The sequence below is a fragment of the Candidatus Methylobacter oryzae genome, assembly GCF_003994235.2.
Classification (GTDB): Bacteria; Pseudomonadota; Gammaproteobacteria; order Methylococcales; family Methylomonadaceae; genus Methylobacter_A; species Methylobacter_A oryzae.
In genome coordinates, this window is sequence record NZ_RYFG02000110.1 from 1 (window position 1) to 84,193 (window position 84,193).

77 protein-coding genes, 1 tRNA gene and 1 pseudogene are annotated in these 84,193 nt (G+C 49.9%); 28 read left to right on the forward strand and 51 right to left on the reverse strand.

Annotated features, from left to right (window positions below):
• Nucleotides 1-545 precede the first annotated feature (545 nt).
• Nucleotides 546-839, reverse strand: coding sequence for a PqqD family peptide modification chaperone (locus EKO24_RS15800; protein WP_206667293.1), 294 nt, complete (start codon nt 837-839; stop codon nt 546-548).
• A gap of 87 nt (nt 840-926) precedes the next feature.
• Here EKO24_RS15800 and EKO24_RS15805 point away from each other — a divergent pair, with 87 nt between their 5' ends.
• Nucleotides 927-2,618 (forward strand): asparagine synthase-related protein, encoded by a 1,692-nt coding sequence (locus EKO24_RS15805; protein ID WP_127028129.1) that lies wholly within the window; start codon nt 927-929, stop codon nt 2,616-2,618.
• 5 nt (nt 2,619-2,623) lie between these two features.
• Complete coding sequence (locus EKO24_RS15810; RefSeq protein WP_127028130.1) at nt 2,624-3,919, forward strand: SGNH/GDSL hydrolase family protein; 1,296 nt, start codon at nt 2,624-2,626, stop codon at nt 3,917-3,919.
• Between the two features lie 606 nt (nt 3,920-4,525).
• Here EKO24_RS15810 and EKO24_RS15815 read toward each other — a convergent pair.
• Genes EKO24_RS15815 through EKO24_RS15825 form a run of 3 tightly spaced genes read right to left on the reverse strand, consistent with a single transcriptional unit; the run spans nt 4,526 to nt 7,589 of the window.
• Complete coding sequence (locus tag EKO24_RS15815; protein ID WP_127028131.1) at nt 4,526-5,830, reverse strand: sugar-transfer associated ATP-grasp domain-containing protein; 1,305 nt, start codon at nt 5,828-5,830, stop codon at nt 4,526-4,528.
• Complete coding sequence (locus EKO24_RS15820) at nt 5,830-6,684, reverse strand: sulfotransferase domain-containing protein (protein WP_127028132.1); 855 nt, start codon at nt 6,682-6,684, stop codon at nt 5,830-5,832. The genes EKO24_RS15815 and EKO24_RS15820 overlap by 1 nt, the downstream gene beginning before the upstream one ends.
• A gap of 2 nt (nt 6,685-6,686) precedes the next feature.
• On the reverse strand, nt 6,687-7,589 hold the full coding sequence (locus EKO24_RS15825; protein WP_127028133.1) for a phosphoenolpyruvate carboxykinase (ATP): 903 nt from the start codon (nt 7,587-7,589) through the stop codon (nt 6,687-6,689).
• An 843-nt stretch (nt 7,590-8,432) separates the two neighbouring features.
• Between EKO24_RS15825 and EKO24_RS15830 the strand changes: the two genes are divergently transcribed.
• From EKO24_RS15830 to EKO24_RS15850, 5 genes are all read left to right on the forward strand, one after another.
• Complete coding sequence (locus tag EKO24_RS15830) at nt 8,433-8,975, forward strand: phage tail protein (protein WP_127028134.1); 543 nt, start codon at nt 8,433-8,435, stop codon at nt 8,973-8,975.
• Between the two features lie 46 nt (nt 8,976-9,021).
• Nucleotides 9,022-9,570, forward strand: a complete 549-nt coding sequence (locus tag EKO24_RS15835; RefSeq protein WP_127028135.1) for a phage tail protein — start codon at nt 9,022-9,024, stop codon at nt 9,568-9,570.
• A gap of 26 nt (nt 9,571-9,596) precedes the next feature.
• On the forward strand, nt 9,597-10,169 hold the full coding sequence (locus EKO24_RS15840; RefSeq protein WP_127028136.1) for a phage tail protein: 573 nt from the start codon (nt 9,597-9,599) through the stop codon (nt 10,167-10,169).
• A 3-nt stretch (nt 10,170-10,172) separates the two neighbouring features.
• Entirely contained in the window at nt 10,173-10,742 is a 570-nt protein-coding gene (locus EKO24_RS15845) for a GNAT family N-acetyltransferase (protein WP_127028137.1), read from the forward strand.
• Between the two features lie 123 nt (nt 10,743-10,865).
• Nucleotides 10,866-11,162, forward strand: a complete 297-nt coding sequence (locus EKO24_RS15850) for a DUF6916 family protein (RefSeq protein WP_127028138.1) — start codon at nt 10,866-10,868, stop codon at nt 11,160-11,162.
• Between the two features lie 104 nt (nt 11,163-11,266).
• Here the strand turns inward: EKO24_RS15850 and EKO24_RS15855 are convergent, their stop codons facing one another.
• Entirely contained in the window at nt 11,267-11,809 is a 543-nt protein-coding gene (locus EKO24_RS15855) for a hypothetical protein (RefSeq protein ID WP_127028139.1), read from the reverse strand.
• A gap of 154 nt (nt 11,810-11,963) precedes the next feature.
• Between EKO24_RS15855 and EKO24_RS15860 the strand changes: the two genes are divergently transcribed.
• Nucleotides 11,964-12,680 (forward strand): aspartyl/asparaginyl beta-hydroxylase domain-containing protein, encoded by a 717-nt coding sequence (locus EKO24_RS15860; RefSeq protein WP_206667294.1) that lies wholly within the window; start codon nt 11,964-11,966, stop codon nt 12,678-12,680.
• 976 nt (nt 12,681-13,656) lie between these two features.
• On the opposite strand, the gene EKO24_RS23660 is transcribed toward EKO24_RS15860, so the two are convergent.
• Nucleotides 13,657-13,809: a DUF4351 domain-containing protein gene (locus tag EKO24_RS23660; RefSeq protein ID WP_161990611.1), complete on the reverse strand. Its 153-nt coding sequence runs from the start codon at nt 13,807-13,809 to the stop codon at nt 13,657-13,659.
• A gap of 102 nt (nt 13,810-13,911) precedes the next feature.
• Here EKO24_RS23660 and EKO24_RS15870 point away from each other — a divergent pair, with 102 nt between their 5' ends.
• Nucleotides 13,912-14,172, forward strand: a complete 261-nt coding sequence (locus EKO24_RS15870) for a UPF0175 family protein (RefSeq protein ID WP_127028141.1) — start codon at nt 13,912-13,914, stop codon at nt 14,170-14,172.
• Nucleotides 14,169-14,645 carry a PIN domain-containing protein gene (locus tag EKO24_RS15875; RefSeq protein ID WP_127028142.1) on the forward strand — a complete coding sequence of 159 codons (477 nt, stop codon included), beginning with the start codon at nt 14,169-14,171 and terminating at the stop codon, nt 14,643-14,645. The genes EKO24_RS15870 and EKO24_RS15875 overlap by 4 nt, the downstream gene beginning before the upstream one ends.
• Before the next feature lie 305 nt (nt 14,646-14,950).
• On the opposite strand, the gene EKO24_RS15880 is transcribed toward EKO24_RS15875, so the two are convergent.
• The 13 genes from EKO24_RS15880 to speE form a co-directional block, all read right to left on the reverse strand.
• Complete coding sequence (locus EKO24_RS15880; RefSeq protein WP_143733240.1) at nt 14,951-15,967, reverse strand: SAM-dependent methyltransferase; 1,017 nt, start codon at nt 15,965-15,967, stop codon at nt 14,951-14,953.
• Nucleotides 15,968-16,043: 76 nt separating this feature from the next.
• Nucleotides 16,044-16,538, reverse strand: a complete 495-nt coding sequence (locus EKO24_RS15885) for a lasso peptide biosynthesis B2 protein (RefSeq protein ID WP_127028144.1) — start codon at nt 16,536-16,538, stop codon at nt 16,044-16,046.
• A gap of 230 nt (nt 16,539-16,768) precedes the next feature.
• Nucleotides 16,769-17,530, reverse strand: a complete 762-nt coding sequence (locus EKO24_RS15890) for a metallophosphoesterase family protein (RefSeq protein WP_206667295.1) — start codon at nt 17,528-17,530, stop codon at nt 16,769-16,771.
• Nucleotides 17,502-18,209, reverse strand: coding sequence for a hypothetical protein (locus EKO24_RS15895; protein ID WP_143733241.1), 708 nt, complete (start codon nt 18,207-18,209; stop codon nt 17,502-17,504). The genes EKO24_RS15890 and EKO24_RS15895 overlap by 29 nt, the downstream gene beginning before the upstream one ends.
• 6 nt (nt 18,210-18,215) lie before the next feature.
• Nucleotides 18,216-20,465 (reverse strand): GumC family protein, encoded by a 2,250-nt coding sequence (locus EKO24_RS15900; protein WP_127028147.1) that lies wholly within the window; start codon nt 20,463-20,465, stop codon nt 18,216-18,218.
• A gap of 122 nt (nt 20,466-20,587) precedes the next feature.
• Entirely contained in the window at nt 20,588-21,115 is a 528-nt protein-coding gene (locus EKO24_RS15905; protein WP_127028148.1) for a polysaccharide biosynthesis/export family protein, read from the reverse strand.
• 164 nt (nt 21,116-21,279) lie between these two features.
• Nucleotides 21,280-22,566, reverse strand: a complete 1,287-nt coding sequence (locus EKO24_RS15910; RefSeq protein WP_127028149.1) for an outer membrane beta-barrel protein — start codon at nt 22,564-22,566, stop codon at nt 21,280-21,282.
• A 53-nt stretch (nt 22,567-22,619) separates the two neighbouring features.
• Nucleotides 22,620-23,489, reverse strand: coding sequence for a hypothetical protein (locus EKO24_RS15915; RefSeq protein WP_127028150.1), 870 nt, complete (start codon nt 23,487-23,489; stop codon nt 22,620-22,622).
• A 613-nt stretch (nt 23,490-24,102) separates the two neighbouring features.
• Nucleotides 24,103-24,179, reverse strand: a tRNA-Arg gene (locus EKO24_RS15920).
• A 32-nt stretch (nt 24,180-24,211) separates the two neighbouring features.
• The gene (gene rep / locus EKO24_RS15925; RefSeq protein WP_127028151.1) at nt 24,212-26,215 is read right to left on the reverse strand and encodes a DNA helicase Rep; all 2,004 of its coding nucleotides are present in this window, start codon (nt 26,213-26,215) and stop codon (nt 24,212-24,214) included.
• A 27-nt stretch (nt 26,216-26,242) separates the two neighbouring features.
• On the reverse strand, nt 26,243-27,754 hold the full coding sequence (locus tag EKO24_RS15930; protein ID WP_127028152.1) for a YifB family Mg chelatase-like AAA ATPase: 1,512 nt from the start codon (nt 27,752-27,754) through the stop codon (nt 26,243-26,245).
• Between the two features lie 19 nt (nt 27,755-27,773).
• On the reverse strand, nt 27,774-28,034 hold the full coding sequence (locus EKO24_RS15935; protein WP_127028153.1) for an accessory factor UbiK family protein: 261 nt from the start codon (nt 28,032-28,034) through the stop codon (nt 27,774-27,776).
• A 138-nt stretch (nt 28,035-28,172) separates the two neighbouring features.
• Entirely contained in the window at nt 28,173-29,021 is an 849-nt protein-coding gene (speE, locus tag EKO24_RS15940) for a polyamine aminopropyltransferase (RefSeq protein WP_127028154.1), read from the reverse strand.
• Between the two features lie 90 nt (nt 29,022-29,111).
• Here speE and speA point away from each other — a divergent pair, with 90 nt between their 5' ends.
• The 15 genes from speA to EKO24_RS16020 all read left to right on the forward strand — a co-directional run bounded on the left by speA (nt 29,112) and on the right by EKO24_RS16020 (nt 42,673).
• Complete coding sequence (speA, locus tag EKO24_RS15945; protein ID WP_127028155.1) at nt 29,112-30,950, forward strand: biosynthetic arginine decarboxylase; 1,839 nt, start codon at nt 29,112-29,114, stop codon at nt 30,948-30,950.
• A 45-nt stretch (nt 30,951-30,995) separates the two neighbouring features.
• Entirely contained in the window at nt 30,996-31,259 is a 264-nt protein-coding gene (locus tag EKO24_RS15950; protein ID WP_127028156.1) for a DUF2024 family protein, read from the forward strand.
• The gene (locus EKO24_RS15955) at nt 31,225-32,151 is read left to right on the forward strand and encodes an NAD(P)-dependent oxidoreductase (RefSeq protein WP_241674582.1); all 927 of its coding nucleotides are present in this window, start codon (nt 31,225-31,227) and stop codon (nt 32,149-32,151) included. Before EKO24_RS15950 ends, EKO24_RS15955 begins: the two co-directional genes overlap by 35 nt.
• Nucleotides 32,152-32,201: 50 nt before the next feature.
• The gene (locus EKO24_RS15960; protein WP_127028158.1) at nt 32,202-32,372 is read left to right on the forward strand and encodes a rubredoxin; all 171 of its coding nucleotides are present in this window, start codon (nt 32,202-32,204) and stop codon (nt 32,370-32,372) included.
• 3 nt (nt 32,373-32,375) lie between these two features.
• Nucleotides 32,376-33,377: an NAD(P)/FAD-dependent oxidoreductase gene (locus EKO24_RS15965; RefSeq protein ID WP_127028159.1), complete on the forward strand. Its 1,002-nt coding sequence runs from the start codon at nt 32,376-32,378 to the stop codon at nt 33,375-33,377.
• 225 nt (nt 33,378-33,602) lie between these two features.
• Nucleotides 33,603-34,256 (forward strand): 5,6-dimethylbenzimidazole synthase, encoded by a 654-nt coding sequence (gene bluB / locus EKO24_RS15970; RefSeq protein WP_127028160.1) that lies wholly within the window; start codon nt 33,603-33,605, stop codon nt 34,254-34,256.
• Nucleotides 34,247-35,281 (forward strand): nicotinate-nucleotide--dimethylbenzimidazole phosphoribosyltransferase, encoded by a 1,035-nt coding sequence (gene cobT / locus EKO24_RS15975; RefSeq protein ID WP_127028161.1) that lies wholly within the window; start codon nt 34,247-34,249, stop codon nt 35,279-35,281. The genes bluB and cobT overlap by 10 nt, the downstream gene beginning before the upstream one ends.
• A 177-nt stretch (nt 35,282-35,458) precedes the next feature.
• Complete coding sequence (locus EKO24_RS15980; protein WP_127028162.1) at nt 35,459-35,671, forward strand: addiction module protein; 213 nt, start codon at nt 35,459-35,461, stop codon at nt 35,669-35,671.
• Between the two features lie 350 nt (nt 35,672-36,021).
• Nucleotides 36,022-36,861, forward strand: a complete 840-nt coding sequence (gene cobS, locus EKO24_RS15990) for an adenosylcobinamide-GDP ribazoletransferase (protein ID WP_241674586.1) — start codon at nt 36,022-36,024, stop codon at nt 36,859-36,861.
• On the forward strand, nt 36,846-37,409 hold the full coding sequence (gene cobC, locus EKO24_RS15995; protein ID WP_127028164.1) for an alpha-ribazole phosphatase: 564 nt from the start codon (nt 36,846-36,848) through the stop codon (nt 37,407-37,409). The genes cobS and cobC overlap by 16 nt, the downstream gene beginning before the upstream one ends.
• Entirely contained in the window at nt 37,409-38,428 is a 1,020-nt protein-coding gene (locus EKO24_RS16000; protein WP_127028165.1) for an aminotransferase class I/II-fold pyridoxal phosphate-dependent enzyme, read from the forward strand. Before cobC ends, EKO24_RS16000 begins: the two co-directional genes overlap by 1 nt.
• A gap of 212 nt (nt 38,429-38,640) precedes the next feature.
• Nucleotides 38,641-40,041 carry a cobyric acid synthase gene (locus tag EKO24_RS16005; protein ID WP_127028166.1) on the forward strand — a complete coding sequence of 467 codons (1,401 nt, stop codon included), beginning with the start codon at nt 38,641-38,643 and terminating at the stop codon, nt 40,039-40,041.
• Between the two features lie 65 nt (nt 40,042-40,106).
• On the forward strand, nt 40,107-41,003 hold the full coding sequence (gene cbiB, locus EKO24_RS16010; protein WP_127028167.1) for an adenosylcobinamide-phosphate synthase CbiB: 897 nt from the start codon (nt 40,107-40,109) through the stop codon (nt 41,001-41,003).
• The gene (locus EKO24_RS16015) at nt 41,000-41,494 is read left to right on the forward strand and encodes a bifunctional adenosylcobinamide kinase/adenosylcobinamide-phosphate guanylyltransferase (RefSeq protein ID WP_127028168.1); all 495 of its coding nucleotides are present in this window, start codon (nt 41,000-41,002) and stop codon (nt 41,492-41,494) included. The genes cbiB and EKO24_RS16015 overlap by 4 nt, the downstream gene beginning before the upstream one ends.
• 162 nt (nt 41,495-41,656) lie before the next feature.
• Complete coding sequence (locus tag EKO24_RS16020) at nt 41,657-42,673, forward strand: lytic murein transglycosylase (protein ID WP_241674583.1); 1,017 nt, start codon at nt 41,657-41,659, stop codon at nt 42,671-42,673.
• 229 nt (nt 42,674-42,902) lie between these two features.
• Here EKO24_RS16020 and EKO24_RS16025 read toward each other — a convergent pair whose 3' ends face one another.
• The 6 genes from EKO24_RS16025 to EKO24_RS16050 all read right to left on the reverse strand — a co-directional run bounded on the left by EKO24_RS16025 (nt 42,903) and on the right by EKO24_RS16050 (nt 46,929).
• Nucleotides 42,903-43,220, reverse strand: coding sequence for a HigA family addiction module antitoxin (locus EKO24_RS16025; protein ID WP_127028170.1), 318 nt, complete (start codon nt 43,218-43,220; stop codon nt 42,903-42,905).
• A gap of 8 nt (nt 43,221-43,228) precedes the next feature.
• On the reverse strand, nt 43,229-43,522 hold the full coding sequence (locus tag EKO24_RS16030) for a type II toxin-antitoxin system RelE/ParE family toxin (protein ID WP_127028171.1): 294 nt from the start codon (nt 43,520-43,522) through the stop codon (nt 43,229-43,231).
• 277 nt (nt 43,523-43,799) lie between these two features.
• Nucleotides 43,800-44,690: a DUF5677 domain-containing protein gene (locus EKO24_RS16035; RefSeq protein WP_127028172.1), complete on the reverse strand. Its 891-nt coding sequence runs from the start codon at nt 44,688-44,690 to the stop codon at nt 43,800-43,802.
• Between the two features lie 91 nt (nt 44,691-44,781).
• Nucleotides 44,782-45,951, reverse strand: a complete 1,170-nt coding sequence (locus EKO24_RS16040) for a YncE family protein (protein ID WP_127028173.1) — start codon at nt 45,949-45,951, stop codon at nt 44,782-44,784.
• Between the two features lie 63 nt (nt 45,952-46,014).
• Complete coding sequence (locus EKO24_RS16045; protein WP_127028174.1) at nt 46,015-46,287, reverse strand: DUF4242 domain-containing protein; 273 nt, start codon at nt 46,285-46,287, stop codon at nt 46,015-46,017.
• A 45-nt stretch (nt 46,288-46,332) separates the two neighbouring features.
• Nucleotides 46,333-46,929: a TetR/AcrR family transcriptional regulator gene (locus EKO24_RS16050; protein ID WP_127028175.1), complete on the reverse strand. Its 597-nt coding sequence runs from the start codon at nt 46,927-46,929 to the stop codon at nt 46,333-46,335.
• A 421-nt stretch (nt 46,930-47,350) separates the two neighbouring features.
• Between EKO24_RS16050 and EKO24_RS16055 the strand changes: the two genes are divergently transcribed.
• Complete coding sequence (locus EKO24_RS16055; RefSeq protein ID WP_338324014.1) at nt 47,351-47,884, forward strand: hypothetical protein; 534 nt, start codon at nt 47,351-47,353, stop codon at nt 47,882-47,884.
• Entirely contained in the window at nt 47,877-49,082 is a 1,206-nt protein-coding gene (locus tag EKO24_RS16060; RefSeq protein WP_127028176.1) for a (Fe-S)-binding protein, read from the forward strand. Before EKO24_RS16055 ends, EKO24_RS16060 begins: the two co-directional genes overlap by 8 nt.
• A gap of 55 nt (nt 49,083-49,137) precedes the next feature.
• On the opposite strand, the gene speD is transcribed toward EKO24_RS16060, so the two are convergent.
• Together speD and EKO24_RS16070 are read right to left on the reverse strand one after the other, a co-directional pair.
• On the reverse strand, nt 49,138-49,944 hold the full coding sequence (speD, locus tag EKO24_RS16065; protein ID WP_127028177.1) for an adenosylmethionine decarboxylase: 807 nt from the start codon (nt 49,942-49,944) through the stop codon (nt 49,138-49,140).
• 5 nt (nt 49,945-49,949) lie between these two features.
• Nucleotides 49,950-50,369, reverse strand: a complete 420-nt coding sequence (locus EKO24_RS16070; protein ID WP_127028178.1) for an OsmC family protein — start codon at nt 50,367-50,369, stop codon at nt 49,950-49,952.
• A gap of 137 nt (nt 50,370-50,506) precedes the next feature.
• Here EKO24_RS16070 and crp point away from each other — a divergent pair, with 137 nt between their 5' ends.
• Entirely contained in the window at nt 50,507-51,160 is a 654-nt protein-coding gene (gene crp / locus EKO24_RS16075; RefSeq protein WP_127028179.1) for a cAMP-activated global transcriptional regulator CRP, read from the forward strand.
• A 158-nt stretch (nt 51,161-51,318) separates the two neighbouring features.
• Here crp and EKO24_RS16080 read toward each other — a convergent pair whose 3' ends face one another.
• The 24 genes and pseudogenes from EKO24_RS16080 to EKO24_RS22560 all read right to left on the reverse strand — a co-directional run.
• Entirely contained in the window at nt 51,319-52,170 is an 852-nt protein-coding gene (locus tag EKO24_RS16080; RefSeq protein WP_127028180.1) for a DUF3014 domain-containing protein, read from the reverse strand.
• A 303-nt stretch (nt 52,171-52,473) separates the two neighbouring features.
• Nucleotides 52,474-54,285: a translational GTPase TypA gene (gene typA, locus EKO24_RS16085; RefSeq protein WP_127028181.1), complete on the reverse strand. Its 1,812-nt coding sequence runs from the start codon at nt 54,283-54,285 to the stop codon at nt 52,474-52,476.
• Between the two features lie 175 nt (nt 54,286-54,460).
• Complete coding sequence (locus EKO24_RS16090; RefSeq protein ID WP_127028182.1) at nt 54,461-54,853, reverse strand: rhodanese-like domain-containing protein; 393 nt, start codon at nt 54,851-54,853, stop codon at nt 54,461-54,463.
• A gap of 393 nt (nt 54,854-55,246) precedes the next feature.
• A complete protein-coding gene (locus EKO24_RS16095) occupies nt 55,247-56,158 on the reverse strand; it encodes a LysR family transcriptional regulator (protein ID WP_127028183.1) in 912 nt (303 codons plus the stop codon).
• 134 nt (nt 56,159-56,292) lie between these two features.
• Nucleotides 56,293-58,338 carry a polysaccharide biosynthesis protein gene (locus EKO24_RS16100; RefSeq protein ID WP_241674584.1) on the reverse strand — a complete coding sequence of 682 codons (2,046 nt, stop codon included), beginning with the start codon at nt 58,336-58,338 and terminating at the stop codon, nt 56,293-56,295.
• A gap of 19 nt (nt 58,339-58,357) precedes the next feature.
• Nucleotides 58,358-59,392 carry an MraY family glycosyltransferase gene (locus EKO24_RS16105; RefSeq protein ID WP_127028184.1) on the reverse strand — a complete coding sequence of 345 codons (1,035 nt, stop codon included), beginning with the start codon at nt 59,390-59,392 and terminating at the stop codon, nt 58,358-58,360.
• Between the two features lie 190 nt (nt 59,393-59,582).
• The gene (locus EKO24_RS16110) at nt 59,583-60,566 is read right to left on the reverse strand and encodes a UDP-glucose 4-epimerase family protein (protein WP_127028185.1); all 984 of its coding nucleotides are present in this window, start codon (nt 60,564-60,566) and stop codon (nt 59,583-59,585) included.
• The gene (gene wecB, locus EKO24_RS16115; RefSeq protein ID WP_127028186.1) at nt 60,556-61,743 is read right to left on the reverse strand and encodes a non-hydrolyzing UDP-N-acetylglucosamine 2-epimerase; all 1,188 of its coding nucleotides are present in this window, start codon (nt 61,741-61,743) and stop codon (nt 60,556-60,558) included. Before wecB ends, EKO24_RS16110 begins: the two co-directional genes overlap by 11 nt.
• Complete coding sequence (locus tag EKO24_RS16120) at nt 61,728-62,747, reverse strand: polysaccharide biosynthesis protein (protein WP_127028187.1); 1,020 nt, start codon at nt 62,745-62,747, stop codon at nt 61,728-61,730. Before EKO24_RS16120 ends, wecB begins: the two co-directional genes overlap by 16 nt.
• An 18-nt stretch (nt 62,748-62,765) precedes the next feature.
• A complete protein-coding gene (locus EKO24_RS16125; RefSeq protein WP_127028188.1) occupies nt 62,766-63,620 on the reverse strand; it encodes a dTDP-4-dehydrorhamnose reductase family protein in 855 nt (284 codons plus the stop codon).
• Entirely contained in the window at nt 63,620-64,849 is a 1,230-nt protein-coding gene (locus tag EKO24_RS16130) for a glycosyltransferase family 4 protein (RefSeq protein ID WP_127028205.1), read from the reverse strand. The genes EKO24_RS16125 and EKO24_RS16130 overlap by 1 nt, the downstream gene beginning before the upstream one ends.
• A 99-nt stretch (nt 64,850-64,948) precedes the next feature.
• The gene (locus EKO24_RS16135) at nt 64,949-65,899 is read right to left on the reverse strand and encodes an NAD-dependent epimerase/dehydratase family protein (protein ID WP_241674585.1); all 951 of its coding nucleotides are present in this window, start codon (nt 65,897-65,899) and stop codon (nt 64,949-64,951) included.
• Entirely contained in the window at nt 65,892-66,785 is an 894-nt protein-coding gene (locus EKO24_RS16140; RefSeq protein WP_127028190.1) for a glycosyltransferase family 2 protein, read from the reverse strand. Before EKO24_RS16140 ends, EKO24_RS16135 begins: the two co-directional genes overlap by 8 nt.
• Nucleotides 66,786-67,124: 339 nt before the next feature.
• Nucleotides 67,125-68,378, reverse strand: a complete 1,254-nt coding sequence (locus EKO24_RS16145; RefSeq protein WP_127028191.1) for a glycosyltransferase family 4 protein — start codon at nt 68,376-68,378, stop codon at nt 67,125-67,127.
• Between the two features lie 395 nt (nt 68,379-68,773).
• A complete protein-coding gene (locus EKO24_RS16150; RefSeq protein ID WP_127028192.1) occupies nt 68,774-69,280 on the reverse strand; it encodes a hypothetical protein in 507 nt (168 codons plus the stop codon).
• Between the two features lie 502 nt (nt 69,281-69,782).
• Complete coding sequence (locus tag EKO24_RS16155) at nt 69,783-70,709, reverse strand: hypothetical protein (protein WP_127028193.1); 927 nt, start codon at nt 70,707-70,709, stop codon at nt 69,783-69,785.
• A gap of 282 nt (nt 70,710-70,991) precedes the next feature.
• Entirely contained in the window at nt 70,992-71,699 is a 708-nt protein-coding gene (locus tag EKO24_RS16160) for a SapC family protein (RefSeq protein WP_127028194.1), read from the reverse strand.
• 236 nt (nt 71,700-71,935) lie between these two features.
• Nucleotides 71,936-72,148: a DUF6447 family protein gene (locus EKO24_RS16165; RefSeq protein ID WP_127028195.1), complete on the reverse strand. Its 213-nt coding sequence runs from the start codon at nt 72,146-72,148 to the stop codon at nt 71,936-71,938.
• Nucleotides 72,149-72,358: 210 nt separating this feature from the next.
• Nucleotides 72,359-73,024 carry a coiled-coil domain-containing protein gene (locus tag EKO24_RS16170; protein ID WP_127028196.1) on the reverse strand — a complete coding sequence of 222 codons (666 nt, stop codon included), beginning with the start codon at nt 73,022-73,024 and terminating at the stop codon, nt 72,359-72,361.
• Between the two features lie 265 nt (nt 73,025-73,289).
• Complete coding sequence (locus tag EKO24_RS16175; protein WP_127028197.1) at nt 73,290-78,539, reverse strand: beta strand repeat-containing protein; 5,250 nt, start codon at nt 78,537-78,539, stop codon at nt 73,290-73,292.
• 774 nt (nt 78,540-79,313) lie between these two features.
• Nucleotides 79,314-80,543 carry a hypothetical protein gene (locus EKO24_RS16180; RefSeq protein WP_143733242.1) on the reverse strand — a complete coding sequence of 410 codons (1,230 nt, stop codon included), beginning with the start codon at nt 80,541-80,543 and terminating at the stop codon, nt 79,314-79,316.
• The gene (locus EKO24_RS16185; RefSeq protein WP_127028199.1) at nt 80,540-82,444 is read right to left on the reverse strand and encodes a CHASE2 domain-containing protein; all 1,905 of its coding nucleotides are present in this window, start codon (nt 82,442-82,444) and stop codon (nt 80,540-80,542) included. The genes EKO24_RS16180 and EKO24_RS16185 overlap by 4 nt, the downstream gene beginning before the upstream one ends.
• Nucleotides 82,441-83,814 (reverse strand): FecR family protein, encoded by a 1,374-nt coding sequence (locus tag EKO24_RS16190; RefSeq protein ID WP_127028200.1) that lies wholly within the window; start codon nt 83,812-83,814, stop codon nt 82,441-82,443. The genes EKO24_RS16185 and EKO24_RS16190 overlap by 4 nt, the downstream gene beginning before the upstream one ends.
• Before the next feature lie 116 nt (nt 83,815-83,930).
• Nucleotides 83,931-84,193: pseudogene (locus EKO24_RS22560) on the reverse strand (IS982 family transposase); the annotation flags it as partial.

Sequence of the window (84,193 nt, forward strand, 5' to 3'; positions counted from 1 at the left end):
AGCAAAGCATTCGTTCATATCGCCATGATTAATTTGATGCTGACCAGGCTGTCCTCGGGGAAGGTATCAAACTTTTAAAACACGCACTAAGATTTGTTCCGTTCGCTCTGAACTTGTCGAAAGGTGAGCGAAACAAGTCGTTTCTTAGGATTCCCACGTGGAGCGCTCGTTGTTATACACATCTCGACGTAGACCGGAAGTCTGTTGCTACGTTGAGCGTTGCGCGAGTTAGACTTTCCAGGTTTTTACTGGAGCCGCTCCCGGCGGTTCCAGTAAAAACCTGGAAGGTCTGCTATCCGCATGTTTTCCGCCTAACGCAGATAAGGAACAACATCTCGTGAAATATTTGTGTATAGCAACGAGAGATCCAACTTGGGAACTAGCAAAAATCTCGGTATTGGTGGGATGCGCTACGCTTATCCACCCTACAAATTTGTAACTTTTACGGTTATAAACTGAAAACCCGACCGTTTAAAGTGCCGTTGGGTAGAACGATAGCAACTCGTTAGAGCACGTAGTGCAACCCATCCTACTCTACTGAAACGTTAATCCGCCACGGCAGCAATCAATTCATGCGCCAGCAGATCATTGAAGAAAGCGATCAGATCGGCGCGGCAGGTCGCTTCATCCACTTCGAATTCCGTGCAAATCGTCCGGACAGCGTCTTCGAGAAAAACGGGCTGCTCAAGCAGCGCCCAAGCCCGCGAGCCAACGCCGCCAATGCCGAAATATTCCCCCCGCTCGATACTCATAGCGACCGTGTCGCCATCCATATCGGCGGAAACCAGGTCGGGGTTACGGATATAGCGGTTTGCAGGATCGAAATCGGACATCGTCATCACACTCGGAAATTATTGGAACGCTTTATAGTATCATATCCCGGTTCCGTTTTAACGTCGCATCCCATAAACCGCTTCTCGATAAATATGTCCCACTCACCCGGCAATATCATCCTGGATTTCTCCGGCCACATCCACAACCTTGGCGATTTGCAGACCCAACTCGGCCTCGCCGGCCATAATCTCCAAAGCACCCTGCAAGCCGCATGGCTGCGCTGGGGCACAAGTCTGGCGGAGCATTTGGTCGGAGACTATGCCCTAGCCATTCAAGATGAAACACAGCGTCTGACCTACCTTGCCCGCGACGCTCTCGGCGTTAAGCCCTTATATTATCGTATCGATAACGGCCGACTCAGCCACGGATTCAGCATTCCGGAATTGCGACGCTGCTGCCCGCTGCCGGTTACTGCCGACATGGACTGGGCCGCCGCCTATATGCTGAAACTCTCGTTTAGCCAGACGGAGACCGCCTACAAGGAAATCCATAAACTGGCGCCGGGACACTGGCTGACTTGCAACGCCGACGGTCATGTCCGCATCCAACGCTACCACGAGTGGCGCGACGATGCCCCGGCAGCTACCAAGCGCGATCCGCGCTGGATCGAGGCTTACCGCGAGGTCCTGGAGGAAGCGATCCGCTGCCGCATGGACCCGGACGCCCCGATGGGCACCGAAAACAGCGGCGGCATCGATTCGGCCACCATCACCGCCTATCTGGCCCATTTTCTCGGCGAACCGGGCGACCGCTTACACAGTTTCGGCTTTGCTTATTGCGAACAGGAACCCGCCTATATTCTGGAAACCAGCCAGGCCAGCCGCATTGTTCATAATTATATTCTCACCAGATGGATGGCCGATGACGAAGCCGTCTCGCTCGGGCTAAACACGCTGGGTTATCCGCAAGAACACCCCAACAGCACGGGACATATCTCATTCTATCGGGAATGCAAACTGCGCGGCATTCACGCGCTGTTTTCCGGGTTCGGCGGCGACGAGGTCGTCACCCACAGCGGCCATCACTTACGCAAGGAATTGCTCGACGGCGGGCATTACGCCGCATTATGGAATATCCTGCCGGGCGGCCCGTTCAAACGCAGCTTGCGTCTGCTGAAGACGGCCGCCCTCGGCCGCACTAACTCTGCTTATACCTCCGCATTCCTGAAAGCCTGCAAGCAACGCTGGCCGCACCAGTTGCTGCGCCCCGAAGTGGTGCTACGCCTGAATCTTTACGAGCGCTATATGGAAACGGCCCGCTATGACGCGCCTTACCGGCGCATTAACGATTTCATCCTTCAACACCACTTGCAGCGCATGGAACTCACAGCCCGCCTGGAAGACTGCACTTTAATGGCCTCAGCCTATGGCGTGGACTATCGTTGGCCGCTTTGGGATTCCCGCCTGGTGCAGCAATACCTGTCCACGCCCGGCATTGAAAAAGTGGGCCCCAAAGGCATCGGCCGCTATTTGCACCGGCGCGCCATTGATGGCATCGTGCCGAAGCGAATAACCTGGAAAACCGAAAAAGACATGGGTGAAAACTATCAGCTCAAAAACATAAACAGACACATTGCCCAAATAAGCGAACTGGGACGACAATTGGATGGCAATCTACATCCCGGTCTGGCGGAACTTATCGACCGGGACAAATTCCGTCAGCAAATCAAACAGACGGAGCTAATACCCGCAAACGATATCCGTCACCGTCTGTCCATGCGCAACATAAGTCATATCCACTGGCTAAACCGGTGGCTGCATCATAACGACAACATCTCAGGCTAGAATTCATGACATCCTCAATTCAAACGTTTGACCTAGTTCGCTATGGCATGGAGGGACTTATCCTGGCAATCTGGGGATTGACGTTCATCACCGCCCCCGGCGGGCGCTGGTTCGGGTTGCGCCCGTTCCGGCCACGCAGCTCGCATTGGCTCATTACGCTAATAACAACCGGAAGCATTGCAGCGGCAGCCGCGATGTTGATCTGGCCACACGCACCGGGACAGGAAGCAATATTGGGCATTATCGGCCTGCTGCTGCTCGGAGAGTTGTTCGAACGCCGTTTTCCTGTGCCGCCTGATGGGCTGGTCACATTGAAGGCGGAAAAACACCTCTTTACCTCGCGGCTATACCAGCCACACCACTACACCCTCTTTGAACCGCGCCCGAATATCCACTGCGAGAATGGTCTGGTGCATAATTGTTATGGCTTTCGCGACCGGCGCCTCTTGGAACCGAACCCAAACGCCATTCGGCTGGTGTTCATGGGCGGAACGACCGTCTACGGAATTACGATTGGGGACAACCGCCAGCTATTCACCCATCTGCTGGAAGAGCAGCTGAATGAGGCCTATCGCGACCGGCTCGAATCGCGGCATTTCGAGGTAATCAATGCCGGCATGGCCAACGCCACCTCCGCCGAGATGCTGTTACGGCTGATTTTTGCGGTGTCCGAAATTCGGCCGGCCTTGGTCGCTATCCAAGCCGGCATTTGCGATACCTGGCCCAGAGTCGCCAGTGACGATTATTTCGGCGATTTCCGGCAAATACGCAAACGCTACGGCCATGGTCCCCTGCTTCAGCCCCGCTTGTCGGTTGCGGATTCACTGGCGCGCGCCTTGATTTGGCGGAGCGCTTTATTGGAAGGCTGGCTTGGCAACTTGATCCCCGCCGAACCGCTGCTGGAAATGATCAACCATAACAATACCGGCCGGCGCGATCGCTTAGCTGTTCATCCGCCGCACTATTTCGAACGTAATCTGGAATATATGCTCGCCGTGAATAAAGCCATGGGCGCGCAATCGCTGCTGGTCGGCGATCCCGTTCCCCTGGGCCCCGATCCCAAGGGCTTGTACCAACGTGCGGTACCGGAACATCATGCCGTGATGGCGAACCTCGCGGCGCGCCGAGGCGTGCCGTATTTCGATTTGGCGTCCGCCCTGCCATTGAACGGGGATATCTGTGAACGGGATAAAAATCTGAATGCCGAGGGGCAGCGTCGGCTTGCTGAACGGCTTTTCGATTTCCTGCGACATGAAGAGCTGATTGAGGCCCTGTTAAGTCACAAGGCCCCTAGTGCTTAAAGCTCCGTAGGGCACGGGGCTGTGAAAGTATTGTCCAAATCAAGCTAAAAGCAGTATTCACCACGAAGAGCACGAAGTTTTCAATGTATTGAATTCAAATGATTATTTCTTCGTACCCTTCGTGGATATTTTTTATAAAAAATGAAGCTTTCACAGCCTCGTACGCATTTGAGGATTGAACCAACAGATAGCTTTGAAAAAGGTACTCGATGAGCTCATACCTGAGCTGATATTAACGAAAGACGACTCCAGTTGCTAAAATAGCTCTAAGCATGGGCATGCTTTCTACAATGCTCAAATCAGCTAGCATTCCCGTTTGTAGTCGCGGAACCATGCCATTCTGATGGCGTAGTGCTTGGTTTCGATCCCGTATGAGAGTTCACGGCCAAGGTGGTTAAGAAAGGTGGGCGATAAGGCAGGCGGTTAGAGGCAACTTGAGAACCCACCTGTGAGGATGGCAAGGCGAGCATATCTTCGGATAAAGGGGGGGTCATTGCGTTTCTCCTTGAATTTTCAAAAACAGTCAGAACCAAACGATGTCGGCTTCGCCTTGCTGGCGACAATCCGGGTTATATCGCCGGACGGCCTCATACCTGATTTCTATTGTTAAAATCGAATACCGGCAAGAATGGGTTGCGGCATCCTACCGTTCATTAATGAAAAAATCAAGCCTCCCTGTCTCGCTTGCGCGGTAGCCGTTCTCCAACCGAAATTGCCTTCCAGCAATACCGGCCCCGATGGTGTTAGCACCCAATCCCAGGCAATCGCACGAATATCCGGTAACCCGGCATGCGCCCGGCAGGACAATTCGGTCAAGCGGTTCCAATTCGGCAAGAGGCTAATAACTTGGGCGGCATATTGAACACTGAAAACGGCATCCCGAACCGCTTGCTCGGCGATCAAACTAAGTTCGGGCGGCATAAAGGCGCCGGTTTCAGGGTGAATGGGCAGAATCGCGTAGAAAGTGTCTCCGTTGGCGGTGCGGCCCGCAGGCACTTCCAGCGTAGCGCTAAGACAACGGCAGATCGAGAGGCCTTTGTCCGGATCGGCATCCCATTGGCTGATAAAACGCACCGTGATGGTTTCCTTGTTATAAGCCAACGGCGCGAGATCGGGATGATTCTCCAGATACGGCTGGATCAGCGCGCTATCTTCCGCCAATAACTGTCGCCATGCCACCTCGACCGCCACGGCATCCGGCAACGAAGCACCGCTAAAGGTTTGTCCAGCGATGCCGTCCGGCGTGCCCCAAGCCAAAAAAGCTCCTCGTCCTTGGTTACCGCTGTTGGCCTTACAGAACACGCGCCCGTGCTTTTTGACCAACATCTCGAGCCAAGGCGCTTCGCAGTATTCCCTTGCCATGGCGAACGTCGCTACCACCGGGATACCAATTTCGGCCAATTCATCCGCCAAGCGCAATTTATCTTGCAGCCGGCGGAGCGAGTCCGCTTTCAGCCCCAGCAGCTCGCTACGCCAAACATGATAGGCAAAGGTTTCCGCCTCGTAGACATAATCCAGCGCCGCATTGGGCACGCGGTAGAGGCGGTAACGGTAACTTTCCCGAGGCGGAATGCACCAGAAAAACGCCAACTTCAAGATGCGCAGCCCTTGAATTCGGCACGAGATACCTTCCTCCCGCTCCACGATGGACGCCTGCCGGCGTAGAATGCGCCGACAGGCGGGAACGGCATGCCAACAGACCCAGCGCAGCCATAGCCAACATTCGGCCGCCAGCCAAAGCGGCCGAGGCCACCGGTCTCCATGTTTCCACCACAGCGCACGGTGTATCTGCACCCTTTCGTCGGCGGACGGCCAAAGATAAGCAGGGCTGACCAAGCCATGCGGCAAGCGGCGTTGGATAAGCTCGCGCCGGAGCGCCCGGGATAAACGTTTAAGTTTGTCGCCTGTCATCACAGCGGCCTGCCGTCGGCATCCAGATAGCCGAAGCGGCGCATGACCTCGCCATGATCGGCGACGATGCGGGCGACTTGTTCGGGGGTGAGCCTGTCGCGCCAACTCCCGCTCTTGCCCTGGCGGAAGAAACGTTCGGCGCACGGAGGCCGTTCGTAGAAACCTTTTTCCGCCTCCTGCCTGGACAGCTCTCCGAAGTCGCTGAAACGGATGGCTTTCTCGATACGAACCGGATCGTCCGGCAGCCCGAGGAAACGCACCGCCCCGGTAAAAGCTGCCACGGGATCGGCCTGCATATCCTCGTAGCGAAGGATGTGGCGATTCAAAGCCGGAGCGTCGGCCCAACTCAGCACATGTCCGGACCAGCTTAGCAACTTCTGGCGAAGTTGAGCGGGCAACTTTTTGTGCGACTTGCATACGACATATTGATGATCTCCCATATAAGCGATTGTCTCATCGAGGCTCAAGCCGATATGGTTGGCGTAGGAAGGCGCGACATCCAGTGGATTGCGCAAAATGTACAGTGCGCCTAGGGTGGCTTCGCGACTGACCAAAGGTTCGCCGTCGACGGTGTAGGTGTAGGCATCGTGAATCTTATGGTAAGCCGTCTCGCCGTCGCGCGAAGACCAACGGTAAACCTCGGGCCGCAGCCGCTCAATCTCGTCAGTGTCAAGATCGGCGCTGTCGAAACCCAATACCTCGTCGATCCAACCACGATAACTGGCTAAACGGCCGGTAGCCAGCTCATTGATATCCACCGGCCTATCGCCATCCTCCAGCAGGTTTTGCAAAAAGGCGCGAAACCAGGTATTGCCGGATTTGAAATAGGACGCCAGCCAGTAAATGCCGCTCATGATCAGGGATTTTCGGTGATGTCCGCTAGCAGACGGTCGATTAATTGATCCAGCATAAAGCCGTTGTCAGGCTGCGCAACGCGAGCCAGATGAATTCTGCCCGCTAATTGCCCACACAGCCTCATGTGTTCGGGCTTCAGTCCCATGCCGTCGAGAAACCGTACCCGGTAAGTATTGTCGCGCAACGGCTGGAAACGTTGCAGCCCTTGGATGGATTCGATGCGAACTTCATCGAAAACAGTATTACGGTTCAAAATGTAAATCCATCGGATAGGCAAGGTGGGCGTATCGGCGGTCAGCGCAATTGGATAATTGAACTTTTCGAGATTCGGCCGGATCCTGCGCAGGTCGGTTGTATCGATATTTAAACGCTCGGCTACGTCCTGCCACAATTTGATGCGCGGAAAGCCCGGCACAGCACGGCAATCGTTATCGACCGGCACCACATCGTCGGCGAGCACCGTATATCCGCGCTGCAAAAATCCCGCCGCCAGTGTGGACTTGCCCGCACCGGAACGGCCGACGCAGACTAGGCACTGGTCGCCGATCCGAATGGCGTTGCCATGCAGGACAAGATGGCCGCGTTGGAGCAGCAAGGCGCCGAAGACCGAACCCAATAAAAATACCCGGATACTGTCCTCGTCGATGTCGGGTTCGGGATCGATGAGAATATCGTTGCCGTTGCTGATCAGGAATCGGGCGACTTGAGGCACTTGCAGCCACAGACTTTCCGGTGCCGCCCAGAGGAAAGGCCCTAATCGTTGGCCGTTCGTCAAGCCGCCGGGCGCTATCGATCCGAAACTGATTTTCACGTCTGCCGACTCGGTATTGCATGTTTGCACAGGTAACAATTCAGGCAGATCGATCTCGCTGTCTATGGACAGGTTATAAGCGGTGTAACGCATAGTGAAATAAAATGGATAAAATAAAGCGATGGGCCGTTTGTTACTGCTTGTTGCCCAACTGCAAATGGCGGCAATTCGCGTACCATTTTTACATTTAGGCCTTCCGATGTCCACCTTCATGCCGCTGTGTTCGTGACCTGCCAAGCTTCGTTCGCTTACATTTCCCTTTCCGGCTATAAGTATTCGTACAACTTATTGGCATTATCTCGCCTTTACTCTTTGCGCGATTTAGACCTTCCAGGTTTTTACTGGAGTCGCTCCCGGCGGCTCCAGCACTTCTGACCTCTATGGATGAAGGAAATGCCGAGAACTGCCGGGAGCAGTCTCGGCCGCCATCCATGACAGTCGTCTTACCTGGAAGGTCTGCTTATCGGCCTGTTTCTATCCCAAGTAAGGAATTGCCTACGCGTGGGAATGCAAGCAAGGGATACGTCACTCATGTTTAAGGTTGCGTAGATGCTTAATATTCTCCCACAGGAGAGACTTATTGTGCGACGCACTTAATCCAGTAAAGTTATCAAAATTACTAAACAATGCGTTGTTGGTTGCCAACTGACGATTCCGCCTAACTTTAAGCCTCATACCCTGCGGTTTTAAAAATTTCCGCCTGCTAAAAGATTCAATTTGCGGAAAATTAAAAAACAATGCTAACCTAGCCTACGCCGTAGCAAATCGGCCTCTCCAACCTTGGGCAGGCGCTAATCTGCGGTAAAAAAATAGTTAATACAGAATGATGGAAAACTAAGCCGCCTAAGCAGTAAATAAGGGGTACTTTAGATGTGCGCGGTTTTCAGCCGCTGTATTACACCATTTCAACTATCCCATACGTAAGGAGATGAAACCGTGTCAGATTATTTTTTAGGCGAAATTCGCATGTTTAGCTTTGCTTGGGCGCCGCAACACTGGGCGCTATGTCAAGGCCAATTGATGACGATCCAACAGAACAATGCCCTGTATGCCCTGTTAGGCACTACTTTCGGCGGTAACGCTACCACCAACTTCAATCTACCCGACCTGCGCGGCCGGGTACCGCTCTGCCAAGGCCAGTCGCCTATCAGCGGCACTATCTACCAACAAGGGAGCACCTATGCCGGCGGCGCCGAAACCGTAACACTCAACGCCACTCAAGTGCCGGCCCATACCCATACGGTCAAAGCCATGTCCGCGCAAGGCACGGCAGGACCAAACGACGGCATTATTTCCAGCCTTAAAACCACCGTAAATCCGACCGTTTACAGTACCGTCCCAGCCAGCGGAGCGACCTTTCAGCCGCTCAATGCCGGCACCGTTTCCTCAGTAGGCGGCGCGCCCCATAACAATATGCAGCCGTTCACGGTAGCCAATTTTTGCATCGCCACGTCGGGTATTTTCCCAGCGCGTAACTGAGCCGGCACCATCACCCGTTTTCAATATTTAATAAAGGAAATCAATCATGTCGCAATACTATGTCGGCGAAATTCGCTTATTCGCGGGAAATTACGCCCCGGAGGGGGACTGGATGAAATGCGAGGGCCAGTTACTGAACGTCAGCCAGTACCCCGCCCTGTTTTCCCTGATCGGCGTCACCTACGGAGGCAACGGCAGCACTACCTTCGCGCTGCCTGATTATCGCGGCCGTATCCCAGTCGGCCAGGGCACAGGCACCGGCCTCACCCCCCACACCCTGGGCCAGACCGGAGGCAGCGAAACCGTTACCCTGGACGCATCGCAATGGGCGGCCCACAACCACAGCTTCAATACCCTGAATGCCGACGCCACAGCCAGCGCTTTGCCGGCGGGCAGCAACAATATGGCTCATGCCAAAGGAATGAATGACGTCCGTATTTACCTAAACGATTCGGCGCCGTCGCCTACCGCCGTCACGCTAGATGCCGTGAGCTACGGCTCCGCCGGCGGCGGCCAGCCCCACAACAATATGATGCCGTCCCAGGCGATGACCTATATCATCGCCGTCAACGGCCTGTATCCGAGCCGCCCTTAACAACCCAAACACAGAGGAGACTTACCGTGGACGCATTTACCGGAGAAATCCGCATCCTTCCTTACACCTTCGCGCCCCAAGGCTGGGTAGCTTGCAACGGTCAGCAAGCAAATCTGCAGCAATACACGGCCTTATTTGCAACCATTGGCACCATCTACGGCCCTAGCGATCAAAGAACCTATTTCACTCTCCCAAACCTTCAGGGCCAAGTCCTTATGGGCACCGGCGCCGGACCGGGGCTTACCCCTCGTACTATTGGGCAAAAGGTGGGAGCCGAATCCGTAGCCCTGAATATCAATCAAATGGCTGCCCATACCCATACGGTGACCGCCAAAGTATCGACCACCACACCGGCAACCACCATGAGCGCCGCGCCAACCGCCACTTCTTGGTTGTCGCGAGCCGTTCAAATCTCGGGGACGACATCCTCACCTGTCAATGCTTATTCTCCTTCAGGAACCCCGGATGTAACCCTAGCCGGCCAAGTCTTCGGTTCGGCGGGCAACGTGACCCCGGCAGCCCACGAAAACCGGCAGCCCTATCTGCCGATGCGCTTCTGCATCTGCACCAACGGCCTTTTCGCGGTCAATCCGGGTTAAGGCATGGGTAAGACCGATTCTACGCAACGCTTTGCCCCGCCCGACGGTTTTGCGGAGCGGGGCTATGCGCTTCGCCCCGAGCGAGAGGAAAACCGGCCGTTTCTGGAAAACCTGTATATCTCGGTGCGCTGGCCGGAATTGGAACTCACCGGCTGGACGGAGGAAGCCAAACTGGGCTTTCTCCGCCAGCAGTATTTCTGTCAGGATAAGCACTATGCGGAAGCTTACTTCGATGGCGAGTTCCTGATCCTTGAGCAGCGAGGCGAACCGGTGGGCCGACTCTACCTGCACCGCAGTCAAAGGGAAATTCGCATTGTCGATATTTCACTGATGCCGAAAGTCCGCAATCAGGGTTTAGGTACTCTGCTGCTGCAAGGCGTGTTTGCCGAGGCCATAGGCGCGGGGCAGATCGTCAGCATTCATGTTGAGAAGTTCAACCCGGCGCAAAACCTGTACCGTAGATTGGGTTTTACGGAAGTCTCGGAAAACGGCCCTTACTGGTTAATGGAATGGACGCCGTCCGGCGTAGGCTTTGCCCGTTGCCCGGCTGAAGAACACGCGGAATCCGGATGAACATAGTGAGTGGATAAGCAAAGCCTATCCACTCGCTTAATGGACATATCGAGATTTAAGGCGGCTACTGAAAAAGCCCCCTCTTCTTACTGCACGAAATAACGACTCACACCCAAAGAAAACATGAACATCCTAACACTCGATTTTTTCGCCCCTCACGTCAATACCATCTTTACCGCCTTGCTCGACGGCGGACTGGAGTTTCCTCTGACTTTGGCGGAGGCAAACCCTTTAAAGTCATACCCTTTTCCGGGCCAGCTCCGGGAACCTTTCGACCTTCGCTTCCACGGCGAAAATTCCATCCTCCTGCACCAAATGATCCATCGCCTGCGCCATGAAGTGCTGGGCGATCTGGAGATTTTCCTGGTACCGATAGGCGAGGAAGCAGGACACTATATTTATCAAGCGGTTTTCAATTAGATTTCCACTAACACTCAACGATACTTTTTTCAAAACGGCTCCCCTCGCTCGGCAAAAGAGAGGGAGCAACAAGCCCAAACCCGAGGTGAAAGGATATTACCTTATCACTCGAATGGCGATTCGTACCTATCATCCCGATAGTCTGCATAGAGCCCATTACGTTCGACATAATGTAAAAAGACCTGCGAACAAGCACCAAACCGGTTCTTCTCGCGCCAATGTACCAATTCCCTACCTCTAAAAATCAGCGCATCGCCAGGGCTCAGTAGGAAGCTACAAGATACTTTTTCTCTATTTTCGACCCAAATCGGCCAAATATCGTTCTCATAGCCCAAAGCTAAGGTTGCAGTTATTTCGCAAGCCTCCCTATCCCGGTGCGGCTTCAGTTCATTGCCAATGCGGTAACGGCGCGCATAGCTGTAAGTTTTATATAAAGCCAAACCGGTATATTGTTCAATTTTAGGCAAAAGATGTTCGAGCAATTTTTCAAACAAAACTTCCTTATAAAAACCGGTCGATCCCGGCACTTGTGTCTCCTCAGAGTCTCCTCGCCCTAGAGAAACTATCTTTTCGAAAAAACGATCATATTCTGATGTATTGATGAGTCCAGGCACCAATAAAAAACCATTTTGTTGAAATTCATTCATTATTGCTATATCCAACACATACTTTTAGATTTCTTTCTATCGCATCATAACGAAAATAAAGCAGGCTCGCGAATTTGACTTTTAACGATATAATGATTTCGAATCATCAGTCTATAAATAGTGGAAACTCTTCTTTCTAAAAATAATTAGTCTTGTGCCATATAAAACCAAATACTGTCAACTCCCTTTCTCTTTCGACACCGGCCGTTTAAACAACGATCTTAAGCAAATCAGGGAAACCGACTGGCTGGATCATTTTAATGCTTCGGCCTATGACAACGTTTGGCGTTGCGTGCCTTTGCGCTCTGTGGACGGCAAACCGGACCATATTCAATCGCTATCCGATAAACACTACAAGGATACGGACATCCTCAAACGCTGCCCTTATTTTCAGGAAGTCATAGACAGTTTCGAATGCGAGAAAACGTCGGTACGCCTGATGGCCCTTGGTGCCGGCAGCCAAATTAAAATGCATACGGACAAAGGCACTTCGTTCGAGGACGGTATCGCACGGCTGCATATTCCGATTGTCACCAGGCCCGACATTTGCTTCACAATCGAAGATGAAGAGATTCATTTTTCAGCCGGCTTTACCTGGTATTTAAATGCCGGTTGTCTGCACGGCGTGCGCAATAAAAGCCTAACGCCCAGAATTCATTTAATGCTGGATTGCATTGTTAACTCTTGGCTGGAAAACGTTTTTCAGGAAGCCGGGTTTATACCAAGAGCAAAACCAAAATACGGCGATCCTTCGATTAACGATAAAAACGTAGGAACGATTATCGCGGGTTTAATCGCAATGAATAATGAGCCGGCAAAACAGATGGCTGAAAGATTGATTGCCATTCAAAAATCCGGAACAACCACATGAATGAAGATTTTTCCGCGAATGAACGCGCACTGCTCTGCAATCAGGATGTGCCGTTTGAACAGCTGGAATCTTTGTCAGGGTGGTATCCGGTTGTAGCCAGGAACGATCAACTGTGGTGGCGGTTCGTTGGTGAAAGACGTTTTACCGAGCCTTTTTTTTATGACAGCATTACCGGCATCGATCATGCCCAAAAGCGATGCCTACACACTTCTTTTCAAGCATTAGACGGATTTGAAGACACGCTTGCGCCAACGGCTTTCATTTTCCATACCTCGCGTTGCGGCTCGACGCTGCTGTCGCAATTATTAACCTTCCTGTCCAGCTGCGTCGTAATGTCGGAACCTACTATCATCGATTCCTATCTAAGCCTTTACCATGCCCAACCTGAACAAAGCGGCGCGGAAAAAGCATTGCGGCAGTTGATTGGGGCATTAGGACAAAGACGTTTTACCGAAGAACGCCATTTTTTCATCAAACTCGATAGCTGGCATATAAAAAGCCTTCCGCTGTTTCGTAAAGCTTTTCCCGATACGCCTTTTATTTTTATGTATCGAAAGCCGGAAGAGGTATTGGCGTCCCATCAACGGCAAAGAGGGCCGCAAATGGTGCCTGGCTTGGTGGACTCCGCCTTGATGGAACTGGATTCCGAACCGCTGGAGCCGGGCGAGTTGGACAAATATTCCGTGAAAGTACTGAGGCATTTTTTCAAGGCGGCCTGCGATCAGGCGGAAGAGTTGATCTTGCTAAACTATAACCAGTTGCCGCAAATCATCTGGACCGATCTGCTGGATTTATTTTCAATAGCGCTCTCTCCGGCAGAATTAGAGGCCATGAAGAACCGCTCCGGCTTGCATTCGAAAAATACGGCAAAATTCACCGGCGATCCGGAGCCGGCGGCATATGACGCAAACGTTGAATTATGCGCAACGGTCTATCCTTATTACGAGAAGCTGGAACGCTTGCGCTTGGATCACCTCTACAACCAAGCTTGTAAATCGGCAAACGCGGTGAAGTCGATTAACGCATCGGCCAAATCTTCCAATCGCACCGACGGCAATTCGGGCAATTGCTGTAAGAGGGGTTCAAGTTCGGGTTGAGCGGAGAACTTGCGCCGCAACTGGCGCGCCAATAAGACTAAAACTTCTAGCGTAATGGTAAAATTTAACTATTGACCATTCACGCTCTTTTTTGTTGTAAGATGAACTTACAATCATAATTCAAGGTTAACGCCATGCAGCTTACATTAGAAATTCCTGATAAATACATGCAAGGTCAAAATCAAAGCCAAACAACGCAGCAGATTAAGTTATACGCCGCCTTGCTGATGTTCCAATCCGGACAGTTGTCGCGTGGTGCCGCGTGCGAATTCGCTGGTGTCGATATTTTTGACTTTTTCTTGGCGTGTAAACAACATCGGATTAGCGCGATTAACATCTCGGCAGAATCCATCGAATCGGATGTATTGCGCTATCAGCAGAGGCACACACATTGATTGTTATTGCGGACAGCTCCGCGCTAGTAGCTTTATCTGTATGCGATAGCCTGTCACTTTTGGATGCATTATTCGGTCAAGTTAAAGTACCGCAAGCTGTTTATGATGAGATCTGTATTGCTAACAAAGCAGAGGCTCACGCATTGCACACCTATCTCACTGAAAAAGTGTGTAATGCCTCGACAATATTTGATATTGAAAGGCCTAATGGATTGGGCAAAGGCGAACTGGATGCGATTAATCTGTATAAACAACTCTCCGCTGATTTGTTATTGATTGATGACGCCAAGGCTAAAAAAGTGGCCTATCTTAACAACATTGAGGTTATGGGAAGTTTGGGTGTTTTACTTCTCGCTAAAAAGAAAGGATTGATTGTTGCGATTAAACCGTCACTCTCCAAACTGCGCTGTTCTGATATTTTCATTAGCAATGATTTATTGGATCAAGTGCTGGTGGTAGCTGGTGAAGAATAGGCCATCGGCGCCGATGAGTTCGCGCTGTTTGGCTAATTCCCGCGCTAATGGAACTGTCTGTTCATTAAAATCAGACGATTAATGGATACCTTCTACTTCAGGCTCAGACCCTTTTCTATTTTTCATACCCAACAACAATTTTCTACCCATCCTCTATCATGCCACTCTATATCGAAAGCCGGATTACGGAACGCCGTTCTTTTGAATTACACTCCAACCAAGCTTATAAATCGGCAAATGAAATAAAATCCCGGCCAAATTTACCGGCCAGCACCAAGCTCAGGCATTGAGCTATGCACAACGGTCTATCGCAACTTTTCATACCGTAGTTCAGGATGATTCCCAAGCTGGTAGTGAAACTGTAATTCATCTCCTTCTTCGATTTCGCCGCGAAGGCGCTTCGGCATTGTCAGGCTGCAATCGTAATCATCCAAGCAAGTTTCGCCGTAAACAGTGATTTTAGTCAAAAGATGCGGCCGGTATCGAGATTCGATGTGTGGCGGAATTTTCACTCTAGCCGCAGGAAGACGGTCGCCGTCGATTTTTTCCCAACTTATGATACTGGCGGCATCGAGTTCGAAGATTTTCCCAAGGTCAATCCTGTCCCGTTCAGGTTCTGGGAATTCTCCGACAAAATCCGCCGGCATGAAAACGTGCTCTTTCGCACCGTTCAGCAGGCAGGCTTGCACGCTGACCTGCTGCGGCACCATTTTCGCATCAGGGGCTTGAGCAAACAGGTTTCGGGCGATTGAGACTTGCGGCTCGTTGTGTAGGGTTACTGACATCGTCTCGCTGACGATGACGTCCGGCTTTTTATCCTCCGGGATTCGATACGTGGTGGCATCGACGCAAAAACACTCTTCCGCATGGCCGGAAAAACCGAATGAGTCGATCAGTTTCATTGCTTCATCGAGACATTCCTGATGTATATCCAGCAATGTAAAAACGGCCTGCTCTTTTGAAAATACTGTCATCAGCGGCACGGCCAGCGTGGCATAAGGGCCGCAACCGGCATAAAGTATGCGAACCGGCCGTTCGGGATTGATCGAATCCCGAATTGCATGCCCATGCCCCCGGATAAATGCTGATGTCCTGAATAATTCCCTGATGCACATAGCCGCAGTAGTCGGCGAAATGGCAAGTCCGCTCTCCAGCCGTGTCTCTCCTGCACCGATCCCTCCTTCGGGATTGATTTGGAAATTCGTCCGCCTTTCAAATAAATCCCGAAGGGCCAGGGCCTCGGGAACTAGGTCCTTGAGTTGTTTTTTGGGATCCAAAATTGCCAGGGCAATATTTCTGAGTGTATCTAAGTCGTTATTCATAGGTTTTATCTTCAGTTGCGTTATTTTTGTAATTTTTAGGCGCCGATGAAAATTACATTTTGAGCCGGTTTAGTAATCAGGTATTTGCGAACAAAGCCGCCAACCGGGGTGAAGCAAAGCATCCTACCACGGTAAACTGATCGAAGCTGTTGCCGCCCACAACGCTAACCCTACCCGCCGCTACCCAAGCATGAGCCGTGATTCCCGATATCTGCTGGTCACGCGTTAAGCCGAGAAACAGAGTATAAGGCACGCCGTACAATCCCAGTAGCAGTCGAGCGACCACAGCCTGCGGGAAACAATTTGATTCCCATGGCGTATAGCGCGCCGCAAGCCGGACAACGCGGCCAATATGCAAGGCCAATGCTTCTTCCCGCCGACCCAGCACCGGTACCCAAACACAAGCCTGTATATGCGCGCCAAGCCAAGGCGCTAGCCGGCGGAACGCAAATACAATAATCGCAAAGCGGCTCAAACCCAAAAGCATCCATACGGGCAGAAACCAAAGCTGTTCAAAATACGGCAAGCGTTTAAAACTTAGCGCCTTACGTAAAAGGAAAGATAATTTCATTCGATAAAAATCATCTTGTTTGACAGATTATTTTTCGACATTTCTGGACAATAGCTTATTTGTTACGCAGAGCCGACATTCTATGGCTATAATTTTTATGGATTTTTGGCTACACGCAGGAATAATGCGAGTAAGACCTTCCAGATTTTCGACTGCCATGGATGGCGGAAGTGCTGGAACTGCCGGGAGCAGCTCCAGTAAAAACCTGGAAGGTCTAATGTAACGGGAATTTATAAGAATCGACAACTTGTTCCTTCAAAAACAGCACACGTTAACTTTCCCGATGCATAGGCCCCGGTATCCAAACCAATGCGATTATGCCGAATTTCCGGCTCATCCGTGATGGAATGCCCGTGTACTATCACTTTGCCATGAAACACGTCGCTATTTAAGAACTCTTCGCGAATCCACAGCATGTCTTCGGGACGCTGGCGATGCAGTTTAATTTTAGGCCTGACGCCGGCATGCGCGAAAAAGTAGCCGCCTATTTCATAATATAAATGTAATCGCTCAAAAAACGCTAAATGCACGGCAGGCATTTTCTGCCTGAATTCCGCCCGTAATTGCTGTAAATCTCTTGCGGTGGGTATGCCGCGAACGGTAATTCCGTAACTTGCCAGCGTCGGCAATCCGCCAAACCTGAACCAATCAAGGGCAACCGAAAGATCTTTATTGTTTAAGAACTCCAACAATACTTGCTCGTGATTCCCCATTAAAAACACTGTCTTAAAATCAGGAAAATGATTTTCCAGTAAACAGTCGAGCACTTGCCTGGAGTGTATGCCCCGGTCGACATAATCGCCCAGGTAAACCAGTATTTTGACGCCGTCAAAAGCCAACGCATCACAGGCAATCTTTTGATGCACTTCCTGCAACAAATCCAAGCGACCGTGTATATCGCCGATACAATAAAGCCTGTGATTTTCCGGCAAACCGACCGGCGATGATTCGCTTTGCTTGCGGTTAAGGATTTTTTTGAATATAGCTTTCAAGGTCAACAGAGAATTTTTTCCGGTTGTCGGGAGAGTTTGCTAAGGCCTCTTCGACAAGAACTTTAGTTTCTAAATGCAACGCGACGAATTTAACCAGCTGTTCCGCCTGAAAAGCCCAAGCAACAGGAACTTGCTTTTGCCATAAGCGCTTCATTTCTTCATCAAACTGATGATAATAATTATAACCGAACGACAGTCGGGACATTAATAGGCCGGGTTCGACGCGCCCGGCATAAAAAGAGAGTTGCAACGCATTAATGATCTGCGGTGCGGGCAATTTTAACGCTTCGTCGACCGTTGCCAATCGGAACCAGGCATAAGGATCGATTGGCGATAATTTCAAGCCCTGAATAACCGATGCCTGGGCTTGTTTTAGCAGCTCTTGTTTTTGCGCAAGCGGCTGTGGCGATGCATTGAATAACTCTAAATAAAAAAACGCCTGTGTTTGCCAGTATTCAGGGCCTTCATACCAAGACAGGGCTTGCGTTAAATGGTCAATGCTTTTCTGATAAACGTCTAGCGGCAGCTTCGTATCGGCTTGCTTAAATGCGGCCTCGGGATAAAGCGCGTATAAACTGGCTATAAACCGCGGCACCGCCAGCATCAGCAAGCCGCAACAAACAACCATCCCAAATCCGGCAATAATCTGCTGACGACTCAAAACATTGATTTTCGGCACGGCTACTTAACCGCTGTAATACTGGTTGTAACGGCCGTAATGATAATAATATCCTGAATCGCCGTATCCGTAACGGCCGTATTGTTGCAGGTTAACTTTCTGCAAGACAATCCCGGCAATATTGCTATGGCCGTCTTTATTCAACAAGTGCAATGCGCTATGCACTACTTTTTTAGGTGTTGAGTCCCAATTTAATACAAAAATGGTTTTATCGACCAGACCGGCCAATATCCTGGTGTCGGGCACGGCCATGATCGGTGCCGAGTCCAGAATAACTAAATCGTACTGCTCCCGTAACTGCTCGACGATGATTTTCATTCTTTGCGAGGCAAATAAATCGACCGGATTAACAAAGGCCGATTTGCCTCGCGTCAGGATTTTCATGCCTGTATCCGGATCATCGACTAACACATCGTTAATCGACAAATCGTGATGCATTAATAAGTCCGTTAAGCCCAACGTACTCTCCTTGATCTTAAACATTTTGCCAACGGTCGGACGGCGTAAATCGGTATCGATCAATACCACCCGCTGGCCGGCACACGCGGAATGCCGAGCTATTAACACGGCTAATGTGCTTTTACCCTCGCCCGGCACCGAGGAGGTCACCAGCAACGACTTAACCTCGGCATCCGGGTTAAGCAAGCTGAGCGAAATACGCAGGGTATTCACGGCTTCCGCTAAAGCGGATTGCGGCTTGGCCAATAAATATTCATGCGGAACGATATTGGTCTCCATGACCTTAGGCACAATGCCCAAAGTAGACATATTAAACAATTCCTGGATCTGTTCAGGCGAACGTACGCCGGGATTCAGCATTTCCAGCACAAACACTAAGAACACCCCAACGAGCAGCGAGCCAACGATACTACTGACCAGTAATAATTTTTTCTTTGGATAGGAGGCTCCCAACGGGATTTCCGCAAATGAGATCACTCGAGCGTCGGCCTGCTCAATACCCTGTGTCGAAGCCGTCTCTTTAAACCGTCCTAAAAACGTTTCGAATAATGCCTTATTCGCGGTTGCTTCACGTTCCAAAGCGTGCAGTTCCACTTCAGCCTGATTATTACCCGTGGTTTTGGATTCCATCTGTCTTAAACTGGCAGTCAACGATCCTTCGCGCGCACGAGCAACATCCATATTATTATGCAAACCGGCTGCAATCTTTTTAACTTCGGAACGCACTTTCCCTTGAATATCTTCCAATTCGGCCTGCATTTGGATCATGCGCGGATGGCGCGGACCGAATTCGACCAGCATTTCCGAATATTTACGCTGAACTTCCGATTCTTGCTGGCGCAAGCTTGATATTAACGATGAATTTAATACTTCGGCAACACTATCGGTATCGCGTCCGCTTCTGGCAATCGCTTCAACCTGCTGGTATTTAGCCTCGGCTTCCGCCCGCTGAGCGCGGGCGATAATTAACTGGCTGTTCACCTCAGACATCTGCTGCTGCGAAAGCCCCACTTCTTTCTTAACTTCTATTAATTCATGGGTTTTGCGGTATTGCTCTACTGCGCGCTCTGAAGTCTCTACCTTTTTCTTTAACTCGCCAAGCTGATCGTTTAACCAATCGGTCGCTTTTTTAGTCGCATCGAACTTGGCTTGCAGTTGCCCAACAATATATTTATCGGCGACCTCATTGGCTATCTTTGCCGCTAATTTAGGATCTTCGGATTCAAATGCTACGTTAATAACCTGCGAGCGCTTGACTTGCGAAATTTTCAGTTTTCCGAGAAAAGCATTGGTTAATCCTGTTAAGCGCGCTTCTTCTTTTTCTTCGTCGGTACGGCTATCGATTTTCACAAGCCCTACCGCTTCTTGCCAAGACTCAGGCAATAAATTTTTAAGGCTGAATTGCGCTAAAAAACCGGGCTTTCTAAGCTTAGGATTAAATTCCTTGTATTGATCCAAATGCAGCGTATCGATAACTTTATGAGCCAACTCGCGAGATTTAAGAACTTCCATTTCACCAATAACTGCCGTATCGCCTTTCAGGTTACCGGACAGAACCTGTTCGATATCGACCACTTTCGCAGCGTTGATGCCAACCAAGAGTTGCGTCGTTGCCGTATAACGAGGCACCAACTGATAAATAATCAATATCGCCAATATACTGAGAGAAAACGTCACGCTGATCAATAATCGCTTTCTCAACCACAGGGTATGAAAAAAATTAATCAGTGCAGTTTCAGTATTGTCATTTTGCAGAAATTCGCTGGGCATTAAAGATTGTTCTTTAGAATCGTACACGTTTTTCTCAGTAGCGTTTAAACAAAGAGGAGATTTGAATGATGGAATACAGGCAACACGGACTTTGAAATGAATATTCTGGACGGAAGCTTCCTCATCCGTGTTTGCCTGGGAAGCAACAACTAAAAGAACCGCTCCTTGACGTGAATCACATCACCTGGCAACACTTTTTCATCCATATTCAGTGTCAACTCGCGTTTTTGCGGATCGTTCATACGAATAACCACGACGTGATCTTCTTTGGCGCGGTATGTATAGCCGCCGGCGATAGCGACGGCATTAAGATAAGTCATGCCGTCGACATAAGGATAAGACTTCGGCTCCTTAACTTCGCCCAAAATATAAAAAGGACGATAATTAAGTACTTGCACGCTGACGCGAGGATTAAGCAGGTAATCGGGTTTTAGTTTATCCGTAATGCCTTGCTCTAATTGTTTTGCTGTTAAATCTTTGGCATTAACATTACCGATCAACGGCAGTGAAATCTGGCCGGCCCCGTTAATAGTGTATTCACCGGATAAATCTTCCTGATTGAACACGATGATTTTCAATACGTCGCCCGAACCTAACTGATATTCTTGAGTCGATGAGGAAGCCAAATGCTGCTGACCCTTATTTTCTTCAGCAAACACGGCTGTCCAAAACAACATACTACACAGCAATAAAAGTTGTGAGAAAAATTTAATAGGATAATAAGTCATATTTTCACACAGAAATATCAATGTTTACGAAAGGTTGATATGCATAACATCCGTTTATACCCAAAGGGCATAAGTAGGGTTTGAGCAGATAAGCCGCTCAACTCAGCTTTATTTTAAAACTCCCCTCTCAAATTAAGCATGACTTGATGCACTTCATAATTGCTAAATAGATAGTTAACATCACGGTTTTGATAATTATATGACAGGGCGGCGGATAAATTTCTATTCAACAGATATTTAGCAGCCACATTACCGCCATAAACCTTATCGTTACGACTAACAAGATGAGGAGCTACAAAGCCTTGATAGTCGTTATTGGCAAAACTGCCGCCTGCGCTAAGAATAACATTACGCATCAATTCATGCTCAGCGCCCAGTTTTATAGCTGTTGATAAAACGCCCGCCACGCCTGCCTGCGTAGTTTCATTAATATCATGACTCAGTGTGCCGGTGAGAGTGGTTAACAATGTTGGCCGCCATTTTAAATTAACAAAACCATTAATCCCGGAAATACTCGATAAGCGGGAATCGTCATAATTACGCTGTAAATAACCGACAGATAGGTCGCCGGTAACCAGCGAAGTTAGCTCAAACGCCAACCCGCCTAACGCATTGAAGCCGGACGAATTACGGTTATAAGCGACGCCGGCCCCGTTAGATTTAACCAAGCTGTCATAATCGGCCTTTTTATAAGAGAATTTTACGTAAGCTTCATATTCCGGCTGGATTTCATAGCCCAAACGGATCGAGGGTACATATTCCCAATGGTTACGAGTGCTCATTGCTAACATGGTGTTCAGCGAAGTCGATACATCCTGATAATCATAGCGAATAGTGTCCAATCCGCCCTTGAACGATACCCTGTTTAGTTTATGCGTATAAAATGCATCTATTGCTTTAGTGTCATAAAAAGTTGGAGCCCTACCCGCAATCTGGTCAGGCGACCCCCGATCTTCATGCACGCTGTTATAGTTGAAACCCGCATCAAAGTGACTATCGCGTAAGACGTCCAATCTCCCGTCCAGACGGGTAAACAGGTCCTCGTAATTATTTTGATCTCCTTGGGTGGCGTACTGCGTTATATCGGAATCAAACATCAAGTTAAGCGCATGCCGATTCCAGTCCGAACGCAAATTTAATCCCGGTCTGAAATGCGCAACATAGCTATCTACCGGATTTAGACTTTTATCTTGCTTGTAAATATTAGTATCGTACTGGTTATCAACATCCAACTTGGGCGAAAGAACAAAAGAACTCATGTGTATGCCTTTGTGCGCATACTCGGAACTTTGACGCTCTTTATTTGCTTCCTCATCGTCTTTACTGTCATAAGCCAATGCAGGGACACAGTAGACAACACTTAACAAAGAAACGGCCAACAGGTTATTTTTTATGTTCATGATAAATATCTAGGTTTAAGCAAGGAAATATCTTTTGAGATTAGGTGGCGCAACTAACTTGGGCTGGCAAGTGTGTTTAGTTGGTTGACGAGGTTTTGCTGTAAATTAGAATCTTTAGGGCTATTCGATATGACTGTGTTGATGACCGCCCCGGCAAGTGAAGCTAAATCCGGGCTATTCCCGCCTTGTTTTACCGCGGTAACTGCAGCATTGATTTTACATTGGTTATCCGTGCATTCTTTTAGCGTATTTTCTAAAGCAGTGGTTATAACGTTTTGCTTTACGGAAGAATTAGCTGCCGTAGATTCCGATTGAGAAAAGTTGCGTTCCGCTGAATTATTAATCAAACCAACAACGGCAACGACAATAGCCGAGGCCGACTGAGGTACAACATTTACCGCTGCCGTCGTTATAGCCGAGGCCAAAGTAGGCGCGCCACTAACCGCGGCTTTGGTGATAACCGCTGCTGCGCTTGGTAATGCGCGGACAGCCGCTGAGGTAATAGTCACCGCTGAACTTGGAGCAGCGCTGACCGCAGCTTTAGCGATATCCCCCGCCGAACTTGGCGCCGCGCTGACCGCTGCGGCGGTAATAGCCGCCGCTGAACCCGGAGCGGCATTGACTGCCGCAGCAGTAATGCCCGCCGCGAACTTCGAATCCAACGTGACAATAGCTGCCGAAGTAATGGCGTCGGCATGATCAGGATTGGCTGCGACTAATGCGGCCACAAGATCTGCCGCATTTTTAGGATTCGCCGTTATTTGAGCCGCGATTTTACTTCCTAAATCCTTATCGACGCCTTTTAAGTTGAGCTGAGTCCAAGCTGTCGGATGCACCTCTAGTCTTTGGGATTCTTCGGACACTGCCGGCTGAGACATCGCCAGCATTACAATCGCAAATACAACTAATTTATTTTTTTTCATAAGTAGCCCCTGCATTACCGAACAAAATTTACAGCATTCGACGTATAAGCGCAATTTATTGCCTTCAAAACAGCATGACACTGACTTCCAAGTTTTTTATTTTCGCCTGATTATTAACTTATAAAAAGTAGCAATAACAAGTAATTGTTTCAAGGCTTACGTCCCTAAAGGCTCTATTTAACAACATGCAACAAAGTATTAATCGTCTCAAAAGTTCATGCATCGAATGCAAAGCATGAATCCAGTTGAAGCGCCAAGTTTAAGCGCGCAAACTTATGCGACGTTTTATACTACGCCTTAAATTAAGTAGTTATCGCAATTGTTTTTGATAGCTCCGTATGTAGGAACGTCTTCCGAATAAGATGGAGATATTTCTATTCGCGATCAACAAGGCCCCAGGTTGAGTTGGCATCCGTCCTTCTGTTTCCAATGTTGTTATTCTGGATTGTGAAGCGTGTTATCTATAGCGCCCGCATAGCTGAGCGATAATTCGGCCCTTTTATTTGTTGCCGTATACGATGGCTACCCTCTAGCGAATGGCAGCAGCATCCAAAACTCCACAAGTCTGTCATTACACAAAGACTGTTAAAAGCGAAGATTAAATATGCATAAATGGCGCGCCCGAGACGATTCGAACGTCCGACCACAGCCTTCGGAGGGCTGTACTCTATCCAGCTGAGCTACGGGCGCTTACCGCATATTCTAACCGATCGCCGCTGTAATTACGACAACATTGTTTTCAAATGCGCCAGACTGGCTTTGCCGCGCTCTTTGACAACTTCCGGGGCCAGCTGTTTTTTGTTGATCCATTCCAAATCATCTTCGGGCAACTCGCTTAAAAACCGGCTAGGTTCGCATTCGGCAATTTCGCCGTAACGCTTGCGATGAGTACAATAACTCAACGTACAAGTACGCTGGGCGCGGGTGATGCCAACGTAGGCCAATCGGCGTTCTTCTTCTATATTGTCGGTTTCGATGCTGTTTTGATGGGGCAGGATGTTTTCTTCGACGCCGATCAAAAACACATGTGGAAACTCCAGCCCTTTAGCCGCATGCAGCGTCATCAAACTAACTTGATCGCTAGCCTCTTCTTCCTGGTTGCGCTCCATAATATCCATCAGCATGATTTTCGAGACAATTTCCGCCAGCGTTTTTTGACCGTCAGTCTCCTTATCGGCAATGCGTTTTAGCCATTCGATCAGTTCGTAGACATTTTTCAGTTTGCGGTCGGCCGAGTCCTTAGTTTTGCTTTCTTCCTGCAAATGCTGCGGATAGCCGATTTGGTCGATAAATTGCTCTATGATTGCAAAAGTGTCGCCGCGCTCGATACGGTCAGCGGTATCGATAACCCAATCACGGAATTTTGTCAGCCGATGCATGGCTTTTTCGGACAGTCTTTGGCTCAAGCCAAACTCGGAGCTGGCCGCAAACAGGCTGATATGCCGCTCATTGGCATAAGCGCCGAGCTTTTCCAAAGTGCTCGGGCCGATTTCGCGTTTGGGCGTGTTGATCACGCGCAAAAACGCCGCATCGTCGTCCTGGTTAACAAACAGACGCAGATAGCCGAGGATGTCCTTGATTTCCGAATAGGCAAAAAACGACGTGCTGCCGCTGATGAAATACGGAATGTTGTTTTCCCGGAGGCCTTTTTCGAACAAGCGGGACTGATGGTTGCCGCGGTATAAAATCGCATAATCCTGGTAATTGCTGCCGGTCTTGAATTTGTGATGGATGATTTCGGACACGATCTGCTGGGCTTCCATCTGCTCGTCTTTATGGCTTAACACCCGTAGCGGATCGCCGTAACCCAGCTCGCTCCACAGCCGTTTTTCAAAGGTATGAGGGTTGTTCGCGATCAGCTGGTTGGCAACTTTCAGGATGCGCCCGGTGGAGCGGTAATTTTGCTCCAGCTTGATGACTTGCAGGCGGGTGTAGTCTTTTTGCAATTGTGCCAGGTTTTCCGGCTGCGCGCCGCGCCAGGCGTAAATGGACTGGTCGTCGTCACCAACCACGGTAAAGCGGCCCAAATTTCCGGCAATTAGGCGCACCAGCTGGTATTGGGTGATATTCGTGTCCTGGTATTCGTCGACCAGCAAGTAGCGGATTTTGTTTTGCCACTTTTCCAGAACAGCCGAATGCTGTTGAAACAGTAACACCGGCAATAGGATCAGGTCGTCGAAATCGACCGCATTGTAAGCTTTCAGGCTGCGGGTGTAATCGATGTACAGCTTGGTCGCCGGGTATTCGTTAGCTTTTGCAATGGTGACAGACTGCTCCGGCGTGACGAAAGCGTTTTTCCATTGCCCTATCTGCCGGGAATAGCTATCGATATTATCGATATCGCAATCTTTTGCGCCATGGCTGATCAGGTTGCGCAGCAGCGCGTATTTGTCTTGCTCGTCAAACAGCGTAATGCCGGCTTTATAGCCCAACGTTTTGGATTCCGCCCGCAATATATCCAAACCCAACGAATGGAAAGTCGAGACCCTGAGACCGCGTTGCTGCTTATCGTCGAGTAGTTTGGACACACGGCTTTTCATTTCCCGCGCGGCTTTGTTGGTGAACGTCACCGCCGCAATATGGCGAGCAGGCAGACCTTGCTTGACTAGGTAAGCAATTTTCTCGGTAATCACGCGCGTCTTGCCGCTGCCCGCGCCGGCCAGCACTAATAAGGGATAATCAATCGCTTTAACAGCGGCTTGTTGTTGGGGGTTTAGTTTGGACATTGACGTAATGTTGGATAAATGTAGCCATTAAACGCTGCGATCCAGCTTACGATAACTAATCGCTTCGCTTAAATGCACGGTTTCGATATTTTCCGATTGAGCAAGATCGGCAATGGTGCGCGCCAATTTCAAAATCCGGTGATAAGCTCGATGCGATAGGCCAAATTTGTCCATCGCCTGTTCCAAGATTTGATAACTGTGCTCGGACAGCACGCAAAGCTGTTTTACTTCCTTGGCCGTCAATGCCGAATTGGCTTTGCCGCTCCGCGCGACGGCCACGTTGCGGGCTGCAACTACGCGAGCCCTGATTTGCTCGCTGTTTTCCTCTCCGTCCGGCGAACCTTTGCGCAATACTTCATGCGAAATTCTCGGCACTTCCAGATGCATGTCGATACGATCCAGCAACGGACCGGACACCCTGGCCCGATAACGCGTCACTTGTTCGGATGTACAATGGCAACGGCCCGAGGCATCGCCCAAAAAACCGCACGGGCAAGGATTCATCGCTGCTATTAATTGAAAGCGGGCCGGGAAATCGACTTGCCTTGCAGCTCGGGAGATAGTGATATGCCCGGTTTCCAGCGGTTCTCTTAATACTTCCAGAACCTTGCGGTCGAATTCCGGCAGCTCATCCAAAAATAACGTGCCGTTATGAGCCAGAGAAATTTCACCGGGTCTTGGATTACTTCCCCCGCCGACCAACGCCGCAGCCGAGGCCGTATGATGAGGCGCACGGTACGGCGGCTTCAGCCAGTTGGCAACATCCAAGCCCTGATCGCTGATAGACGCAATCGCTGCGCTTTCCTGCGCCTGTTGCTCGGTCAGTTGCGGCAGGATAGTCGGCAAGCGCGACGCTATCATCGATTTGCCGGTGCCGGGCGGCCCCAGCATGATCAGGTTATGCGCGCCGGCTGCGGCAATCTCAAAAGCTCTTTTGACGTGATATTGCCCATGCACATCGGCAAAATCTATATCGGCCGCCGGCGCGGCCTGTCCTTCCTGCTGAAACTCGGCTTGTATCAGATGCTGCCCCGTCAGATGGGAACAAACTTCCAACAAATGCATGGCCGGAATGATTTCAATATCCTTGACCAACGCCGCTTCGGCGGTGTTTTCCTTAGGCAGTATCAGTTTTCTTCGATTGCTGCTGGCTTGTATCGCGATCGGCAGCACACCGTTGATAGCCCGTAATTCGCCGCCCAGCGACAGCTCGCCGACGCACTCATAATGATGAAGATAAGCCATCGGAATCTGGCCGGATGCGGCCAATATCCCTAGCGCAATAGCCAAATCGAACCGTCCGCCTTCCTTCGGCAAATCGGCAGGCGCCAGGTTGATGGTGATCCTCTGCATCGGGAACTCAAACTTGGAGTTCAAGATCGCGCCCCGCACCCGGTCCCGGCTTTCTTTGACCGCAGTTTCCGGCAAGCCGACGATATTCAGTGCCGGCAGGCCGTTGGAAATGTGAACTTCAACGGTGACTAAAGGTGCTTCTATGCCGGAACGGCCTCGGCTGTAGACAACCGCTAACGAGGACATAACAGCTTTATCCTAAAGCCTATAGGTCTTCTTTGTTTAACAGCTGCTGTTCCATCTCGGCGACGCGTTTTTCCAGATCTTCGAGTTTTGAGCGGGTTTTGGCTAACACCAGCTTCTGCACTTCGAACTCCTCGCGAGTCACCAAGTCCAGCTTGCCTAACGCACCTTGCAAAATAGCTTGGAAGCTTTTTTCAAGATCGTCTTTCAGGCTATTCAAGCCCGGAGGTATCGCGCCGGCCAAACGGCCGGCAATATCGTCAAGGGATTTAGGATCGAACATTATCGCAATCTCATATTTATCAGGTAAAAAATAGCACACGGACGACACTGATTAGGCGGATTTACACGGATTTTCAAAATCTTTATCCGTGCTTATTCGTCTAATCCGCGCCATCCGTGTTCCATTCAAAAGTAATACTTACAAATTAAACGCTTTCTTAACAAACTCAGGCTGCGCCAGAGCCGCTTTGTGTATATCGACGTTGTAATACACGGTATCGAACGGCTTGCTCGAACTATCCGCTTCCCTGAACTTGCTCAAGTCGCCTTTGCCGGCGATTGTTGCACTCCACCAGCCGGACGGATACAAACATTGCGGGAAAAATAAAGTCTGCAAATTACTCAACCCGGCATTGCTCATTGCGTCGCGCATTTCGCCGATCAGCTTTAGGTGATACAACGCCGACTCGCTTTGCTGCACGACCATGCCGTTTTCGGTCAGGCAAGCAAAACAGTCGCGGTAAAATTCTTCGCTGAACAAGCCCAAAGCCGGACCGACCGGATCGGTACTGTCGACGATGATAAGATCGACCGAATTCGGCTCGGCATCCTTTACCCACTTAATGCCGTCGATAAACTTCAAGTCCGCTCTGGGATCGTTATTGGATTCGCATAACTCGGGGAAATAAATTTCAGCCAAGCGCGTAACCCGCTCGTCGATGTCGATCTGCACGGCTTGCTCGACCGACGGATGCTTCAATACTTCGCGCAACGTGCCGCAGTCCCCGCCGCCGATGATCCAGACTCTTTTCGGATCGGGATGCGTGAACAACGCCGGATGACTCATCATTTCATGGTAAAAGAAGTTGTCGCGGGTTGAAACCATCGTGCAACCGTCGATTATCATCAGATTACCGAACGTTTCAGTCTCGTAAATTTCAAGGTGTTGAAACTCGGACTGCTCCTCGTGCAGCTTTTTTTTAATTTTTAATGAAAAAGCCGAGCCGGCGTCTGCGTGTTGTTCGGTAAACCATTCGGATGGATTCATAGTGTGTAAATTCCTGGGAAAATAAATACATTGAGATTCTTCCATTATATTAGAATTCGGCATCTTTTAGGCATAAAACGGAGCTAAATAGTGAATTTAAGTCACAGCAAACCCTGGACGATCGAGCAGTCCGCGCAAACTTATGCGATTGACAACTGGGGACAAGGCTATTTTTCGATCAACGCCGACGGGCATGTCTCGGTAAAACCTTGCTCCGACAAAGACGTGGTGTTGGATTTGTATGAAATCGCCCAATCGCTAAACGACAAACAACTATCCCTGCCGGTTCTGGTGCGCTTTACCGATATTTTAAAAGACCGCGTTAGCCAGCTATCCCGCGCATTCGAAAAAGCCTGCATCAATAACGATTATAACGGCAGCTACACGCCGGTTTACCCGATCAAAGTCAACCAACAACGCAAAGTCGTCGAAGGCATACTGGCCGCCGACAACATTGGACTCGAAGCCGGCAGCAAACCGGAACTGCTGGCGATCATGGCGCTATCGAATCAAGGCGTAGTCGTCTGCAACGGCTATAAGGATCGCGCTTACATCCGGCTGGCGCTGATCGGCCTGAAAATGGGCCTGAACCTGCATCTGGTCATTGAAAAACCGCTGGAGCTGGAATTGATCATTGAGGAAGCGGCGCGGCTGAACGTCAAGCCGCAATTGGGCGTCCGCGTCCGTCTGTCCAGCATCAGTGCCGGCAAATGGCAAAACAGCGGCGGCGAAAAATCCAAATTCGGCTTCCATGCCTACGAAGTGCTGCAACTGGTACAGCGCCTGAAACAAGTCGATATGCTCGATACCTTGAAGCTGATGCATTTCCATATGGGCTCGCAAATCGCCAACATTCACGACATCAAAGTCGCGTTGAGAGAAGCCGGGCAGTTTTACGTAGAACTGCACCGGCTGGGCGCTCAAATCAAAATCGTCGATGCCGGCGGCGGCTTGGGCGTCGATTACGACGGCAGCCATTCGCGCCGCGAATCGTCTATCAACTACAGCCTGGACGAATACGCGCAAAACATCGTGCGCAGCTTTGCCGACATTTGCGCCGAAAAACAGGTGCCGCAACCGGACATCATCACCGAGTCGGGCCGTGCACTGACCGCGCATCACGCGGTGCTGATTACCAACGTGACCGACATCGAATCAGTTTACACCAACCACGACGCACTGCAAGCGCTGCCCGAGCCGCATAATCCGGTCGAGCATTACCACGACGCGCAATTCGACCTGGCCGAAGCCCGCGCCCGCTTTGCTCAAGACAAACTAAGCCTGACCGAACTGGCCGAAGCGGAAAACAACTACGCGCTACTGTGCCGCCAACTCCAGGCCCGGCTAAATCCGAACAACCAAAGCGAAGCCGCGATCCTGAACGAGCTGAACGAAAAACTGGCCGACAAAGTGTTCTGCAATTTCTCGCTGTTCCAATCGATGCCCGACATTTGGGGCATCGACCAGATTTTCCCGATCATGCCGATTCACCGCCTCGGCGAACAACCCACGCGCCGTGCCGTAATCCAGGATTTGACCTGCGACTCCGACGGCCGCATCGACCAATACGTCGAAGGCCAGAACATCGAGCAAACGCTGCCGGTTCACGAAATCGACCGCGACCGGCCGTATTTGATCGGCTTTTTCATGCTCGGCGCGTATCAGGAAATATTGGGAGACATGCACAACCTGTTCGGCGACACCCATTCGATCAACATAGAACTCGACGACCAGGGTTACCATTTTTACGACCTGCATGAAGGCGAACATGTCTCCGATTTGCTCGATTACGTGCATATCAATTGCGAAGACTTGAAAGCCGCCTACCGGGAGAAATTGGCACGCAGCGATTTAAGCGGACAGCAACGGCAGGAATATGAACAGGAACTGCTTTCGGGGTTGACGTCTTATACTTATTTGGAAAAATAACATTAGTTTTTACCACAGCCAGTTCAACTGTAAAGGAGAAAACCTATGACCACTTCCTATGTATTCGACACCTACGCCAAAACCGCCGAAGGCCGGAAAATACACTTCAACGTCGTGCTGGACGAGCAGGACCATCAAAAAGCGATAGCCTATGCCCAACACTGGCTGGCCGGCATTGATTTGGCCGATGCAGTGGTTACGCCGGAAAATTGTTTTTTCTACCACAGCCTCGAAGTCCCGGCCGATATGCGCGCCGAGATCGACAAGAACGGCTATGCGATTTATAAAATGGAAGGCTGTCCGAAATAATAATAATCAAGCAAAGCAAGGAAACAACATGAAAACAGGTATGATCGGCCTAGGCGCGATGGGCATCGGCATGGCCCGGAATATCGCCAAAGCCGGATATTTAACCGGTATTTACAACCGCACCGCAGCAAAGGCGCAAAGTCTGGCCGAAGAATTGAATGTGACCGCGTTCGATAGCCCGGCGCAGTTAGCTGCGAACGTCGACATCGTGCTGCTTTGCGTTTCCGCCGACCGGGACGTGCTGGAAGTCGTTAGCGCGATAGCCGAAGCCGTCAAGCCCGGCACTATCGTTGTCGACATGTCGACGGTCGGCAGCGATACCGCCAAGCAAGCGGCCGCTATCTTAGCCAGAAAACACGCGGCTTTTCTCGATGCGCCGGTATCCGGCGGCGTTGAGGGCGCCAAGAACGGCACGCTGGCGATGATGGTCGGCGGTAGTTTGGCAGTGCTGGAGCAAATCCGCCCGGTGCTGGAAACAATGACCCGCTGCATCATGCATATGGGCCCAACCGGTTCGGGCCAGGCCACGAAAGCGGTCAACCAGGTTATGGCGGCGGGCATCAACCAGGCCGTGACCGAAGCGCTGGCGTTTGCAAAAGCCCAGAACCTGACGCTGGACAAAGTCATCGAAGTGATCTCCGGCGGCGCGGCCGGCAACTGGTTTTTGCAGCATCGCGGTCCGACGATGACACAAGGCACGTTCGCGCCCGGTTTTAAACTGGCGCTGCACCATAAAGACCTGATTATCTGCCAAAACATGGCGGCACAAAGCGGCGCTTCGACTACGCTGGTCGACATGACGATCGCCGATTATGAACGCTTAATGGCCGAAGGTTACGGCGATGAGGATATTTCGGCGCTCTATCGGTTAAAAACCGTCGATTCGGATTGAAGGACCTGTTAAAGTCGAGCCTGAGATAAACTTTCAATCGAGGAATAACTATGTCTGATTTTAAAAAATACCAGTGCACTATTTGCGGCCATATCTACGATGAAGCGGAAGGCGACCCGGATACCGGTATTGCGCCCGGCACGCGCTGGGAAGATATTCCCGACACTTGGCGTTGCCCGGAATGCGGCGCCGAAAAAAGCGCTTACGACTTAATGCCGTAAACGATGCGGATCGTCATTATCGGCTCCGGCGTGGCCGGTGTCAGCTTTGCCGAAAAATACCGCGCGCTGTCGCCCGGCGACGACATCACGCTGCTGACCTGGGAACAAGACGGCTATTATTCGCGGCCGCTGCTGTCCCGCGGCTTTACCCAGCCTCAAATCGAACAATCGATCATCCTGAAACCTTTCGAGCAGCTGCGCGAGAATAACATTGATGTACATTGCGGCGTCGAAGTCACGGCCATTAACCGTGCCGATAAAACCGTTGTCTGCCAGGAACAAACGCTGCATTACGACAAGCTGATCCTGGCGCAAGGTTCGGCCGCGTTTATACCGCCGCCGTACAGGCCGTACCGGGAACTGTTTTTCTGCTTGAACAGCCTGGCCGACTTGAAAGCGTTGCGCCGGTTCCGGCAAACACTGCTGGAACAAAACCGGCGGCCCGATTGGGCGATTGTCGGCGGCGGGCTGATAGGCTGCGAAGTGGCGTCCGACCTGGCGGTGGCAGGCGACAAGGTCACCCTGTGCCATGCGACGGATCGCTTGATGGAGCGGCAGTTGACGCCGGACGATTCGGCGATGTTGCGGCAAGTGTTGCAGGATTCCGGCGTCAACGTGCTGCTGAACCAGAACGTGCAGGAGTTTTCGAGGCAAGGCGAAAAAGTCGGCGTAAAAACCGGCACAACCGCCGAATTCGACGGACTGATCGTCGCCTGCGGCTTCAAACCGCGTATCGAACTGGCCGCGCAAGCCGGTTTGGAAACGGGCCGGGGCATCAAAGTAAACGGGCAATTGCAAACCAGCGACGAATCCGTTTATGCGTTGGGCGATGTCGCCGAACTGCCGGATGGGAAGCTGTATGCGTTTATATTGCCGATACGCAACCAGGCTTTATGGCTGGCCGAATTCTTGGCCGGGCAAAAACAATATGTTTGGACGCCGCCGGTTTTTACGACCAAAGCCAAAGTGCACGGCTTTAATGCTACTCATCCTTATAATGTTTGATACAACTATGCAATGCGTACGAAATAACTTATACAAGTTGCTAATAGCCGGAGTGCAGGCTTCGCCTGCATGGATGCTGGCGAGGGGCGAGAGCAGGAGCGGAAGCTTCGCCTGCAAGCGCAAGCGAAGCTTGCACTCCGGCGGCAAACATAGGGCGCGAGTTTGTTCAAACTATTTCATACTCATTCCTAAGCGGAAAAACACTTTTGCCCTTCGCCTATACCAATGAGCCAAAATAGATATTCCGACGCCGAATGCGCCGCGGTCTATCGCGCCATTTACGAGCGCCGCGATATGCGCCATTTTCTGCCCGCCCCTATCGATCCCGAGCTGCTGTTGCGCCTGCTTGATGCCGCGCACCACGCGCCCAGCGTCGGATTCATGCAGCCGTGGCGGTTTATGCGCATCAGTTGCCCGGAGCTTCGCAAAGCCATCCATGCCTTGGTCGAGCAGGAACGCCTGCTGACCGCCAAAGCGTTGGACGAGCGCGAAGACGAGTTTATGAAGCTGAAAGTGGAAGGCATACTGGAATGCCCGGAAGTGCTGGTTGCGGCCTTGTGCGAGCAACGGCAGCAGTATATATTCGGCCGCCGCACGTTGCCGGAAATGGATTTGGCATCCTTGGCCTGTGCGATACAAAACATGTGGCTCGCGGCACGGGCGGAAGGCATCGGCCTGGGCTGGGTGTCGATGTTCGAACCGGAAACCCTGAAAACCTTGTTAAACATGCCCGAAGACAGCCGGCCGTTCGCGGTTTTATGTCTCGGCCATGTCGATAAATTCTACGACAAACCAATGCTGGAACAAGAGCAATGGGAGGTTCGCAGAAACCTTAACGATTTATTATTCGAAAACACCTGGAATACGCCGTGCCGCTAAATTTTGTCATTCCCCCGCTAAACTCAAAGCTAAGCGCCGCCTTACAAACCAAAATCGACCAAAAAACCAAGCCGCAAGGTTCGTTAGGCCAATTGGAATCGCTGGCATTAAAAATAGGCTTATGCCAAAACAGCCTGACGCCGAATTTAAGTAAACCGTGCATGCTGATTTTTGCCGGCGACCACGGCATTGTCGAAGCCGGCGTCAGTGCCTATCCGCAAACCGTTACCGCGCAAATGGTCGCCAACTTTCTGGCCGGTGGCGCGGCAATCAGCGTTTTTGCGAAACAGCATGGCATCGATTTGTTGGTTGTCGATGCCGGAGTCAACGCCGACTTGAGCAACCATCCCAAGCTGATTGATGCAAAAATCGCCAAAAGCACGAAGAATTTTTTAACCGATCCTGCGATGACGGCCGAAGAATGCATCAAAGCCTTGCAAGCCGGAGCGGACCTGGTTGCGCGCCAACATCAAGCCGGTTGCAACTGCATCGGCTTCGGCGAAATGGGCATCGGCAACACCTCGTCCGCCGCGATGCTGATGCATCGTTTAACCGGCTTGTCGTTAGTGCGTTGCGTGGGCCGCGGCACCGGTTTAAATGACGGGCAGTTGCAGCATAAGGTCACGCTATTGCAACGGGCAGCGACAAAACATAAAGATGTAACCGAACCATTATCCGTACTTGCCACGTTCGGCGGTTTCGAAATTGCGATGATGGTCGGCGCGTATCTGAAGGCTGCCGAATTGGGCATGTTGATTTTAGTCGATGGCTTTATTGCCGGTGCCGCGCTGCTGGTTGCGCATAAGCTGTATCCCCATGTGCTGGATTATTGCGTATTCAGCCATGTTTCCAACGAACAGGGCCATCAGTCTTTACTGCAACAGTTCAATGCAAAACCGCTGCTGAACCTGGAACTGCGCCTCGGCGAAGGTTCCGGCATTGCCATTGCGTATCCGCTGCTGCAATCGGCTGTTATGTTTTTAAACGAGATGGCTACGTTTGCTGAGGCAGGGGTTGATTGTTAAAGCTGAGTTGAGCAGCTTTGTCTGCTCAAACGAAAATTACGCCCTCTGGATATAAAAAGCAGGTGAAAGATTCAAGGTTTTTTACCTTGAATCTTTCACCTGCTTTAAAATCATTTATCTTGTTCCCATATGCATTTAGGGACAACAAAACTCTTTAAAACTTCCGGAGACACAACCATGCCTAACAGCCAAGAGCTTTACCAACAGATTAGCCATTTACCGTCACTGGAGAAATTACGCTTAGCGGAATTATTACTTGCCGATTTAGATACGCCCAATCCTGAAATCGATGCTATCTGGCGCGAGGAAGCGCAAAAAAGATGGCAAGCCTATACAGCGGGTGAGTTAGAAACCGTAAGCTATGAAACGGTTATGCAAAAATATAAATGAAAATTGAATTTCTTAAAGCCGCACAAACTGAGCTGAATTAGGCTTTTGAGTGGTATGAAACCCAACAGAAAAATTTAGGAGTGCAGTTTTTAAATGAATTCGATGCGGTAATCAGGAGAATTATCAGCTATGCCGAATCTTAATATATTAATTGAGAAAAATATAAGACGTTGTTTAGTTAAACGTTTTCCCTATGGAATCTTATATGGCATAGATGCCGATAAAATTGTTGTTATCGCTGTGGCGCACTTACATCGAAAACCCGATTATTGGATAGGTAGGGCATAACAGCGATGCCCAATATAGAACTATTCTTTCTAGCCCTCAGCTTCTACACTCGACTGCCGGGGATGGCGGCCGAGACTGCTTCAGGCAGTCCCCGGCATTTCCTCCATCCATGGAGGTCAGAAGTGTCGCAAGCGGTACGACTGCCAGGGACGCAGGAGGTAGAGCAACGCAGGAGCAGTTGCCGAGGGAACCGATGCGACCGACTGCCCCACCCTCAATCCTTGGATTACTCACAGTTGCCTCGGGCAGTGATCTGTTTGCCCTTGGTCGGCTGGCTGGTTGGCGCCGCCGCCGCGCTAAGCTTTTACTTAGCCGATTTAGCCTGGCCGCAAACTACGGCGGCAATCCTGGCGCTGGTTGCCGGCATTTTGATGACCGGCGCATTGCATGAAGACGGCTTTGCCGACGTCTGCGACGGCTTCGGCGGCGGCATGAATAAGCAGCGCATACTGGCGATCATGAAAGATTCCCATATTGGGGTTTACGGCGTTCTCGGCCTGTTATTGATGCTGTCATTGAAAATCAGCGCACTAACTGCGATACCGGCCGCCGCGGTACCGTTAGCCTTGATCGCCGGACACAGCCTCAGCCGTTTATCGCCGTTATGGCTGATGTGGCGTTATAATTATGCGCGTGACAATGACAGCAAAGCCTCAGGAGCGGTTTATAAGCCCAATCTTCAAGAACTGGCTTTTGCTACCGTCATCGCCTTGTTGCCGCTGGCGCTGTTACCGATGTTATGCGCGCTCGCAATCATTCCCGTACTGCTTGCAATCCTGCTGCTGGGACATTATTTTTACCGCCATATCGGCGGCTATACCGGCGATTGTCTAGGCGCAAGCCAGCAAGTTGCCGAAACTGTTTTTTATTTAAGCGTGAATGCGTTATGGATATTTATTTAATTCGCCACACCCAGACGGCTACCGATACCGGCGTGTGCTACGGACAAAGCAATGTGGCCCTGGCCGATAGTTTTCCTGACGAGATGGCTAATCTGCACGACAAGCTGCCCGAATTTAACGAGGACTGTAAAGTTTACAGCAGCCCGTTAACCCGGTGCCTGCAATTGGCCGAGACGTTCTCGGATACGGTAAGCACCGATCCGCGGCTTCAGGAGCTTGATTTCGGCGCTTGGGAAGGCAAGCGTTTCGACCAGATCGAAGCCGATGCGTTACAGCATTGGATGAATAATTTTGTGACCGCCGCGCCGCCGAACGGCGAGAATTTTGAAGATTTGTACCGGCGTGCAGGCGAGTTTTGGCAGGATTTATTAGCCACCGGTGCCGAACAGGTCTTGGTCATCACTCATGCCGGCGTTATCCGCGCCTTGTTGGCGCGCGCTTTAAACCTGCCGCTAGCCAATTCGTTCCAATTGCGGATAGATTCGGGCTCCGTGCATAAACTGCGGCAAGCCGACAATTATCTTTACGTCGAATACATCAACTTATAATGGGTCACGGCGGCAATATTTACCGGTTCGCCGAGCGGCTCGGCTGCCTGCCGGAACAGGTGCTGGATTTTTCGTCCAACATCAACCCGGAACAAGCTGTCGATTTGAGCTGCTTGCACGATGTAAAACTTACACCGTACGCCGATCCCGACTATGGTTTGTTAAAACAGGCGATCAAGCAGCGTTATCCGGCTCCCGCAGGCGCTGACATGGAAGTGTTCAACGGCGCAAGCGCGGCCATTTTCGCGCTGTTGCGCAGCTTGCAGCCGAAAGACCTGGTTTTATACGCGCCGCTGTACGGCGAATATGCGCATATTGCCGGGGAGCTGGGCTGCACCGTGCAGAACATCGACCGGTTCAGCGGCAACCTAACGGCGGATGTTTCGCAACACAGCACGGTTATTTTTGTGAATCCGTCGACGCCGGACGGCCGGCTTTACGAGATGCAAGAATTGTTGGCGATGTGGCAAGCGGCGGATTGCACGATTATTATCGATGAGTCGTTTCTGGACTTCGGCAAGACAGACTCGGTTGCAGAACGCATTGCGGATTACGATAAGCTTTATGTAATCAAATCGCTGAGCAAGTTTTACGGCTGCGCCGGAATCCGCATCGGTTTTATCCAAGCTTCGGCAACTGCAATAAAGCAGCTAAAGCGCTTCGAACCGGCCTGGAAATTATCCAGCCTGGACATGGCCTATATGCAGCAGGCGCTGGCGAATACTGCATTCATCGCACAGACCCGGCAACAGACTGCCTATTGGCGGGATTTGCTGCATCAAGCGCTGCAAGAATCGGGCTTATTCGACAAGATTTATCCGGGCCAGGCCAATTTCTTGCTGGCACGTTTGAAGAATGGCGAAGACGGTCATCAACTGCAAACGCAATTGGAGCCTGCGCGGATTTTGATCCGTGTCTGCGATAATTTTGCGGGCCTGGATAAAAGCCATGTGCGTTTCGCGGTCAAGGACGAACAAGCCATAGCCCGGCTCTCCGACAGTTTTAGAAATATTAACTGATGCTAGGAAACACGCGGGTTCTCAAGTTCCAGCTTGGGAACTAGCACAGCTTGCTCATAGTTTTAACCTAACTATTTAGCACAAAGACAAAATAGAACACGGATTTAGAATACATAACAAGGTGTTACTTTTAAAAATCCGTTTAAACCCGTCCAATCCGTGTCATCCGTGTTCTATTAACGATTTCCGCATGGCGCATAAATAAACTACCAATGAAACCATTAGCCATATTCGGCACCAGTTCGGATGCCGGTAAAACCACGCTAGTCATGGCCTTGTGCCGGATTTTCGCCGACCAGGGCCTGAAGGTCGCGCCGTTCAAAGCGCAGAACGTCTCGAATAATTCCGCGGTCACTAAAGAAGGCCGGGAAATTTCCCGCGCCCAATGCCTGCAAGCCGAAGCCGCGCGGGTCGAGCCGAGCTACCTGTTCAACCCGGTGCTGCTGAAATCGCACGGCAACGGCTCGGTGCAAGTGATTGTGAACGGCTTGGTTTACCAAAACCAATCGATTGCGGCCTATTACGCCGAAATCGACGGTTTAAAAGAACAAGTCAAACAGGCGTTTTCGCAACTCCAACAAGACTATGACCTGATCGTTGCGGAAGGCGCCGGTTCGCCGGTCGAGTTGAACCTGTTGGACAAGGATTTGTCGAATACCTTCGTTGCGAACAGCTTCAACACGAAAAATATCCTGGTCGCCGACATCGAGCGCGGCGGCGTGTTTGCGTCGATTTACGGCACTCTGGAACTAATGGATCCTGTCATGCGCGGCAACCTGATCGGCGTGGTGGTCAACAAATTCCGCGGCGACCGGCGTTTTTTCGACGAAGGCGAAAAAATTATCGCCGAGCGTTTCGGCGTGCCGGTTTTGGGCGTACTGCCGTTTACACCGTTGAATATCGACATGGAAGATTCGCAGTCTCTACGCAATTACCGGCAACGGCTGCACGACGCCAAAATCCGCATCGCCGTGATTGGCTATCCGGGCCTCAGCAATTACAACGATCTCGATGCGCTGATGGCCGATCCCGAACTGTACGTCGAACTAATCCACGATTACCGTCCGCTGTCTAGCTTCGACATGGTGCTGTTGCCGGGCAGCAAAACCGTGATCCGCGATTTGCAATGGCTGAAAAAACAAGGCTTGTTCGAAGAAATTCAACGACTCAACAAACCGGCATTCGGCATTTGCGGCGGCTACCAGATGTTCTGCGGTGCTCTGCACGATCCCGATGCGATTGAACATGAAACCGCCATTGTCGAGCCGGGCTTCGCTTTTATCGACGACACCGTGCTGTACCAACGGCCGAAAATACTGGCGCGCGGGCAATACCGGCTGTTTTCTTACGACGCAATCGGCGGTTATGAAATCCATTGCGGTCGGATAGATAAATACCCGCTGTATTTTCAAGGCAGCCGGTTCTCTGGAACGCATGTCCACGGCATTTTCGATAACGATGCGTTTCGCACCGATTATTTCAAAACGATTAATCCTCGGTACCGGGGCTACGCTTATTCGGATTACCGTGAGGCCGAAATTCAGGGCTTTGCCGATATGGTTGGGCAAAACCTGGATATAGCCGCGATCTTGCAGGCGTTACAAGCGGATTGAGTTTTTAATGGCACACGGATTGGACGGATTTACACGGATCCTTTTTATAACGGTTGAATATTTCGATGTTTTTTGAATTGGCTGCCTTGGCTTACCTGATCGATTTGGCGTTCGGCGAATTGCCGTGCAAGCATCCGGTTGTGCTGTTCGGCGAGTTTATTTCCGGCTTTGAACGCCGGTTTTACGGCAACCGGATTTTGCCCGGCGCGCTGCTGGTCGTTAGCCTGATTGCCGTGGCCTTGTCGCTCAGCATCGCACTGGTTTATGTCTGCGGTTTATTGCCGGGTTGGCTGGAGCTGCCGGTGTTAGCGGCGCTCGCATCGACCGGCTTGGCGATGAACATGCTGCATTCCAGCGTCGCGGCCTTGTTAACCGCCAACAACCCCAAGCAGGCGTTAAGTTACCTGGTCAGCCGCGACACCGGCGACATGACCGAAACCGAAATTTATAAAGCCGGCTTGGAAACCTGGGCCGAAAACCTCAGCGACGGGGTTATCGCGCCGCTGTTTTACTTAGTGCTGTTCGGCTTGCCAGGCATTGCGGTGTATAAAGCCATCAATACGATGGATTCGATGATTGCCTATAAAACCGAACGTTATTTTCACTTCGGCAAAACGGCGGCAATCGTCGACGACATAGCCAATTACATCCCTGCCCGGCTGACCGCATTGCTGATTGCCGCATTGGCAGAAGACAAACGGCGCGCCTGGCACTGTTTATTATGCGACGGCAACAAACTGGAAAGTCCGAACGCCGGCTACCCGATTGCGGCAATGGCCGGCGCGTTGGGCGTTGCGTTGGGCGGCGACGCGAGCTATCACGGGCAAATCAAACATAAACCGACGCTGGGCTTGCCGATTAACCCGGTCGATAAATCGACATTAACCCAAGCATTAAAAATGAAAACAGGCATTAACCTGATTGTTTTAACGTCATTGGCAACCGGAATTTTGCTGTCATGAAAACGCTATTCATAGGGGGCATCAAAAGCGGCAAATCGCGGCTCGCGGAAGCCTATATTTTGCAACAGGCGGTTAGTAAACCTTATTACTTGGCAACCAACGAAGTGTTCGACGACGAGATGCGGACGCGCGTAGAAATTCACCAACAACGCCGCCGGGACGCCTTTATCACGATCGAGGAACCGGTCAAATTGCTGGCCGCATTGCAGCAATGCCGAGGACCTGTACTGGTCGAATGCGTGTCGATGTGGCTGAACAACCAACTTTATTATCAGATACCTGAAAAGGAAATTTTGCAGGAGCTTGAGGCAGTGCTACAGTTATCCTGCGACTTGGTGCTGGTGCATAACGAAGTCGGCCTGAGCGTCGTTTCCGACAACCGTTTGGCCCGGCAATTCGTCGATTTATCCGGCAAGGCCGCGCAATTAATGGGGCAACATTGCGAGCAAGTATTTTTTTGCAGTGCCGGCTTAACGATGAAAATGAAGTAGGAGGATTATGTAGTTTATCTATTCTCTAATAACAAGTTGCGACACAGAACGTTTTATACCCAAAGGGCATAAGTTTCGTTTGAGCAGACAAGCTGCTCAACTCAGCTTTATAAATTTTGGTCAATGGATTACCGATCAACATTAAAAATAAAAGAGACACCCGTGAAAAACACAAGCAGTACATGCGCCTTACAACTGGCTTTAGCGCTCGCGCTTACCGGCTGCGCAAGCAATCCATCGGTTCAACCCAATACCCCGCCGCCTGTCGATACAGCCGCAACGCCCCTTACCCAGCCACTGGAGGAATACCAGCCGCCGGTATTGACCGGAACTTATTCCAATTCGCCGGCGGTACAGGACTTTATCCGGCATATGGTTTTTGAACATAAATTTTCCGAAAGCTATCTAAATAACTTGTTTGCCCAGGCCAAACGCCTGGATTACGTTATCCGCCTGGAAAATCCGGCCCCGTACAACGGCCCGGCGCCTTCGCACCCGAAAGTAGGCGGCTGGACGCGTTACCGTCAGCAATTCCTTACCGAAGCGCATATCAATAACGGCGCCGCCTTTTGGAGCAATAACGAAGACTCGATCCGTAAAGCCAGCGCCACTTACGGCGTCGATCCCGAATATATCGTTGCGATTATCGGCGTGGAAACGTTCTTCGGCCGTAATGTCGGCAAAACCCGCATTCTCGACGCGTTGACGACGCTGGCGTTCGACACGCAACGGCGCGCCGGCTTTTTTAAGTCGGAACTGGAAAACTTCCTGCTGATGAGCCGCGAAGAAGGCTACGACCCGCTGAAACCGGTCGGTTCCTGGGCTGGGGCAATGGGCCTGGGCCAATTCATGCCGAGCAGTTTCCGGACCTTGGCGGTTGATTTCAATAATGACGGGCACCGTAATCTTTGGGATCAATGCGACGCAATCGGCAGCGTAGCGCATTATTTTTCGCGTCACGGCTGGCAAAACACGATGCCGGTCGCCAATCAGACTAAAAGCTACGGCGAATCGACGATTGAGCTGAGCGCGGCGAAAGGCAGCGAATTCTGGCGCGTTCATCCGAATTTCAAGGTGATCAAGAAATACAACAATAGCGATAAATACGCGATGGCCGTGCATCAATTGGCGCAGGCGATCAAGCAGCGTTATATGATGACGGTTGCGAGTAGCAGGTAAGCGGCTCGAGTCTTTCGCTGGTTCCCAAGCTCCAGAGACTGTGAAAGTTTTATCAAAATCGGTTTAAAAGCTTATTCACCACGAAGATCACGAAGAAAAAATAACTTTTTAAAATCAATATATTAAATACTTCATGTCCTTCATGCCTTCGTGGTGAATGCTTTTGCTTTTGTTCTAAAACGAATATTTTCACAGCCTCTCCAGCTTGGGAACCAGCGTCTTTAGACCGTTAGGCTATTTTTTGCAAGTGATGGAAATCTTGAATGGAGTCCAGCTCATTTTTTTCCGCAGCTTGCGCTTTGTATAAGTCCCATCGAATCTGTAGGTTGAGCCAGAAATCCGCCGATACCCCGAAAAACTTTGCCAGACGTAACGCGGTGCTTGGCGTAACACCACGCTTCCGGTTGACCAGCTCATTAATCCGCTGATAAGGAACGTGAATTGCATTTGCAAGATCGCGCTGGCTTATATTCATCGGAACAAGAAACTCATCCCGAAGCATTTCACCGGGATGTGTAGGCGGTCTGTCGGTTGGAATACGAACCATATGCGCTCCTAATGGTAATCGGTAACTTCTACGTTATAAGGACCAGTTTTACCCCACATAAAACAAATCCTGTACTGTTCATTGATACGAATACTGTATTCGGCTTTTCTGTCGCCCGAAAGATTCTCAAGCCGATTGCCGGGAGGAATTTTAAGTTCCTCTACCGATTGAACAGAATCAAGCTGATCAAGTTTTCTCGCGGCAACTTGCCAGAGAGTTTGAGGACACGCTTTTCTTGCGGCTTTTGAATTGACGCCATTGAATATGTCCTCGCTGGCTTGATCTTTGAACGATTCAATCATGAGTTCATGGTAGCATGGAATCCATGCTAAACATGGTCTTTTTCAGCGAAGTTTTGTAGTGTACCCATCACGTACCCTATTTGGCTGGGGCCCAATCTCCAGAGGCTGTAAAAGTATTATCAAAATCGCTAAAAAACAGCAGGAAATGCGCTGTAAGTTATTGATTGTTGTTATCGAAATTGGCAATTCCGCCTAATTTCGGAATACTTTCACAGCCTCTGGAGCTTGGGAACCAGCAGAACAAAGCTATATTGCCTAGGTAGCAGGCGCGAACGCTTCAGCGCGAAGCATCCTTATTGACCTGGTTGTTAAGTTCTTCTCCATACTCTACTTTAGTGAAATTCTCTCCTGCCTTTCTCAATTCATCAAAAAGAAGCTGATAGCGAGTTTCAGTTTTATAAATGATATCTGTTTGTTGATTACAAAATTTCAGGAGCTGGAATAGTCTTAGTTTCGAAAATGAACATATATCAGAAATGATTCTGGCACAGTGCCCTAACTTCACCGCAAACTGCTCATCTTCATTGCGGCCATATCGCTCCCATACCATACCAACCCCATCACCGTCCTTATGGATCAGGTGGCTACTCATTCCATAACCATGCGCGAGGTGTACCAGTAAGCGCAATCCTTCGGATTGGCTTGCGTTGAAACTTTTCGTTATTTCAGAGAATGACCATTTCTGCTCTAGCTTTTTTCTATCTGCTCGGTTGACTCCGTTCCTATATGCGTCTATTTCCTGTTCGGTTAATAGGAGATTCTTAAACGGAATCCATTCAGGAGCATCCGGGTTCGCTACCTCGCTCAGAAAACTTGATGCCCGCTCATGGTGCTTTACAGCCGCATAATTTGGAAGCAGCTCCCAATACTCAAATGCTTTGGTCTGCACGTCAGTGGACTCACCGCTCATTAGGAAAACATACTTAATTGTTCCTTCCATGACAGACCTGTTAATGATATCAGCATCCCACTCTTTGCCTTCTCTTATCAAAAGTACTGAGCTTTCACTACTCAAATGACAATCAATGAATAACTGAGAACTAACGAATCTGACATAAGGATCCATACCTTCAAACTGCTTATCTAGGTAAGGTTTGGCTATATCAAAACAATCACCAATGAAATGGCTCGAAAGTCCTGCCCAAGTACTTAGTATTTTCTCCATCATTTATGAAACTTAACTAATGATTATATGGTTTCTACAAAAATCCAGTGGTGGAACGCAAAGCGCGTCCCACCACCAAAGAACCGCGCCGTTTCTAATGCGCCGTATCATGATGCCACTTCGGCATCATAATAATGCAGTTAGGATTAAGCCCCTGTTTCTTGAACGTATCTATCGTCGCTTTGACTTCCAGCTTCTTCAAATCAACAACAGTGATCGAGCCGTCGCTCATGTCCGGCAGATTTAAAAAACTGTTTTGCACGATCGCGTAATGCTCGTCCGGCGTAATAACAACGTGGTGCGCGCCGCCCGCGGTCGGGATCGCTTTGATCAACGACGGTTTTTGCTTGTCGGTGATGTCGAAAATGTTGAAATAACCGGGATTCGCGGTGGTGATGTACATGCGGTCGCCTTCGTCGTTGAAATAGATTTCCAACGGTACGCCTTGCTTGACCGCATTAAAATCAAACACCGCCTTGAAGTCGAAAGCTTTGTCGCCCGCGTTCCAGGTTGCGGTCCACACTTCGCCGCCGAACATCGTATTGATGTAAGCCAACGGAGGGTGTGTGCCGGGCAGGAACACCGCTTCGACCGGCGACACGCCGGACGGGGACGGTTTGTCGGTCAGTTTATGACTGGACAGCACTTTGCCGCTGGACGCTTCGATCACGGTGACGGTTTCGCCGGCGTCTTTCAAATCGGGACTGACGGTGCTGGTAATAATGATGCGGTCGATGTCGTCATTGAGGGTGATGCCGTGCGGATAGCGGACGAACGCGTCTTTATCGTTCGCGGCAATGACTTTGATCTGTTTGTCGGTTGCGGCATCGCCAACGATCACGTTACTGGAGCCCATACAGGTCATGAACCAAGTCTTGTTGTCCTTAGAGAACACCACGTCCTCGGCAACTTTACAGTCGGGCATGTCGATTTTTTTTGGACGATACGGCACATGAGTCATGTCCATCACGTGCAGCGCGCCGTTGCCCAGCGAGGTGATATAGGCTTTGCTGAGGTCTTTGTTGTAAAAAATATGATGGGCGACCAGGTCGTCCGGCAGCGGAATGTCGTTCAGGATTTTGCCGAAGCTTTTCGATGCCGGATCGACATCGATAATTGCGATGCCTTCGTGTCTTGGCGTTTGGCCGGGCTTGCTTTCGTAGTTGGCCATGGCCAGTATTTCCGCCTGCGCCGCTAACGGGCTCAGCAATGCCGTGCATACCAGCACGGAGCGTATGGCTTTGATTATCTGCGTTGTTTTCATTGGTACCTCTCGGATTATGGCAGGCGGCGCCTAGGGTTAAGGTGGCCGCCGTCGGGAATCGGCTTATTCGGCCGTGGTCGGGTCAATCACTGTCCTGATTTGGGAAATACGGTTGGCAGGAAATCCGCCTTTTTCGGCATGTTCCCTGATCAGTTCTTCATTCGGTGCGATGTAGACGCAGTAGACTTTGTCGTCGGTCACGTAGCTTTCCACCCACTGAATCTTCGGTCCCAACTCGCACAGAACGCCGCATGATTTCCCGGAAATGTTTTGCAGCTCGCGATAAGCTAATTCGCCTGCACCGGGAATTTCGCGTTCGATAATATATTTTGGCATGTGTGTCTCCTGGTTGATGGTAAAAATAATGGGGTTTTTTCCAAATTACGCTTTAAAAAAATCGCCCAACAAATCCTGGCAACACTGTTTCAGCGGTGCGGAGGATTTTTCAATTTTCATCCTTAATAAGGCGCCCTGCCAGGTGTTGACCAGCAGGTCGGCCATTTCTTCAGCCGTTTTGTCGGTTCTTATCGTGCCTTGCTGCTGGGCTTTCTCCAGGCCAGATTGCATTAAATCCCGGTAACGGTTTAACGCATCTTGCAGCGATTTTTGGCAAATATCGCTGGTATCGCCGATTTCGCCCATCAAATTGCCGAGCAGACAGCCGCCTTTGAAGTTAGCTTTCTCAAGATCGGCAATGCCTTCGTTGAAATAGCGCTGCAATGCGCCAAGCGCGTCATCCTCGGACTGCTGCAAATGCCCGGTCAATTGCTTGATGAAAGGCTCGATGTAATGTTGGATAACTTCCGCGCCAAAGTGTTCTTTGCTGCCGAAGTAATTGTAGAAAGAGCCTTTAGGGATCTGCACGGCATCCAGAATCTCTTTCAGTCCGGTACCGTGATAGCCCTGCTCCATCAGCAAGGTTACGCCCTGGTTTAGCAGGTTTTCGCGATTGATTTGTTTTTTTGTAATTTCACTCATATTAAAATAATACGACCGGTTGTCTCGAATTGTCAAAAGATTTTTGTAATTCCTGTTACGTCTACAGATGATAAAAAGCGTCGTCCACGAAAAGCGCGAAAGACACGAAAATAGTCAAACCAGAAGTTGTTGTGGTCATAGCTATAAACAGCTCGCCGCTGCTTACACTCATGACAACCATCCCTGACCTGGCGTGAAGCGAGAAGCCTGCCAACCGGCAGACCTTCCAGGTTTTAAAAACCTGGAAGGTCTAACTGGCAACATTCCGAACAAACGGGGCATTTAATAAATACCGGAAAGAAACCTACCGCTGGTATTGTTTCGTGCTTTTCGTGTCTTTCGTGGACACTGAATAAAAATGGAGCGAATAGGACAAAAACCAGCCAATCAACATTAATGCCGCGCGGCACCGGGGTTTGGTATGATAGACAGCTACATCCACTCTATAGGAAACAACATGGGCAACCCGGTTGAAAGCGAACCATTAAAGTCCGATCTCACCCTTCATTGGATTATTGTCGGCATGATGCTTATGATGTTGACGACCTATGTCGTCATTTGCCATACCGTTGGCGCACAGCTCCAGCAGCCGTTACCGGAAGCCCAACGGATACTGATCAGGACTGTACTGTATGCCGTGGCTATCGTGACGTTTCCGCTGACTAACCTGATACGGCACATTCAGCTGCGCTTGAATCAAACAATGCCTCGCCCGCAGACTCAGAGCGGTCCAGTCGCCTTAGCCAGAAGCCGTTATCTAACGACCGTTATTGTGTCGATGTCGCTGGTTGAAGTGGTCGGCATCTTGGGCTTGGTCATGTTCATACTGGGCGACGGCTTCAACACTTTGTACATCTTTACCGGACTTTCGGCGCTGGGAATGTTTTTATATCGGCCTAAAACCGATGAGTATTTAGAAATAATCAATGCAATCGCCGCACAAAAACATGAATAAGTTATTAGCCGACGCGGATCTTTGCGTCAAATGCGGTTTATGTCTGCCGCACTGCCCCACTTACACCAAAACCCAAAACGAAAACGAGTCGCCGCGCGGCCGTATCGCGCTGATTCAGGCTTGGGCGGGCGGGCATCTGGAAACGTCGAAAAAGCTGCTTGAGCATATCGACAACTGCCTGCTATGCCGTTCTTGCGAACGGGCTTGCCCGGCGGTCGTACCTTACGGACGGCTGATCAATAATTTTCGCGAACAAGTAAAGGACGAGCGCGGCACGACGTTGGCGGCATCGCTAATGAAAAAAGTGACGCACAATAAAAGCGTCGGCCGTTTCGCGCAATCGGGTTTAAAGTTCTACCAAACCACTGCCTTGCAAAAAACGGCGCGCCTGCTCAAGTTACCGGAATTGTTAAGACTGGATAAAATCGACCGTCTATTGCCCTGTTATCACGAGCCGCTGACTTTAGCGCCGCACTATCCTGCAATTGCCGAAGCCAAAGGCAATGTCGGTTTGTTTATCGGCTGCATGGGCTCATTGCTGGATCATGAGACAGTCAACGCTGCGATTAAGGTATTAACCGCAGCAGGATTTAACGTATCCATCCCCGAACGTCAGACTTGCTGCGGGGCGCTGGACTTGCATGACGGCGACGATCGCACATCCGCTCAGTTGGCCGCGATCAATTGCGATGCTTTTGCCGATAAAAACCTGGATGCGATAATCACTATTGCCAGCGGTTGCGGCAGCCATATGCAAGAGGAATACCGGCAGGACGGTTTTGCGAAGAAAGTCATCGACATCAGCCAATTCCTGATCAAGTCAGGCTGTGATCTTAGCGGTCAATTAATGCCGCTGCCGGCGCCGGTATGTTTGCATACGCCGTGCTCGTTAAAAAATGTGATGCGTGAAGAACAAGGCGCGTTAAAGCTGCTGCAACAAATTCCCGGCATTAAAATCACGCAATTGCCGGCCGCGATTCAATGCTGCGGTTCGGCTGGCAGTTATATGCTGGATCATCCGCTTATGGCGCAAGCGTTGCTGAGTGATTTATTGGGAGCGGCTTTGGAACATTCGCCCGACTATCTGGTCAGCTCCAACATCGGTTGTGCTTTGCATATAGCGGCCGGATTAAGGGAACGAGGAATAACGCTGGAAGTACTTCATCCGGTTACTTTAATTGCACGGCAGTTAAAGTAACCGGTTAATAAACCGAAAAGGACGGCCGGAAAGGCCGTCCTCGCTAAATCGGCAGTTAAGCCTTAACTTCTTCGTAACGCTGACGATAGTTATGACCATAGAAAATCTCAGTCACTTCCTTATGCAGCTTGCTTTCTATTTCCGCTTTTTGCTCATCGGTCAGATCGCATTCTTTTTCGAACAGATAATTTTCCAGTTCGGTTTCCTTGAGCATCATTTTGGTATGGAAAATATTTTCCTGATACACGTTTACATCGATCATTTGGTAACTTTCTTGCGTATCGAGTGCAATATAGTCCTGAATCGATGTGATCTTGTGATCGATATAATGCTTCCGGCCTGAAATATCACGGGTAAAACCGCGCACTTTATAGTCCATCGTCACGACGTCGGACTCAAAGCTGTGGATCAGGTAATTCAACGCTTTCAGCGGCGAAATTCGGCCGCACGTTGAAACGTCGATGTCGGCGCGAAAAGTACTAATGCCGTTATCCGGATGGCTTTCAGGATAAGTATGCACAGTAATATGACTTTTATCCAAATGCGCCAGCACCGTTTCAGGCAACGGACCCGGCGATTGGCTATTCATGCTGGGCGGTGGAGGCACATGACCTTCGGAAATCAGCATCGTAACGCTGGCGCCTTGCGGTTCATAATCCTGGCGGGCAATATTAAGAACCTGCGCGCCAATGATGTCGGCAACATCCTTAAGAATCTGGGTCAATTTATCGGCATTATAAGCTTCATCGATATACTCGATATAAGCTTGTTGCTGTTCTGCAGGAGCATAACAAATATCATAGATATTGAAACTGAGCGACTTTGTTAGATTATTAAAGCCGTGTAATTGCAATTTGTTCAAAATAGTTAAACCTCGATAACTTCAAAATCATGGGTGATTTCCACCGCAGCCTTACTTAGCATGATAGACGCAGAACAATACTTTTCTGCGGATAACTTTACAGCCCTTTCAACAGCAGATGCCTTTAGATCATGACCGGTGACAATAAAGTGCAGATGAATCTTGCTAAACACACTCGGGACCGCATCTACCCGCTCCGCGGTGACCTCGGCCACGCATTTAACAATATCGTTCCTGCCTTTTTGTAAAATCTGCACCACGTCAAAAGATGAACAACCGCCCACGCCCAGCAAAAGCATTTCCATGGGGCGTATACCTATGTTGCGACCACCGTGGTCGGGAGGACCATCCATGACAACAGCATGTCCGCTGCCGGTTTCGCCGACGAACATCACGCCATCAACCCATTTAACTGTTACTTGCATTTTTTTTCCCGGTTAAAAATGACGCATAGAGTAGCATAAAAACTCTTTTTCCCAGAGTAACAATATTGATTTTTTTGTTAAAATCCTGCATTGTTAATCGAATTCGCTACAGCACCAATAACAAATGAATTGTTAAGATGACACTGAAAAACCAAGAAAATCATAATAAAGAAGCCCTGGAGCATTTCTTACGTTTTTGCCATATAAAAAAATATCCGGCTAAAACGACTATTATTCGGCCTGGCGATATTGGAGATCGTTTATATTTTATTGTAAACGGATCGGTTAGTGTGTGCGTGGAGGACGAAGAAGGGCATGAGCTGATTCTCGCTTACCTGAATAAAAATGAATTTATCGGAGAAATCGGTATTTTTAAAGAGGCCGAAACACGAAAAGTCACCGTTAAGACACGCACCGAGTGCCACCTGGCTGAGATAAGCTACGACAGGCTTCGTCAAATCCTGAAAAAAGAACTCATCGAATACGGATACGAGATTTTTTTCATGATTGGCGAACAATTATCGTCACGTTTACTAACCACTAGCCGTAATTTACGCGATCTGGCGTTCATGGATGTAGAAGGACGAATTGCCCGAACCTTAATTGATCTATGCAAAAGCCCCGAAGCAATCACACATCCCGACGGTATGCAACTACACATATCCAGACAGGAAATCGGCCGTATGGTCAGCTGCTCAAGAGAAATGGCCGGACGTGTTTTAAAGGAACTGGAAAACAAGAAATTAATTAGCGCCCATGGCAAGACGATTGTCGTGTTCGGCACCCGGTAGCATCGGAATTTACTTTACCCGGTTTATTAAACCTTATACCCAAAGGGCATAAGTTTCGTTTGAGCAGGCAAACTGCTCAACTCAGCTTTATACCCAAAGGGCATAAGTTTCGTTTGAGCAGACAAGCCTGCTCAACTCAGCTTTATCCCCGTAAAAACTTATTCTTTTGTATTAGCCAGATTTTCGGCAAACAAACGCAATTTGTTTTGAATAATACGGGTGTTCTCTGGCCCCATCCGCAACATTTGTTTATGTACCGGATTTAATGCCTCAAGTTGTTGATCGGCGAATTTGTAATGTATCGAGCCTTTTTCCAATGCAATTCGCTCGTCGCTGACAGGCGCGGCAATAATGACCGCCGCCGCTTTCATCATAATATCTTCCAAATTATACTCTTCCGGATAGCTAAACTCCTTAAAAACCTGCACCAATAGCGGCCTGAACTTTCTATACACTGCTAATGTCGCCCGTACATCCAGCGCATTGACCGCTGCGGCGAGCCCGTCATAACGCTGATAACTTTTACTGGAGATAAACAGGCTCTCGCCCTCTTGGTCGACGGCGAACGGCTGATCCAACTGAAGAAAGCGCAAATTCTTTTCAAGCCGCAAGCCCTGCGAGAAATCGTTTGCGATAACGACATATTTTCTGATCAACTGGTCGGCATTCAACCAGCCGGCAAGCGCCGGAGAAAGGCCGACAATTTCCTCCCGCAGCAGTGCGTCGCTATGATCAAGATCAGGCAAAATAAGCGATGTATCCGTCACGGCCCCAGCAGTTGCTTCTGCGGTAGGCGCTCCATTGCTGATGAGTAACTGCTCAGCAGCCTTGGTCTCCCGGTCCTGTGAGGGAAGCGCCAAAGATCGTGTTTCAGGTTCCGTTACAGTCTCGCTTTGCAAATGCTGAAAATAGAACCATCCGCCGCCGGCCAACGCGATCAAAACAATCGCTTTTAAGACCATGCCACTGCCGGATTTTTTATCTTTAACCCGGTTATCGTATCGACTCATATATAAAACCTTCGCTATAGTTTCAGGGAATGATATGCCTGCGCGGATTTGACTGACTGATCATCACGGCAAAATATTTTAAACCGGATGAATCTTGGCTCTGCTTGCATCAAAACGCTGCAAGTTTACAGTGGATATTTAGGCCGGATAAAGCCCAATTGAATGAATTGAATTTGCCTGAGATTCAGGCGAACTCAGCATGTAATGCAATCTTTATAACTTAAAGACAACATAACCTCCGGTTTTTACCGATATACAAAAGCATTGGCTTGCCTTGAGGCCAAGGCAAGCCAACATCTTGCTTTATCCCTTAGAGGCTCTTTTACGCTCGTTTTCAGTTAACAGTTTCTTGCGTAAACGTATCGATTTCGGCGTAACCTCAACCAGCTCGTCTTCGGCAATAAATTCCAACGCCTGCTCCAGCGTCATTTTTTGGATTCTCGCCAACACCAAGTTCTCATCCGAGCCTGATGCGCGCATATTAGTCAATTGCTTGGCCTTGGTCGGATTGACCACCAAATCGTTGGCGCGGGAATGCAAGCCGACCAGCATCCCTTCGTAAACTTCATCGCCGTTGACCAGGAACAAATCGCCGCGTTCCTGCAACGTAAACAATGAGTAAGTCAGCGCCTTGCCGGCAACCATCGACACCATCACACCGCGCAGACGGCCGCCGATGTCGCCCGGCTTCATCGGGCCGTAATGATCGAACACGTGGTAAAGCAGGCCGGAACCGGAAGTGGCCGTCATAAATTCGGTTTGGAAACCGATCAGGCCGCGCGACGGCACCATATATTCCAAACGAATTCGGCCTTTGCCGTCGGGGTCCATGTTCAGCAGGTCGGCTTTGCGCTCGCCCATTTTTTCCATAATCGTGCCTTGGTGCTCTTCCTCCACTTCGATCGTGACCATTTCAAAAGGCTCGCACTTGACGCCGTCGATTTCCTTGATAATCACTTCAGGACGCGACACGCCCATTTCGAAGCCTTCGCGGCGCATATTTTCGATCAGTACCGATAAATGCAGCTCGCCGCGGCCCGATACGATGAATTTATCCGGATCTGCTGTATCTTCGACTCTTAGCGCAACGTTATGCTGCAATTCTTTGTCCAGGCGGTCGCGAATTTGACGCGTAGTAACAAACTTGCCTTCTTTCCCTGCAAACGGCGAGTTATTGACCATGAAAGTCATCGATACGGTCGGCTCATCAACCGACAACGGCGGCAACGCTTCGACGTGCTCGGGATGGCAGATCGTATCCGAGATTTCCAATTTTTCGATACCGGCAAACGCGATAATGTCGCCGGCGCGCGCTTCGGGCACTTCGACGCGCTCCAAGCCGTGGAAGCCGAAAACCTGCAACATACGGCCTTTACGTTCCACGCCTTCGCGGTTAACGATGACCAGCGGCATGTTCGGTTTCACGGTGCCGCGCTGAATCCGGCCAACGCCGATAACGCCGGTGTAGGTGTTGTAATCGAGGCTGGACACCTGCATTTGGAAAGGACCGTCGATGTCGACTTTGGGAGGATGAACTTTAGATACAATCGTCTCGAACAACGGCGTCATATCGCCGCCGCTGACGGAAGTATCCAGACCGGCATAGCCGTTGATGGCCGACGCATAAACAATCGGAAAATCCAATTGCTCGTCGGTCGCACCCAAGCGGTCGAATAAATCGAACGTTTGATCGACAACCCAGTCGGGGCGCGCGCCCGGACGGTCGATCTTGTTGATGACCACAATCGGGTTCAAGCCCAGCGCAAAGGCTTTTTGGGTCACGAAACGGGTTTGCGGCATCGGGCCGTCCACGGCGTCGACCAACAACAGAACTGAATCGACCATCGACAATACCCGCTCCACTTCGCCGCCAAAATCGGCGTGCCCAGGGGTGTCGACGATATTAATATGGTAGCCGTTCCAATCCAGCGCGGTGTTTTTAGCCAGAATGGTAATGCCGCGTTCTTTTTCCAGGTCATTCGAGTCCATAATGCGCTCGGCAACTTTGGCATGGGCGGCAAAGGTGCCTGACTGTTGCAATAATTTATCGACCAGCGTGGTTTTGCCATGGTCAACGTGGGCAATAATTGCAATGTTTCTTAATTTTTCGATCACTGTTATGTACTCTAGGTTTTAAATAAACAAATGTAGAATGCCGGTTGTCGGCATTCTTTAATTCTGATGGGCGTAAAAACGCCCTAATGCAGGGGAAGAAAGGACGGCGCGCCCGCCGTCATTGCGATTTAGATTTTGTTGGACGCACCCAGCTTGGTCCAATGGGGATATGGTATTAACTCTGCTCCCAAGGCAAGCCCTGAAAACGCCAACCGCCAAGATTGCCCCGATGCTTATGCTCATCCAGGGGGCCTTCAAAACCGTCGACAATATTGATCAGCAGTTTATAACCGGCCTCTTCCAACGCTTTTGCCGCGTCCAATGAACGTTGACCGCTACGGCAAAGCAATAAGACCGGCGCATTACGGTCAGGAACAGCTTTTTTAACGTCGTCAATAAAATGTGGATTAACCTGCCAATCAGGCGATTCTTTCCACGGAATCGATATTGCTTTTGGCGGATGCCCGACAAAGGAATGTTCAACTTTTGTTCTTACATCCACCAATACCGCATCGGAATTATTCTGCAACAAATCCCAGGCTTGCTGTGGATCTAAATTTTCTATCATTGTGTAATCTCTATCTGCGTTTGTAGCGCTCTCGCCAACGGTTCTGCGTTGTCATAACCGTTATCCGTACTTCTGTAGGGTCGTGCTAAGGCGATGCGCCCAACTCATCCTAATCTTCCGCTAACAGTCCGGCAAACCGTCAACCCATGGTTTATGAATGCGTATTATCTCATCCCTTAAGCCATGGTCAAGAAACCGGCTCATGACAATGTCGTTAAAACCTGCCTCGTAAACAGCTTTTCTTATCGGCTAGTAGCGCTTAGCCCTTAACTGTAGGGGGATCGGTGAGAACTGGAATGGAAACGGAAATTTTGCCTAATCCGCATTAACTGTTATATAAGCCATCGTTATCAATAAAATATCAGGCAGTTGCCGCCCCAACAATCGCTTATCTTATTCGGTTGCTACCGGCAAGCTAACCCGATGCTCCAGCCATTCCTGCAAAAAGTCCATAAAACTTCTTACTTTAGCCGACAAATATTTCCGATGCGGATACACCGCATGGACGTCCAAAGGCGGCGAAGTGTAATCTTCCAGCACAACTTTCAGCCTGCCCTTTTCAATATCCCGGCCGACGATATAAGTCGGCAACATTACCAGCCCCAAACCATTAACAGCAGCGATCCGTATCGGGTCCGCGACATTGGCCTGCATCCTGCCGGAAACATTGATGCCGGTATATCCGGCTTCGCCTTTGAACAGCCATTTATTTCTCGGCGCAATGGCCCAATTAACCAGGCAGCTGTGATTTTCCAAATCTTCCGGCGTTTGCGGAACGCCGTGACGCTCGAAATAGTCCGGCGATCCGCACACGACCAGCGATGAACTGGCCAGTTTCCTGGCAAACATGCTGGTGTCATCCAACGCGCCAAGCAAAATAGCGACATCGATTCCTTCATCGACCAAATCGCCGGGGCTGCTCTGTATAATCATTTCGATCGTTAAATCGGAATGTATTTTCAAAAACTCGGATACCGCATGAGAAATATGGGTCGAACCGATAACCGGCGGAGCGCTGATTCTTAAAAGCCCCCTGGGTTCAGTCTGTAGGTGCGTTACCGCAGCCTCCATTTCCTCAACCTCAAGCAGCACCTGCTGGCATCGTTCCAAATAGGATGCGCCCACGTCCGTCAGGCTTAAACTACGAGTAGTCCGATTGAATAACCGCGTACCCAGCAATCCTTCAAGATGCATAATATGTTTGGTCGCCATGGCCCTGGAAATATCCAGGTCACGCGCACCACCAGCAAAGCTTCCAGCCTTTGCCACGCGAACAAAAACATTCATGCTGGTTAATTTATCCATGGGATTCTCTCTTTAAGCCTTAAAAAGGATGATCGGTAAGCCGATCCTGATTCAAAATTCCGCATATTGCAGCCGGCAAAAGGCAATTATTTCTTGTTATTGTAAGAGTGAATTCATTATACGTTATATTGTATTCAAGAAATATCGCTGTACCGTTGATCGGACAGATCGGATTTATTGACAAGCCGCCTGTCTTCTTTCCACAGCATGTCTTCAATATCGCACTGCGGCACAAAGCCGGTAACGGCATTAGCGAAAACACCGCGAATCAGCTCAAAATCATCGTCTTCGGTAGCATGTTCCAATATAACCAGCATGTTCTGCAGCTCGTCCCAGGGAATAACATGCTCTTGCGCGCGCATAATTCTCGGATGACCGGTTTTCGAGACATTATCGCCAATCAACAGCTCTTCATACAGTTTTTCTCCGGGCCTTAAACCGGTATAGCTAATCTCGATATCGCCGTCGGGATGATCCTCGTCTTTAACTTCCAAGCCGCTTAAATGGATCATCCTCTTGGCTAAATCGACAATGCGAATCGGCTCGCCCATATCCAGCACAAACACGTCGCCGCCCCGGCCCATCGCGCCGGCTTGAATAACCAACTGCGCGGCTTCCGGTATGGTCATAAAATAGCGGATGATTCTTTCGTCCGTCACGGTTACCGGTCCGCCCCTTGCAATCTGCTCTTTAAACAACGGCACAACGGACCCGGAAGAACCCAGGACATTACCAAACCGCACCATCGTAAAACGAGTGGAATTATCGGCTGTATTTAAACTCAGCGCCTGCAATATCAACTCGGCAAAACGCTTGGTCGCGCCCATTGTGTTCGTTGGCCGGACGGCCTTATCCGTTGAAATGAGCACGAAGGTTTCGACTTTCGACTTGATTGCGGCTTGCGCCGAATGCAAAGTACCAAAGATATTATTTCTGATCGCTTCGCCCGGATTTCTTTCAACCATCGGCACATGCTTATAGGCCGCCGCATGATAGATGGTTTGTACCTTGAAAGTACGACATATTTTTTCGCAGCGTTTGGCGTCCGCGACCGAACCCAACACCGGAATAAGCTTTATGTCCCCGCTATTATCAATACTGTCGCCCGCCCCTGAATTGACGCAACATTTGGCTAACAGATGACGAAGTTCTTTTTCTATCGCATAGAGCGCGAATTCGCTCATTTCAAAAAGAATCAGCGTATTTGGCTGCAAGCGGATAATTTGCCGGCACAGTTCGGAACCGATAGATCCGCCCGCGCCGGTTACCATAACCACTTTGCCGGCGATATTTGCATGCAACAACGACTGATCCGGGGCCACCGCATCGCGCCCCAGCAAATCGGCAATATCGACCTCTTGCAGCACATCGACAGTGACTTTGCCTTGGGCAATATCGGACAAGCCGGGCATGGACATTACGTGAATCGCAAAAGGCTCCAACGACCGGATAATTTCGCTTTTACGCGACCGGCTGGCGGACGGCAGAGCTAACAGTACATCCGTGACTTGATGTCTTTCTATCAGGTATCTGAACGAGCTGAGCGGATAAATCCGCAAACCGTTGACCTTTTGTTTATGCAGCCGCTCATCGTCGTCGATGAACGCGATAGGTCTGAACTCGCGGCCGTAGCTTAATGCGGAAGCCAACTGTACCCCGGCATTCCCAGCCCCATAGATCACCACGTTCTTTTTGCTATGGGTTTTTACACCTCGGGCGCCTCCCAGGTTCAAATAAACCTCGCCCAGCCACCAGCGCGCAAAAAAGCGGCTGCTGCCGACCAACAACATGATGTTCAACCAATTTAACGGCAATACCGTCCGGGGCACGCCCTTGATGCCGGATTCGTGCAAGACGAACGCAAAAACCAGCGCGTAAAGCGTCGTGGCCTGGATGATAGTCCACAAGGCCCTGACCTCCATGTAACGGATAATCGCACGGTATAATCCCAGCTTAATAAAAATCGGTACCGCGATAACGGGCGCTGCCGCAAACAAATACCACTCGTCGGGCTTGGGGGCGTACCACTCGCCCCAGCGCAAAGCGAAAGCCGCCCAAAGAGCCAGCATTGCAAAAAACACATCCGCACTGATCAGGATAAAAGCCTTCATTTTCCGCGGCAGCAGGATAAACCAAATGCGCACGCCCGATCCGTCCTGCTTATCGACCATAGCTTTCATCCGCAGCGACTCCCATAATTCACTTGCCCAGCTCCGATTGAGCTTGCCGGTCACCCGCGTTATAACGATAGGCCAACAGCAATAACGGCAAATACGCCAGCACCAACCCCACAGTACCGTCCAATTTATCCATTGCAACCCAGCTTGCAAGCGGCATTAACCAAAAAATGTTAATCGCGCATACCGCCAATGTCACAGGGCAATGAGCGCCCCAAACACGAGACGCATGTTGATAAGCGTGGCTGCGATGCGCCTCGTAAAACTTCTCTCCCCGCACTACCCGGCGGCACAAAGTAACGGTTGCATCGACAATGAACACGCCCAGTAAGATCAACCACGCCCATAATAGCCGGGCTTCAATCCAGGCCGCTTGCAGCGAAAGCAGCGCCAACATAATCCCTAAGAAACCGCTGCCCGCATCTCCCATAAAAATACGGGCCGGCGGAAAATTCCAAAAAAGGAATCCTAAAACCGCAACGGCCAGAAAGGCCGGCAGCAGCCAAACGTTTGAATCCGGCGCAACGAGCCATACCATTAACGTGCCGCCGCAACAGGCCGTAATCGCCTCAACGCCGGCAATGCCGTCAATGCCGTCCATGAAGTTGTACAGATTCAGCAACCAGACAATATAAATGGCCGCGCCTACATAACCGATCCAGCCTAAATCCAGCCAATATCCAAAAACCGGAAGCGGAGGCAAACCGCCCAACCAATAGAGTCCCCAAGCCGCGGCACTGAAATGTACCAATAAGCGCCAGCGCGCGGCAATATGGCCGTGATCGTCCAGAAAGCCCGCTACGGCAACAGCGCAACCCGCACCCGATAAAGCCAGGCATATCGAGGTGGATAGCTGTTCAAACTTGTTCAAAACAGGCAACACCAGCAAAAACGAGAGCACGATAGCAACGCCGCCGCCGCGAGGTGTCGGTATAGAATGCGAGCTACGCTCGTTAGGAATATCGATCAGGTTCTTTGCCAACGCGTAACGATACAAAAAGCCGGTAAGCGCCCAGGAGGCGACGCCCGTCAGCAAAAGGAGCCACTCAAAAATCATTTATACCTCACTTAAATTATTGACGAGTATCTATATTCAGCGTGTGACTATAGAACACGGATGCCAAAAGTAGGCGCCTCGAGGCGACGCGGATAGGGCGGATTGACCGGATTTTTAACCCAAACCGAATTTTAAATCCGTGTTTATACCCACAGGGCATAAGGCCGAATTAATTTGAATATGGCCGCAATTATCTTTGTAAAAAATCCGCCGCCGTTTTCTTCAAAGCATCATCGACGCTGACAGGAGGATGCCACCCCAGCAGCTCGCAAGTCTTGCTAATATCGACTTGAAGCGAATTGCACAAACGCTGGGACATATATTGCCGGCCCAATAACGCCGCACCCGCTCTTAACATCCAGATAGGAACCGGGACCAGCTTGACAGGCATATCCAATGCCTTGCCCAAGCGCAGCAATAGCTCAGTGGTCGACATATCCTCGCCGTCCCCGGCCAGGAAAGTTTGGTTAGCCGCAGCCGGGTGATCGATGCAGGTTATAATCAAATCGACCAGATTATCCAATGCGACAAAGCTGCGCTTATTATGAATTGCCCCCAACGGTAACGGGATTCCTTTCAGCAGCCAATGCATCATACTGTGGAAATTGGCCTTCACGCCCGGCCCGTATACCAGCGGCGGACGAATAATCACAACTTCCATACCGGTTTCATAAGCCAGCCGCAGTAACGCATCTTCGGCTTCGAACTTGGAAATACCGTAAGGATCGACCGGCGCAGGCCGATCTTCTGCCGTGTAAGGCCGCCCCGGCAACGTGCCCTCGCCGTTCACCTTGATCGAACTGATAAAAATGAATCGCCGCACCCCCGCTTCCGCTGCCTGCAACGCAAGATTCCAAGCGCCTTCAACATTAACCTTGCGCAACTCGTCCAATAGATCGAGCGAATTATCTTTCACGACATGCACGCGCGCGGCAAGGTGAACAACCACATTGATACCGGCCAATGCCTCTGTCCAATCCGTTGCGCCGTCTAAAACGTCGATTGACACCGTTTCAATATTTCCGACCGGCACATTGTCGCGGCGCCCCAAGCGCATCGAGGCACGGACGACCTGCCCTTGCCTGAGCAATTCCTCACAGAGCGGTTTGCCGACAAAACCGTTAGCGCCTGTAATCAATATAGAGTGGGAATACCGGCTGATATTATTTTGCATAAGGCTTTGACCAAACAACCCTATTGATATAGTCGACATAACTTGCCACAACCCTGACGACCTGCGTTGAGACATGAGGATTTTCATAATCGGCAACCGCTAAAACCGGGCGCGCAGTCTTATCGCCAGGGATGGTGTGTATGCCGCTAGCCTGCCGGGAGCTGGCGTGGCGTTGGTATTGAGACGTCACAATTTCGACGGCTTCGAGTACGCGGTCTTTTTTCAAGCCGCTCATGATCAACGTGCCGACATCCATGCCCTCGGGGCGCTCATGCGCATTGCGAAGCGTCACCGCGCACAAATTAAACAACGACGTTTCCTCGGTAATCGTACCGCTATCGGAAAGGACGCAAAACGCCTCGATCTGTAATTTGTTGTAATCGAAAAAGCCGAACGGTTTGGAAAAAATAATTTTTGGGTCCAGCGTTGAAATATCCAAGTCCTCCAGGCGCTTGCGCGTTCTCGGATGGGTCGAAACCAGGACCGGGAATTGATATTTTTCGGCCAGCGCATTCAGCGTATCCAGCAAATCCTGCAACGCTTCCGGCGAATCGACATTTTCCTCGCGATGCGCGCTGACCAGGAAGAATTTGCCGGCTTGCAACGACAGACGGGAAACCACATCGGACGCCTGAATTTTCGGCGAATAATAATCCACGACCTCGCGCATATGCGAGCCGGTCTTGATAATCGTCTCGGGCCGGATACCTTCCGCAAGTAAATAACGGCGCGCATGCTCGGTCAACACCATATTAATATCCGACAGATGATCCAATACCTTACGGTTTAACTCCTCAGGAACGCGTTGGTCGAAACAGCGGTTGCCGGCTTCCATATGAAACACCGGGATTTTGCGGCGCTTTGCCGAGATAACCGACAAGCATGAATTGGTATCGCCATATAACAGCACCGCATCGGGCTGTTCCCGTTCCATGACTTCATCGGCTTTCTGGATCACTTGCGCAATGGTTTGGGCTACGTTGTCGCCGACTGCTTCCAGGAAATAATCGGGTTTGCGGATTTCCAGGTCGTCAAAAAAGATCTGGTTCAATTCGTAATCGTAATTCTGTCCGGTATGCACCAGGATGTGCTGCATATGCCGGTCAAGCGCGGCTATGACCCGGCTCATCTTAATCAGTTCGGGCCGAGTGCCGACAATGGTCATAACCTTAAGCACGATTTTATCTCCTGAATAATATCCAAACGTTGCAACAATAATTTCACCTGGCCGACATCCAAACGTTCCGTGCTGTGAGACGTGTAATCTTCAAGGCTGGAGATTTTTTCCTCGCCGTCGCTAAAATATTTCGCATAGTTCAGGTCGCGGTTATCCGCAGGTATCCGGTAATAACTTCCTCTATCTTCGGCACGCGCCATCTCTTCGCGGGAAATCAGCGATTCAAAAAGTTTTTCGCCGTGCCGCGTACCGATAACCCGAGTCCCTTGCTTGCCGTCGAACAGTTCGATCAACGCTTGCGCTAAATCGCCAACCGTCGACGCAGGGGACTTCTGTACGAAAATATCGCCTTGCCGGCCATGCTCAAAAGCATAAAGCACCAAATTCACCGAATCCTCCAGTGACATTAAAAAGCGCGTCATGTTCGGATCGGTCACGGTCAGCGGCTTGTCTTCCTTCAATTGCGAGATAAATAATGGAATGACCGAGCCCCGGGACGCCATCACGTTGCCGTAGCGCGTTGCGCAGAAAACCGTTTCGCCCTCGCGCTGCATCCGCGCCTTCGCAATCAGCAATTTTTCGGCCATGGCCTTGGACATGCCCATTGCATTGACCGGATACACGGCCTTGTCGGTGCTCAGCAGCACTACGCGCTTGACGCCATTCTCACCGGCTGCGTTCATCACATGCTCCGTGCCGATCACATTGGTGCGCACCGCCTCCATCGGATAAAACTCGCACGACGGCACCTGCTTCAGCGCCGCCGCATGAAACACATAATCCACATCCTTCATCGCCCGGTGGACACTGTCGTAATTGCGGACATCGCCGATGTAAAACTTCAGCTTGTCGTTGTTCAGCGCAATGCGCATTTCTTCCTGCTTCTTCTCGTCGCGGCTAAAGATACGAATCTCGCGCACATCCGTCGCCAGAAAACGCTTAAGAACGGCATTGCCGAACGATCCCGTTCCCCCGGTGATCATTAAGACTTTATCATTGAACATATCCGGCCCTTGATCGGCTTACTGGTACGCATGCATCATTTTGATCAACTCCGGCCACTGCGGCGGCTGATACCCGGTTGCAGCTTTAAACCGGTCCGCATTCAGCGAGCGGTCAATCGTAAACTCATCTTCCGGAATAATTTCGATCGTTTTACCGTACACTTCGGCAATCAACTTCAACAAATCGTATTTCGCGATGGCGGGGCCGGCAACATGGTAAAGGCCGTGCAAGCCGGACTGGGGAATGACGATATCGCGTATCACGCGCGCAAATTCCACCGTCGGCAGGCCGGAAAATATCGCCCGTTTAAAACCTTTGCAACTGCCTTGCTGGGCAAGAAACCAATTAAGCAGGCTGTAGCAGCTGTTCAACTCATGGCCGATAATCGAGGTACGCAAAGTAACCGTGTGCGGATAATCAACTTCGCCTAAGGCCTTGGATCTGCCGTAAACATCGTCCGCATCCAGCAAATCCTGTTCGGTATAATTGCCTTGCCTGCCGGAGAAAACGCAATCCGTGGAAACATGCACCAAGCGCGCATCCATAGCCGCGCACAATCTCGCCAAGCGGTGAGGCAGCATCGCGTTAAGCGGCAGGGCTATTAACGGATCGTTGCCTTCGGCTTTATGTTTGGTTATGCCGACGCAATTGATCACCACATCCGGGCGTATCCGCGCAAAAGCGTCGACAATCGTATCGTAATTAGCCGCATCGACATCGGTTAACAAGCGCTCGGCAATCCGCTCAGGGAAAAACTGTTGTGCGTCGGCTGAACGCACGGCCCCATGCACATCCCAATCGAGCCGTTCACTAAAGATACGCAAAACCGCGCTGCCTAACATACCGCGTGCGCCTAAAACCAGAATTTTCATCAATTTTCCCCAAAAGACAACGTTAACTCATGCAAATGCTCGACTAACTGTTCCGCCAGCCGGTCATGATCGAAATGCTCCCGAAAATAAGCGCGTCCATTTTGCCCGATTTCTTCGCGTTCCGCTGCGGGCATTCTGTACAGGCGCAATATCGCATCGGCGAGAGCGGCCGCATCCTCGGCCGGAACAGCCAAACCGGCGTTGGCTTCGCTGACCAATCTTGCGCCTTCACCGTTTAAGCAAGCCAAAATCGGCCTGCCGACCGCCATATAAGCTTGCACTTTACTCGGAATTGTCGCCGCAAAAATAGGCTGGTCCGCTAATGTAACCAATAATGCGGCAGCCTGCCTCATCAAGCCCGGCATGGTTTCTACCGGATATCGTCCGGCAAGGTGAACATTGTTCAAAGCGCGTGTTTCAACTTGTTCGCGCATCCACTCCCAACGGCTGCCTTTCCCCAGCACGACGAAATGAATATCCGGATAATCCCGCAATATCTCCGCGGCCTGAACGATAACCTCTACCGCCTGCCCAACACCGACATTACCGGCGAAAAGCACAGGAAACTTGCCCGCCAAGCCAACAATATCGGGCAATGGTATGTCGGGGGGAGAATAAAATGCAAAATCGACCGAATTCGGGTAGTACTTAATCGATTTGCCGCAAGCCAACTTCGCAACAGGCTCGTGAAATGCTGTTGATTGGACCAACAGCAGATCCGTATGCCGATAAACAAACCTGACCACGCTCTCAAGCAATTTCAAAATCCAGGGATTATTAATGTAGCCGGTGGCCTGCGCACTTTCCGGCCATAGATCCTGCACCCACAAAGCGACAGGGCAGTGTTTTATCCAGCCCAGAAAAGACGCCGGAATAGCTTGAAAAATCGGTGACGGTGCAAAAACAAGAATCGCGTCATAGTTTTGCCGGCGCAACAACCACGGCGCAAACGCCAGTCCTGAAACAATAAACGACAGATAATTCAGTGCCAGCTTGACCGCATTTCTATTGCCTCTGGCGATCAGCGGGACGCGGTATATTTTTATGCCGCTCCACTCCTCGCGGCTACATCCCCATGCGCGGTATCCTGGAAAAATTTCACCGTCCGGATAATTCGGTTTCCCTGTTAAAACAGATACCTGATGCCCGGATTCTTGAAGGGTCAATGCAAGTTCGTTGATGCGAAAAGACTCAGGCTGGAAATATTGACTAACGATAAGGATTTTCATCAAGTTTTTATCACTTCTTACTATTCCAAATAGACCTAAAGACTCACCGGCAAAATAAACTCGACCAAAAAATCAGCCGCTTTGACTTAAAGATTGGGGTTATACCTCGACATCCCCGGCCGACAGCATAAACTTTCCAGGCTTGAAAGCCAGGTCTCGCACCGCCTCGGCATGATTGAACGTCATATCGCGATTCATACGCTCGGCCATCGCAGTCGACCAATGCCGATAACGCGGCAAACGGCGCAACAGCATCACCGCGAGTCGGAAAAGCCAAAGCGGAACGGTCGGCAGGCGCGGATGACGCCCAAGGGCGGAAAACACGCGGGCAACCATGTCGCGATAAGCAAGTATCTCGCCGCCGGAAATGTTATAGACCCGATTTGCCGCGGAAGGTATCTGCAAAGCCGCCAAGCAGGCACCGGCAACATCCGCTACGTGAACAGGCTGGCGCAGACCGTTTGCGTTGCCGAACAACGGGAAGAAACCAAAACGGCGGATGAAGCGCGCAATCTCGGTGATATTTTTATCGCGGCCCAAACCATAAATCAGCGTAGGCCGCAAAATCACCCATTCCACGCCCCTACTTTCCGCCCATTCCTGAACGCGCGCTTCCGCATCGGCGATCCGAAGCGCCACGGCCTGCTCTTCAGGGTCGGTAGAGTCGTCCTTGGTAAAGCGGCTGGTCGAGGAAACGACCACTACGCGCCTCGCGCCTTGGGCATCGAACGCAGCAAAATAATCCGGCAATGCCCAAATAGGACCGAGACAAATCCAAAAAGGAATATTCTCGTCATCCGCAGGCGGCAAAACAGCCGAATCGGAAACTTGACGCTCCGACCGTACGGCCGCAGATTCGGCTACATCTGCGGGGGAAACAATCCGCCGCCATTCCACTTTATCGTCAAACGGCTTAAGCGATTTTCGCGAAAATGCGATCACCTTCCACTCTGCCTCAACCAGCATCGGTAGTAGACAGCTTCCAACCGAACTGGTTGCGCCAAGTACGCCGACCTGTAAATCTTCATTCTTTGGAAAAAAATCAGCCACGGCCAATCCCCAACGCTCGACCGGCATGCAGGGCCGTATAATAAATCGCTACAGCGCTAAAGCGCAGCCATACGCCTAACGTAACCAAGCCCATCAGCACGCCCGGATATTCGTCTCGGAAAAACTTTTGATAGAAGCGTATCATGCCCTTATGCTTGTGCCACTCGACGAACACCGGCCTGCCCCTGCCGCAAACGCCTAATGCATGAACAATCTGCGCCGATGGCACGAACAGGATTTTCCAGCCTTTTTGCCGGAAACGCATGCACCAATCCAAATCTTCGCAATGTAAGAAATAGCCTTCGTCCCACTCCCCGACATCCTGCATCGCCTCGCGCTTAACCATCATGCAAGCGCCGGAAATTGCTTCCACCTCAATCGCGCGATCCGGCAGAGGCTGTTTATGCAAATAAAAGTCAAAGAACAGGCGCGGCCAACACTTCGAGAAACGCACAAGCCCAAATGCGCGCACAAAAGAACGCCAAGGAGTCGGCACCGCCCGCCGGCCACCGGCTTGTTCGGTGCCATCCGAATTAATAAGCAAACCGCCCGCCATACCCACGCGCTGGTCCGCCTGCATTGCCTCCAAAAGGTTGAGTAGCGTACCGGGCTTAAAAAAACAATCCGGATTAAGGAACAATAAATACGGCGCGGAAGCAACACGCGCACCGCTATTACAAGCTGCAGCGAAACCGACATTTGCTGAGTTTTTAATTATCCGTATGCTTGGCAAGCCTATCAACGCATCCAAACTGCCATCCGTCGACGCGTTATCAACCAAGATAATTTCAATTTCCTGGGGGCAGTTCAGCAACGAGTCGACGCAGTTACGCAACAATTCACCCGCGTTATAATTGACGATAATTGCCGAGATGACAGCGCTCATCTCTTTTTTCTATCAAGCTTTGTTGTAATCATCCGTACCATCGCATTCGATTTCTTGAAAATATCCATAAAAATTAATCCCTTAAAACCGGACAATAAAGTCGCCTGGAACGGTTTAAGGTTTTAACTACTCAGGTCCGCCTATAATAACAATTTAGGTTTGAAATTGGGTAATAAAGCAGTGAAATCTTGCGCATTATAGAAATAAGAAATTAACGACAACTATGCTGAGCAAATCCTTGAAAGAACCTGCTTGGCTGGCAATTATTTTAACTACCTGATTAAGTTTCCAGCTCTTGTCTAAAGCCGGAGCGCAAGCAGAGCTTGCATTCCGAAATAGTTAGATAGTTTTTACGGCAAGTTTCGACACCCATTGCAGCTGCTTAGGCAAGCAAACCGTTTTAAGGTCGTAATGAGCGATTGCAAAAGCCCGCGCATTCGCTCCAAGCCGCTCCCTGGCTTGAGGGTCTTCCAGCAATACGCAAACCTGATTAGCCAAACTTTCCGAGTCAAAAAAGTCAACCAATCGGCCGGTCTCGTCATGACGAATAGCTTCGCGTAAAGGCTGCGTATCGCTAGCTACGATAGCGCAACCAACACTCATTGCCTCCAACAAACTCCAGCTTAATACAAAAGGATAAGTCAGATAGACATGGACCGTTGAAAGTTGCAACAACGGAATGAAATGCTGGTATGGCACATTGCCCAGAAAATGCACTCGTTTCCAATCAGCATCGCTGATCCGCGGACGTACTTCGCCAGCAAAAATATCCTTCCATTTTTGCCCTGCCTCCGGCCTAGCGCCATAGCTGACGTCATCCCCGCCGACAATCAGCACTAGGGCATTCGGCCGCCGTTTCAGCAACTCCGGCAGCGCCCTCATAAAGATATGATAGCCACGATAGGGTTCCAGATTGCGGTTAACAAAGGTAATCACTTCGTCAGCTCTAGTCAGGGTGAGGCTGCCATCAAAGGTGTTCAAGGTGAGATTAACGTTGGGATTAGGCGCAACAGCTTCAGTATCGATACCGTCATGCACCACAGTAATTTGCTTACGAAAAGATTCAGGAAAAGTGTTTGCTTGCCAATACGTAGGAGAAATGCCCGCATCAGCCACTTCGAAATGCAGCAAATTATTCAAGTTTTTAAGACGCATACGGCAAATTTCGGCTTCATCCTTAGAAGGAAACTCAGGATCAAACCCCACATCCGCACCTTTCGCATGATAGAAAAATTCGCAATAAATACCCAACCTCGCATTGGGCCACACATCTTTCAAAAACAGACTTTCTCCCCAACCGGGATGCGCCACGATAACATCCGGGTTAAAGCCAGCCTCTCGTATTTTCAGCGCAGCTCTAAAACAGGCCTCGCCTCGTATGGTTTTGGTTTCGAAGTCGCCTATCCACGGATGTACATTGGGAGTGCTCCCCCTACTGACGGCATAGGAAATCAGCTTTACGCCTTGCCATTCGGCAACATTTTGCCGTTGCATGGTCATAGCAACCACCGTGTTAGCCGGATCGGCTGCTAAAGCCGGGGCAAAATATTTAAATTGACCGGGAAAGTTTTGATGGATAAATAGAATATTCATGATTAAGGGAAATACCTAACGCTTACTAAAGCTGATATTAACTTAGCATTTGCTTAATTTGCCATCGCAATAACTGCCTCGCGGTAGCTCGGACTTACAGACAACAAGCTAAAGATCGAAATAAGATATCGCATGCATTACCACCCGCTCCCGCAAAGCCGGAGGCTGCTAAGGACCGTCATTGGCATGGACGCGGCAATAGCAAGAACCTAGCCCCACCCAGGGAACATACCAATCGACAGGCCTCCAGGTTTTTAAAATCTGGAAGATCTTAATAGGACGCACACAGGATTAAGCATGAATGGCGGATGCGCTATATCCCCTACAAATTTGAAACTTTCACGCTAATAAAGCCGTTCAAAGCGTAGTCAACGCAAAATAAACGGCGCCACGATTTAATGCATTCTAACTGCTTGCTGACTATTAGTTGCCGAGGCATTTCCACCTATCCAGTCAGGCCAAACATCCAACGGCCAATCGGCTTTGAGGTAAAGCCCATAGATAATTGCCAACCACTGACGTAATAACATCTCGTTCAACAGCAGTCTCACTTGTTGATCATCCGAGCCACGAAACGTTAGCTCAACACGCTGTTCCGAGTTAGCCAAGTCCACCGAATTCACCAGCCATACGGAGCTCTCAACCGCCGGCTGTACTGATACTTGCGGCGTTTGTTCAAGCTCTGCCGTGGCCGCTTGTTGAGCAAAACTTTGAAAAATATGATGATGTGAGTGCAATCCCCCTTCGGATTGATCATGTTTTAACAATGCCTGCAGAACACGTTGAAGCAAGCGTTGCGTTAACCATATTACGACTGGCGCCGCATTCTCAACCTCTCCAGTTAGTCTGATCCTGTCTTCTTGCTCACAGTATTGAATGGTCACTTTTTGTAAATTTTGCATTTCCCCCCCTTTATATGCTCTGAGTGTTCAAGTTCTCAGTTTTTACAATTTATCGTAGAGCATACACCCTACAAATTTGTAACTTTTACGGTAATAAACCGTGAACCTGCCCGTTAAAAGTATGCCGACAATTATGACAGTTCAGGTACACACAATATAATTTCCCGGAGGCTTGTTGTATTTGCAACAGCAAACCGCCCGCTACACAATAACGAGAAGAATCAGGCATAAAAACCTGGGTTAGAAAAATCCAACCGAAAGTTGCGGATTGTTCATTTAATTACGGTTGATCGTTAATGAGAATCCTCTGATAACGCTATTATTGCGGCAGCAACGTAAGGAACAATCGACGCAGGAATTAATAAACACAATATCAATCTCTAATTATTTTTAATTCAGAATCTCCCTCATGCACGAGACTAAAACGCGCGAGAAACTCTTTAAGTTTAACTAATACGCAGTTACAATTAAAATAGGAAGCCAAATCCGCTTATCTCGTCCTTTATTGCACTTTGTTCAAAATGTCCAGTAATTGGTTATAGATCGTATAATGCTGGCTCTGGTTAATATTCGTACTGCCTCGCGAGGCATCAAGCTCCTCCGTCAAATTATGAAGCTTTTCGGATAGCTTAGCCAGTTCGTGGTCAGCCGCCGACTTACTGCTATCGATAGATGCCTGCTGCGTGTTAGCCGGCTGCCTGGTAACGGCTGCGCCAGCGGCAGACTGTTGCGATTTATCATATACTCGCCCTCCCAAGCTGCTTTGCGCCTTGGCGGCCTCCTCTGAACTCTGATACCAGCTTGCCGTTCCCCCAGAGTGAAGTACAAAATTGCGTACCACACCATCCACGCCTTTTTGCGTAGCCAGGCGTGCTGGATCAATTCCTCCTCCTGTAGTTACTAGCGGATTCAGTTTTAGCCCCAATTGTTCAGCCAATGCTTGGGATTTCTGCAGCTCCCTCTGTGCAAATGGACCTTTTAACGCCACATTCGCATCGACCCGCCAATCATAGGCCGTGCCTAAGCCGCCGCTGATCAAGTCTTCAAAGTCGATCCCATGATCAGAGCCAGTACCTGGGTAGAGCTCATAAGGCTTATAACCGACACCCGCTTCGTCCAGTTGCTGACCGGCGCCGCGCAAATCCGTCAGAGGAATGCCGAATTGCTGAGTTTTCTCTAATATATCCTGGGCATTAAAATTTCCGCGCGCCAACAGATTCCCTTGATCATCAAAATAAGAAACACTGGAGATAAAGCCCTTTTCCTTATAATCGATTCCAATACGTCCCGAAATGACATCAGCCTTGGCTGGTGGTGATGATGAGGCATCCGCCAACAAATTGGCGAAAGAGACATCAGTGGTTTGTGAAGGTTGTGGATTAATAGTTCGCGGTTGGTTAACCACTGGATTAAGCGAGGTAATATTCATAAATCACCTGTAAAATTTGTTGTTGATTTCTAAACAACAAGCAAGTTACTTGCCATAACATTCATAAAATCTTGAAAAATCCATAATTCACACTTAATCTTGATAAAAAACAATTAATGAGGGCCGGACTCCAAGAAACCGTATGCCTTCTACAGATAGCGCAAGCCAACCCAATACGCGCAAAAAACCGCCCCGGTTTCCCAAGGGCGGTTTTCTTGCTTAACATCAACTGTGAAATACCGGGCGACGGAAAAAAGTTGCCTAACCTAGCCGACTTTGCAATTAATGAGTGGGTGTTTCTGGACGTGAAGAAGCCATCGCTACCTTTTGCAGATGACGCAAACTGGCCCAATGCGCATAAACTGTAGCCAATAACCCACTACGCGCCCATTGCGCCAAAGTTTCATCCGGTAAAGCTTTAAACTTCTCTTCGTCAACAACAGAAAAGCCGCCAATAGCGTGCATCTCGTTATCAATTTGTTGCGTCAAAGTTTTGGCGACTAAAACACCGGAATCAAGCAAAGGCTGATGCAGCGCCTCAGTGCTTTTGCTGGAGGTCTGGTATGCGGTAAGAAATTTCATAGCACCGGTGGCAATTGCTGATGGCTCACCATCATCTGTAAACAACGACTCACCCTGGCCGGCAAATTGCGGGGCAGTTGCATCAATCGCCAAATGAAGTAATTCGGTATTTTCATTGCCGGTAGCAAATACGAAAGGATAACGGCGAATAAAGGCAGGAATGTAATTAACCGTCCAATGGCCTGCTTCATCAATATAAACATTCTGGTCGCGCAACCCTAACAAAGCGAGCGGTTTAGCTAAATTGTCAATCGCGAATACGATCGGGTAATAAGCACTGGCTTCAGCAATTTCTTCCGAAAGCAGCGGAGCTGTAGTTTGGCCACGGGCAAATTCGTACGTGCTAATACCTGTATAGGTCAACTTACCGTGTGCGTCTTTGTTCAATACTTCGGGGGTTTTGTACATGGTTTATTCCTAATAAATGTTTCTAATATTTGAAAAGGGGCTTAGGTCTTTTGCCTCCTATATTCAGAAAGCTATATGGGGACTCTTTGAAATAATAAAACCCCGGCTCATTGTGAAAAACAGGGAGTATTTGTTACTTCTTGGTATTCCAAGGGCGGGCCGTTTGGCTGATGAATGGCGTTTACCCCTATTATTTGCGCCGCTTAAATAATATTGGCAATGTATAATATGATCGACTACGAACCAATCACCAAGCCTTCCGTACTGACGGGTAAAGCTACTTTCAAGGCATTGGCATAGGCTATCCGCGCGGTTTGGGTAATTGCTAATTGCGCATTTAAACGGTTAATTTCTTGCTCGGTGACTTGTAGCATTTGCAATTGCTGCCTAGCTTGGTCCGATAGGTTATCAGTATCGTATTCGACATTGTCGATGGTGATGGTGGACATGGCTTCTCCTAAATAATTTTAAAATGATTAAAGATACCCTCGCTCAGGCACGCCTAACCAAGGAGCACGTATCAATGGCAGATTGCCTAATGACAAATCCGACTTACGGCGTTATACGTAATAAGGCATTTAGTTTTTAAATCGGATTATTATTTTATTAAAAATGCAATATTCAAACAATCAGGCTGACGCAAATCCGCCTTACGCAGGTTACAACACCGTCAAATGCTCGCCACTCTCGGTGTGAACCAAGTCGCCGCTACGTTGCAACACAAAATAACCGCGTCTTAACGCTTCTTTTTTGGCCGCATCATTGATATGAAACGACGCAATGGCGCCGTATTGCTTGTAGTTTTGGTAAATCGGAAACAGTTTTTTAAAGTTCTTCATCTTGCGATCCAGTTTGTCCAGATCATTTTCATGGGCTTTGTATTTGACTTCAACAATGCCGATGGCCTCGCCATTGGTTACCACCAAATCATATTCTTCCTGGATTTGCCCCCGGTGCTTTTCCATGTTTTTTACCACGTCGTCAAAGTGGATAGCGCCCAAGTGATTGTCTTTTATCAGGCTGTTAAAGAAAAACTCTTCCGCTACGTCGCCTTGGTTTTGTCCAATGTTGCCCAGCGTAACTCCCATACGCTCTAGCTTCTCAGTCAACCTCTTATCGTTGCGTTTTATTTGCTCGTTAGTTGCTTTTATTTGCTGGTTAGTAGCTTTGATCTGCTCGTCAGTTGCTTTGATCTGCTCGTCAGTACGGTCCTGAGCCGCAAATAAATTAGCAATTTTCTCATCAGTTGCTTTCATTTGTTTGTCTGTACGGTCTTGAGCAACGGCAAGACTCGCAACCAAGGCTTTTAGTTCCTCATCAGTCATGTTTTTCTCCTGATATTTTATTCAATGCTGATAATTTTAACATGGCAACCCGCCAGTCACGCTATAGCATCAGCGGCGAATTTAACATAACCGCCATTATCGACAAGACAAGCCATCAAAACCATCGGGCATAAAAAAACCGCCCATCCCCGAAGGAATGAGCGGTTATTTCAGGTCATCCGTGACCCAAAGCCGTCGTTAAACACAAGTTATGTGTAAGCGCGCGAACACAAACAGCATGTGCCCACCCTACCCGGCTACAGCATTAAATGAAGTTTGAAGTAACAAACGCATCATTAGTAATGCCGTTGAACGTACCTACTAATTCAACTGCAATGTTTCCTGCTGTGATACCAGTTGCTGCAGTAGTAACGTTAACTTGATAAAGACCAGCCTTACCACTGTTTGCACCTGTGCCATAAACAAGAGTGTAGAACGAAGAACCATCTGCACCACCATAGGTAGACATAGCTGTATCAAGCGCCGCTTCAACAACTCCAGCATCACCCGCATCAAACGTACTAACTGCACCAGCAGCAACCTCAACCTCAACCAAACTATTAGCCGCAGTAACACCACCAGCAGCTGCAAGTGTTTGATATGTAGTTATACCTAATCCAGCAATTTTATCTTGCTGGGCACCTATCGCTTGAGTGAAGTTGTTGATAGTAACAGAATTAGTTGTCGTTCCGTTGAATGCTCCGTTTGCTAAAGTGATAGTATCAGCACCACCTGTCGACAAAGTTACCGTTGTCAATGCACGTTGAGCGTCAGTACCGCCGCCTACTGTTAAGGAGTCATTTCCAGCACCGTCAATAATGGTAACGGATGTAGTAGCAACATAAGCGGAAGCATCTAATGTTACAGCAGCAGTCGATCCCGCAGCTGTAATTGTAGAAGCAGCACCTGGAGCCATTGCACCTGTTGTGAAAGTTGCAGCTGTAGCAAAGTTCAACTGGACAGTTTCTACCGCAGTAATGTTAGCAGAACCTGTACCTGCACCAGTCGCGGTCAAAATATCGCTTCCAGTTCCACCAGCAACTGTATCATTAGCTGTCAGTGCAGTACCGAAATTAAAGGTATCTACACCAGTGCCGCCTGTGATGTTGAAGTTGGCTGTACCTGCTGCATTAACTGTGTTTGTACCATTAGCCAGGACCATAACTGGAGCTGTTGTTTGCCCAGTGATTGTGGTTGAAGCTGCTGTCAAAGTCACTGCGGCAGTATTGGTAACAGCCAAAGCAGCGAACTGAGCAGGAGTCAAGCTAACAGTAAAGTTACCATTCATGATTTCAAAAGCGGAAATGGTTGCGCCTGACAAATCAGAAGCAGCTGTCAGAGTGATTGTATCCGAATCAGCACCACCGTCTAAAGCACCGGTACGAGTTCCTGACAACGTCAAGGTATCCGCACCCGCTCCCAACGCAACAGCACTGTCAGCAGCAGTTTGCGTAGCAGCGCCACCTACAGCACCTAATGTTACTGCATCAGCACCTGTTCCACCGTTCACAGTTACTTTTGTAGGTGTTGCAGTGTTGATAATTCCAGCAAAAGTCAGCGTGTTAGTACCATTTGCCAAATTGATCACATCAATATTAGTAATGGTCGCAGGAACAGTAACCACACCTGCATCGGTAATAGTCAGCGCTTCAACATCAGCAGCAGTACCAGTTACAGTAGTTCCAACAAGGCTGGCGATATTGCCGGTAAAAATGTCATTAACGCCCGCAGTACCAGAGAAGGTGCCGCCAGCAGTCAGATTGACAATAGCAGTAGTCAGCACTGCATTGTTGGTTGGATTGGTACCAACAGTACCAGGAGCAGCGTCACCCGTAGTACTGGTGTCGTTCACAGCGCTTGACGTTGTGATAGAGCCAGCTGTACCTGCGCCTGAAGCCAGAGTAAAGTCATAAGTCAAGCTGCCGCCAGTCAGAGAGATCAAAGACAGATCAATGTTGCTTGCGCCTGCATTGTCATCAACGATAGTCAACTGGTGAGTGCTGTTGCCACTGAAAGTAATAATCGGACCAGCAGTCAGAGCCAGCGCAGCGCGGTTAGCAACAATCTGAGCCCATTGGGAGGTAGTAATTACCACAGCCGAGTTAGCCACGATAGCTTCAACGCCGGTCAGCGTAGCGCCAGCCAAGTTGATCGCACCGTAAGTCACCAAGGTATCGGTACCGGCACCCAGGTTGATTGTATCAGTCACTACGCGGGCACCCGCTGGAAGACCGGCAACAACGTTTGCTTGAGCATTAATAGTTACGCCGTTTTCAACTGCTGCGTAAGTACCTGCTGTGTAGTTACCCAACAATACAACGCGGTCTTGACCGGCGCCGGTTGTAACAGTGTTAGCACCACGGCCCAGAGTGATGTTCAGGTCAGACTTGTCGGTCAAGCTACCGGCTTCGATAACCAGACCAGTCGTAGCCGCGGCAACGTTAACGTTATCAACAGCGTTGACAGTCAATACTTCAACATTAGCCGCAGTAGCAGATGCACGGGAAACGGAAGCTTGGAAGCTGTCAACCATCGCATCAACAATAGCGTCATTCAATTGCAATGTGCTGACTTGAGTGATAGCCAAATCGTTGGTGAAAGACAACGTACCGATGTTCTTGACGTTCGCCAAGTCACCTTGAGAAACAACTGCTGCATTACGAACTTCGATAACATCAGCGTTACCGGCATTGGCAATAGCAGTAGGTACTGGCGCAGCCAAGCCCATGTTGTTGGTGATATTGTCGATTGCACCGCCATCGATGATCGCATTGCCGTCGATGTTAGCATCGGACAAGATGATACGGTCGGCAGAACGGCCGGCGCCTTCGTTACCTTTGAATGACCATTTGCTGCCTGCGCTCAGAGTGCGGGCATCAATCGTAACACCGCCGGAAACCAAACCGGCGTCATTGGCAACAGCAACAATCGTTCCGTCGGCATTTGTTACGGTAGCCGCAGCAGCTTGCGCGACAGTGCGAGCAGTGTCGTTGAACAAGTCATTGTCGGCAATGATATGCAGAACGCCGTTAGAGTCTTTGTTGGCAGCCAGCAGGTTGTTGGTCAGAGTCAGGTTATATGAGTTGGTCGCAGCAGCGGCGTTGTTTGCAGCCACGCCATTGCCGATAACACGGATATTTTCGAAACCGGTTACATTGGTCCACTCAGAAGCGCCCAGCGTAATCGCAACGTTACCGTCGATCGCCAGGGTATCGTTGTTACCTGCGCCACCAGCAACGGTGTCAGAGATAGTCAGACCTGCGCGAGTGTCGGCCAAGTTGTCGAAGATAACAGTGTCGTTTCCTGAACCTGTGCTAATGTTTTGAGCGCCAACAACGGAAACAGCTGCCGGGCTGGAGCTAACGCGAAGAACGACATCGCTGGCTTCAGCTGAAGCATTGATTGTAGCGGCAGTCAAACGAACTTGAGTCGCTGTACCCGATAAATCGGCAATACGGCCTACGGTAGCACCGGCGTTAGAGCTGTTCAGGTCGGCAGCGCCGTTTGTTTGGTATTGATACAAACCACCGTTAGCACCCGCTGTAGTGGTATCCAGGTTCAAGAATGTACCTGCCAAACCACCGCTCAGAGTGATTGTACCTGTGTGTTGAGCAACACTGGCCAATGCAACTGTGTTGGACTCTGTATCGCTATCGACAATAGTGATGCTTTCAACGTTACCGGTAGCTCCGGCAGCGTTTTGAGTACCCAGGATCAGGTTGAAACGTGGATCGGCGTTCAAGCCTTCCGCAATAGTCAGAGACACAAGATCGGTAGCGCCCGCGGCAGTTTTCAACGTGGCGTTAATAGTATTGTTCAGAATACTGTTGCTGCCGGTGTTGCTGTGCTGAGTGTTTATCACAGCTGCTTGCGCCGCAGTCAGGTTATCCAGGTTGGTAACCAATGCACGTGCAGCAGGAGCGTCTGGATTAAGAACATTGCCGGCGCCTTCGTTGCGAACCAGAATTTTTGTGGTTTGCGGCAGTTTGTCGAAGTCAACTGTCACAGCACCGCCGGCAGTCGCTCTAACTTCAATGTTTTCGACATTGCTAATAACCGAAGACAGAGAATTTACCACGCCTGCAGATGTAATAATCAGGGTATCGGTTTCAGTACCTGTACCGCCAGTAATGCTGTCGCCAGCCTGTACCACGTCAGCCAGGATGAATGTATCGGTACCTGAACCACCGGTAATAGTAACATTTTGCACCGCGCCGGAAGTATCGGCCTTGCCTGCTGACAACATATTGTTGGCAATGTTTAAGGTCAGGTTGCCGGTAAAGCCGGAAGCATCAACAGCCGATAAGCGGCCGCTAGCTTGCGCAACTCCGCCGATGTAACGGGTAGACTCAATAGTTGTAGTCGCTGCGTTAACCACAGGCACGGCATTGGCCAATACCAGATTTTTGTCGCCAGTAATAGTGAGTTTGCCAGCAGTGCCAGTGTCCATCGGCAGGTTCAGAGTACCGATAGTATTGGCTGTGCCTGCGCTGTTGATAGTCAGGTTTTCATAACCTTGAGTGCCAACGCCGCTAAAACCAACGCCGGAAGTGTTACGACCGATGTTTACCGTGGTAATTTGAACGTTATTCAAATCCAGGGTTGCGGTATTGTTGCCCAATAGCACGTCTGTACCGAAAGAGAATTCCGCAACACCGGCTCTATCGTTAGAGTTGGTGCTGGCAAGACTCATGCCGCTCAGCACTTGCTTGATGTTCTCAACACGACCGGTATCGGTTGCTTGCGAGATACGACTGATGTTAACGTTGGTCAGACCGGTAGCGTCTTGCAGGTCGAGGTCAGTAACAGCAGTTGCTCCTGAACCTGTAAACGCAACATTAACGGTATTAATATCAGTTAGCTTTGGTGTAATGATAGTAGCGCCGTTATCGTTAGCGTTACCCAATGTAGCATTCAGAGTTGGGTTAGTGCCGGTACCGGTCAACTTGTCTTCGTCTTGCAGTGAGTTGATGCGATTATCGCCGCCTGGAGTGTAAACTTGGTCGGCATTAAAGATATTCGCAGTAGCAACGTCGTTACCGTTAGTTAATGTGTAAATTGAATTAGGTGTGTTAGGAATATTTACCCAAGCAGTCTGTGCATTGCCAGGCACAGTTGCATAAGCGACCGCGTTTGCAACTTGGATGTTCCATGCTTTTGCAAACTCACCGAAAACCGCATCACCTTCCAGTCCTGAGAACAGATTGAGGATGTTGTTAACGACAGCACCACGTGAAGCGACAGCTACTGAATTCAACTGACCCACGATATAATTAGTCGCTGTAGTGACAGCCGCATCACCGGTAATACCCAAATTGGTAACCAGCGCACTAGCTACTGCTTCAGCAGTGAGCCCACTGGCACTGTTGACGAACACAGTGTTTAAGAAAGCATCAGTGTTTGTGCCTGCCAGCGCAGCATAGCTAGACATGTCTGTAGTGCCAACCGCAACACCATAAAGTGCACCGGCGTTACGCGCGATAACCACCTGATTTGAAACTAATGTAATAGCCATTTTTGGCTCCTTAAATTTAAATTGAGAAAAAAACTTTCTGCAAAAAGCCGAGATCAGATTGGATCTGTACTCGATCAAAAACACTGCAACTCTTAATGCTCTTGATCCATTACAGTCCCTCTTAAGAAACCCGGCATCCTGCCGCTTTAGTTACCCAAGAATAATCCAACATTCCCAGATTGGAACATAGTCTACTTCACCGCAATGCCAAACTGATGTGATTGTGCGCACACGCATTGGCATTTACTTTCCGAAGACCTTGTTCGACGCATTCCTCAAGTCTGTTGAACGGCACTAAATAACCTATATATCAATATGATAAGCAATAGAACACTTATCCTAGCGAACCCTTGTTTGTTCAAAGTTACTTAATTTTCATTCGTTAGCAGGAATGGTCGACGCCTCCCCCAGTTTTTAATCCTACCCAAACTGACAAGGGATTAAGTCACGTTCACTCGACACAATATCCATTTGCAATTGCAAGAGCTGTCTTTCATATGGGGCAAAGTTACCTCTGCAAATATTAAGAACTCTACGTTTTGAATTTTATATCTAACTCAGCAAAATGCAAACAATATGCATTCTTTACTTTACATTTTATTCATAATACATTGTTTTATAAAAACAAAAATTTCAAACAACGCATACCGAAACAACCTTCATTTTGATAAAAATCTCCCCAAACGTTTTGATAATACCAAGGCCGATAAAGCCCTACCGGCCATTGGCAATTTACTTACGTTATTTTGCACACTCATTAAGACAACGACTTTATTACCAAGCCACCCTCACACCGAGCCAGCCTTCCATCGTATTCATTTCAAATAGGCTGATATTACTGTTTTGATTTTGCCATTTAACACTGGCTACTCCTCGCCAATTATCGGCCACCAGGCTCAGCGGCCAATCATAATCCAGCCCCAAGCCTATCCGATTTATATATCTTGATGCTCCATTACCAAGCCAAGGACTATAAGCTTGCATGTCATTGCTTTGGAAGATATTGGTATAAGCTTTTACAAAGCTGTCCTGGCTTATGAAATCCGTCGGCCAAATTCCGATTACTTCCAACTTGCCTCGCTGCTGGTCGCCTCCTGGACGCTCGCTCGTTGCCCAGTCCCATCCCGCGCTGACCACAGCACTATACAATCCAACTTTTGTGTCGCAGATTACACCCGCCATTAGGCCGGTATAACGGCTATCCAGCAACGGTCTTCCATCCTGCCTTTGCCACAAAAAATCCCCCCCTATTTGCGGCCTGCAGTACTGCCCTTTCTTTGCCGTATGACGCAACATCAACTGGCCCGCATATAAATAAACATCGCCACCGTAACGTAAGACATTAAACCCTAGCGCACCACCTGTTTCCCTGCCATCATCCTCATGCTGCATTAGCGAGCTGAGCAGGTTAACCCCTTGATAATCCGCATAGCCACCGTATTCAGTTTCCCGATTGAAGAATTCACCCCTTACCTGCCATTGCAATCCGTCAGCCATTGTTCGCATCGCGTTTGCTGTCAGCTGTGACTCAACGCCAAACCCGGCCTGCTTGCGAAATTGCGATTGCAACTCAACAGCGACAGGCCCTGACGGTAATGTTAACTGAAGGGTTGGCTGAGAAGGAGCCTGATTAAGGTTATCGCTATATCCGCTTCGTAGCTGCAAACCCGTATTGATCTGCCACTGTTGCGGCGGAATATCCGGCTGGATCGGTTGTATTTGCGGCTTATTCTGATTGTCTAACCCTGCCAAGGCTTTGTTATATTGATCTACCGCCCCCTTAGCATCCGGATACTGCATCAATACCCCTTCCAATAGATCGGCTGCCTCTGTGTAGCGCTTCTTCACATTAAGCGATGCCGCATAACGCACCAACCAATCGGGATCTTGACTGCAGGCTTGAAGAGAGTCCTTGGTTAAGGCTTCATTGCAGGCATTTGCCGCACTCATTGAGAAAAAGCCACCGACAATCGCCAACGCTATCATTTTCAGTTTAAATCTCACCCGCTCTCTACCGCTAACTCCGCCCCCGGCACAAACAGCTCTGTCGGCTGCTGCCTGTCTTTTAATAAAAAATTACCTAGCGATATCATTGAAACATCGTCTTTCCAAGCCTTTACAACATTCTCGCCGCAAACTATCGGCTGAGAGAGCTCACCTGTCATAGACTGCAAGTGTATCGCAGTTGTAACGGTTCTGCCCAGTAAAGCATGAACCCGGCGCCGAGCCGGCCCAAACGATCCAACCAATACTTCGCCCCGCTCTATGCCAATGCCTATCGCTAACGGCGGCAAGGCGTCGATTCCTGTCTCGGCGCCAAACAACCGCTCTCCCGTCAAAACAATGCTTTTAGCAGCGTTAAGCGGTCGCAGGTCGCTATTATTAGTACGCCAAACGCCCATCACAGCATCACCAACGTACTCCTCCACGACTCCACCTTCCTGATGAATAATTTTACTGGCAAAAGTATAGAAGCTATGCAACAGCGCCCCAGCCTGCTCTGCCGGCAACTGATCGCACCAAGCGGAAAAATTTCTTAAGTCAGCATAAAGCACGATAACCTGCTCGTGATGCGCGTTGAGTGTGCTGCCGGGCTCCTCTTGAGCGATCTGCCGAGCTACATGTGCAGGCAAATAGCTGGAAAGATTGCGGTAAAGTAAGACGCCCGCTACGCGACTACTTAGATAGCCTTGTGTAGTGAGCAGAGTTATCAACAATAGAATAAAAAACACAGCCGACATCCAGGGTAGCCAAAGACAGGCAAACCATAGCAAAGCCGCGTGCAGAACAGCAATTACGCCAATTAATAACAATCCTGTTAAAACAGGCCCATAGACTCGTATTATCCCACCCCGAAAATGGGTAACCGCCAATAACAGCAAAGTTGACAGCGCTATCCAGCCCATTTGCCACCACATTGCCCCACGAGGCTGATAAGGTATTCGACCATCCAACAGCGCCGTCATCAGTTGCGCATGAACTTCGACGCCACTAACTGCCGCCGCCTGCGGCGTTGGAACCGTATCGCCCATACCGAAAGCGGTTGCACCCAACAACACCCAAGCACCTTTCAAGTATCCAGCCGGCACATTGCCTTCCATAATATCTTTCGCGGAAATGGAGGTGATACTCTCCCTAGACGTCCACCACGGCAACAATATATCGCCCTTCTCATTAATAGGCACTGAAAAACCCGGCAAACGAGAATGACGTAGCATTGCAACCGGATCCAGCCCTCTCTTACCGTTAACAACGGAAAACTCCGGAGCCACTCCCGCACCTTCTGCAATTGCCGCCAGTGCCAAGGCGGCATAGCCTTTATCCTGATAACAAATAATGGCAGGCAAATATCGAATGGTACCATCTGCCGCCACTCGTGGAGTAATATGACCGGCACCGGAAGATTTAAGATTGGGCGCATTGCCTATTGCGCCGTTAGCAACTGGGAATTGCCCCGGACAAACTCCGGAGGATATAGCTCCTTGCAGCCGCCCCATATTCACCGCCTCATCCGCACCGATAGCCAATACCTGAGCCAATACAGTCGGAGTTTTCAGCAATTCTGCCGCCAGCTCGTCGTCTCCGGGCTTTGAATCGGGAAAGGCAATATCAACAACGCGCAGAGCAACCCCCTGTTCCGTTAACCCCCTAAATAGCGCCGCCGTACGCTCACGAGGCCACGGCCAAGCACCGTAACGGGCAATACTGGCCTCATCAATATCGATCACCACCACCCGTCGCTCCCGGTTGACGGAGGTACCCATAAGCTGCCACAGATGATCTCCTACAGCGGATTCAATGTTGGATAAGGGCTCCGCCCAGAAAACACTGACAACCAAAGTCAGCGATACTGCTAATAAAAATGGCGTTAGCCGGTTTTTGAGCAGCGATTCGTCCATTATCATTTATTTGTCCAATCCGTAATTCCAACAAAAGTTCCCATTTCAACTTTTTTCTGGAAAACCATACCAGCGTAAGCCCCATCCGTTGAGATCGCGCCTGCTACGCCGCTACCGTTTATAACATTCCCTGAATTAAAAACGCCGTTATTCTCGATCTTTCCGGCCCCATCAAGAACGGCCGAACCACCTAACGAATGACTCATTTCCAAGTGAGTATTAAACTGGCGCTGCCCAAAATCAACCTGTAGCGTCGCAGCATCCAATTTGGCCAGCGAACTTTCCTGGTCTCTATTGTCCACAAAATGAACCTGCCCTTGTGCCAATTTAAAATCATACATACCGGCTCTGGGCTCTACCTCAGCCAAAGCAGATGGAGTGCGAAAGAGAGCAAAAACCCCGTTATTGACAGTCATTTTCCTTCCCTCTTGCGCCGTAACATAGGGCTGGCTCATAGCATCTCCAGGTAATTGATCACCCCAGCGCGCCCAGGCAAATGGGTTTGGCAACTGCTGCTCCTGCGGAGCAATATCTAAATTGGAGGCGACATCAGCGGCTTTTATTTCCGCGGCATTGATACGCCCAGGAGCAGGCGAAGCAGAATCCTCGGACTGCTTCGAACTATCGCTGCCAGACTTATTCGCTTTCGATATGATCGCCGGATCAAGCGGCACAATTTTCTCTCTTTCCTTGCCGCCGCTGAACTCAATCATGACGCTTCCCATTGCTTCGGATAATTGCGTAGCTCCCGCGCAGGCCCCCAGACCATCGACAGTGCACTGCGTATTGAGCGGCGCGATAGCGATAGCGCCCGAATAGACTCCGGCCCACATTTTCTCGGGCTCGGCACGTACTACAAAATCCGTCCCTAACACACCAATTGCGGTAATTGGCGTATTTAACCGAAACCTGTCATGGGCGGCTTGCGTGGCTTTTCCGGAAATACTGCGAACAACGCCCGCTTCAAGATTGAAACGGATCGCGCTGTTTTTGGGTTGCTGCTTGTCGTAATGGTAAAGCTCGATACTGAGACGGCTGTTGGGCCGCAAACTGACCGTGCCTTCGTCCACGAACCGCAAATGAACATGTCCGCCGGCAGAGGTTTCGATGGTTTCGTCAACATAGACCGAATCACCGCGTTTTAAAGATCGCTGCTCGCCCTTTTTATTGTGCGCCAACGCTTGACCAATGACCAACGTAACCTGACCCACTTCATCCGGGTTATTTTGTTCCTCGGCAGATAAAGGGACTGCGGTCAATGCCAGTAAAACAGCGACCATACCCACAAGCCAAGACCTGCGGGAGTACCGACTTTTTCCTGAAAAAAGCGCCCAGGAACAGCACACTTCTATTGACTTATTCATCTTGTTTCTCATGGGAACAACCTCAACTAGTTTCCATTATCACCTTAATATCGTTTTTTTCGCTGTGTTCAGAGTCACAACCGCATGACGATGAATCATTTCTCCGCGACATAAAACTTAAATGTGAATTAAGCGCTAACGCGTAAATAATTCCAAAAAAATAAGGCAGCGGCCAACTTGCCGAAGACATGTACCATTAATGCATTGTATGAGCGAACCTTGCCCGCGCATTCAATACCTGTTAATTGCTCAATCCAGCTGAATAAGGATTCAATCGGTTGTCGAACACGAGAAACGGCCGTCGATAACCATTGGTCCTGGGGTTCCAAATACGCTTGGCCTTTTTGTTTTTTGACCGGCGTTAATACCGTCAGGTTTTGCGTTTCTTGCA

Bases quoted from the DNA above. Each gene is read 5' to 3' on its own strand.
- EKO24_RS15800 (WP_206667293.1), bottom strand. From the start codon at position 839: ATGACGATGTCCGATTTCGATCCTGCAAACCGCTATATCCGTAACCCC.
- EKO24_RS15805 (WP_127028129.1), top strand. From the start codon at position 927: ATGTCCCACTCACCCGGCAATATCATCCTGGATTTCTCCGGCCACATC.
- EKO24_RS15810 (WP_127028130.1), top strand. From the start codon at position 2,624: ATGACATCCTCAATTCAAACGTTTGACCTAGTTCGCTATGGCATGGAG.
- EKO24_RS15815 (WP_127028131.1), bottom strand. From the start codon at position 5,830: ATGACAGGCGACAAACTTAAACGTTTATCCCGGGCGCTCCGGCGCGAG.
- EKO24_RS15820 (WP_127028132.1), bottom strand. From the start codon at position 6,684: ATGAGCGGCATTTACTGGCTGGCGTCCTATTTCAAATCCGGCAATACC.
- EKO24_RS15825 (WP_127028133.1), bottom strand. From the start codon at position 7,589: ATGCGTTACACCGCTTATAACCTGTCCATAGACAGCGAGATCGATCTG.
- EKO24_RS15835 (WP_127028135.1), top strand. From the start codon at position 9,022: ATGTCGCAATACTATGTCGGCGAAATTCGCTTATTCGCGGGAAATTAC.
- EKO24_RS15845 (WP_127028137.1), top strand. From the start codon at position 10,173: ATGGGTAAGACCGATTCTACGCAACGCTTTGCCCCGCCCGACGGTTTT.
- EKO24_RS15850 (WP_127028138.1), top strand. From the start codon at position 10,866: ATGAACATCCTAACACTCGATTTTTTCGCCCCTCACGTCAATACCATC.
- EKO24_RS15855 (WP_127028139.1), bottom strand. From the start codon at position 11,809: ATGAATGAATTTCAACAAAATGGTTTTTTATTGGTGCCTGGACTCATC.
- EKO24_RS15870 (WP_127028141.1), top strand. From the start codon at position 13,912: ATGCAGCTTACATTAGAAATTCCTGATAAATACATGCAAGGTCAAAAT.
- EKO24_RS15880 (WP_143733240.1), bottom strand. From the start codon at position 15,967: ATGAATAACGACTTAGATACACTCAGAAATATTGCCCTGGCAATTTTG.
- EKO24_RS15885 (WP_127028144.1), bottom strand. From the start codon at position 16,538: ATGAAATTATCTTTCCTTTTACGTAAGGCGCTAAGTTTTAAACGCTTG.
- EKO24_RS15905 (WP_127028148.1), bottom strand. From the start codon at position 21,115: ATGTTGTTTTGGACAGCCGTGTTTGCTGAAGAAAATAAGGGTCAGCAG.
- EKO24_RS15910 (WP_127028149.1), bottom strand. From the start codon at position 22,566: ATGAACATAAAAAATAACCTGTTGGCCGTTTCTTTGTTAAGTGTTGTC.
- EKO24_RS15915 (WP_127028150.1), bottom strand. From the start codon at position 23,489: ATGAAAAAAAATAAATTAGTTGTATTTGCGATTGTAATGCTGGCGATG.
- rep (WP_127028151.1), bottom strand. From the start codon at position 26,215: ATGTCCAAACTAAACCCCCAACAACAAGCCGCTGTTAAAGCGATTGAT.
- EKO24_RS15930 (WP_127028152.1), bottom strand. From the start codon at position 27,754: ATGTCCTCGTTAGCGGTTGTCTACAGCCGAGGCCGTTCCGGCATAGAA.
- EKO24_RS15935 (WP_127028153.1), bottom strand. From the start codon at position 28,034: ATGTTCGATCCTAAATCCCTTGACGATATTGCCGGCCGTTTGGCCGGC.
- speE (WP_127028154.1), bottom strand. From the start codon at position 29,021: ATGAATCCATCCGAATGGTTTACCGAACAACACGCAGACGCCGGCTCG.
- EKO24_RS15950 (WP_127028156.1), top strand. From the start codon at position 30,996: ATGACCACTTCCTATGTATTCGACACCTACGCCAAAACCGCCGAAGGC.
- EKO24_RS15955 (WP_241674582.1), top strand. From the start codon at position 31,225: ATGCGATTTATAAAATGGAAGGCTGTCCGAAATAATAATAATCAAGCA.
- EKO24_RS15960 (WP_127028158.1), top strand. From the start codon at position 32,202: ATGTCTGATTTTAAAAAATACCAGTGCACTATTTGCGGCCATATCTAC.
- EKO24_RS15965 (WP_127028159.1), top strand. From the start codon at position 32,376: ATGCGGATCGTCATTATCGGCTCCGGCGTGGCCGGTGTCAGCTTTGCC.
- bluB (WP_127028160.1), top strand. From the start codon at position 33,603: ATGAGCCAAAATAGATATTCCGACGCCGAATGCGCCGCGGTCTATCGC.
- EKO24_RS15980 (WP_127028162.1), top strand. From the start codon at position 35,459: ATGCCTAACAGCCAAGAGCTTTACCAACAGATTAGCCATTTACCGTCA.
- cobS (WP_241674586.1), top strand. From the start codon at position 36,022: ATGGCGGCCGAGACTGCTTCAGGCAGTCCCCGGCATTTCCTCCATCCA.
- cobC (WP_127028164.1), top strand. From the start codon at position 36,846: ATGGATATTTATTTAATTCGCCACACCCAGACGGCTACCGATACCGGC.
- EKO24_RS16000 (WP_127028165.1), top strand. From the start codon at position 37,409: ATGGGTCACGGCGGCAATATTTACCGGTTCGCCGAGCGGCTCGGCTGC.
- EKO24_RS16005 (WP_127028166.1), top strand. From the start codon at position 38,641: ATGAAACCATTAGCCATATTCGGCACCAGTTCGGATGCCGGTAAAACC.
- cbiB (WP_127028167.1), top strand. From the start codon at position 40,107: ATGTTTTTTGAATTGGCTGCCTTGGCTTACCTGATCGATTTGGCGTTC.
- EKO24_RS16015 (WP_127028168.1), top strand. From the start codon at position 41,000: ATGAAAACGCTATTCATAGGGGGCATCAAAAGCGGCAAATCGCGGCTC.
- EKO24_RS16025 (WP_127028170.1), bottom strand. From the start codon at position 43,220: ATGGTTCGTATTCCAACCGACAGACCGCCTACACATCCCGGTGAAATG.
- EKO24_RS16030 (WP_127028171.1), bottom strand. From the start codon at position 43,522: ATGATTGAATCGTTCAAAGATCAAGCCAGCGAGGACATATTCAATGGC.
- EKO24_RS16035 (WP_127028172.1), bottom strand. From the start codon at position 44,690: ATGATGGAGAAAATACTAAGTACTTGGGCAGGACTTTCGAGCCATTTC.
- EKO24_RS16040 (WP_127028173.1), bottom strand. From the start codon at position 45,951: ATGAAAACAACGCAGATAATCAAAGCCATACGCTCCGTGCTGGTATGC.
- EKO24_RS16045 (WP_127028174.1), bottom strand. From the start codon at position 46,287: ATGCCAAAATATATTATCGAACGCGAAATTCCCGGTGCAGGCGAATTA.
- EKO24_RS16050 (WP_127028175.1), bottom strand. From the start codon at position 46,929: ATGAGTGAAATTACAAAAAAACAAATCAATCGCGAAAACCTGCTAAAC.
- EKO24_RS16055 (WP_338324014.1), top strand. From the start codon at position 47,351: ATGATAGACAGCTACATCCACTCTATAGGAAACAACATGGGCAACCCG.
- EKO24_RS16060 (WP_127028176.1), top strand. From the start codon at position 47,877: ATGAATAAGTTATTAGCCGACGCGGATCTTTGCGTCAAATGCGGTTTA.
- EKO24_RS16070 (WP_127028178.1), bottom strand. From the start codon at position 50,369: ATGCAAGTAACAGTTAAATGGGTTGATGGCGTGATGTTCGTCGGCGAA.
- crp (WP_127028179.1), top strand. From the start codon at position 50,507: ATGACACTGAAAAACCAAGAAAATCATAATAAAGAAGCCCTGGAGCAT.
- EKO24_RS16080 (WP_127028180.1), bottom strand. From the start codon at position 52,170: ATGAGTCGATACGATAACCGGGTTAAAGATAAAAAATCCGGCAGTGGC.
- EKO24_RS16090 (WP_127028182.1), bottom strand. From the start codon at position 54,853: ATGATAGAAAATTTAGATCCACAGCAAGCCTGGGATTTGTTGCAGAAT.
- EKO24_RS16095 (WP_127028183.1), bottom strand. From the start codon at position 56,158: ATGGATAAATTAACCAGCATGAATGTTTTTGTTCGCGTGGCAAAGGCT.
- EKO24_RS16100 (WP_241674584.1), bottom strand. From the start codon at position 58,338: ATGAAAGCTATGGTCGATAAGCAGGACGGATCGGGCGTGCGCATTTGG.
- EKO24_RS16105 (WP_127028184.1), bottom strand. From the start codon at position 59,392: ATGATTTTTGAGTGGCTCCTTTTGCTGACGGGCGTCGCCTCCTGGGCG.
- EKO24_RS16110 (WP_127028185.1), bottom strand. From the start codon at position 60,566: ATGCAAAATAATATCAGCCGGTATTCCCACTCTATATTGATTACAGGC.
- EKO24_RS16120 (WP_127028187.1), bottom strand. From the start codon at position 62,747: ATGTTCAATGATAAAGTCTTAATGATCACCGGGGGAACGGGATCGTTC.
- EKO24_RS16125 (WP_127028188.1), bottom strand. From the start codon at position 63,620: ATGAAAATTCTGGTTTTAGGCGCACGCGGTATGTTAGGCAGCGCGGTT.
- EKO24_RS16130 (WP_127028205.1), bottom strand. From the start codon at position 64,849: ATGAAAATCCTTATCGTTAGTCAATATTTCCAGCCTGAGTCTTTTCGC.
- EKO24_RS16140 (WP_127028190.1), bottom strand. From the start codon at position 66,785: ATGAGCGCTGTCATCTCGGCAATTATCGTCAATTATAACGCGGGTGAA.
- EKO24_RS16145 (WP_127028191.1), bottom strand. From the start codon at position 68,378: ATGAATATTCTATTTATCCATCAAAACTTTCCCGGTCAATTTAAATAT.
- EKO24_RS16150 (WP_127028192.1), bottom strand. From the start codon at position 69,280: ATGCAAAATTTACAAAAAGTGACCATTCAATACTGTGAGCAAGAAGAC.
- EKO24_RS16155 (WP_127028193.1), bottom strand. From the start codon at position 70,709: ATGAATATTACCTCGCTTAATCCAGTGGTTAACCAACCGCGAACTATT.
- EKO24_RS16160 (WP_127028194.1), bottom strand. From the start codon at position 71,699: ATGTACAAAACCCCCGAAGTATTGAACAAAGACGCACACGGTAAGTTG.
- EKO24_RS16165 (WP_127028195.1), bottom strand. From the start codon at position 72,148: ATGTCCACCATCACCATCGACAATGTCGAATACGATACTGATAACCTA.
- EKO24_RS16170 (WP_127028196.1), bottom strand. From the start codon at position 73,024: ATGACTGATGAGGAACTAAAAGCCTTGGTTGCGAGTCTTGCCGTTGCT.
- EKO24_RS16175 (WP_127028197.1), bottom strand. From the start codon at position 78,539: ATGGCTATTACATTAGTTTCAAATCAGGTGGTTATCGCGCGTAACGCC.
- EKO24_RS16185 (WP_127028199.1), bottom strand. From the start codon at position 82,444: ATGATAATGGACGAATCGCTGCTCAAAAACCGGCTAACGCCATTTTTA.
- EKO24_RS16190 (WP_127028200.1), bottom strand. From the start codon at position 83,814: ATGAGAAACAAGATGAATAAGTCAATAGAAGTGTGCTGTTCCTGGGCG.